At 67.5% G+C, this 111,873-nt stretch carries 116 protein-coding genes, 1 tRNA gene and 2 pseudogenes (2 of these 119 running past the window's edge); 41 read left to right on the forward strand and 78 right to left on the reverse strand.

Features of this window, described 5'->3' with window-relative positions; translation table 11 throughout:
• Window positions 1–743, reverse strand: partial view of an excinuclease ABC subunit UvrB gene (gene uvrB / locus IBJ82_RS27475; protein ID WP_194828879.1) — the beginning only. It extends 1,438 nt beyond the left edge of the window; only the first 743 of its 2,181 coding nucleotides appear in the window; the start codon lies at window positions 741–743; the stop codon falls past the left edge of the window.
• Between the two features lie 372 nt (window positions 744–1,115).
• Here uvrB and IBJ82_RS27480 point away from each other — a divergent pair, with 372 nt between their 5' ends.
• Both IBJ82_RS27480 and IBJ82_RS27485 read left to right on the forward strand, forming a co-directional pair.
• Window positions 1,116–1,736, forward strand: coding sequence for a DUF402 domain-containing protein (locus IBJ82_RS27480; RefSeq protein ID WP_194828880.1), 621 nt, complete (start codon window positions 1,116–1,118; stop codon window positions 1,734–1,736).
• 46 nt (window positions 1,737–1,782) lie between these two features.
• Window positions 1,783–2,334, forward strand: a complete 552-nt coding sequence (locus tag IBJ82_RS27485; RefSeq protein ID WP_063005068.1) for a DUF402 domain-containing protein — start codon at window positions 1,783–1,785, stop codon at window positions 2,332–2,334.
• A 26-nt stretch (window positions 2,335–2,360) separates the two neighbouring features.
• Here the strand turns inward: IBJ82_RS27485 and IBJ82_RS27490 are convergent, their stop codons facing one another.
• Together IBJ82_RS27490 and coaE are read right to left on the reverse strand one after the other, a co-directional pair.
• Window positions 2,361–2,792 (reverse strand): hypothetical protein, encoded by a 432-nt coding sequence (locus IBJ82_RS27490; protein ID WP_194828881.1) that lies wholly within the window; start codon window positions 2,790–2,792, stop codon window positions 2,361–2,363.
• Window positions 2,793–2,912: 120 nt separating this feature from the next.
• The gene (coaE, locus tag IBJ82_RS27495; RefSeq protein ID WP_194828882.1) at window positions 2,913–4,115 is read right to left on the reverse strand and encodes a dephospho-CoA kinase; all 1,203 of its coding nucleotides are present in this window, start codon (window positions 4,113–4,115) and stop codon (window positions 2,913–2,915) included.
• Between the two features lie 149 nt (window positions 4,116–4,264).
• Here coaE and IBJ82_RS27500 point away from each other — a divergent pair, with 149 nt between their 5' ends.
• On the forward strand, window positions 4,265–4,480 hold the full coding sequence (locus tag IBJ82_RS27500) for a hypothetical protein (RefSeq protein WP_194828883.1): 216 nt from the start codon (window positions 4,265–4,267) through the stop codon (window positions 4,478–4,480).
• 37 nt (window positions 4,481–4,517) lie between these two features.
• Here the strand turns inward: IBJ82_RS27500 and IBJ82_RS27505 are convergent, their stop codons facing one another.
• Window positions 4,518–6,059, reverse strand: coding sequence for a phospholipase C (locus IBJ82_RS27505; protein WP_194828884.1), 1,542 nt, complete (start codon window positions 6,057–6,059; stop codon window positions 4,518–4,520).
• Between the two features lie 155 nt (window positions 6,060–6,214).
• Entirely contained in the window at window positions 6,215–7,693 is a 1,479-nt protein-coding gene (rpsA, locus tag IBJ82_RS27510) for a 30S ribosomal protein S1 (RefSeq protein WP_194828885.1), read from the reverse strand.
• A 227-nt stretch (window positions 7,694–7,920) separates the two neighbouring features.
• Between rpsA and IBJ82_RS27515 the strand changes: the two genes are divergently transcribed.
• The gene (locus IBJ82_RS27515) at window positions 7,921–8,769 is read left to right on the forward strand and encodes a class I SAM-dependent methyltransferase (RefSeq protein WP_194828886.1); all 849 of its coding nucleotides are present in this window, start codon (window positions 7,921–7,923) and stop codon (window positions 8,767–8,769) included.
• Here IBJ82_RS27515 and IBJ82_RS27520 read toward each other — a convergent pair.
• Together IBJ82_RS27520 and IBJ82_RS27525 are read right to left on the reverse strand one after the other, a co-directional pair.
• Window positions 8,766–9,320, reverse strand: coding sequence for a hypothetical protein (locus IBJ82_RS27520; RefSeq protein ID WP_194828887.1), 555 nt, complete (start codon window positions 9,318–9,320; stop codon window positions 8,766–8,768). The genes IBJ82_RS27515 and IBJ82_RS27520 overlap by 4 nt on opposite strands.
• A 31-nt stretch (window positions 9,321–9,351) precedes the next feature.
• Window positions 9,352–9,702: a hypothetical protein gene (locus IBJ82_RS27525; protein WP_194828888.1), complete on the reverse strand. Its 351-nt coding sequence runs from the start codon at window positions 9,700–9,702 to the stop codon at window positions 9,352–9,354.
• 103 nt (window positions 9,703–9,805) lie between these two features.
• Here IBJ82_RS27525 and IBJ82_RS35500 point away from each other — a divergent pair, with 103 nt between their 5' ends.
• Window positions 9,806–10,837 (forward strand): helix-turn-helix transcriptional regulator, encoded by a 1,032-nt coding sequence (locus IBJ82_RS35500; RefSeq protein WP_194828889.1) that lies wholly within the window; start codon window positions 9,806–9,808, stop codon window positions 10,835–10,837.
• Between the two features lie 20 nt (window positions 10,838–10,857).
• Here IBJ82_RS35500 and IBJ82_RS27535 read toward each other — a convergent pair whose 3' ends face one another.
• The 3 genes from IBJ82_RS27535 to IBJ82_RS27545 all read right to left on the reverse strand — a co-directional run bounded on the left by IBJ82_RS27535 (window position 10,858) and on the right by IBJ82_RS27545 (window position 13,334).
• Window positions 10,858–11,028 carry a toxin-antitoxin system HicB family antitoxin gene (locus tag IBJ82_RS27535; protein WP_143875908.1) on the reverse strand — a complete coding sequence of 57 codons (171 nt, stop codon included), beginning with the start codon at window positions 11,026–11,028 and terminating at the stop codon, window positions 10,858–10,860.
• An 8-nt stretch (window positions 11,029–11,036) separates the two neighbouring features.
• Window positions 11,037–11,924: an SPFH domain-containing protein gene (locus IBJ82_RS27540; protein WP_194828890.1), complete on the reverse strand. Its 888-nt coding sequence runs from the start codon at window positions 11,922–11,924 to the stop codon at window positions 11,037–11,039.
• A 66-nt stretch (window positions 11,925–11,990) separates the two neighbouring features.
• Window positions 11,991–13,334 carry an FAD-binding oxidoreductase gene (locus IBJ82_RS27545; protein ID WP_194828891.1) on the reverse strand — a complete coding sequence of 448 codons (1,344 nt, stop codon included), beginning with the start codon at window positions 13,332–13,334 and terminating at the stop codon, window positions 11,991–11,993.
• A gap of 71 nt (window positions 13,335–13,405) precedes the next feature.
• On the opposite strand from IBJ82_RS27545, the gene IBJ82_RS27550 reads away from it, so the two are divergent.
• On the forward strand, window positions 13,406–14,317 hold the full coding sequence (locus IBJ82_RS27550) for a LysR family transcriptional regulator (RefSeq protein ID WP_194828892.1): 912 nt from the start codon (window positions 13,406–13,408) through the stop codon (window positions 14,315–14,317).
• A gap of 25 nt (window positions 14,318–14,342) precedes the next feature.
• Here IBJ82_RS27550 and IBJ82_RS27555 read toward each other — a convergent pair whose 3' ends face one another.
• Window positions 14,343–15,014, reverse strand: coding sequence for a pyridoxamine 5'-phosphate oxidase family protein (locus IBJ82_RS27555; RefSeq protein WP_194828893.1), 672 nt, complete (start codon window positions 15,012–15,014; stop codon window positions 14,343–14,345).
• 132 nt (window positions 15,015–15,146) lie between these two features.
• Between IBJ82_RS27555 and IBJ82_RS27560 the strand changes: the two genes are divergently transcribed.
• The gene (locus IBJ82_RS27560; RefSeq protein WP_194828992.1) at window positions 15,147–16,694 is read left to right on the forward strand and encodes an acyl-CoA carboxylase subunit beta; all 1,548 of its coding nucleotides are present in this window, start codon (window positions 15,147–15,149) and stop codon (window positions 16,692–16,694) included.
• A 6-nt stretch (window positions 16,695–16,700) separates the two neighbouring features.
• Here IBJ82_RS27560 and IBJ82_RS27565 read toward each other — a convergent pair whose 3' ends face one another.
• The 4 genes and pseudogenes from IBJ82_RS27565 to IBJ82_RS27575 form a co-directional block, all read right to left on the reverse strand.
• The gene (locus tag IBJ82_RS27565; RefSeq protein WP_370585506.1) at window positions 16,701–17,114 is read right to left on the reverse strand and encodes a LysR substrate-binding domain-containing protein; all 414 of its coding nucleotides are present in this window, start codon (window positions 17,112–17,114) and stop codon (window positions 16,701–16,703) included.
• A gap of 149 nt (window positions 17,115–17,263) precedes the next feature.
• A pseudogene (locus IBJ82_RS34870) lies at window positions 17,264–17,392 on the reverse strand (LysR family transcriptional regulator); the annotation flags it as partial.
• A 162-nt stretch (window positions 17,393–17,554) separates the two neighbouring features.
• Window positions 17,555–18,016, reverse strand: coding sequence for an ABA4-like family protein (locus tag IBJ82_RS27570; protein WP_194828894.1), 462 nt, complete (start codon window positions 18,014–18,016; stop codon window positions 17,555–17,557).
• Entirely contained in the window at window positions 18,013–18,960 is a 948-nt protein-coding gene (locus tag IBJ82_RS27575; protein WP_194828895.1) for a hypothetical protein, read from the reverse strand. The genes IBJ82_RS27570 and IBJ82_RS27575 overlap by 4 nt, the downstream gene beginning before the upstream one ends.
• A gap of 102 nt (window positions 18,961–19,062) precedes the next feature.
• Here IBJ82_RS27575 and IBJ82_RS27580 point away from each other — a divergent pair, with 102 nt between their 5' ends.
• Window positions 19,063–19,704: a MerR family transcriptional regulator gene (locus IBJ82_RS27580; protein WP_194828896.1), complete on the forward strand. Its 642-nt coding sequence runs from the start codon at window positions 19,063–19,065 to the stop codon at window positions 19,702–19,704.
• A gap of 70 nt (window positions 19,705–19,774) precedes the next feature.
• Here the strand turns inward: IBJ82_RS27580 and IBJ82_RS27585 are convergent, their stop codons facing one another.
• The 4 genes from IBJ82_RS27585 to IBJ82_RS27600 all read right to left on the reverse strand — a co-directional run bounded on the left by IBJ82_RS27585 (window position 19,775) and on the right by IBJ82_RS27600 (window position 23,605).
• Window positions 19,775–20,527, reverse strand: a complete 753-nt coding sequence (locus IBJ82_RS27585; RefSeq protein WP_194828993.1) for an amino acid ABC transporter ATP-binding protein — start codon at window positions 20,525–20,527, stop codon at window positions 19,775–19,777.
• A 26-nt stretch (window positions 20,528–20,553) separates the two neighbouring features.
• On the reverse strand, window positions 20,554–21,492 hold the full coding sequence (locus tag IBJ82_RS27590) for an amino acid ABC transporter permease (protein WP_194828897.1): 939 nt from the start codon (window positions 21,490–21,492) through the stop codon (window positions 20,554–20,556).
• 1 nt (window position 21,493) lies between these two features.
• Complete coding sequence (locus IBJ82_RS27595) at window positions 21,494–22,399, reverse strand: ABC transporter substrate-binding protein (RefSeq protein WP_228537757.1); 906 nt, start codon at window positions 22,397–22,399, stop codon at window positions 21,494–21,496.
• Window positions 22,400–22,525: 126 nt separating this feature from the next.
• Window positions 22,526–23,605 (reverse strand): isocitrate/isopropylmalate family dehydrogenase, encoded by a 1,080-nt coding sequence (locus IBJ82_RS27600; protein WP_194828898.1) that lies wholly within the window; start codon window positions 23,603–23,605, stop codon window positions 22,526–22,528.
• Between the two features lie 196 nt (window positions 23,606–23,801).
• On the opposite strand from IBJ82_RS27600, the gene trxA reads away from it, so the two are divergent.
• The gene (gene trxA, locus IBJ82_RS27605) at window positions 23,802–24,179 is read left to right on the forward strand and encodes a thioredoxin (RefSeq protein ID WP_194828899.1); all 378 of its coding nucleotides are present in this window, start codon (window positions 23,802–23,804) and stop codon (window positions 24,177–24,179) included.
• A gap of 81 nt (window positions 24,180–24,260) precedes the next feature.
• On the opposite strand, the gene IBJ82_RS27610 is transcribed toward trxA, so the two are convergent.
• Both IBJ82_RS27610 and IBJ82_RS27615 read right to left on the reverse strand, forming a co-directional pair.
• Window positions 24,261–24,680 carry a hypothetical protein gene (locus IBJ82_RS27610; RefSeq protein ID WP_056824583.1) on the reverse strand — a complete coding sequence of 140 codons (420 nt, stop codon included), beginning with the start codon at window positions 24,678–24,680 and terminating at the stop codon, window positions 24,261–24,263.
• A 330-nt stretch (window positions 24,681–25,010) separates the two neighbouring features.
• Window positions 25,011–25,787 (reverse strand): acyl-[acyl-carrier-protein] thioesterase, encoded by a 777-nt coding sequence (locus tag IBJ82_RS27615; RefSeq protein WP_194828900.1) that lies wholly within the window; start codon window positions 25,785–25,787, stop codon window positions 25,011–25,013.
• A gap of 148 nt (window positions 25,788–25,935) precedes the next feature.
• Between IBJ82_RS27615 and IBJ82_RS27620 the strand changes: the two genes are divergently transcribed.
• Together IBJ82_RS27620 and IBJ82_RS27625 are read left to right on the forward strand one after the other, a co-directional pair.
• On the forward strand, window positions 25,936–26,796 hold the full coding sequence (locus tag IBJ82_RS27620; RefSeq protein WP_194828901.1) for a haloalkane dehalogenase: 861 nt from the start codon (window positions 25,936–25,938) through the stop codon (window positions 26,794–26,796).
• A gap of 170 nt (window positions 26,797–26,966) precedes the next feature.
• Window positions 26,967–27,305, forward strand: a complete 339-nt coding sequence (locus IBJ82_RS27625; RefSeq protein WP_056824593.1) for an LGFP repeat-containing protein — start codon at window positions 26,967–26,969, stop codon at window positions 27,303–27,305.
• Between the two features lie 66 nt (window positions 27,306–27,371).
• Here IBJ82_RS27625 and polA read toward each other — a convergent pair whose 3' ends face one another.
• From polA to IBJ82_RS27660, 8 genes and pseudogenes are all read right to left on the reverse strand, one after another.
• Complete coding sequence (gene polA, locus IBJ82_RS27630) at window positions 27,372–30,110, reverse strand: DNA polymerase I (protein WP_194828902.1); 2,739 nt, start codon at window positions 30,108–30,110, stop codon at window positions 27,372–27,374.
• Window positions 30,111–30,191: 81 nt separating this feature from the next.
• Complete coding sequence (locus IBJ82_RS34875; RefSeq protein ID WP_228537797.1) at window positions 30,192–30,887, reverse strand: ABC transporter ATP-binding protein; 696 nt, start codon at window positions 30,885–30,887, stop codon at window positions 30,192–30,194.
• Between the two features lie 192 nt (window positions 30,888–31,079).
• A pseudogene (locus IBJ82_RS34880) lies at window positions 31,080–31,988 on the reverse strand (ABC transporter ATP-binding protein); the annotation flags it as partial.
• The gene (locus IBJ82_RS27640) at window positions 31,985–33,421 is read right to left on the reverse strand and encodes a branched-chain amino acid ABC transporter permease (RefSeq protein ID WP_194828904.1); all 1,437 of its coding nucleotides are present in this window, start codon (window positions 33,419–33,421) and stop codon (window positions 31,985–31,987) included. The gene IBJ82_RS27640 and the pseudogene IBJ82_RS34880, both read right to left, overlap by 4 nt.
• A complete protein-coding gene (locus IBJ82_RS27645) occupies window positions 33,418–34,455 on the reverse strand; it encodes a branched-chain amino acid ABC transporter permease (protein WP_056824606.1) in 1,038 nt (345 codons plus the stop codon). The genes IBJ82_RS27640 and IBJ82_RS27645 overlap by 4 nt, the downstream gene beginning before the upstream one ends.
• A 72-nt stretch (window positions 34,456–34,527) precedes the next feature.
• Window positions 34,528–35,685 carry a branched-chain amino acid ABC transporter substrate-binding protein gene (locus IBJ82_RS27650; RefSeq protein WP_194828905.1) on the reverse strand — a complete coding sequence of 386 codons (1,158 nt, stop codon included), beginning with the start codon at window positions 35,683–35,685 and terminating at the stop codon, window positions 34,528–34,530.
• A gap of 272 nt (window positions 35,686–35,957) precedes the next feature.
• Window positions 35,958–36,569, reverse strand: a complete 612-nt coding sequence (locus IBJ82_RS27655; protein WP_194828906.1) for an ANTAR domain-containing response regulator — start codon at window positions 36,567–36,569, stop codon at window positions 35,958–35,960.
• Window positions 36,570–36,734: 165 nt separating this feature from the next.
• Window positions 36,735–36,821: transfer RNA gene (locus IBJ82_RS27660), tRNA-Leu, on the reverse strand.
• Between the two features lie 112 nt (window positions 36,822–36,933).
• On the opposite strand from IBJ82_RS27660, the gene IBJ82_RS27665 reads away from it, so the two are divergent.
• From IBJ82_RS27665 to IBJ82_RS27675, 3 genes are all read left to right on the forward strand, one after another.
• Window positions 36,934–37,290, forward strand: a complete 357-nt coding sequence (locus IBJ82_RS27665) for a monooxygenase family protein (RefSeq protein ID WP_370585508.1) — start codon at window positions 36,934–36,936, stop codon at window positions 37,288–37,290.
• A gap of 338 nt (window positions 37,291–37,628) precedes the next feature.
• Window positions 37,629–38,252, forward strand: coding sequence for a low molecular weight phosphatase family protein (locus tag IBJ82_RS27670; RefSeq protein WP_194828907.1), 624 nt, complete (start codon window positions 37,629–37,631; stop codon window positions 38,250–38,252).
• Between the two features lie 140 nt (window positions 38,253–38,392).
• Entirely contained in the window at window positions 38,393–38,749 is a 357-nt protein-coding gene (locus tag IBJ82_RS27675) for a hypothetical protein (protein ID WP_194828908.1), read from the forward strand.
• A 44-nt stretch (window positions 38,750–38,793) separates the two neighbouring features.
• Here the strand turns inward: IBJ82_RS27675 and IBJ82_RS27680 are convergent, their stop codons facing one another.
• The 11 genes from IBJ82_RS27680 to IBJ82_RS27725 form a co-directional block, all read right to left on the reverse strand.
• Window positions 38,794–39,690: an acyl-CoA thioesterase gene (locus IBJ82_RS27680; protein WP_370585509.1), complete on the reverse strand. Its 897-nt coding sequence runs from the start codon at window positions 39,688–39,690 to the stop codon at window positions 38,794–38,796.
• Between the two features lie 2 nt (window positions 39,691–39,692).
• Window positions 39,693–41,111 carry a pyruvate kinase gene (gene pyk, locus IBJ82_RS27685; RefSeq protein WP_194828909.1) on the reverse strand — a complete coding sequence of 473 codons (1,419 nt, stop codon included), beginning with the start codon at window positions 41,109–41,111 and terminating at the stop codon, window positions 39,693–39,695.
• 144 nt (window positions 41,112–41,255) lie between these two features.
• Window positions 41,256–41,927, reverse strand: a complete 672-nt coding sequence (locus IBJ82_RS34885) for an amino acid ABC transporter permease (protein WP_228537759.1) — start codon at window positions 41,925–41,927, stop codon at window positions 41,256–41,258.
• A gap of 3 nt (window positions 41,928–41,930) precedes the next feature.
• Complete coding sequence (locus IBJ82_RS34890; protein ID WP_370585510.1) at window positions 41,931–42,683, reverse strand: amino acid ABC transporter substrate-binding protein; 753 nt, start codon at window positions 42,681–42,683, stop codon at window positions 41,931–41,933.
• 178 nt (window positions 42,684–42,861) lie between these two features.
• Window positions 42,862–43,389 (reverse strand): TM2 domain-containing protein, encoded by a 528-nt coding sequence (locus tag IBJ82_RS35230; protein WP_194828910.1) that lies wholly within the window; start codon window positions 43,387–43,389, stop codon window positions 42,862–42,864.
• Between the two features lie 224 nt (window positions 43,390–43,613).
• On the reverse strand, window positions 43,614–44,723 hold the full coding sequence (gene lgt / locus IBJ82_RS27700; protein WP_370585511.1) for a prolipoprotein diacylglyceryl transferase: 1,110 nt from the start codon (window positions 44,721–44,723) through the stop codon (window positions 43,614–43,616).
• Window positions 44,724–44,844: 121 nt separating this feature from the next.
• Window positions 44,845–45,645 (reverse strand): tryptophan synthase subunit alpha, encoded by an 801-nt coding sequence (gene trpA, locus IBJ82_RS27705; protein ID WP_194828912.1) that lies wholly within the window; start codon window positions 45,643–45,645, stop codon window positions 44,845–44,847.
• Window positions 45,642–46,910, reverse strand: a complete 1,269-nt coding sequence (gene trpB / locus IBJ82_RS27710) for a tryptophan synthase subunit beta (RefSeq protein WP_194828913.1) — start codon at window positions 46,908–46,910, stop codon at window positions 45,642–45,644. Before trpB ends, trpA begins: the two co-directional genes overlap by 4 nt.
• Window positions 46,907–47,728, reverse strand: a complete 822-nt coding sequence (gene trpC / locus IBJ82_RS27715) for an indole-3-glycerol phosphate synthase TrpC (RefSeq protein WP_067459522.1) — start codon at window positions 47,726–47,728, stop codon at window positions 46,907–46,909. The genes trpB and trpC overlap by 4 nt, the downstream gene beginning before the upstream one ends.
• Window positions 47,729–47,852: 124 nt before the next feature.
• Window positions 47,853–48,575, reverse strand: a complete 723-nt coding sequence (locus tag IBJ82_RS27720; RefSeq protein ID WP_194828914.1) for a TIGR02234 family membrane protein — start codon at window positions 48,573–48,575, stop codon at window positions 47,853–47,855.
• A complete protein-coding gene (locus tag IBJ82_RS27725; protein ID WP_194828915.1) occupies window positions 48,572–50,110 on the reverse strand; it encodes an anthranilate synthase component I in 1,539 nt (512 codons plus the stop codon). The genes IBJ82_RS27720 and IBJ82_RS27725 overlap by 4 nt, the downstream gene beginning before the upstream one ends.
• Before the next feature lie 292 nt (window positions 50,111–50,402).
• Here IBJ82_RS27725 and IBJ82_RS27730 point away from each other — a divergent pair, with 292 nt between their 5' ends.
• The 3 genes from IBJ82_RS27730 (at window position 50,403) to IBJ82_RS27740 (ending at window position 52,125) form a co-directional block, all read left to right on the forward strand.
• Window positions 50,403–50,873 carry a peroxiredoxin gene (locus tag IBJ82_RS27730; RefSeq protein ID WP_194828916.1) on the forward strand — a complete coding sequence of 157 codons (471 nt, stop codon included), beginning with the start codon at window positions 50,403–50,405 and terminating at the stop codon, window positions 50,871–50,873.
• A 67-nt stretch (window positions 50,874–50,940) separates the two neighbouring features.
• Window positions 50,941–51,513, forward strand: a complete 573-nt coding sequence (locus IBJ82_RS27735; RefSeq protein WP_194828917.1) for a permease — start codon at window positions 50,941–50,943, stop codon at window positions 51,511–51,513.
• A 144-nt stretch (window positions 51,514–51,657) separates the two neighbouring features.
• On the forward strand, window positions 51,658–52,125 hold the full coding sequence (locus IBJ82_RS27740) for a MarR family winged helix-turn-helix transcriptional regulator (protein WP_194828918.1): 468 nt from the start codon (window positions 51,658–51,660) through the stop codon (window positions 52,123–52,125).
• Here the strand turns inward: IBJ82_RS27740 and hisI are convergent.
• On the reverse strand, window positions 52,122–52,466 hold the full coding sequence (gene hisI / locus IBJ82_RS27745) for a phosphoribosyl-AMP cyclohydrolase (protein ID WP_194828919.1): 345 nt from the start codon (window positions 52,464–52,466) through the stop codon (window positions 52,122–52,124). The two genes, IBJ82_RS27740 and hisI, sit on opposite strands and share 4 nt — an antisense overlap.
• Complete coding sequence (locus IBJ82_RS27750) at window positions 52,463–53,707, reverse strand: PucR family transcriptional regulator (protein WP_370585512.1); 1,245 nt, start codon at window positions 53,705–53,707, stop codon at window positions 52,463–52,465. The genes hisI and IBJ82_RS27750 overlap by 4 nt, the downstream gene beginning before the upstream one ends.
• A 179-nt stretch (window positions 53,708–53,886) precedes the next feature.
• Between IBJ82_RS27750 and IBJ82_RS27755 the strand changes: the two genes are divergently transcribed.
• The 7 genes from IBJ82_RS27755 to IBJ82_RS27785 all read left to right on the forward strand — a co-directional run bounded on the left by IBJ82_RS27755 (window position 53,887) and on the right by IBJ82_RS27785 (window position 60,627).
• Window positions 53,887–54,645: an ABC transporter ATP-binding protein gene (locus tag IBJ82_RS27755; protein ID WP_063056259.1), complete on the forward strand. Its 759-nt coding sequence runs from the start codon at window positions 53,887–53,889 to the stop codon at window positions 54,643–54,645.
• Entirely contained in the window at window positions 54,642–55,391 is a 750-nt protein-coding gene (locus IBJ82_RS27760; RefSeq protein ID WP_194828921.1) for an ABC transporter ATP-binding protein, read from the forward strand. The genes IBJ82_RS27755 and IBJ82_RS27760 overlap by 4 nt, the downstream gene beginning before the upstream one ends.
• Window positions 55,388–56,266, forward strand: coding sequence for a branched-chain amino acid ABC transporter permease (locus IBJ82_RS27765; protein WP_194828922.1), 879 nt, complete (start codon window positions 55,388–55,390; stop codon window positions 56,264–56,266). The genes IBJ82_RS27760 and IBJ82_RS27765 overlap by 4 nt, the downstream gene beginning before the upstream one ends.
• Entirely contained in the window at window positions 56,263–57,315 is a 1,053-nt protein-coding gene (locus IBJ82_RS27770) for a branched-chain amino acid ABC transporter permease (protein WP_194828923.1), read from the forward strand. The genes IBJ82_RS27765 and IBJ82_RS27770 overlap by 4 nt, the downstream gene beginning before the upstream one ends.
• Window positions 57,305–58,561, forward strand: a complete 1,257-nt coding sequence (locus IBJ82_RS27775; protein WP_194828924.1) for an ABC transporter substrate-binding protein — start codon at window positions 57,305–57,307, stop codon at window positions 58,559–58,561. Before IBJ82_RS27770 ends, IBJ82_RS27775 begins: the two co-directional genes overlap by 11 nt.
• Before the next feature lie 74 nt (window positions 58,562–58,635).
• Window positions 58,636–59,382, forward strand: coding sequence for a hypothetical protein (locus IBJ82_RS27780; protein ID WP_194828925.1), 747 nt, complete (start codon window positions 58,636–58,638; stop codon window positions 59,380–59,382).
• Between the two features lie 87 nt (window positions 59,383–59,469).
• Window positions 59,470–60,627, forward strand: coding sequence for an acyl-CoA dehydrogenase family protein (locus tag IBJ82_RS27785; protein ID WP_194828926.1), 1,158 nt, complete (start codon window positions 59,470–59,472; stop codon window positions 60,625–60,627).
• A gap of 144 nt (window positions 60,628–60,771) precedes the next feature.
• On the opposite strand, the gene hisF is transcribed toward IBJ82_RS27785, so the two are convergent.
• The 4 genes from hisF to IBJ82_RS27805 all read right to left on the reverse strand — a co-directional run bounded on the left by hisF (window position 60,772) and on the right by IBJ82_RS27805 (window position 63,726).
• Window positions 60,772–61,587 carry an imidazole glycerol phosphate synthase subunit HisF gene (gene hisF / locus IBJ82_RS27790; RefSeq protein ID WP_194828927.1) on the reverse strand — a complete coding sequence of 272 codons (816 nt, stop codon included), beginning with the start codon at window positions 61,585–61,587 and terminating at the stop codon, window positions 60,772–60,774.
• A gap of 5 nt (window positions 61,588–61,592) precedes the next feature.
• Window positions 61,593–62,414: an inositol monophosphatase gene (locus tag IBJ82_RS27795; RefSeq protein ID WP_194828928.1), complete on the reverse strand. Its 822-nt coding sequence runs from the start codon at window positions 62,412–62,414 to the stop codon at window positions 61,593–61,595.
• Window positions 62,415–62,422: 8 nt separating this feature from the next.
• Window positions 62,423–63,154 carry a bifunctional 1-(5-phosphoribosyl)-5-((5-phosphoribosylamino)methylideneamino)imidazole-4-carboxamide isomerase/phosphoribosylanthranilate isomerase PriA gene (gene priA, locus IBJ82_RS27800; RefSeq protein WP_056824696.1) on the reverse strand — a complete coding sequence of 244 codons (732 nt, stop codon included), beginning with the start codon at window positions 63,152–63,154 and terminating at the stop codon, window positions 62,423–62,425.
• Between the two features lie 62 nt (window positions 63,155–63,216).
• The gene (locus tag IBJ82_RS27805) at window positions 63,217–63,726 is read right to left on the reverse strand and encodes a carboxymuconolactone decarboxylase family protein (protein ID WP_194828929.1); all 510 of its coding nucleotides are present in this window, start codon (window positions 63,724–63,726) and stop codon (window positions 63,217–63,219) included.
• Between the two features lie 166 nt (window positions 63,727–63,892).
• Between IBJ82_RS27805 and IBJ82_RS27810 the strand changes: the two genes are divergently transcribed.
• Complete coding sequence (locus IBJ82_RS27810; protein WP_194828930.1) at window positions 63,893–64,804, forward strand: RNA polymerase sigma-70 factor; 912 nt, start codon at window positions 63,893–63,895, stop codon at window positions 64,802–64,804.
• 37 nt (window positions 64,805–64,841) lie between these two features.
• Here the strand turns inward: IBJ82_RS27810 and IBJ82_RS27815 are convergent, their stop codons facing one another.
• Window positions 64,842–65,444: a maleylpyruvate isomerase family mycothiol-dependent enzyme gene (locus IBJ82_RS27815; protein ID WP_228537760.1), complete on the reverse strand. Its 603-nt coding sequence runs from the start codon at window positions 65,442–65,444 to the stop codon at window positions 64,842–64,844.
• Between the two features lie 211 nt (window positions 65,445–65,655).
• On the opposite strand from IBJ82_RS27815, the gene IBJ82_RS27820 reads away from it, so the two are divergent.
• The 3 genes from IBJ82_RS27820 to IBJ82_RS27830 all read left to right on the forward strand — a co-directional run bounded on the left by IBJ82_RS27820 (window position 65,656) and on the right by IBJ82_RS27830 (window position 68,847).
• Window positions 65,656–66,897, forward strand: a complete 1,242-nt coding sequence (locus IBJ82_RS27820) for a DUF2786 domain-containing protein (RefSeq protein ID WP_194828931.1) — start codon at window positions 65,656–65,658, stop codon at window positions 66,895–66,897.
• 93 nt (window positions 66,898–66,990) lie between these two features.
• Complete coding sequence (locus IBJ82_RS27825; RefSeq protein WP_228537761.1) at window positions 66,991–67,782, forward strand: AraC family transcriptional regulator; 792 nt, start codon at window positions 66,991–66,993, stop codon at window positions 67,780–67,782.
• Between the two features lie 51 nt (window positions 67,783–67,833).
• A complete protein-coding gene (locus IBJ82_RS27830; RefSeq protein ID WP_194828932.1) occupies window positions 67,834–68,847 on the forward strand; it encodes an alpha/beta fold hydrolase in 1,014 nt (337 codons plus the stop codon).
• A 1-nt stretch (window position 68,848) separates the two neighbouring features.
• Here the strand turns inward: IBJ82_RS27830 and hisH are convergent, their stop codons facing one another.
• From hisH to IBJ82_RS27875, 9 genes are all read right to left on the reverse strand, one after another.
• Window positions 68,849–69,478, reverse strand: coding sequence for an imidazole glycerol phosphate synthase subunit HisH (hisH, locus tag IBJ82_RS27835; protein WP_056824708.1), 630 nt, complete (start codon window positions 69,476–69,478; stop codon window positions 68,849–68,851).
• Window positions 69,475–70,092: an imidazoleglycerol-phosphate dehydratase HisB gene (hisB, locus tag IBJ82_RS27840; RefSeq protein ID WP_194828998.1), complete on the reverse strand. Its 618-nt coding sequence runs from the start codon at window positions 70,090–70,092 to the stop codon at window positions 69,475–69,477. Before hisB ends, hisH begins: the two co-directional genes overlap by 4 nt.
• Before the next feature lie 20 nt (window positions 70,093–70,112).
• Window positions 70,113–71,240: a histidinol-phosphate transaminase gene (locus IBJ82_RS27845; protein WP_194828933.1), complete on the reverse strand. Its 1,128-nt coding sequence runs from the start codon at window positions 71,238–71,240 to the stop codon at window positions 70,113–70,115.
• A complete protein-coding gene (hisD, locus tag IBJ82_RS27850) occupies window positions 71,237–72,574 on the reverse strand; it encodes a histidinol dehydrogenase (RefSeq protein WP_194828934.1) in 1,338 nt (445 codons plus the stop codon). The genes IBJ82_RS27845 and hisD overlap by 4 nt, the downstream gene beginning before the upstream one ends.
• Window positions 72,575–72,739: 165 nt before the next feature.
• Window positions 72,740–74,077, reverse strand: a complete 1,338-nt coding sequence (locus IBJ82_RS27855; RefSeq protein WP_194828935.1) for an ABC transporter substrate-binding protein — start codon at window positions 74,075–74,077, stop codon at window positions 72,740–72,742.
• Window positions 74,077–75,162 carry a branched-chain amino acid ABC transporter permease gene (locus tag IBJ82_RS27860; RefSeq protein ID WP_194828936.1) on the reverse strand — a complete coding sequence of 362 codons (1,086 nt, stop codon included), beginning with the start codon at window positions 75,160–75,162 and terminating at the stop codon, window positions 74,077–74,079. Before IBJ82_RS27860 ends, IBJ82_RS27855 begins: the two co-directional genes overlap by 1 nt.
• A gap of 3 nt (window positions 75,163–75,165) precedes the next feature.
• Window positions 75,166–76,044 carry a branched-chain amino acid ABC transporter permease gene (locus IBJ82_RS27865; RefSeq protein WP_194828937.1) on the reverse strand — a complete coding sequence of 293 codons (879 nt, stop codon included), beginning with the start codon at window positions 76,042–76,044 and terminating at the stop codon, window positions 75,166–75,168.
• 25 nt (window positions 76,045–76,069) lie between these two features.
• A complete protein-coding gene (locus tag IBJ82_RS27870; RefSeq protein ID WP_194828938.1) occupies window positions 76,070–76,774 on the reverse strand; it encodes an ABC transporter ATP-binding protein in 705 nt (234 codons plus the stop codon).
• A 6-nt stretch (window positions 76,775–76,780) separates the two neighbouring features.
• Window positions 76,781–77,602 (reverse strand): ABC transporter ATP-binding protein, encoded by an 822-nt coding sequence (locus IBJ82_RS27875; RefSeq protein ID WP_194828939.1) that lies wholly within the window; start codon window positions 77,600–77,602, stop codon window positions 76,781–76,783.
• Window positions 77,603–77,812: 210 nt separating this feature from the next.
• On the opposite strand from IBJ82_RS27875, the gene IBJ82_RS27880 reads away from it, so the two are divergent.
• On the forward strand, window positions 77,813–78,514 hold the full coding sequence (locus tag IBJ82_RS27880; protein WP_194828940.1) for a TetR/AcrR family transcriptional regulator: 702 nt from the start codon (window positions 77,813–77,815) through the stop codon (window positions 78,512–78,514).
• Between the two features lie 26 nt (window positions 78,515–78,540).
• Here IBJ82_RS27880 and IBJ82_RS27885 read toward each other — a convergent pair whose 3' ends face one another.
• From IBJ82_RS27885 to IBJ82_RS27920, 8 genes are all read right to left on the reverse strand, one after another.
• Window positions 78,541–79,542: an NADP-dependent oxidoreductase gene (locus IBJ82_RS27885; RefSeq protein ID WP_194828941.1), complete on the reverse strand. Its 1,002-nt coding sequence runs from the start codon at window positions 79,540–79,542 to the stop codon at window positions 78,541–78,543.
• A 175-nt stretch (window positions 79,543–79,717) separates the two neighbouring features.
• A complete protein-coding gene (locus IBJ82_RS27890) occupies window positions 79,718–81,316 on the reverse strand; it encodes a serine/threonine-protein kinase (protein WP_194828942.1) in 1,599 nt (532 codons plus the stop codon).
• Between the two features lie 88 nt (window positions 81,317–81,404).
• Window positions 81,405–83,147 carry a penicillin-binding transpeptidase domain-containing protein gene (locus IBJ82_RS27895; RefSeq protein WP_370585513.1) on the reverse strand — a complete coding sequence of 581 codons (1,743 nt, stop codon included), beginning with the start codon at window positions 83,145–83,147 and terminating at the stop codon, window positions 81,405–81,407.
• Between the two features lie 67 nt (window positions 83,148–83,214).
• Window positions 83,215–85,263: an acyltransferase family protein gene (locus IBJ82_RS27900; protein WP_370585519.1), complete on the reverse strand. Its 2,049-nt coding sequence runs from the start codon at window positions 85,261–85,263 to the stop codon at window positions 83,215–83,217.
• Between the two features lie 120 nt (window positions 85,264–85,383).
• The gene (locus tag IBJ82_RS27905) at window positions 85,384–86,244 is read right to left on the reverse strand and encodes an arylamine N-acetyltransferase (RefSeq protein ID WP_194828944.1); all 861 of its coding nucleotides are present in this window, start codon (window positions 86,242–86,244) and stop codon (window positions 85,384–85,386) included.
• Window positions 86,245–86,310: 66 nt separating this feature from the next.
• Window positions 86,311–87,366, reverse strand: coding sequence for an alpha/beta hydrolase family protein (locus IBJ82_RS27910; protein ID WP_370585514.1), 1,056 nt, complete (start codon window positions 87,364–87,366; stop codon window positions 86,311–86,313).
• 90 nt (window positions 87,367–87,456) lie between these two features.
• Window positions 87,457–88,437, reverse strand: a complete 981-nt coding sequence (locus tag IBJ82_RS27915) for a TAXI family TRAP transporter solute-binding subunit (RefSeq protein WP_194828945.1) — start codon at window positions 88,435–88,437, stop codon at window positions 87,457–87,459.
• 47 nt (window positions 88,438–88,484) lie between these two features.
• On the reverse strand, window positions 88,485–90,671 hold the full coding sequence (locus IBJ82_RS27920; protein ID WP_194828946.1) for a TRAP transporter fused permease subunit: 2,187 nt from the start codon (window positions 90,669–90,671) through the stop codon (window positions 88,485–88,487).
• A 310-nt stretch (window positions 90,672–90,981) separates the two neighbouring features.
• Between IBJ82_RS27920 and IBJ82_RS27925 the strand changes: the two genes are divergently transcribed.
• Complete coding sequence (locus tag IBJ82_RS27925; RefSeq protein ID WP_194828947.1) at window positions 90,982–92,160, forward strand: winged helix DNA-binding domain-containing protein; 1,179 nt, start codon at window positions 90,982–90,984, stop codon at window positions 92,158–92,160.
• A 49-nt stretch (window positions 92,161–92,209) separates the two neighbouring features.
• Here the strand turns inward: IBJ82_RS27925 and IBJ82_RS27930 are convergent, their stop codons facing one another.
• Window positions 92,210–92,569, reverse strand: coding sequence for an Rv2640c family ArsR-like transcriptional regulator (locus IBJ82_RS27930; protein WP_056824741.1), 360 nt, complete (start codon window positions 92,567–92,569; stop codon window positions 92,210–92,212).
• Window positions 92,570–92,668: 99 nt separating this feature from the next.
• Here IBJ82_RS27930 and IBJ82_RS27935 point away from each other — a divergent pair, with 99 nt between their 5' ends.
• The 4 genes from IBJ82_RS27935 (at window position 92,669) to IBJ82_RS27950 (ending at window position 95,140) form a co-directional block, all read left to right on the forward strand.
• Entirely contained in the window at window positions 92,669–93,187 is a 519-nt protein-coding gene (locus IBJ82_RS27935) for an ArsI/CadI family heavy metal resistance metalloenzyme (protein ID WP_194828948.1), read from the forward strand.
• A gap of 73 nt (window positions 93,188–93,260) precedes the next feature.
• Window positions 93,261–93,632 carry a helix-turn-helix transcriptional regulator gene (locus tag IBJ82_RS27940; RefSeq protein WP_194828949.1) on the forward strand — a complete coding sequence of 124 codons (372 nt, stop codon included), beginning with the start codon at window positions 93,261–93,263 and terminating at the stop codon, window positions 93,630–93,632.
• Complete coding sequence (gene arsB, locus IBJ82_RS27945; protein ID WP_194828950.1) at window positions 93,629–94,714, forward strand: ACR3 family arsenite efflux transporter; 1,086 nt, start codon at window positions 93,629–93,631, stop codon at window positions 94,712–94,714. Before IBJ82_RS27940 ends, arsB begins: the two co-directional genes overlap by 4 nt.
• A 15-nt stretch (window positions 94,715–94,729) precedes the next feature.
• Window positions 94,730–95,140: an arsenate reductase ArsC gene (locus IBJ82_RS27950; protein ID WP_194828951.1), complete on the forward strand. Its 411-nt coding sequence runs from the start codon at window positions 94,730–94,732 to the stop codon at window positions 95,138–95,140.
• Window positions 95,141–95,172: 32 nt separating this feature from the next.
• On the opposite strand, the gene IBJ82_RS27955 is transcribed toward IBJ82_RS27950, so the two are convergent.
• Window positions 95,173–95,889 (reverse strand): NUDIX domain-containing protein, encoded by a 717-nt coding sequence (locus tag IBJ82_RS27955; protein ID WP_194828952.1) that lies wholly within the window; start codon window positions 95,887–95,889, stop codon window positions 95,173–95,175.
• A gap of 78 nt (window positions 95,890–95,967) precedes the next feature.
• Here IBJ82_RS27955 and nadA point away from each other — a divergent pair, with 78 nt between their 5' ends.
• From nadA to IBJ82_RS27980, 5 genes are all read left to right on the forward strand, one after another.
• Complete coding sequence (gene nadA, locus IBJ82_RS27960) at window positions 95,968–97,005, forward strand: quinolinate synthase NadA (RefSeq protein ID WP_194828953.1); 1,038 nt, start codon at window positions 95,968–95,970, stop codon at window positions 97,003–97,005.
• A 31-nt stretch (window positions 97,006–97,036) separates the two neighbouring features.
• Window positions 97,037–98,650 carry an L-aspartate oxidase gene (locus IBJ82_RS27965; RefSeq protein ID WP_194828954.1) on the forward strand — a complete coding sequence of 538 codons (1,614 nt, stop codon included), beginning with the start codon at window positions 97,037–97,039 and terminating at the stop codon, window positions 98,648–98,650.
• 101 nt (window positions 98,651–98,751) lie between these two features.
• A complete protein-coding gene (nadC, locus tag IBJ82_RS27970) occupies window positions 98,752–99,612 on the forward strand; it encodes a carboxylating nicotinate-nucleotide diphosphorylase (RefSeq protein ID WP_194828955.1) in 861 nt (286 codons plus the stop codon).
• Between the two features lie 40 nt (window positions 99,613–99,652).
• The gene (locus IBJ82_RS27975; RefSeq protein ID WP_194828956.1) at window positions 99,653–100,036 is read left to right on the forward strand and encodes a hypothetical protein; all 384 of its coding nucleotides are present in this window, start codon (window positions 99,653–99,655) and stop codon (window positions 100,034–100,036) included.
• A 55-nt stretch (window positions 100,037–100,091) separates the two neighbouring features.
• Complete coding sequence (locus tag IBJ82_RS27980; protein ID WP_194828957.1) at window positions 100,092–100,586, forward strand: nitroreductase/quinone reductase family protein; 495 nt, start codon at window positions 100,092–100,094, stop codon at window positions 100,584–100,586.
• Window positions 100,587–100,597: 11 nt separating this feature from the next.
• On the opposite strand, the gene IBJ82_RS27985 is transcribed toward IBJ82_RS27980, so the two are convergent.
• The 6 genes from IBJ82_RS27985 to bioB form a co-directional block, all read right to left on the reverse strand.
• Window positions 100,598–100,765 carry a hypothetical protein gene (locus IBJ82_RS27985; protein ID WP_194828958.1) on the reverse strand — a complete coding sequence of 56 codons (168 nt, stop codon included), beginning with the start codon at window positions 100,763–100,765 and terminating at the stop codon, window positions 100,598–100,600.
• Between the two features lie 97 nt (window positions 100,766–100,862).
• Window positions 100,863–102,056: an AI-2E family transporter gene (locus IBJ82_RS27990; protein WP_194828959.1), complete on the reverse strand. Its 1,194-nt coding sequence runs from the start codon at window positions 102,054–102,056 to the stop codon at window positions 100,863–100,865.
• A gap of 61 nt (window positions 102,057–102,117) precedes the next feature.
• Window positions 102,118–102,651, reverse strand: a complete 534-nt coding sequence (locus tag IBJ82_RS27995; protein WP_194828960.1) for a DUF1353 domain-containing protein — start codon at window positions 102,649–102,651, stop codon at window positions 102,118–102,120.
• 71 nt (window positions 102,652–102,722) lie between these two features.
• Window positions 102,723–103,346: a DUF2567 domain-containing protein gene (locus tag IBJ82_RS28000; protein WP_370585516.1), complete on the reverse strand. Its 624-nt coding sequence runs from the start codon at window positions 103,344–103,346 to the stop codon at window positions 102,723–102,725.
• A 26-nt stretch (window positions 103,347–103,372) separates the two neighbouring features.
• On the reverse strand, window positions 103,373–103,582 hold the full coding sequence (locus IBJ82_RS28005; protein ID WP_056824887.1) for a hypothetical protein: 210 nt from the start codon (window positions 103,580–103,582) through the stop codon (window positions 103,373–103,375).
• A gap of 72 nt (window positions 103,583–103,654) precedes the next feature.
• Entirely contained in the window at window positions 103,655–104,668 is a 1,014-nt protein-coding gene (gene bioB / locus IBJ82_RS28010; RefSeq protein WP_056824775.1) for a biotin synthase BioB, read from the reverse strand.
• Window positions 104,669–104,818: 150 nt separating this feature from the next.
• Here bioB and IBJ82_RS28015 point away from each other — a divergent pair, with 150 nt between their 5' ends.
• Entirely contained in the window at window positions 104,819–105,403 is a 585-nt protein-coding gene (locus IBJ82_RS28015; RefSeq protein ID WP_194828962.1) for a TetR/AcrR family transcriptional regulator C-terminal domain-containing protein, read from the forward strand.
• Here IBJ82_RS28015 and IBJ82_RS28020 read toward each other — a convergent pair whose 3' ends face one another.
• Together IBJ82_RS28020 and IBJ82_RS28025 are read right to left on the reverse strand one after the other, a co-directional pair.
• Window positions 105,404–106,549: an alpha/beta hydrolase gene (locus tag IBJ82_RS28020; protein WP_194828963.1), complete on the reverse strand. Its 1,146-nt coding sequence runs from the start codon at window positions 106,547–106,549 to the stop codon at window positions 105,404–105,406.
• Window positions 106,550–106,601: 52 nt separating this feature from the next.
• Entirely contained in the window at window positions 106,602–107,351 is a 750-nt protein-coding gene (locus IBJ82_RS28025) for a helix-turn-helix domain-containing protein (RefSeq protein ID WP_194828964.1), read from the reverse strand.
• Window positions 107,352–107,412: 61 nt separating this feature from the next.
• On the opposite strand from IBJ82_RS28025, the gene IBJ82_RS28030 reads away from it, so the two are divergent.
• A complete protein-coding gene (locus IBJ82_RS28030; RefSeq protein ID WP_194828965.1) occupies window positions 107,413–107,991 on the forward strand; it encodes a TIGR03086 family metal-binding protein in 579 nt (192 codons plus the stop codon).
• A 22-nt stretch (window positions 107,992–108,013) separates the two neighbouring features.
• Here the strand turns inward: IBJ82_RS28030 and IBJ82_RS28035 are convergent, their stop codons facing one another.
• The 4 genes from IBJ82_RS28035 to IBJ82_RS28050 form a co-directional block, all read right to left on the reverse strand.
• Window positions 108,014–109,219 (reverse strand): MFS transporter, encoded by a 1,206-nt coding sequence (locus IBJ82_RS28035; protein ID WP_194829001.1) that lies wholly within the window; start codon window positions 109,217–109,219, stop codon window positions 108,014–108,016.
• 67 nt (window positions 109,220–109,286) lie between these two features.
• Window positions 109,287–110,636 carry an LLM class flavin-dependent oxidoreductase gene (locus tag IBJ82_RS28040; RefSeq protein ID WP_194828966.1) on the reverse strand — a complete coding sequence of 450 codons (1,350 nt, stop codon included), beginning with the start codon at window positions 110,634–110,636 and terminating at the stop codon, window positions 109,287–109,289.
• Complete coding sequence (locus tag IBJ82_RS28045) at window positions 110,633–111,397, reverse strand: ABC transporter ATP-binding protein (protein ID WP_194828967.1); 765 nt, start codon at window positions 111,395–111,397, stop codon at window positions 110,633–110,635. Before IBJ82_RS28045 ends, IBJ82_RS28040 begins: the two co-directional genes overlap by 4 nt.
• Window positions 111,373–111,873, reverse strand: partial view of an ABC transporter permease gene (locus IBJ82_RS28050; protein WP_194828968.1) — the 3' portion only. The gene runs 360 nt beyond the window's last position; only the last 501 of its 861 coding nucleotides appear in the window; its start codon lies beyond the right edge, outside the window; its stop codon occupies window positions 111,373–111,375. Before IBJ82_RS28050 ends, IBJ82_RS28045 begins: the two co-directional genes overlap by 25 nt.

Raw genomic sequence — 111,873 nt, forward strand, 5'->3', positions numbered from 1 at the left:
AAGAACTCGATGCGGATCGCCAGCTCCTCATAGGACGGGATGATCTCGACGGTGTCGCCGCGCGCCCGGAACGAGCCACGGGTGAACGACATGTCGTTGCGGGTGTACTGCACGTCGACGAGCAGGCGCAGCAACGCATCGCGGTCGATCTCGCCGCCGACTTCGAGCTGCACCGACCGATCCAGATACGACTGCGGGGTGCCGAGGCCGTAGATGCACGACACCGACGCGACCACGACGACATCGCGACGCGAGAGCAGACTCGAGGTCGCCGAGTGCCGCAGCCGCTCGACGTCGTCGTTGATCGAGCTGTCCTTCTCGATGTAGGTGTCGGTCTGGGCGATGTACGCCTCGGGTTGGTAATAGTCGTAGTACGAGACGAAGTACTCGACCGCGTTGTTGGGCAGCATCTCGCGCAGTTCGTTGGCGAGCTGCGCGGCGAGGGTCTTGTTCGGCGCCATCACCAGGGTGGGCCGCTGCAATTTCTCGATCAGCCACGCGGTGGTGGCCGATTTACCGGTACCGGTGGCGCCGAGCAGGACGACGTCCTTCTCCCCCGCGTTCACCCGGCGCTCGAGCTCCGCGATGGCCGCGGGTTGGTCGCCGGCGGGTGAGTACTCGCTGACCACCTCGAACCGGGCGCCCGAGCGCTCGATCGTGCCGACGGGGCGGTGTTCGGAATGGGCGATCGGGTGACCCCGCTCTTCGTACCCTTCCGTCGGGATCTCGGTTGCGAATGCCATGGACCCAGCTTAGGCGCGACCACTGACACGTTTCGGCCCCAGCGAGCAGGCTCCTGTTCGCCACACCACGCGCCGCGCCGACGACCGTCGGTCACCTCGTTGTCGTTCCCGTGAACTTCTGCTCATCGATACCGTCACAGCGCTGCGCGAAGGTGACGACAGCCACTGGCGCGCAAACCGACGGCGAATGCCATTTCCCCTGGTACAGACGATCGCGTTCGAACGCGGCGAATGCCCGGCACTTCGCTTGATGTCCGAAAAGTCCTTTGTCCCAATGCTATTCGACGAACGTGGTCTCGAATCGAACCCGCCACGCTCCCCGACGCGGGCGTACCCTGAGTTGATCATCGGCACGTGGTGAAGGACAAGGCCATGAGCGTTCTACTTCCCCTGCTCGTCGCGGCTCCAGCGGTAACCGGGTTCGCCGGTTATTTCGCCAGAGAGCTACGCGGCCCGCACGCACCGCCCACTGATCCGACGCCCGTTTCACCGTCTGCCAGACCCCGGGTCGAATACTTCGACCTCGCCGAGCTGACCAGTACCGACGCCAAGGGCTACATCCACTCGGTCGACCGGTACGAGGTACAGCCATGGGGGATCTACCTGGCCCGCATCCTCGACCGGCCGCATGGTCGCTACGAGGAGTCGTGGATGTTGCCCGGCCACGCCATACGCGCCACCATCAGCCACGATCGGCCCGGCCATCACCGCAGCCACGACTACGTGCTCGACATCGTCGAGTTCGTCCAGGTCGGGCCGAAACGGTGGCGGGCCACCGACTACTTCCTCGACATCGCGGTACGGCGCGGCCGGTCGTCGACGCTGTCCGGGTCGAGCGAACTGCTCGCCGCGCACGCCGCGGGCCTTGTCGACACCGAGCACGCGGATCGGGCCTTCGAACGCGCGGCGCGCGTGCTCGACGGCTTGGCCGCCAACGACCACGATGTCGAACAGTGGTTGCGCTCGCGCGACATCACGCTGACCTGGATGTAGCCGGCGAGCGGGCGAGGGTTTGCCCGCGCCGGTAGATTCTGCGCTCATGACGCAGGCATCCACCGTGCACGTGCATCCACCCAAGGTGGAGTACTTCGACGTCGCGGCCAGAACCAACACCGACCCCAAGGGCTTCGTCCGACCGGTGGAGATCTATCGGGTGGAGCCGTGGGGCCTGTACATGGGTCGACACTCCGATCACGCGCACTTCCACTACCTGGAATCGTGGGTACTGCCCGATCTGTCGCTGCGGGCGTCGAAGCTCCACTACAACCCCGGCGTCGAACAGTGGCAGGACATCTATGTCGATGTCGGCGCGTTCACCAGAGAGTCGCCGACGCTGTGGCGCTCGGTCGACCACTATCTCGATCTACTGGTGCGCACCCGACGTGATGTCCGGCTCGTCGATGTCGACGAACTGCTGGCCGCGCACACCGACGGCCTGCTCGACGCCGCGCAATGCCAGGCCGCGATCGAACACGCGACCGCCGCGATCGACGGGATCGCGGCGCACGGGTATTCCCTCGAGGATTGGCTGAGCACCTTCGGGATGACCCTGACCTGGCGCCGAAACGACGAACCGCCCGGCCCTCGGTAGGGTCCGGGCGGTGCGCGGAGTCGGTGTCAGCCTGCCGACAGGCTCGGGAACAGATCCGCGAGGCCACCGCCGCACGACGCGCTACCGGTGGCGCCCGCCGCGCCGACAGTGACGGTGATCGTGTCACTGATCAGCAGCTGACGAGCCTCCAGCTTGTGCTGGCCCGCCGTGGTCGGCTTCCAGGTGATGCTCACCGTGCCCGACAGCAGCGACGGCGACACCGGGCTGCCCGGGATATCCACCCCGTTGTCGGTGAACTTCACCGAGGTCAGCCGGTCCACCTCGACGCTCGCGGTCAACTTGTAGCTGCAACCGACCTTGTGGTCGGTTCCGGCCACGCCGAGGTTGCCGACCCAGGCCGAGGCCTGCGGAGCGGCCAGCACGAGGCTGGCGGCGACGGCGCCGAGTGCGGTGATGCCGAAGCCCGCACGGCCGAACTGACGGTGATGTGTTGTCATAGGCGCTACAACTCCCCTGTGAATCGAGTCACCCTGTAGTGACTTCGCACAATTTACACAGCGCGCTGTAGCGTGCGGACAGTTTCCGAAACATTGATGTTTAACAGTTTGGTGCGCGGTTCACGCGCGGGCGCGGGCCCACTCGGTGACCACCGGATAGACCGCGTCGAACCACGGTTCCTTCACCACGTAATAGGCATCACCGGCCGCGTCATAGGTCAGATCCGCCGCCGCGAGTTCGGCCCCACGCTTGACCGCCAGATACTCCGACCGTGCGCTGTCGTTCGCCCGCAACCAGTCGCGCAGGTCGAGCGCGAACCGCTGGCCCAGTGAATCCCGCACGCGCAGATGGATATTGGCGGGTCGGCCGGGATCGGCGTTGCCGTGCAGGCGTTTTCCCCACCGGGCGAGGTCGGCGCCTTCGGGATCGCCCTCGCTCGGCTTCGGATTGTCGTGCGTCACCCGAGTGGCCAGCGGGAACCCGCCCGCCGTCAACGCATCGGTCAGCGATTCGGCCGTGGCCATGTCGGCCACCGTCACCTGGATGTCGATGATGTCCTTGGCGGGCAGGCCGTGGACCGCGGTCGATCCGACGTGATCGATGCGCACCGCCGACGCACCACACGCCAAATGCAGCCGGGCGATGATCCTGCGTGCCTGCACGTCCCATTCCGGGTCGGTGACGAGGCGGTAGTCGGCGCGCGCGCGGACCCCCTCACGCTGATTGCGCTCGAACGGCACCAACCGCCGCGTCCACAGCTCCCGGACCTGCTCCTCGACCACCTCCGGTGCGCCGTTGTTGTCGAGCCACACATCGGCGACCGCACGGCGCTGTTCGTCGGTGGCCTGCGCGGCGATCCTGACTCGCGCGTCCGCTTCGGCCACCCCGCGGTGTTCGACCAGCCTTCGCAGCCTGGTCTCCTCCTCGGCCCCGACCACCACGACGAGCTGCATCAGCGGCGCGAGCCCGTTCTCGACGAGCAACGGAATATCCTGCACCACAATGGCATCCGCGGGCGCGTCGCCGATCAGTTCCGCGGTGCGGGCACCGACCAGCGGGTGGGTGATGGCATTGAGCTTGCCCCGCGACACATCATCGGCGAAGGCGACCGCGGCCAGCGCGGGCCGGTCGAGACTGCCGTCGGGGCTCAGGATCCGCTCACCGAACTCCTCGACCAGCGCGGTCAGGCCCGGCGTGCCGGGGGCGACGACCTCGCGGGCGATCGCGTCGGAGTCGATGAGCACCGCCCCCAGCTCGACCAGTGTCCGCGCCACTGTGGATTTACCCGCTCCCATGCCTCCGGTGAGGCCGATCCGCAACATGGGCTCAGTCTCGCATCCCGACCGACGGGCCGGGGCAGGTCCCACGACACGCCCACGCGCGGAGCGGCGGGAGATCCCCGGTCGGGCGCGTCGAGTGGATTAATCTACCGCGCAGGCGAGAAGGCCGCACGACTACCGACAGGATGATCATGGGCACCAGGAACGACCAGGCGGCTCGCCACCGTCTCGGCATGCCGGGCGGTGTGCACTGCATCGAATTCCCCGCCGTGGCAGCAACTCTCGCCGAATACCGCCGCTCCTGGTTCAGCACCCTGCTCTCCCCCGCCAGACACAGCTTCGCCGCGATGCGCAAACGCCCAAGGATGGCCACCGGCTACTGGTCGCCCGCCGCGGCCGCGAACTGATCGGTGGGCCCGGCGCATCGCCGAGCCCACCACCGGTTCACGCTCCGACGAGACCACTCGGCGCGCGCCGGGTTCCCGGCTGTTGCGTCGGCATCGCATTCGGCGGCACCGGGTACGGCACACCCCGACCCAGGCTGCCCGCCGCGATATTCGGACCACACTGCGCGATCGCCGCGTCGGCCTTGGGCCGCGGGTCGGGCAGCACCGGTTTCGCGGCATTCGGCGCCGCCGCGAAGTCGAACGTGGAGGTCATGTCGCCGGTGATGCCGCGTCGCCAGGCGGTCAGGTTCGGCACGTCGACACCGAATCTGGTTTCCAGCAAGCGCAATTGGGACGTGTGATCGAAGGTCTGCGAGGCCACCAGCCCACCGCGACTGTACGGCGAGATCACCATGCACGGCACCCGATAGCCCAGTCCGATCGGACCGGTGATCCCGCCCGCCGCAGGCACCCGGTCCAGTGGCACCGTCAGGAATTCACCCGGGGTGCCGGGCGGTGGGGTGGGCGGGGTGACGTGGTCGAAGAAGCCGCCGTTCTCGTCGTAGCTGATGATCAGCGCGGTCTTCTCCCAGACCGCCGGATTCGAGGTGAGGATATCGAGTAGCTGCACGATCCCGAGCGCGCCGAAAGCCGCGGGTAGCGCGGGATGTTCGCAGTGCAGTAGCGACGGCACCACCCAGGACACCGCGGGCAGGGTGTTGCCGGCGACGTCGGCCCGGAAGTCGTTCGGGTAGATCGGTGCGATACCACGGCGCGCCAGTTCGGAATTCGGGTCGGCAGCCTGAGTGAAGCAACCCATCATGCCGTCCAGGATCATCGACGAGGCCGGACCGGCATCACGATTGCTGTAGATCTTCCACGGGACCCCGCCCTCGGACAGGTTCTCCGGGTAGGTGCGCCAGCTGTAGACGTTCTTCGGGATCAGCGTCGGCGTCTCCACCAGCGGACCGCCAGCCAGGCCGTCGGGGTCGATGCTCGCGCTCATCCAGTACAGCCGGTTGGGGTCGGTGGGACCGAGCACCGAGCAGTGGTAGTTGTCGCAGAGGGTGAATGCCTGTGCGAGCTCGGTGTGGATCGGAATGTCTTCCGGCAGGTAGTAACCCATCGCCGCGGGCGCGTTGTCGGGCCCGACCGAGGCCACCGACATCGGCATCCAGCCGTCGTTGCGCCCGTCGTTGAATGCCTTGTGCATGCCGGGCCAGGTGTGGTCGGGGTCGTTGATGCACTCCCCGTCCAGGGTGGCGCCGCGGGTGGTGTCGAGCCGAAACGGTTCGACGAAACCCGCTGCGGTGGGCCCGATTCCGGGCGACCACCCGAACTGACGCCACGACGCGGACGCCTCACCGAACCCGCGCACCCCCGACATGGTGCCGAAATAGTGGTCGAAGGACCGGTTCTCCTGCATGAGCAAGACGAAATGCTCGATATCGCCGAGCCCGCCCATGCCGGCCGGATCGGCGGCAAAAGCCCGGTCGATAATCGGATTCGCCCAGGTGGCAAGCGTTCCCACGGCACCGGCGGCCATAGCCTTCGCAAGGAATTGTCGCCGGTTGAGACCGGCGAAGGGACCAGAACTCATCGTGAGTGGAGCACCTTTCCCGTAGGGGATGGAGCAATCGCGCACACGCTACACCCACGGGAAAAGGCCGAAGGCCCCGGTCCGTGTGGACCAGGGCCTTCGGTAGTGCAGTTGTTGATTCAGCCGTTTCCGGTGAATCAGGCGTTGCCGCTCACTCAGGCGTTGCCGCTGAGCTTCTCCCGCAGAGCCGCGAGCTGGGCATCGCTGGCCAGCGAGCCGCCCGTGGACTCGGCCGGACCGGAGGTGGACGCAGGCGCGCTGCTACCGGTCTCGGAGGAGTAGTTGCCCGCGACGGGACCACCAGCGGCGGCCTCGGCGGCAGCGTCGGCTGCCATCTTCTCCATCTGAGCAGTGTGCATCTTGTGGCGACGCTCGGCCTCGGCGTAGCGGCCTTCCCACTCTTCACGCTGCTTGTCGAACCCGTCGAGCCACTCGTTGGTGTCGGGATCGAAGCCTTCGGGGAAGATGTAGTTGCCCGCATCGTCGTAGCTGTCGGCCATGCCGTACTTCGACGGGTCGAACTCGGCGTTGTAGTCCTCGTTCGCCTGCTTCAGCGACAGCGAGATACGACGACGCTCGAGGTCGATGTCGATGACCTTGACCATGGCGTCGTCGCCGACGGCCACAACCTGGTCCGGGACCTCGACGTGGCGCTCGGCCAGCTCGGAGATGTGAACCAGGCCCTCGATGCCCTCTTCGACGCGCACGAAGGCACCGAAGGGAACCAGCTTGGTGACCTTGCCGGGCACGATCTGGCCGATGGCGTGGGTCCGGGCGAACTGACGCCACGGGTCTTCCTGAGTCGCCTTGAGCGACAGGGAGACGCGCTCGCGGTCCAGGTCGACGTCGAGAACCTCGACGGTGACCTCGTTGCCGACCTCGACAACCTCGGACGGGTGGTCGATGTGCTTCCAGGACAGCTCGGAGACGTGCACCAGGCCGTCGACGCCACCCAGGTCCACGAAGGCACCGAAGTTGACGATGGAGGACACGACGCCCTTGCGGACCTGGCCCTTCTGGAGCTGGTGCAGGAACTCGCTGCGGACCTCGGACTGAGTCTGCTCGAGCCAGGCGCGACGCGACAGAACCACGTTGTTGCGGTTCTTGTCGAGCTCGATGATCTTGGCCTCGATCTCCTTGCCGACGTACGGCTGGAGGTCGCGGACACGACGCATCTCGACGAGCGAGGCGGGCAGGAAGCCACGAAGACCGATGTCGAGGATCAGGCCGCCCTTGACGACCTCGATGACGGTGCCCTTGACGGCCTCGTCCTTCTCCTTGAGCTCCTCGATCGTGCCCCACGCGCGCTCGTACTGCGCCCGCTTCTTCGACAGGATCAGGCGGCCTTCCTTGTCCTCCTTCGTGAGGACAAGTGCCTCGACCGCGTCGCCCACGGAAACGACCTCGTTGGGGTCGACGTCGTGCTTGATGGAGAGCTCGCGGGAGGGGATGACACCTTCGGTCTTGTAACCGATGTCGAGCAGGACCTCGTCACGATCGACCTTGACGATAGTGCCTTCGACGATGTCGCCATCGTTGAAGTACTTGATCGTTGCGTCGATGGCGGCCAGGAAATCCTCGGCGGAGCCAATGTCGTTAATGGCTACCTGCGGCGAGGTGACGGTGGTGGGCATATGTGGGTTTGCTCCGGACGGATTGTGGTCGGTTGCGGACATTGGATCTTTCGGTACGCTGCGAGATCACCGCGACGACGCGACGAAGGGATACCGGTAAAGTATCGCACGGACCGTCGCACTTGCCGCTGATCAAATCAGCGTCCCTCTACAGCGTGCATCAGCGTACGCGACCGGCGCGGAGCCGGGCAAACCACCCCCCGCACCACGCCGATACCCTGTTCGGCGTGTCCGACGACGAACGCCACGCGCAGGCCAACGCGCTACTCGGTATTTCAGCAACCACTCGAACCAAGATCGACTCGCGCGACAGCGAGCGCGCGAATCGCCGCTGGTGGGACGCCGACGCCGAGCAGTACCACCAGACCCACGCCGACTTCCTCGGCGTCGACTCCCCCGGCGGCGAGTTCGTGTGGTGCCCGGAGGGCCTGCACGAGGGTGACATGGGCTTCCTCGGTGACGTGACCGGCAAGACGATCCTGGAGATCGGCTGCGGTTCGGCGCCGTGCTCGCGATGGCTGGCGGGCCACGGCGCGTTCCCGGTCGGGCTCGATGTGTCGATGGGGATGCTGGAGCGTGGCGTGGCCGCGATGGACCAGGGCGGACCGCGGGTGCCGCTCGTTCAGGCCGGGGCCGAAGCGCTGCCCTTCGCCGACGCGTCGTTCGATCTGGCCTGCTCGGCATTCGGCGGCGTGCCGTTCGTCGCCGATTCGGCGCTGGTGATGCGTGAGGTGGCGCGGGTGTTGCGGCCGGGCGGGCGCTGGGTTTTCTCGGTGAACCATCCGATGCGCTGGATCTTCCCCGACGACCCGGGTCAGGCAGGTCTCACCGCCACGATCCCCTATTTCGACCGCACTCCTTATGTAGAGGTCGACGGGGACGGTGTACCGACCTACGCCGAGCACCATCGCACGATCGGCGACCGGGTCCGCGAGATCGTCGGCGCGGGCCTGCACCTGGTCGACATCGTGGAACCGGACTGGCCGGAATGGCTCGACCGCGAATGGGGTCAGTGGTCGCCGCTGCGCGGGCAGATCTTCCCCGGCACCGCCATCTTCATCGCCGAGAAGCCCTAGAACTCCGGGAGCGCGGCGAAGGACGGGTCGACGCGCACGCTCGGCACCGTGTCGGCGACCCAGCGGCGCGCCCTGGTCAGGGCGTGGTCGGGGAACTCCACATCGAAGCGGACGTCGTCGGACAGTAGATAGGGCAACCGCCCGCGCAGGCCGGGCGCGTACGGGTGGGGCGGGCACATCTCGTCGCGCCGCACTTGCCGCCCGATCGAGGTCTCGCGCGCACCGGGCACACCGGTCTCGGGGCAGATGACCTGGAACACCGCCGAGCACCGGTCCTTGGGCACCACGATCGACGCCGCGAAGACGAGTTCACCGCGCGGACCCCCCAGCTGCGTCTTCTCCACCCGCAACAGGGCGGGCAACTGGTCGACCCACACCACGAACGCCTCGATCAGGCAGCCGGTCCGCGCGTGGTGCTCGGCCAGCCGCCTGCGTAACCGCTTCAGGTCCTCGAGTCGAGCGGGCAGGTCGGGCACGCCGTTGACATAGTTCAGCGCGACGACGTCACGAGTGGCCGGATTCCCCCAGGTCGTGTCGTCCAACTGTTGCATTCCAGGAATGTCGAACGAGATGGGCACCGGATCAATTTACCGGCGCTGTCGACTTCGGTTGTCCCCGTGCGGCGCTCGGCGCGTCGATCAGGGGACAATCGCGCTCTTCGACCAAGTCGACGAGCCAGGCGTGGTGACCGATCACCATCGCGCGGCTGCGCGGGGTGGCGAGTACGGACGCCAACGCGATGCGAAACGCCTCGGCGGCTGTCCGGTCGTCGAAGTCGAGATCGATGAGCACCCGCTGTGGCGTGCCCTCGACACGGCCGACGCGATAGCCGCGCACTCCGTTGTCGGCGCGGAACCGCTCGTACTGGTCGAACGCGGCCTTCCAGTCGTCGTAGTCGCGAACGGTGTTGTCGATGTGCAAGGTGACGGTCATGATGGCCTCCGTTGTCGTGCCGAATGGGATACCTCGATCATCGGCCGGTCCGAAGCGCCGGAACATCCCTGATCCTGGGGGTATTCCGCCGTAGGCTGGACATGTGCCGAGTACCTTGGCCGACCGGATCGGCCGTCTGTGCCGCGCCGATCACTCCGCCAAACGACTGCGTGAACTCGTCCTGGTCGAGATCCGCGCGACGATCCCGTTCGCCGGTCATGTCTTCGCGCTCACCGATCCCGTCACCGCGGTCGCGACGGCGCCGCTCGCCGATGTCCCCGGCCTCGACTTCGAGCTCTTGCCGGACTTGATCCGCGCCCGCTACCTCACCCCGCTCAATCGCTGGGACACTGTGCGCGGCACCGGCGCCCACTCTTTGCTCGGCGCGACCGACGGCGACCCGAACCGGTCCCTGCTGTGGCGCACCGCTCAGCGCGATCTCGGCGTCACCGACTCCGCCACCATCACTTTCGCCGACCGCTATGGCTGCTGGGGCTTTCTCGAACTGCTCCGCTACACCGAATCCCCCTTCGCCACAGCAGAACTCGATGCACTGAGCACGCTGACATCCACAGTCACCGTCGGCCTGCGTCGTACCGTCGGGGCCACGTTCGTCGAATCCGACGCCCGCCTGCCACCCCTCGGCCCCGCGGTCGTACTCCTCGACAACACCCTGCGAGTGCGCGCCCGAACAGCGGCCGCCGCGGATTCCCTGCTCCGGCTACTCCCCCCGGACGAACCGATGCCGCCTGTCCCCGCCTCGGTCTACAACGCGGCCGCCGCCCTCCTCGCCATCGAGGCAGCCACACCCCTCGGCCCCGCCACCTCACGCGTCCACCTGGGTGGCAATCGCTGGCTCACCGTGAAAGCCGACCGCATCGGCACCGATATCGCCGTGGCCATGGAACCGAGCACCGCTACCGAACGCCTCGACCTGTTCGCCCGAGCCCACGGCCTCTCCGCCCGCGAATCCCAGGTCCTGACCCTCTTGGCGACCGGCCTGGATTCCCACGAGCTGGCCACGGAGTTGTTCCTGTCCGAACACACGATCAACGACCACGTCAAAGCCATCCTCGCCAAATCCGACACCCGAACCCGCCAACGCCTCCTGTCTCGCGTCCTCGGGGTCGGCTGATCTGCGGTGCGATCGATCCTCTAGTCCCGCTTGGGCTTTCGGCCTGCCTGGTCGAGGGCGAGGCGGAGGGCGTATTCGATTTGGGAGTTGATGCTGCGCAGGTCGTCGGCCGCCCACTTGGCGATTGCCTCGTGGACGGCCGGGTCGAGCCGCAGCAGGATCTTTTTGGGGTCCTTCTTCGGCTGGGTCATCGGGCGGCTCAGGAGTAGAGGGATCCGGCGTTGACCACCGGCTGGGTGGCGCGGTCGCCGCACAGGACGACGAGCAGGTTGGAGACCATGTTGGCCTTGCGCTCCTCGTCGAGTTCGACGGTGCCCTGTTCGGCGAGGCGATCGAGCGCGAGGGCGACCATGCCGACGGCGCCCTCGACGATCTGGGTGCGGGCCGCGACGACCTGGGCGGCCTGCTGGCGAACGAGCATGGCCTGGGCGATCTCCGGGGCGTAGGCGAGATGGGTGATGCGAGCCTCGATGACCTCGATGCCCGCGGTGAGGGTGCGCTCGCGCAACTCGACGGTCAGTTCCTCGGCGACCTCGGCGCCGTCACGCAGGCTGGTGCGGGAGTCGTCGTGGGCGTCGTAGGGATGGGTGGTGGCGAGGTGACGCACGGCGGCCTCGGACTGGGTCTCGACGTATTCCTCGTAGTCGTCGACGGCGAAGGCGGCCTTGAAACTGTCGACCACTTTGTAGACGACGACGGCCGCGATCTCGACGGGGTTGCCGTCGGCGTCGTTGACCTTGAGCTTCTGGGTTTCGAAGTTGCGCACCCGCAGTGAGATGGATTTGCGGTCGGTGAGCGGAACCACCGAGAAGAACCCCGGGTCACTGACCGAGCCGATGTAGCGGCCGAAGAAGGTGACGACCTTGGCCTCGTTGGGGTTGACGATGATCAGCCCGGTGGCGAGCAACCAGACGACCAGGATCGCGACGACGGCGGCGACCGCGCCGGTCCAGGCCAGTGCGCCACCGTTGTGTTGGGTGGCGGCGATAAACGCGAGAACGGCAGCGCCACCGAACAACAGGGTGAACACCAGCCACCCCAGCACGACGACGAATCCGTTGGCGCGGAATGCGGACCGCAGCTCCATGACATCCTCCCGATATCTGAGTGATATCACTAAGATAGTAGATATCGGGAGGACGGGCAAGGGGCGCTACGAACTGGGGACGATGTTGCGGTTGGCCCGAAACATGTTCCGCGCGTCGTATTTCGCTTTCGCCGCCGCCAGCCAGCGGTAGGTGTCCGGGGAGTACCCGGCCGCGGTCTGGGCCGCGTCCGCCGCACCGCCCGCACCGTAGAGGAACGCGAGGCTGTGTCCGATCGTCCACGGCGCCAACGCTTCTCGGACGGCGGCCAGCCCTTCGGGCGCGGCGTCGCCCGCACCAGGTCCGGTGATCACCCGCACGATGTATTCGGCATTCCGATGATCGATCGACGCCGGGCCACCGTGCTGGAGTGCGCCGCCGAGGTGGCGGATGTCGATCACCGCGTCGACCCGGCCGCCCGGCGCGGTCAACGCGCGCAGCGCGGACAGGCCCTGCGGTGTCAGCTCCGAGAGCAGCGCGTTGGTCGCGGCGTAGGCGTGAGGGAAGGGCGGATCGCTGTGGATGGTGTGCGATTCGGCGTAGGGCATCGTGCGCAGGTCCTCGTGCAGACGAGGTCCGATCTGCCGCAACGGCGCGACCCACCGCTCACCTTCCTCGCCCGACCCGTCGAAGGCGACCCGGATCGAGGCTACGTGGCGGCCCCGCAACGATTCCGGCACGGGCGGGATGTCGGGATAGGTCACCACCGCGATCGTGGAGGTCAGCGCACTCGGCACGGTCGCGGTCCATTCCCGCCATGCCGCCAACGCCGCATCGACGAGTGGCGCATCGAACACCAGCTGACCACCGTAGATTTCGGCGACGGGGACGAGGTCGAGTTCGAGCCCGGTCACCACACCGAAGTTCCCACCCGAACCCAGTACCGCCCCGAACAATTCGTCGTCCGGGCCGAGCGAGCGCACCCTGCCGTCGGCGGTCACGAGCTCGATGTGGCGCACATGATCTGCGGCATAGCCGAATTCGCGCGCCAGCAATCCGAGCCCACCGCCGAGCACATACCCGACGACGCCCACCGACGGTGACGACCCGTTCAAGGGCGCCAGCCCGTACCGAGCGGCCGCCTCGACCAACGCTCCCGCGCGTACCCCCGCACCGATGCGGGCAGTCCGGGCCTGCGGGTCGATGGTGATGCTGTCCATGCGTCCGGTTGTGATGAGCACCCCACCGTCGGCAGCGACGGACAAGCCGTGTCCGGTCGCTTGCACAGCGACCGCCAGCCCGCGCCGTGCGGCGAATTCCACCGCGGCACGCACGTCCTGGCCGTGCACCGCGCCGACCACGAACGCCGGACGGTGCGTGTAGGCGGTTTGGAAGCCGGCGATCTCCTCGGCGTACCCGGGGTCGTCCGGCGTGAATACGGGACCAGCGAAGTTCGTTGCGATATCGGTCATGTCTTCGACTCTGCGCCGCTCGGAAGAATAAGTACAAGAGATAGTTCTTCTCCTACCTATAATCGACAGTTATGGAACTGCGGCAGCTGCGCTACTTCGTGACGATCGTCGACGAAGGCGGGTTCACCAGGGCCGCCGAGCGGCTGCACTTGACCCAGCCCGGCCTCAGCACCCAGATCCGGCAACTCGAACGCGAACTCGGACAGCGCCTGCTCGACCGCGGCGCCCGCACCGTGACGCTGACCGACGTCGGGGCCGCCGTGCTCGAGCACGCGCGCGCCGCCCTGGCCGCCGTAGATCGGATCGGAGATACGGTCGGAGAGTTCACGGGCTTGCTCCGCGGGCAGGTCCGGGTCGGCATGATCTCCGGGGCGGCGTCGGAGGTCTTCGATGTGGCGGGGGTGCTCGCCGATTTCCACCAAGACCATCCGCAGGTCGGGATCAGCCTCACCGAGGACACCGCCGAACGGATGCTCGCCGCCGTCGAGCACGGTGAGCTCGATATCGCGCTGACCGGATTGACCGGCGCTCCAACAGATTCCAGCATCGGCCTGCACGTGATCCTGCAGACCGCACTCGTCGCCGCCGTCGCTCGCGACGCACCCGTCGACCCCGCCGAATCAGCGGGCTGTATCGCCTTGAGAGCCCTCGCCGATCACCGCCTCATCTGCCTCACCCGGGGCACCGGCCTGCGCGGCGTCTTCGAACGCTCCTGTGCCGCCGCCGATTTCACTCCGAACATCGCCTTCGAGGCCGCCGCTCCCCCGCTACTCCTCGAACTCGCCGCGCGCGGGCTGGGAACCGCCATCGTTCCTGCCCTCACCCGTGCCGAAGCCGACGCCTTCGGCGTCCGATCCCTCGACATCGTCGACCCCACCATCCACGGCCGACTGGCCCTGGCCTGGCGCACCGATCCCCCACCCAGCCCGGCGGCGAAGGTGCTGCTCGGGCAGTTACGCATCGCCTTCGGTGGTCACGCCTGAGCCGTCGACCGATCGGCGCGGCCGGTCAGTGAGCGGACTTCAGGCGGGCGATTTCGGCTTCGAGCTCGGCGTTGCGGTGTCGGAGACGGTCGATTTCGGCTTCGAGTGGAGCGCGGCCTGCGCGTGCGTAGTCCTGGATCCACTCGGTGCGGTAACGGGGAGTGATGTTCTTGGTGCAGTTGCGGTCGAACGCTTCGATCCGCACCACGAACGCCCGGTCCGAGCGCATGTCGATCGGACCCGCCGACGTGGTCAGGAGTCGGTCGAGGAGCTGGGGATCGTCGGCGCGTTCGACGACCTCGGCACGGCCGAAGATCTTGACCCTGGTGCGGGTCGGGTAGTCGACGAAGAACAGAGCGACCCGATCGTCGGCGTCGAGATTGCCCAGTGTGACGAACTGGTTGTTACCCGAGTATTCGGCCCACGCGATGGTCGCGGCGTCGAGCACGTGGACGAAACCCGTTGGACCACCGCGATGTTGGATGTAGGGCCAGCCGGAGCCGGTGACGGTCGCGAGGTAGAACGAGTCGGCCGCCCGGATCAGGCCCGCCACTTGCGGCTCCAGTTCTTCGGGCTCGCCGATGTCGGCGCCGTCGGCCATCCGCCTGCCGTGGACGGTGAAACCACCACCGCTGTGCTGGCGGCGCGCGGTGGCCGCGGAGAAGGCGATGGCTCCGTATCGGGTCGGCTTGTTCACCCCACCCACGGTACGACTCGTGATTCGTCAAGGATCGGTCCGCCGTGCCGCTGATGTCGGCGCGGGTGTCAGCGCTACGCTTTGGCTAACCGATGAAGGAAAGCTCGACCAGGACGAGGAAGGGCGTGCGTGGTGGAGTCGACTACTGCTGCGAAACTGCAAGAGCTGCGGGTCAATCTGACGGCGGCGCGGGAACCCGCGGGGGATGCGGGAATCGCCAAGCGTGCGGCGAAAGGAATACCCGGTCCACGCGAACGCATCGACATACTTCTCGACCGAGGCAGTTTCACCGAAATCGGCGCGCTGGTGAAACAGCCGGGCGCGGCCGACGGTCTCTACGGTGACGGTGTTGTCACCGGACACGGCAGGATCGACGGGCGACCGGTGGTGGTGATCGCCCACGACCAGACCGTGTTCGGCGGATCGGTGGGTGAGATGTTCGGGCGCAAGGTCGCGATGGCGATGGATCTGGCGGCCGATATCGCGTGCCCGTTCGTGGCGATCAACGACTCCGGCGGTGCGCGGGTACAGGACGCGGTCACCTCGCTGGCCTGGTACGCGGAGATGAGCAGGCGGCAGACCCGGCTGTCCGGGGTGGTGCCGCAGGTGTCGGTGATGCTGGGCAAATGTGCTGCCGGCGCGGTGTATTCGCCGATCAATACCGATGTGCTGATCGCGACCGAGTCGGCGTACATGTTCGTGACCGGTCCCGAGATCATTCGCGAGACCACCGGCGAGGAAGTGACCCTCGACGAGCTCGGCGGCGCGTTCAACCAGGCGAACAACGGCAATATTCACCATGTGGCGGCGGACGAGAAGGCCGCATTCGAATGGGCGCGCACCTATTTGAGCTTCATGCCGTCGAACTGCTACGAACGGGCGCCGCTGGTCAATCCCGGTCTGGAACCGGAGATCACCGACTCCGATCGCGAACTCGACGCGCTGATACCGGATTCCGATCGCAGGGGTTACGACATGTACGAGGTGCTGCTCCGGATCTTCGACGACGGGGAGTTCCACGAGATCGGCGACGGCGCCGCTCGCAACCTGATCACCGGATTCGCGCGGGTCGACGGGCGCAGCGTCGGTGTCGTCGCCAATCAGCCGCTGGTGGCCAGCGGCGCGATCGATGCGCGCGGGTCGGACAAGGCCGCGCACTTCATCCGCCTCTGCGACGCGTTCGACATTCCGCTGGTGTTCGTGGTCGATACACCGGGAGTGCTGCCCGGAGTCGAGGAGGAGAAGATCGGCGTCATCAAACGCGGCGGCCGGTTCTTCTACGCGGTGGTCGAGGCGACCGTTCCGATCGTCACCGTCGTGGTCCGCAAGGCCTACGGCGGCGGCTACGCGGTGATGGGGTGCAAGCAACTCGGTGGCGACATCAACCTCGCGTGGCCGACCGCACGGATCGCCGTGATGGGCGCCGAGGCCGCGGTGGGCTTGACCCAGCGCAAGCAGCTCGCCGCCGTTCCCGAGGCCGACCGGCCCGCTGTGCGTCAGCAGATGGTCGACTTCTACAACGCCGCCGTCGCCACCCCGTGGATCGCCGCCGAACGCGGCTATATCGACGCGGTCATCGAGCCGTCGAGCACCCGCCTGGAAATCCGTAAAGCGTTGCGCCTGCTCGGTGACAAGCACATCGAGCAGGCGCCGCGCAAACATCGCCTGATGCCGTTGTAGCGTCCCTCACCGTGCGGTCGCGGTGGCCTGCGCGCACGCTTCCACGTAGCCGCGAACCAGTGGACGGTTGTCGTCGCGGCGCCAGGCCAGGGCGATTTCGCAGGGGCTGACGCCGGTGACGGGCCTGGTCACCACACCGTCGTGGGCGACCAGCGGGGCGTTGCCGGTGGCGAGCAGCACCACGCCATCGGCGTTCACGAGGGCCTCGTAGGTCTCCTCGGTGCTCGACACTTCCGCGCCTATCACCGCTGGTCGTCCGCCGCGTTCGTCCACGGCGAGCCAATAATCGCGCAGGGGTCCCGCCGAGCTCGGCAACGCGAGGAACGGCTCGTCGAGCAGGTCGGCGAAGTCGATCCGGTCGTGCGCGGCGAGGCGGTGCGACTGCGGGAGCGCGACGAGCCTGGGTTCGGTCGCGACCACCAGCCAGTGGTAGCGATCGCTGTCGATACCGCGGCCTCGGCCGTTTCCCAGGCCGCGAGCAGGCGCGTCGCGTGCGGCAACAGTGCCGCGCCGACCGAAGTGAGGGCGACCGAGCGGGAGTCACGGGCGAAAAGCTCGGCCCCGAGCTGACTTTCGAGTCTGCGGATCTGTTTGCTGAGCGCGGGCTGCGAGAGGTAGAGCGCCTCGGCGGCAGCGGTGAAGCTCAGGTGGTCGGCCACCGCGACGAAGTATCGCAGGTCGCGTCCGTGGACATCCATATCTCCTGGTTATCACAACCTCGACGCCATCCGCGACGACGTACTCGCCTGGGAAAAGGTCTCCCGCGCCACGACTTTCGACGAAGGCTGACCCCGACCGCCGCCTAGACCGGAGGCGACGACGAACCCCTCGATACCGCCGATGACAGGGCCGCGTCACGGCTAGGCGCTGATGGGATCCGCCTGGGGCGCAGTAGAACTCCCCGGCCGCGAGCGCCGTGCGACCTCACGGACGAGCAGATAGATCGGGAAGGCGATGGGCGACAACAGGATCGTGCCGACCAGCAGCGGGCCCATCAGCAGCGGATGGACGTCGCGCTCGCGACTGTCGAGGTAGACCCAGCGTCCGAGGAACAGATCCCACGCGATGATCTGCGCCCACAGCGCGGTCAGCACAGCCGGATCGGCAGTGGCTTCGGTGATGGCGGCCAATGACGGCGACGTCACCAGCGACCACATCGCGCCCAACACCGGCACCGCGACGATCGCCCACACCACCAAGGGCACCGACACGATCCACGGTGAGGAGATGATCGTGCGGGTCCAGCGCCAGGTCGGGGCGAAGATCATCAATGCCCAGAACGGCACCGTGACGAAGAACGACAGGTCGAACAGCGTGCTCATGCGGTGACTACCTTTCGGGTACCGGCCGCGCTCGCGACCGAGATCATGCTTCCGACAACAACTCCGGTGACGATCGCGGCCGCGACGGTGAGTGTGGCCTGATCGGGGTGGATCAACGGCTGCCCACGCAGCGCCTGCCAGGTGACCAGCGCGAGCACCGCCGCGTAACCCGCCGACGCGGTGATGATCAGGCCGAGCCGGACACGCACCGACCGCAGCAGCGGAATCCGTGGCGCCAGCACGACCAGCAGTGCCGCGAGCAACGGCAGCGCCTGCAGGGCGTGCATGCCGAAGAAGTGCGGAATGCGCAGGTCTCCGTTGGTCGTGCTCCACCCGGTCAGCGGCATGCCGGGCGTACCGTCGGGCGCTCCCACAGTGTGTGCGCCCGCGATTCCCTCGACGCCGGATTCCCGCTGCGGCATCAGATTTCCCAGCGCCAACCCGACCAGCGTGATCGCGATGCCGAGACGAATCGACCAGGTGATCGAGGCGTCGCCGAGGCGTGCGCGCATCAGTCCGATCCCGATCACCAGGGTCGCCAGGAACAGGATGACGATGGTGGATCCCATGATCACCCAGAGGGTGCCGTCCAGGGCGGTGGTCGTGTTGTAGTGGCTGCGAGTCCCGCGGATCACCTGCCCGAAGATGATCGCCTGTTCGATCACCCCGGCGACCACGATCACCGTGGCCATCCGCGAGGCGAGCCGAGAAGGCTTGGGCCGCAACGACATCAACCAAGCCAGCGCCACGCCGTAGAAAACGAACGAGATCGCGAACTTGGTCGGCTTGAACCAGGCGGTCGATCCGGCGATCATCCGGTCGTCGACCAGCATCCCGATCAGGCCGACCACGACGAGCGCGGCGTTGACGGCGGCGAAATACATCAGCGGTCGATGCAGCGGAGCTTGGGGGCGGGGCAGCGAGGGAACGGTCAGGACTGACATCGAAATCTCCCAGAGATAGATAGCTATACTATCTGTTATGGATAGCTAGACTATCCGCTATGGGTGACGTAGGCAAGGGGTAGGAACACAACGGAGGTAAGAGTGCGAATCTCGGAGTTGAGTGAACGCAGCGGCATCGCGGTGGCCACCATCAAGTACTACCTGCGCGAGGGCCTACTGCCCGCAGGTGAACGCAGCAGCCCCAACCAGGCCAGCTACGGCGAAGACCACCTGCGCAGACTGCGCCTGATCCGCGCGCTGATCGAGGTGGGCGGGATACCGGTCGCCACCGTCTCCGATGTCCTCGCCGCGATCGACTCCCCCGAGATGCCCCTGTTCCATGTGCTCGGGGTGACGCAGGACAGTCTGTCCACACCCGTGCCTGCCGCGCACGACGCCGAATGGGACCGCGCGTACGAGGCCGTGCGCGCGGAGATGGACCGGCGCGGCTGGGACATGAAACCCAGCCCACAGGCCATCGACACCCTGACCGGAGTGATCGTTCGACTCGCCCAACTCGGCTACCGGGACTGGGCCGCCACCACCCTGCCCACCTATTTCGACAGCACCCGCGAGATCGCGGAGAACGACGTGGCCTCCGCCCTGTCCGCGGGCGGGCGCGACGACATCATCGACGCGGTCGTCGTACTCACCGTCCTCGGCGACACCGCACTGGCCGCCATCCGCCGCATCGCCCAGGCCCAGGTCTCCCTGGAACGCCTGAAGAACCAGGAAACCCCCTGAGAAAACCTCAGGGGGTCAACTGATCTCGCAAGAACATAGTCCGGCCAAAATACGCGGGGAGGCGGGACAGTCAGAGCAGACGTGACAGGAAAGCCTGCGTCCGCTCGTGTTGTGGGTTGGCCAGCAGTTCACGCGGCGGACCCGACTCCACGACCACACCGGCATCCATGAACACCAGCTCGTCGGCGACCTCGCGGGCGAAGCCCATCTCGTGGGTCACCACCAGCATGGTCATGCCCGAATCGGCCAGCTCCCGCATCACGGCGAGCACCTCACCGACCAGCTCGGGGTCCAGTGCCGAGGTCGGCTCGTCGAACAGCATCAGCTTGGTATCCATCGCCAGCGCTCGCGCGATGGCGACGCGCTGCTGCTGACCGCCGGACAACTGCGCGGGATAGGCATTGCGCTTGGCCGAGAGCCCGACCCGTTCGAGCAGTTCCTCGGCCCTGGTGATCGCCTCGGCCTTGCGGATCCCGCGCACCTGGATCGGCGCCTCGATCACGTTCTCCAGTGCCGTACGGTGCGGGAACAGGTTGAAATGCTGGAACACCATGCCGATATCGCGCCGCTGCACCGCGGCGTCGCGCTCATGCATCTCGTAGAGCTTGCCGTTCTTCTCTCGGTAGCCCACGAGATCGCCGTCGACATAGAGCCTGCCCGCGTTCACCTGCTCGAGGTGATTGATGCACCGTAGGAACGTCGACTTGCCCGAGCCGGACGGCCCGACCAGGGTGAGCACCTTGCCGCGCTGCACCTCGAGCGAGATGCCCTTGAGCACCTGCAGCGCGCCGAAGTTCTTGCACACCCGGTCAGCCAGCACCATCGGCGGGACTGCCACAACTGGTTCGGTCATTTCGCCTTCACCGCCGCCTGCGCCGTGGCCAGTTCCTGTAGCTGCTTGGCCGTCAGCTGCCGGGTGGCACCACGGGAGTAATAGCGTTCCAAGTAGTACTGGCCGACCATGAGCACGCTGGTGATCGCCAGGTACCAGGTGGCACAGACGAGCAGCAGCGGGATCGGCTGGAAGTTCACGCCGTAGATGTCACGGGCGCGGCCGAACAGATCGGTACTCAACGGAATCGCGGTGACCAGCGAGGTCGTCTTGAGCATGCCGATCAGCTCGTTGCCGGTGGGCGGGATGATCACCCGCATGGCCTGCGGCAGCACCGTGCGGCGCATCGTCTGCGTCCACGACATGCCCAGTGCCACCGACGCCTCGCGCTGCCCCTCGCCGACGGAGTTGATCCCCGCGCGCACGATCTCGGCCATGTACGCGGCCTCGTTGAGGCCGAGGCCGATCACGGCGAACAGGAACGCGGCCTGCAGGCTCTGCACGTCGAGATGGAAGAACTGCGGGCCGAACGGCACACCCAGGTCGACTTGCTTGTAGAGCGAGGGAACCAGGCCCCAGAACACCAACTGCACATAGACCGGGGTCCCGCGGAAGATCCACAGGTACACCCAGGCCGCGGTGCGCAGCACCGGGTTGGGCGACAGGCGCATCACCGCGAGGACGGTGCCCAGACCCACCGCGATCGCCATCGCCAGCACGGTGAGTTCCAGGGTGACGATCGCGCCGGCGGTGATCCGGCTGTCGAACAGGTACTTGCCGTAGGTGTCCCACCGGTAGGCGGGATTCGTGGCAGCACCGTAGACGAACAATCCCACCAGGATCAGGATGATTGCCGCCGCGATCCAACGGCCCGGCCTGCGCAGCGGGACCGCTTTGATCGGTTCGGGTTCGGTGCCCGGTCCGGGCACCTCCACCGTGTCTTTCTCGTCGGTCACGTCAGCTCACTGCACCGTTGATCACCGAGGTCTTGATCTGACCGTCCTGCACACCCCAGTTGGTGGTGATCTCGCCGTACTTGCCGTTGTCGATCAGATGCTGCAGCGCCTTCTGCAGAGCCGCCGCCAGCGGGGAGCTCTTCTGCACGGCCCAGCCGTAGGGCGCGGAATCGAACAGCGGGCCCGCGGCCTCGATCTTGCCTTCGCTCTGCTTGATCGCGTACGCGGTCACCGGGGAATCTGCCGACATCGCGTCGACCTGGCCGAGCATCAATGCGTTGGTCGCGGCGCTCTGCTCGTCGAATGCCTTCATATCGATGGCGGGCTTACCCTCGGCGACGCACTTGGCGCTCTTGGCGGGAATCTCGTCGGTGTGCTCGACCGTAGTGGACTGTACGGCGACCTTCTTGCCGCACGCATTGTTCGGATCGATCGCTTTACCGGTTTGCTGGGCCCACTGGATACCCGCGGAGAAATAGGTCGTGAAATCGACCTGCTGTTCGCGTTCGCGCGAATCGGTGATCGAGGACATACCCACGTCATAGGTCCCGGCCTGAATGGCGGGAATGATCTTCTCGAACGAGGATTCGACATAGTCGACCTCCAGTCCGAGGGTGCTCGCGACGGCGTCGAGGAGGTCGACATCGAAGCCGACGATCTCGCCGCTCGCGTCCTTGTACTCGTTCGGCTGGTACGGCACGTTCACGCCGACGACCAACTTGCCTGCCTGCTTCACTTTGTCGGGGACCGCCGCGGCGAGCGCGTCGACCTTCTCCACCGACACCTTGTTCACCGAGGCGCCGTCGCCCTCGGTGTTCTCGGCGCAGCCGGTCAACAACAGGGCACCGCCGGCGACGGTACACACCAGCCGCACGGCGCCACGGCCGAGGACAGTTCGAACAGACAAAGGAGCCTCCACATTTCACGTCGACGCCGGCCACGTGTCAGCGCCTGTTTGGCAATGTATGCGAACCGGACACAGCGTGGTGCGACAGTAACCGAAGATTAATCAGCCGATGTGAAAGGGGTCCCTTCACCTCCGGTGCACGCGGGCCCTGACCTGTTCGGTGAATTCGCTGGTGGAAGCCAGGCCGCCGAGATCCGCGGTCGCGATTCCGGCCGCTAACGTCGCCGCCACGGCACGGGTAATCCGGTCGGCGGCATCATGGAGAAAACGATTGTCGTCACGAACTGCCAACCAGCGCAACAGCATTGCCGCCGACAATTGCAACGCGGCGGGATTGGCCCGATTGTGTCCGGCCAGACCCGGCGCCGCGCCGTGCACCGCCTGTGCCATCGCGCGCGTGTCGGAGCAGTTGAGCGAGGCGGCCATGCCGAGGGAACCGCTGAGCTCACCGGCCAGGTCCGAGAGGATGTCGCCGAACAGGTTCTCGGTGACGATCACGTCGTACTCGGCGGGTGAGCGCACCAGGTGCGCCGCCATCGCGTCGACGTGTTCGTCGTCGACGGTCACCTCCGGATACTGCTCGGCTACTGCGTAGCAGACGTCACGGAACAGGCCGGTGGTCATCGGCAGCACATTGGCCTTGTGCACCACGGTGACCCGCTTGCGCCGACCCTGCGCCAGGCGCAGCGCCTGATGCGCGATCCGCTCGCACGCCTGGCGCGTGATCACCGCGACCGCCATCGCCACGTCCTCGGTGGGACGGAACTCCCCCGACCCGGCGAACATGTTGCGATCCGCGTAGAAGCCCTCGCTGTTCTCCCGAACGATCACCAGATCGATATCGGGCGCCATCGCGCGCACCCCGGTGAACGCGACGGCGGGGCGGATGTTCGCGTAGAGCTCGAGGCGTTTGCGGATGACGCCGCCCGGTGCCACCCGCATGTCCGATGGGTAGGAGGCGTTGTCGTGGGGGCCGAGGATCCAGGCGTCGAGCTCCTCGAGGGCTGTCAGAGTCTGTTCCGGCAGCGGGTTGCCGTAGGCGGCGATCGCGTCGTGCCCGATCACCAGCGGAACCCACTGCACCGGGGCCAGCCCGGCCGCGCCGATCGCCTCATCGACGACCGCTCGGGTCGCGGCCACCACCTCGGGGCCGATGCCGTCGCCGTCGATCACTCCGAGTCGCAGGCTCGCCTTCGTCGCGTTCACTCCGCTATCTTCGCGCGCGCCCGCCCGGCGGTGACCACGTGGGCGTGCTGACACGCGGCCGGGACCGAATTTCTGGCCGCTGTAGTGCGGATTCGCTGCCCGACCGGGCCGTGACGGCCGGAGCGTCGCGCGATCGGGGGAAGATAGTAGGACGCCGCGGCGTTACAGCCGAGGACACCGACAAGGAGAGGACGTCATGGCCACCCAGACGCTGACCCAGCAGAACTTCGACGAAGTCATCACCGGAAACGACGTGGTCCTCGTCGATTTCTGGGCTTCCTGGTGCGGTCCGTGCCGCAGTTTCGCGCCGACCTACGAGACCTCGTCGGAAAAGCACACCGACGTCGTCTACGGCAAGGTCGATACCGAGGCCGAGCAGGGACTCGCCGCTGCCGCCAACATCCAGTCGATCCCGACCATCATGGCCTTCCGCGAGGGCGTGCTCGTCTTCGCCCAGCCCGGCGCGTTGCCGCCTGCCGCGCTCGAGGATCTGGTGACCCAGATCAAGGACCTGGACATGGACGAGGTGCGCAAGCAGATCGCCGAGCAGCAGGAGTCCACTCCCGCCGAGTAGTTCGGCGCCCGTACTTCGGACGCAATGCAAAGGGCCCGTTCACCTTTCGCGGTGAACGGGCCCTTGTGTGTTCGTGTGGTGTCAGCCCGCGAGCAGGTTGACGCCGGCGATCATGGCGCGCACGGTCGATTCCGCGCTGTCGGCGGCTGTCGCCACCGCCCAGCCACGCCTGCCGTTGATCTCGCAGTGCATGAACGTGGCGATGCCGTCGGTGGTCGGGCGCTGATGGAAGCGCAGGATCTCGAGGGGGTAGCCCTCGTCGTAGAGCGCGGAGGTCATCACGGCAACGGGGCTGCCGGTGGCGATGACGGTGCGCAGATGGTCGGCGAATTCCAGGGTGGCGGTGAAATCCGTTCCGGAACAGGACCATTCGCGAAGAGCGATGGATCCGTCGGCGCGGGTGTACCGGTCGAGGAAAGCGGCGGGGTCGAGGTCGGTGAGCTCGGCGCGCAGGCCCTTGGGGGCGGCGTCGAACAGGGCATGGTCCAGTGTCAGCGTCATTGCAGGTGAGGTCTTCCCGAAGATGTCTTCGTTGGCAGGGTGGGACCAGCAGAACGATGGAAAGCAGCCCGCAGCGTAGGGGCTGGTCCGAATCAGACCCCGCTACGGCGGATTACTACGAGAAGAATTCGCCGTGAAGCTACCTGCGCGGTCTGCGCAGCAGCGACCGCGAGGTCGCGGTCAGCGACTAGCAGCGCGGCACAGCGGGCGGGATTCGGCACGCAGTCGAGAATAGGGCGATCGCCTCGAAACCGCAACCTGGTTCACCGCCCGGAGTGTCTACTGGTGAGTACCATCACCGCAGCTCAGGACAACGCCGCCGCTGCCCGGTCAGCGCCCTGGCACCTCGCCGGAGAGGGGTTCGACCGAGGCGAGAGCCCGCGCCGAACCATTGACATCGACCTGCACGCGCAGGCTGTCGGGCCGCGAGCTCGTCCGCAACACCACCTTGTCGGCCATCATCACCGGGCCGACGTGTTCGACGATCGCCCGATACGGCAACCGGTGGCGGTCCGGGTGCGCCGCGAGCGCCTCCTCGACCGCTTCCCAGTAGACGGCGTTGTTGACGTGGCCGAGCCGGTCGACATCGGTGACGCGCAGCGGGAACGGCACCGACTCCACGTGCGGGTCGTCGAGTTCGGTGAGGGCCGCTTTCCAGCGGAGGCGGTGCTCGGTGGTACTGGCCAGCATCGGCGCCATGAACGCCTCACTCATCCGGGCTGGTCGGCCGGCGACAGGGTCGATGTGGATCAGGAAGGCCGCGGCCTCGATGTGTCCGCCCTTCTCCCCGCGCAGCTGAATTCGCATGTCGCACCAGCGATTCGAGAGCGCGTCGGCCCACCGACGTAGCTGGACGCGGTCGCCGAACACGATCGGCTCGTACACGTCGATGACAGTGCGTCGCACGATCCACGCCTGATGGGTGTCGCCGTCCTCGACGGCATCGAGGTGATCGAACCCGATGTCCTGCAGATACCGCGCCACCGCGTCGAGCCGCAACCGGTCGTCGCCGTCGGTATCACCCAGCCGCACCGGCCACGACATCGCGAAGGCCTGCTCGATATCGGGGCAGTCGGGCAGCGGGGTCGCGATGACGTCAGCAGTCATAGGGCCGATGCTGCCACAGTTCGCCACGCCCGCCCCGATACCCCCGCACGCGTGGCGAGCGTCTCAGCGGTACATCGACCGAAGACAGTGAATCGCAGAACTTTTCGTCCGTAAGGTCGGTTCGAAGCCCCCGGACAGGATGGATGCGATGCTGATCGATTTCACACCGGACCAAGCGCTCTATCCCTTCGAGTCCCGCTGGTTCGATTCCTCCGTCGGCCGGGTGCACTACATCGATGAGGGCTCCGGGACCCCCATCCTGTTCTGTCACGGCAGCCCCACGTGGAGTTTTCTCTATCGCAAGATCATCATGCGACTGGGTGCCCGGTTTCGTTGTGTAGCAGTCGATTACCCGGGCTTCGGCCTGTCCGAGCGGCCACCGGGCTACAGCTACACCATCGCCGAACACTCCGCTGTCGTCGGCGAGCTCGTCGACCATCTCGGACTCGACCGGTTCGTGATCATGGGCCAGGACTGGGGCGGGCCGATCGGTGCCGCGGTGGGCGCCGATCGCACCGACCGGGTTCGCGGGCTGGTGCTCGGCAACACCCTGTTGTGGCCGACGGAAACGTGGCCACAGAAGGTGTTCAGCCGGGTCATGGGCAGCGCGCCGATGCAGCGGCGGATCGTGCGTGACAACCTGCTCGTCGAGCGTTTTCTGCTCCGTGAGCTGCGGAACACGATCAGCGACGCCGAGGCCGATCACTATCGCGCGGTGCAGCCCTCGCCGGAAGCGAGGCACGGCATCGCCGCGATGCCCGGACAGATCCTGGCTGCCCGCCCTTTTCTCGAGCAGCTGGCCACCGACGTGCCCGCTCGACTCGCGACCACACCGACACTGCTGATCTGGGGCATGAAGGACATGGCTTTCCGCCCTGCGTCGTTCCTGCCACGGATGCGCGCCACGTTCACCGATCACCAGGTCGTCGAGTTGCCCGATGCCAGACACTTCATCCCCGAACACGAGCCCGGCAAGATCGCCGAAGCTATCGTCCAGCGTTTTCGCTAGCGCCGCCTGGACTGCGTGCCGGTTCCGGTCGTCGAGTCCGAGCGAATCTCTGGCTAATAAAGTGTGACCAGATTGTGAATCTCCCGCGAGTCGCCGCCTGGAACGGGCGATCGCACTGTAGCGTCGCCGCCGCTAGGCCAATTGTTACTGCGTGAAAGGAATTGTTCGACATGGCATTCGAAGTCACTGGGGCTATCGGCGATCACTACAACGAAGCCGGTGGCGCGTCCAGCCCGCTGGGTGAGCCGACCTCGGCAGAGCAGGACGCCCCCAACGGTGGCAAGTTCCAGGAATTCACCGGCGGAGTCATCTACTTCAAGCTCCCGACCGGAGCCAAGACCGTGTACGGCGCCATCCGACTGGCATGGGAAGCCGAAGGCGGCGCGGGCGGCCGACTGGGCTACCCGACCACCGACGAGCAGGACATCGACGGCGGCAAGATCAGCCAGTTCGAGAACGGCTCGATCAGCTACTCGATCGCCGACGATGCGGTGACGGTCAACGCGTAATCAGCGTTCCCTGACGATGGGCACCTATCCGAGCGGGTAGGTGCCCATCGTCGCGTCTGCGCTATCTCAGTGCGCGGCCGCGTCCCAGCTGCGTCCGGTGCCGACGGAGACGGTGAGCGGCACCGAGAGGTCGATCGCGGCTGACATCTGTTCGCGCGCAAGGGCTTCGAGCGTTTCGCGTTCGCCCTCGACCACCTCGAAGACGAGTTCGTCGTGGATCTGCAGGAGCATGCGCGAGCGCAGTCCGGCGTCGCGGATCGCGTTCTGCACGTTGATCATCGCGACCTTGATGATGTCGGCGGCGGTGCCCTGGATGGGGGCGTTGAGCGCCATGCGCTCGGCGGATTCGCGGCGCTGGCGGTTGCTGGAGTCCAGGTCGGGCAGGTAGCGGCGGCGACCGAACAGGGTTTGGGTGTAGCCGACCTTGCGGGCCTGATCGACGACGTCGGACAGGTAGTCGCGAATGCCGCCGAAGCGATCGAAGTAGACGTCCATCTGCTCTTTGGCCTCGGTCGTGCTGATCTTCAGCTGGGCGCTCAGGCCATAGGAACTGAGACCGTAGGCGAGGCCGTAGGACATGGCCTTGATCCGGCGGCGCAGCTCGGGGCTCACCTCCGCGATCGGGATATCGAAGGCCTTCGACGCGACGAAGGTGTGCAGGTCCTCGCCGGAATTGAACGCCTCGATCAGACCGGCGTCGCCGGACAGATGCGCCATGATGCGCATCTCGATCTGGCTGTAGTCGGCGGTCATGAGCTCGGCGAAGCCGGGGCCGACCACGAACGTGTCGCGGATCTGGCGGCCGGTGTCGGTGCGGATCGGGATGTTCTGCAGGTTCGGCTCGGTCGAGGACAGGCGACCGGTCGCGGCGATGGTCTGGTTGAACGTGGTGTGCACGCGGCCGTCGTCGGAGACCGACTTGAGCAGGCCGTCGACGGTCACCTTGAGCCGGGTCGCGTCGCGGTGGGCGAGCAGGTGTTCCAGGAACGCGTGGCCGGTCTTCTCGAACAGCGATTCCAGCGCGTCGGCATCGGTGGTGTAGCCGGTCTTGGTGCGCTTGGTCTTGGGCATGTCGAGCTCGTCGAACAGCACCACCTGCAGCTGCTTGGGCGAGCCGAGGTTGATCTGCTTGCCGATCACGTCGTAGGCGGAGTTGGCCGCCTCGGTGACCCGGTCGGCGAACTGCTGCTGGAGGTTTTCGAGCTGGGCGACGTCGACCGCGATGCCCGCTTCCTCGAGCTGACCGAGCACACCGAGCAGCGGCAGCTCCATCTCCGTGAGCAGCGGGGTCGATTCGATCGCCTCGAGTTCGGTATCCAGGGCCACGGCCAGGTCGGCGACCGCGCGGGCGCGCAGCATCTCCTCGCGCGCGATATCGGCGGCGACGGTGTCCTCGTCGTCGAGCAGGGAGAGCTGGCCGGTGTCGCCGGTCTCGACGCGCAGTTCGCGCTTGAGATAGCGCAGGGACAGGTCGTCGAGGTTGAAGCTGCGCTGGCCGGGGCGCACCAGGTAGGCCGACAGGGCGGTGTCGGTGGTGAGACCGCCCAGGGTGAAGCCGCGCCCGCGCAGGGCGTGACCGGCTGACTTGGCCTCGTGCAGGGCCTTGAGTACCTCGGGGTCTGCCAGCCACGTCGCCAGGGCCGTCTCGTCCTCGGGGGTGAGCACGGTCAGATCGATGTAGCCACCCTCGCCGTCGGCGGCGGCGATGGCGAGGGCCCGCGCGTCACCGTGCACCGGCGTGCCGGTCCCGACGATCGAAAGGCCGTGGCGCACACCGGCTTTCGCATGCTCGGCCAGCCAGTCGGCGACCGCGCCCTGATCGAGGGCGCCACCGCTGATCTCGAAACCCGATTCGGCTTCCGGCTCGGGGGAACCGAGGGTGTCGAAGAGCCGGTCGCGCAGGACCCGGAACTCGAGGTCGTCGAAGAGCTGGTGGATCTTGTCGCGGTCCCACGGAGCCTTGGCCAGCTGATCGGGGCTGTAGGGCAGCGGCACCTCACGCACCATCTCGGTGAGCTGGCGGTTGAGCACCACGCTGGACAGGTTCGCGCGCAGCGACTCGCCGACCTTGCCCTTCACCTGATCGACCCGGTCGACCAGGGTGGCGAGGTCACCGTATTCGCGGATCCACTTGGCGGCGGTCTTCTCCCCCACCCCGGGAATGCCGGGCAGGTTGTCGCTCGGGTCGCCGCGCAGCGCCGCGTAGTCGGGGTACTGGGCGGGCGTGAGTCCGTACTTGGTCTCCACCTCGGCCGGGGTGAAGCGGGTCAGATCCGAGACGCCCTTCTTCGGGTAGAGCACGGTGACGTCGTCGTTGACCAGCTGGATCGCGTCGCGGTCGCCGGTGACGATGAGAACCCGGTAGCCCTGGGTCATCGCCTGGGTGGTGAGGGTGGCGATCACGTCGTCGGCCTCGTAGCCGTCGATGGCCATCACCGGAATGCCCATCGCGCCGAGCACGTCCTTGGTGAGTTCGACCTGCCCACGGAATTCGTCGGGGGTGGCGCTGCGATTGGCCTTGTACTCGGGGTACGCCTCGCTGCGGAAAGTCTTGCGCGACACGTCGAACGCCGCGGCGACGTGGCTCGGCTTCTCGTCGCGCAGCAGATTGATCAGCATCGAGGTGAATCCGTACACCGCGTTGGTGGTCTGACCCGTCACCGTCTTGAAGTTCTCCGCCGGTAGCGCGAAGAACGCGCGATAGGCGATCGAATGCCCGTCCAGGAGCAGCAGCGTAGGCCGCTCGCCATCGGGGGCAGTGGTCGTTGTCGATGCCTGCGCAGTCGTCGGTGAACTCACGCGCATGAGTCTAGGCACCCCCACCGACAGAACCGGCCCCGCATCGCCCGAGAGCGATGCGGGGCCGGACACTCGCCGGATCCCGGGTCAGTCGACGCCGAGGTACGCCGACTTCACCGCGGAGTCGGTCAACAACGCCGCACCCGGGCCGGACTTGGTGACCTCACCGGTTTCCAGGATGTAGGCGCGATCGCTGCGGGTCAGAGCCTGTTGGGCGTTCTGTTCCACGAGCAACACGGTGGTGCCCTGGCGGTTGATCTCGCTGATGATCCGGAAGATCTGCTGGATCACCATGGGAGCCAGACCCATCGAGGGCTCGTCGAGCAGCAGCAGCTTGGGCCGAGCCATGAGGGCGCGCCCGATCGCGAGCATCTGCTGTTCACCGCCCGACATCGTGCCGCCGACCTGCTTGCGCCGTTCGGCCAAGCGGGGAAACAGCTCGAAGACCCAGTCGAGGGTCTGCTGGTACTCGGTCTTCTTCTCGAAAGGTCTGCCGTAGCAGCCCATATCGAGGTTCTCCGCGACCGTCATGCCGGGAAACACACCGCGACCTTCGGGCGCCTGGATCAGACCCTCGACCACCCGATCGTGGGCCTTCATCGTGGTGATGTCTCTGCCCTGGAACAGGATTCGACCCGACGTGAGCGGCAACAGACCGGACAGTGCCCGCATGGTGGTGGTCTTGCCCGCGCCGTTGGCACCGAGCAGGGTCACCAGTTCACCCTGGGCGACCGAGAGCGAAATGCCGTGCAGCGCTTCGATCCGGCCGTAGTTCACGACCATGTCCTGCACCTCGAGCAGCGGCGCCGCCGACTCGACAACGGCTTGCGGCTCATCCTTGCGCTCGTGCACCGCCACGGTGTCCGCCACCGTCGGCGAGGTCACCCCCTCCGCAGCGGCTGCCACGGATCCCTCGCGCACCTCTTCGACGGTGTCCGCGTCGGGAACGCCGAGGTAGGCCGCGATCACCGCCGGGTCCTCGCGCACCTCGGTGGGCAGGCCGTCGGCGATCTTGCGCCCGAACTCCAGTACCACGATCCGGTCGGTCACGCCCATCACCAGGCGCATGTCGTGCTCGATGAGCAGCACGGTGTAGCCGTCGTCGCGGATCTTGCGGATCAGATCCATCAGCGCCGACTTCTCGCTGGGGTTGAAGCCGGCAGCAGGCTCGTCGAGGCACAGCAGCTTGGGCTCGGTGGCCAGCGCCCGCGCGATCTCGAGCCTGCGCTGGTCACCGTAGGACAGGTTGCGGGCCTTCTCCACCGCGCGCGGTGCGATACCGACGAACTCGAGCAACGCCATGCCGCGTTCGATGGCATCACGTTCCTCGCGCTTGAACTTGCGCGTACGGAACACCGCGCCGGGCACCGACGTGGTGTGGCGAGCGTCGGTGCCGACGACGACGTTCTCGAGCGCCGTCATCTCGCCGAACAACCGCACGTTCTGGAACGTGCGCGCGATACCCATCCGGGTGATCTCGTTGCGCTTGGTCTTGGCCAGTGGCTGACCGTCGAAGTGCACGCTGCCCGACGCGGGCTTGTAGACACCGGTGATCGCGTTGAAGCAGGTGGTCTTGCCCGCGCCATTGGGGCCGATCAGGCCGAGGATCTCGCCGCGGCGGATCTCGAAACTGACCCCGTCGAGCGCGGTCAGACCACCGAATTTGACGGTCAGACCATCGGTACGCAGCAGTGGTTCGCCGACGGCGGTCTCGATCGCGCGATGCGGCGCGACCACCTCGGCGACCGTCTCGGCGTCGGCGAGTTCGGGCATCACCGCGGTGACGTCGACCTCGCCCGCGGGCTCCACCTCGGGCGGCGGCCGGTAGCCGGCCTTCATGTCTTCGTTGTCGTACAGCGCGTCTCCCGCGCCCGGCCCCGTCATTGCCCTGCTCCGATCGATTCGGCCGCCGGCTCGCGCACTGGTTTGCGCGTCACGGCCTGGTACACCTGTCTGCCGTAGGCGAGCAGCTTCTGCCGCACCGGGAACAAACCCTGTGGCCGCAGAATCATCATCACCACGAGCGCGATGCCGAAGTAGAGGTACTTCAGGTCACCGAGGTTCTGTGCGCCGCCCGGACGGAACAGCAACACGCTGCCGAACAGCAACAAACCGAGGATCACCCCGACGATCGTCACTCCGATCACCACCCGCCGGACCCACGCGGGCAGCCAATCCTTCTTCCACCGCCACAGCAGCCACAGCCCGATCAGCAGCGCGACATCGAGGCCGAGCATCAGATAACCGGTCGACTCGCTCGACACCAACTGCACCGACTGCAACCGCATCGGCAGGTAGGCGATGAGGAACGCGCCGACGATCACGCCGAGTTTGTTGCCCGAACCACCGAGCACCACCGCGCACAGGAACAGCATCGACAAGATGATGTCGAACTGTTTGGGGTTGACGTAGGTGACCTGACCGGCGTACATCGCGCCGGACAGTCCGCCGACCGAGGCTCCGATCACGAACGCCCACAGCTTGAACTTGAAGGTCGGCACGCCCATGATCTCGGCGGCGTCCTCGTCTTCGCGGATGGCGACCCAGGAGCGGCCGACCCGGCTGCGTTCGAGGTTGCCGATGATCAGCAGCACCACGATCACGAAGGCCATGCCGAGCCAGAACCACCAGGTGCCGTTGCTCGCCCGCTGGAAGGGATTCCAGCTGCTGGTGTCGCCGAGGTTGCCCGGAGAGAAGAAGCCGCCGGGGTGCGCCTCAGATTCGCCGACCGCGGGGTACGCGATCTTGGAAAGCCCGAGGCTGCCGTTGGTCAGCTCGCCCAGGTTGTCGGCCATCAGTCGGACGATCTCACCGAAGCCCAGCGTCACGATCGCGAGGTAGTCACCGCGCAGGCGCAGCGTCGGCGCGCCGAGGATCAGGCCGGCCAGCGCGGTCAGCGCGATCGCGATCGGCAGGCAGGCCACCCACGCCCAGCCGGGTTCCAGCCAGCCGCCGTCGGTCTGGTTCCACGGACTGTTCGGACTGGTGAGCAGGCCGACCGTATAGGCGCCGACGGCGTAGAAGCCGACGTAACCGAGGTCGAGCAGACCTGTCTGGCCGACCACCACGTTCAGGCCGATGGCGATCAGCGCGTACATGGCGAACTGCGCCATCACACCGCCGAAGCTCACGCCCGGAGTGTCGAGCAGCGGGGGCGGGAACAGCGGCATCAGCGCCAGCAAGGCGATGATCGGCACACCGACGGCCCACTGGGCCGGGCGTGAGAGCCCGTCCCACCAGACCCGGATCGCGTCACCGATGCCACGTCGATCCTGGTGCGCGACAGGCGCTTTCGGGGTTTTCGTCATGTCGGTCATGCGCGTGCCCTCCCCAGGCTCTCGCCGAGGATGCCGGTCGGCCGGAACATCAGCACGGTGACCAGCAGGACGAATGCCACCACGTCACGCCATTCGGTACCGAACAGGATCTGTCCGTACTGCTCGGCGACGCCGAGGATCAACCCGCCGAGCAGCGCGCCACGCAGGTTGCCGATGCCACCGAGCACCGCGGCGCTGAACGCCTTGATACCGAGGATGAAGCCGCCGGAGAAGATGATGCCGGTGGGGATGTAGAGCGTGTACAACATCGCGGCGGCGCCTGCCAGCAGCCCGCCGATGAGGAAGGTCAACACGATGACCCGCTCACGCGAGACGCCCATCAGCGTGGCGGTGTCGGGGTCTTGGGCCACCGCGCGGATGGCGCGACCGAATTTGGTTCTGTTGATGACGATCTCGGTGGTGACCGCGAGCACGATGGCTGCGGCGAAGATCACCAGCGCCACATTGGTGACCGGCGCGCCGAGGAAGGTGAACTGCACCTTCGGCTCCACGAGCCGGATACCGGTCTGGGCGTTGGACCCGCCGAGACCGGGCTTGATCTTGGGCAGGATGTAGTGGACGAACTCCTGGATCACGAACGACATACCGATCGCGGTGATCAGGAAGGCCAGCGGTTTCGCACCCCGCCTGCGCAGCGGCCGGTAGGCGACCCGTTCGAGCCCCACCGCCGCGATGCCGGAGACGAGCATGCCGAACAGCATCGCCAAGCCCAGATACAGAACCGTCAGCCCGACACCCTGGGAATACACGTTGCCGCTCGGCGCGAAGCCGAGCAGTTCCAGTCCCACATAGGTGCCGAACATGCCGAGCATGAAGATCTCGGAGTGGGCGAAGTTGATCAATCGCAGCACGCCGTAGACCAGCGTGTAGCCGACAGCGACCAGAGCGTAGATCGAGCCGTAGGTGAGGCCGTCCACGGTCAATCGCCAGAACTGGTCGATCACCCCGGAGACGTTGAAATCGATGGACCCCTCGGCTAACAGGGATACACCGAGCGAAGCCGCTGATGTCATGGTTACTCTCGCGTCAGGCGAGCGGTGCGCGTGGCATCAGAGCCACGCGCACCGCTGCACACATCGTCTGAACTACTTGACCTGGTACATCCAGATCTGGATGTTGGCCAACTCGCCGGTCTCGCCCCACTTGTACTGGCGGGCGACACCGGTGCCGTTGTAGTTACGGACGTAGTCGACGAGCTCGGCGCGGGTGACCTTGCCGGAATCGATTCCCTTGAGCAGGATCGTGGTCAGGTCGTAGCCCTCGACGGAGTAGACGCCGGGCGCCTGGCCGTTGAGCGCCTTGTAGTCGGCGGCGAACTTCTCCGGCGCGGGGCTGCACGGGCACGACAGCAGCGCGTCCTTGGACGAGGAACCGGCCTGACGGACGAACTCGGGATCGTTGGTGCCGTCGGCGGAAACGAAGGCCGCGGTCACGCCACCGGAACGCAGCTGCTGCACGAACGGTGCCGCCTCGGCGTAGTAACCGGCGTAGAAGATGGCGTCGGGCTTGGCCGCGGACAGCTTCGAGACCGCTGCCGAGAAGTCCTTGTCACCTTCCTTGACGCTCGTCCCGCAGGACGCGTCGGCCGCGGGACCCGCGGCGGTGATGAAGGCCTTCGCCAGACCGGCACCGTAATCGGTGTTGTCCTGCACGACGCAGATCTTCTTGAAGCCCTTCTCGCCGGTCAGGTAGTTGGCCACGGCCGGACCCTGCGAGTCGTCGTTGCCGAGGCCGCGGAAGAAGGTCTTCCACCCGTTCTGGGTGAGCGTGGGGTTGGTGGCCGACGCCGTCAGCGTGGGCATGCCTGCCTCGCTGAGGATCTGGCCGGTCGCCTTGGTCTCACCCGAGAAGGTCGGGCCGACCAGCGCCACGATGTTCGGGTCGGCGACGATCGTCGGGACCACCTGGCTGGCGATCTGCGGCTTGCCTTCGGTGTCGAACTGCTTCACCGAGACCTGACAGTCCGGGTTGGCCTTGTTGTGCTGGTCGAGCGCGAGCTTCACGCCCATGATGATGTTGATGCCGAGGGCGGCGTTGCCGCCGGTCAGCGGGCCCGCCATGCCGAGGGTCAGCGGCGCGCACTTGGCCTTGCCGTCGCCTGCGGGATCCGCGGCCGCACCGGCGTCGGTTGTCGCGACGGCCTTACCCTGGGTATCGAGCTGAACGACCGACTGGATGGAGAGATCGGTATTGCCGCCACCGCCGCCATCGGACGACTTGTCACTGCATCCGGACAACACCAACGACGCGGCAGCTCCGATAACCAGAACTCCTCGCGTCGACCGACTGCGCCATGTCGAACTGAGCACGTCTCACCTCTATGTCCTGTGCTCCCCGGGTTCACCGAGGGGGCCGACCACGTTCAGCCCGCAGAGAACATATCGCCGCTTTGTTAGATCCGCATCACATTCGCATCATGTCGGACGCCTCTTGTCCAGCAATAGTTCACATTATTGTTTCGCTTGCGTAAACATTTCCTGCTTTCGGCCCGCGAGGCAGCGAGAGCCGAACCGTGTTACTGCGGGGTGAGGTTCTCCAGCACGACTTCGGCGACCGCCTTCATGGTCGTGCGGCGATCCATCGCGGTGCGCTGAATCCATTTGAACGCCTGCGGTTCCGACAGCCCCTGGGTCTGCATGAGTACGCCCTTGGCCCGCTCCACCAGTTTGCGCGTCTCCAAACGGTCCGACAGATTCGCTACTTCTGTTTCCAGCGCGGTGATTTCGTGAAAACGACTGGCCGCGAGTTCGATCGCGGGGACCAGATCGGATTTGGTGAACGGCTTGACGAGATAGGCCATCGCACCGGCGTCCCGTGCGCGCTCGACCAGATCGCGCTGACTGAACGCGGTCAGAATCACCACGGGCGCAACACGTTTCGACGCGATCTCGGCGGCGGCATCGATGCCGTCACGGCGCGGCATCTTCACGTCCATGATGACCAGATCGGGGCGCAGCTCCTCGGCGAGCTCGACGGCCTGCTGTCCGTCGCCCGCTTCACCGACGACGTCGTAGCCCTCTTCCTTGAGCATCTCGACGAGGTCCATCCGGATCAAGGCCTCATCCTCGGCGACGACGACCCGCTTGGGCGCGGCCTCACGCGTGGCGTCGGCTGCATTCGTGCTCATAGGTTCGACCCCTCTGGATTCTGATGCCTGTCGATCACACCACGACTGGCGTTGTAAAGAGTACCTTTTGCTTCCGCGCAGAGAATGCGCCTGCGATGAGATCGCGCACACCCTGCGCCGGATACTCCCCCGCGGAGCGCGGCTACTTGCGCCGCGCTTCCGCCGTGGTGCCGAGTGTGGGACTCGAACCCACACGTCCTTCCGGACAACGGTTTTTGAGACCGTCGCGTCTGCCAGTTCCGCCAACCCGGCGCACCGCGGTCACTATAGCGTCTCGGCGCGCCGGGAAGCCAACCGCCGGTCGAACCGGATGTCGGCCTGCCACGTAGTACCTCTCGAGGGCACCACGGAAGGGGCTGCGATCATGCGCGTACACAGAACTACGGTCGACCTCGACGCCTACCCCGACCTGGTGATGATCCTGCTCGGCATGCGCGTGCGCACCCCGCGCGGCGTGCTGCGGCTGCTCGGGGTCGGCCCGAAGTTGTATCGCTCACACACCGACCGGCCCGACGGATTACTCCGGCACGAAGACATCGTGTGGTCGATGTTTCCGCCCCACTGGGGCGCCAGGCAGTACTGGCGCGATCTGGATTCGCTCGAGCGCTGGACGCGATCGGAGCCGCACCGGCAGTGGTGGCGAGAATTCCTCCGCGATTCCGGCGGCACCGGCTTCTGGCACGAGGCCTACTTCCGCCGCGGTGGGATCGACGCGGTCTAAGACGACATGTCGACCACGACCGGACTGGCGGCGTTCGCGCCGGTCGTGCCCGCGCGTGGCCCGATGTTCTCCACCAGGGGCCGTGTGCACGGCACCCCACCGGCGGTGCCGCCGGTTATTACCGAATCGAATTATTATGATCGGAAAGAGTGACGACCGACACATATCACCGCAAGGTTTCCCATCCCTATCTCGCGGGTATCACGGTCACACACAACGGATTTGCGCATTGTGAATGATGTACGGCATTCAACCGAAAGGTGAATAGGTAGTACCACGCTTGTGATGGTTACAATTCCGGCCTACTCCGTGACAATCGACCCGATTACGGTGTCGGTATGCACGTGCTCTTCGTCTGCAACTCCAACGTCTGCCGGTCGGTGATCGCCGAACGGCTCACCCTGGCGTTCGCGACAGAGCACCGACTACCCGGCCTCACCGCGGAAAGCGCGGGCACCCGCGCCCTGGTCGGCTTTCCGCCCGAGCCGATGGCCGTGGAAACCATCCAGGGCCTCGGTGGCGACACCTCCGGGTTCAAGGCCAGAAAGCTCCGGCCCGAGATGGTCGATCGCGCCGATCTGGTGCTGACGATGACCGATTCTTTACGCGACCAGGTCGGCGAACTGGCTTTCGGCGCCGCGCCGCGCACCTTCACCCTCGCCGAGGCGTATCGCATCGCCAAGGTCACCGGCGCGAAATCCATTGCCGCACTGCATCATGCGCGCAACAACCTGGCCTATGTCGGTCGGGAGAACATCGCCGATCCGATCGGCCTCTCGCCGGAAGCCTTCCTCGAGGTCGGCGACCGCATCGCCGAAATGCTGTTCCCCGTACTGGGAGCGCTCGCCCCGCACGAACAGACGAAACTCTCCGGCGACGGCGATCGTCCCGGCCTGGTGATAGCACCCGGCGGGCCGGCCGGGCCCCTGTCGGCCTTCCTCGCCGCGCAGCGCGGGCGCTGAGTCCCCGCTAGGGCTGTTCGCCACGGCGCGCAGGGATTAGACTTCGGCGCGGACGTGGGTGGTTACCCCTTGCAGGTTCGACACACGACGGGACTACAGACTTGCCGAAACGCATTTCGGATGTTTCGCTCCATGTGTATGTGACGCCGGAGATCCTCGACCGCATCGTCGCCAGTGTTCGGACGGTCCTCGACGACCACGTGCACGACCGCGATGTCTATGCCTGGCGGTTCACCATGCCTGTCGACGCGAGCGATCCGATTCATCGCGATCTCGAATCACAGTGGCGCGGAAGCTGTCCCGGCAGCGAGCCGAGCGCGGAGAGCACCTACGAGATCGCGCTGAGCCTGGTCGGTGACCCGGCCGATCTCACCGACACCGACATCGCCGACCTCGAGCGCGGGCTGGCACTGGCCGTGTACGGCGTGCCCTTCACCTTGCGCGCGCATCAGCGCACCGACCTCGTCGCACCGGAACTCGACCACGAACTGCGTTGAGCCGTCCGGCCGCGTGAGCCTTCAGCGGGGCACCACCGCGGCGCTCAGCGGGCCGGGTAGTGCCGGATGACGCCTTCCTGCACGGTGGTGGCGATCAATTCGCCTGTGCGCGAATAGAACCGGCCCGTCGCCAAACCGCGCGAACCCGCCGCGACCGGCGACTCGGTGGCGTAGAGAACCCACTCGTCGAAACGGAACGGGCGATGGAACCAGATCGAATGGTTCACCGTCGCCGCGAGAATTCGGTCCAGCCCCCACGACAAACCGTGCGTGGTGATGATCGAATCGAGCACGGTGGTGTCGGAGGAATAACCCAGCGCGGCGGTGTGCAGCAGCGGATCGGCGGGCAACGTGCCGTCGGTACGCATCCAGACGCGGTTGTGATTGAGCTTCTCGCCGGTGCCCTTGAGGATCCACGCCGGATCATTGGTGTAGCGCATGTCGATCGGGTGCGGCGCCTTGATGAACATCTCCAGCTTGTCCTCGAAGCCGGCGAAGCTCTCCTCCACCCGGGGCAGGGTTTCGGGATCGGGCACGTCGGGACCCTCGTGGGAGTGCTCGAGGCCCTTGCCGAAGTCCTGGAACGCGGCCAGCATGACGAACAGTTCCTGGCCGTCCTGGCTGGCCGTCACCGTCCGGTTGGCCAGCGCGCGGCCGTCACGGTGACGCTGCACGTGGTACTCGATCGGCTTCTTCACATCGCCGCCGCGCACGAAATGCGCGTTGATCGCGTGCAGCGGCCGGTCCCCCGCCGTACGACCGGCCGCGACGATCGCCTGCGAGACCAACTGCCCGCCGAAGGTGCGGCTCCACACCTTCTCCGGGTGCTTGCCGAGGAAGGTGTCCTCGCCGATCAACTCGAGGTCGAGCAGGTCGAGCAACACCCGCAGATCGGGTGTCGGCTCGCCCTGGGTGGTCTCGAGTTCGATCGAACTGTTCACTACTAGTGGTCCTCTTCGCCGATGCGGTGCACGTGGATCAGGTTGGTGGAACCGACGGTACCCGGAGGGGAACCGGCGACGATGACCACCAGGTCACCCTTGCGATAACGCTCCAGCGACAGTAGCGCCTGATCCACCTGGTGGATCATCGCGTCGGTGGTGTCCACCATCGGCACGATGAACGTCTCGGTGCCCCAGCTCAGCGTGAGCTGGCTGCGCACCTCCGGCATCGGGGTGAACGCCAGCAGCGGCAGCGGGGTGTGCAGACGCGCAAGGCGGCGCACGGTGTCACCGGACTGGGTGAACGCGACAAGGGCCTTGGCGTTGAGCCGCTCGCCGATATCGCGGGCGGCGTAGGAGATCACGCCGCGCTTGGTGCGCGGCACGTGGGTCAGCGGTGGTACCCGCGAGGTTTCGGTCTCGACCGCGGTGACGATGCGGGCCATGGTGCGCACCGCGTCGATCGGCCATGCGCCGACCGAGGTCTCCCCCGACAGCATCACCGCGTCGGCGCCGTCGAGCACTGCGTTGGCGACATCGGAGGCTTCCGCGCGGGTGGGGCGCGAGTTCTCGATCATCGACTCGAGCATCTGGGTGGCGACGATGACCGGCTTGGCGTTCTCGCGCGCCATCTGGATCGCGCGCTTCTGCACCAGCGGCACCTGCTCGAGCGGCAGCTCCACACCGAGGTCACCGCGGGCGACCATCACCGCGTCGAAGGCCAGCACGATCGCCTCGAGGTTCTCGATCGCCTCCGGCTTCTCCAGCTTGGCGATCACCGGGACCCGACGGCCCACGCGGTCCATGATGTCGTGCACGAGTTCGATGTCGGACGGCGAGCGCACGAACGACAGTGCGATGAAGTCGACGCCCAGTTCCAGGGCGAATTCCAGGTCGGCGATGTCCTTTTCGGACAGGGCGGGCACCGACACGTTCATGCCGGGCAGCGACAAGCCCTTGTTGTTGCTGACAGGGCCGCCCTCGGTCACCCGGCAGACGACGTCGTTGCCCTCGACGGATTCCACCGTGAGGCCGACCTTGCCGTCGTCGACGAGCAGTCGGTCACCGGCCTTGGCGTCCTGGGCGAGCTCTTTATAGGTGGTCGAGACACGGTCGTGGGTGCCGTCGACCTCGTCGACGGTGATCCGCACCTGCTCGCCGTTGGCCCACACGGTCTTGCCGTCGGCGAAGCGGCCGAGGCGGATCTTGGGGCCTTGGAGATCGGCGAGGATGCCGACCGCGCGGCCGGTCTCGTCGGAGGCCGCGCGAACCATCTTGTAGTTGTCGGCGTGGTCGGCGTGGTCGCCGTGGCTGAAGTTCAGCCGGGCCACATCCATGCCGCTTTCGACGAGCTCACGAATACGATCCTGGGTGGCAGTGGCCGGGCCCAAGGTGCACACAATCTTCGTCCGTCGCATCACGGCCCCTAGCCTAGTGCTTGTCCGCCGCTCCGCGAATTTTGCCGGTCGGGGGGTTGTCATCCCCTATCGACCGGACCGGCGGTTATCGACGGAATGGGGCCGAGCGTTCCCGACGAATTACCCATGTGTTCACGAAATCATGTGTCACCGAACTGCCACGTGTCTGGAAAGCCTTGTCTCCAGACGGGTTTGGCCGAAGCCGAGAATCAGGCAGATGACCCAGTAATAGAGTGCGGCGACGCCGTAGAGGGCGAAGAAGTCGAAGGTGGGCGCGGCGGCCAGCTGAGCGGTGCGCAGCAGCTCGGTGACCAGGATGGTCGAAGCCAGAGAAGTATCCTTGACCAGCGAGATCAGCGTGTTCGACAGCGGGGGTACCGCGATCCGCGCGGCCTGCGGGAACACGATGTCCCAGAGCGTCTGGACATAGCTCATGCCCAGCGATTGCGCGGCCTCCCACTGCCCGTGCGCCACGCTCATGATCGACGAGCGCACCACCTCCGCCGCGTACCCACCGACATTGAGGCTGAACGCGATCACCGCTGCCGGGAAGGGATCGATGACGATCCCGAACTGCGGCAGCGCGTAGAACACGATGAACAACTGCACCAGCAACGGGGTGCCGCGGATGATCGAGATGTAGAAGCGGGCGGGCACCGACAGCACCCGCCGGGTCGACATCCGCGCGAGCGCGACACCCACCGCGATGGCGAGGCCGATGACGAAGCTGATGGCCGTGAGCGGCAACGTCATCGTCACCGTGGCCTTCAGCATCGGCACCAGGTTGTGCCGGATCAGCTCCCAGGTAGCCGGATCCATCCGCTATTTGCTGACGTCGGTGCCGAAGTACTTCTCCGACAGCCGAGCCAGGGTGCCGTCGGCACGCAGCTCCGCGAGCGCCTTGTCGACGTCGGTGATCAACGCGGTGTCGTCCTTGCGCGCGGCGAAGGCCTGCTTGCTGGTCTCGCCGGTCTGGGCCGCGATCTTGATGCCGGTGTCACCGGTCTTCTTGGTGTACTCGCCCACGGCGAGGGTGTCGTTGACGGTGGCGTCGACCCGACCGGCCTTCAGCAGCTGTACCGCCTGCACGAACCCTTCCACCGCTTCGACTTTCGCGCCCGCACCCGAGGCGACCTTGCTCCAGTTGCTGGTGGCCGACTGCGCGGTGGTCTTACCCGCCAGGCTCGCCAGCGAGGTGATGGTGGTGTTGTCGGACTTGGTGACGATCACGCCCTCGGAGGTCGTGTACGGCTGCGACAGCGCGTACTTTGCCGTGCGCTCGGGGTTCACGGTGACCTGGTTGGCGACCAGATCGAAACGCTTGGACTCGAGACCGGCGAAGATCGAGTCCCACGGGGTCTGCACGAATTCCACCTGCTTGCCGAGCTTCTCGCCGACCGCACGGGCGACCTCGACGTCGTAACCGGTGAGCGTGCCGCCCTCCTGGTAGCTGAACGGCGCGTAGGTGCCTTCGGTGCCGACCTTCAGCACATTCGGGTCCGAGGCGGACGAGCAGGCCGACAGGCCCGTCGCGGCGACGACAGCGAGTACGGCGGCGGCAATGAATTTGCGCACGGGACATCCCTTTCTCCGCTGCGCGTATGGGGGCACGCGCAGGCCCAGCGACGCTACGGCGCCGCCACAGACCGACACAGAGTATCGCTCACCGTGATCGCAATACCGGTGGGGAAACGCGAAAACGGGCGCTCCGCGTGAGCAGAGCACCCGTCTACATCCCCGTGTGGGCGAGCAATCACTCGCGCAGCGGGCGACCCTGCGCATCGGGCACCTTGCCGGTGAGCATCATGATGCCGTCGATCAGCGGCCAGATGGCGCCGAGGCCACAGGTCAGCCAGGTGACCGCGATCTGGGCGATGCCGAGGCCGGTGTAGCCGAGGTAGAAGCGGCCGACACCGAAGCTGCCGAGGAAGATCTGCAGCAGACCGGCCATCAGCTTCTGCTTGTCCGAGAAGGGCACGCCGTACATGTCCCGGCCGTAGGGCGCTTCCGGATCGTTCGGGTTGTAGCCCTGCGGCATGGTCCCGTACGGCGCGGCACCGTAACCCGGCTGCGGCTGCTGGGCGTACGGGTCGGCGGGCTGACCGTACTGCGGCTGCGGCGCACCGTACTGCGGCTGGCCGTAGCCGGGCTGCGGCTGCTGGGCGTACGGATCGGAAGGCTGACCGTAGGCCGGCTGACCGTACTGCGGCTGCGAGCCGCTGTCCTGCGGCTTGCTCAGGTCAGGACCGTACTGGGGATTGGGGTTATAGGGGTCGGTCACTCATGTCCTCCATCATTCGTGCGGGTACCCATCGTGGCCCCCGGCCAGTGGCGATCAACCGAACGACGGTGCGCCCGCGACGATCACGCCGACATTGTTGCCGGTACTGCCCTGTGTTGTCTTGTCGGGTGCCACCGATCGGCGCTCGCCATACATTCGGAATATCGCAGCGGGCGTCCGCAATGTTGCCGGACGCCCGCTGAGTCCACGAAAACTGTCGTGGATCAGGACTTCTTCGCACCTGATTTCGTCGACTCCGCGGAGTCGTCGGTCGCGGACGGGGAGTCCTCGCCTACTGTCTCCGCCGCGGCCTTCTCGTCGGCCGCATCGTCCGAATCCTGTTTCACCGCAGCGGAATCCGACTTCTTCGTGACATCGACGGCCGCGGTCTCGGCGTCCGTCGCCACCACGGTGTCGTCGGCCGCACCGGCCGCCCGCAACGCGGCGAACTGCCACGGCCACGGGCGCGGCTCAGCGTCGGGCTGCAACTGCGCCGGTGTCTCGCGGCCCTTGGTCGCCAACGCGAAGTAGGCCATGGCGCCGAGGAAGACGAGCGCGGAGGTGAACGAGTTGATCCTGATGCCGAGAATGTGGGTGGCTTCGTCGCTGCGCAGCAGTTCGACGAAGAACCGGCCGAAGCTGTAGCCCGCGACATAGAGCGCGAACAGTCGACCGTGGCCGATCTTGTAGCGCTTGTCGAGCAGCACCAGCGCGACGACGACCAGCACATTCCAGACGAGCTCGTAGAGGAACGTCGGCTGCACGACCTCGAGCACTCGCCCGGTCGACACCCCGTTCATCATGTCGCGCGCGCCGGTCTCCGGGTCGAACCGCTCGTAGATCTCCAGACCCCACGGGACCTCGGTGGCGCGTCCGTAGAGCTCCTGATTGAAGTAGTTGCCGAGTCGGCCGATCGCCTGCGCCAGCAGCACCGCGGGCGCGACCGAGTCGCCGAGCGCGGGCAGCGGGATCTTGTACATCCGGCAGCCGATCCAGGCGCCGATGGCGCCGAAGAACACCGCACCCCAGATGCCGAGGCCGCCCTGCCAGATATAGAGCGCCTCGACGGGATGCTTGCCCTCGCCGAAGTACTTCTGCCAGTCGGTGGCCACGTGATAGATCCGGCCGCCGACCAGGCCGAACGGCACCGCGAACATCGCGACATCGAGCACGGCGCCCGGCTGACCACCGCGCTCGCGCCACCGGCGTTCACCCCACCAGATGGCGACGACGATGCCGAGAATGATGAACAGTGCGTACGCCCGGAGCGGGAAGGGTCCGAGTTGCCAGACCCCCTGGGGCGGACTCGGAATGTAGGCCAGGACTGAGTTCACCCGGCCCACGTTAGTGGAGAGGCTTACGGGCGTGTTGCCGCGACCCGGACGGCGGACGACGGGCCGGTGACGAGCGATGGGCCCGGCCGCTGATCGGCGGCCGGGCCCATCGCTCGAACTTCTAGGATCGAACGGTCGCCGAACGCACGCCCTCGGCCAGTTCGGCCGTCAGCGCGCGGACCGCGTCGAGGCCTTCGGAGACGGCCGAGACCAGCGCCGAACCGACGATGACGCCGTCGGCGTACGCGGCGATCTCGGCGGCCTGCGCACCCGAACGCACGCCGAGGCCGACGCCGATCGGGATGTCGGAGTGCGCGCGGATGCGCGAGCACAGCGCGGGTGCGGCCGAGGAGACCGCGTCGCGCGCACCGGTCACACCCATGGTCGAGGCCGCGTAGATGAAGCCACGCGAGGCCTCGAGGGTCTTGACCAGACGCTCTTCGGTCGAGGACGGAGCGACCAGGAAGATGCGATCCAGGTTGTGGGTGGCCGAGGCGACGAACCAGTCGTCGGCCTCGTCGGGAATCAGGTTCGGGGTGATCATCCCGGCGCCACCGGCCGCGGCCAGGTCGCGGGCGAAGGTGTCGACGCCGTAACTGAGCACCGGGTTCCAGTAGCTCATCACCACGGCCTGACCACCGGCGTCGGCGATCGCCTCGACGACGGAGAACACGTCGCGCACGCGCACCCCACTGCGCAGCGCCTGCTCGGCGGCGGCCTGGATGACCGGACCGTCCATCACCGGATCGGAGTAGGCGACGCCCACTTCGACGATGTCGCAACCGGCTTCGACCAGGGCGCGGCAGGCGGCGATGGATCCGGCGAGGTCGGGAAAGCCCGCGGGCAGGTAGCCGATCAGGGCGGCCCGACCTTCGCTACGTGCGGCAGCGAAGGTGTTCGCGAGACGGGACTGCTGACTCACTGTTTGTTCTCCTCGGCGGCCTCGTCATCGAACAGGCCGAACCAGCGGCCCGCGGTGTCCATGTCCTTGTCGCCACGGCCGGACAGGTTGACCAGGATGACCGCGCCCTCGCCGAGCTCGGAGCCCAGCTTCAGCGCGCCCGCTACCGCGTGCGCGGACTCGATCGCCGGGATGATGCCCTCGGTGCGCGAGAGCAGCAGCAGCGCGTCCATCGCCTCGGTGTCGGTGATCGGCCGGTACTCGGCGCGGCCGATGTCCTTGAGGTGGGCGTGCTCGGGGCCGACGCCCGGGTAGTCGAGACCGGCCGAGATCGAATGCGATTCGATGGTCTGGCCGTCCTCGTCCTGCAGCAGGTACGAGTACGCCCCCTGGAACGCGCCAGGGGTGCCACCGGTGAAGGTGGCCGCGTGGCGTCCGGTCTCGACGCCGTCACCGGCCGCTTCGAAACCGACGAGGCGCACGCCCGCGTCGGGAATGAACGCGTGGAAGATACCGATGGCGTTGGAACCACCGCCGACGCAGGCCACGACGGCATCGGGCAGCCTGCCCGCCTGTTCCTGGCTCTGGATCTGCTCGCGCGCTTCCAGCCCGATCACGCGCTGGAAATCACGCACCAGCAGCGGGAACGGGTGCGGACCCGCGGCGGTGCCGAAGCAGTAGAACGTGTCGTCGGCGTGGCTGACCCAGTCGCGCAGCGCCTCGTTGATGGCGTCCTTGAGGGTCTGCGAACCCGAAGTCACCGGAATCACCTCGGCGCCGAGCAGCCGCATGCGGGCCACGTTCAGCGCCTGGCGGGCGGTGTCGACCGCGCCCATGTAGATCACGCAGTCGAGGCCGAGCAGCGCGCACGCGGTGGCGGTCGCGACGCCGTGCTGGCCCGCACCGGTCTCGGCGATGACGCGGGTCTTGCCCATTCGCTTGGCGAGCAGGGCTTGGCCGAGCACATTGTTGATCTTGTGCGAGCCGGTGTGGTTGAGGTCCTCGCGCTTGAGGAAGATCCGCGCGCCACCGGCGTGCGCGGCCAGCCGGGTGCATTCGAACACCGGCGAAGGACGGCCGGTGTAGTCGCGCTGCAACCGGTCGAGCTCGTCGAGGAAGGTGCGATCGGTGCGGATCTTGTCGTACTCGGCGGTGACCTCTTCGATCACGGCCATCAGCGCCTCGGGGACGTGGCGTCCGCCGTAGACGCCGAAGTGGCCGCCCGCGTCGGGTTCGTAGTCGGAGTGCTGGGCGACACCGGCGCTCGCCGGGGGAAGCACCGTCACCGGATGCTCCGGCGGGCCGGCTTCGGGCAGGACGGGTGCGTGCCCGCGGTCACCAGTTCGGACACGGCCGAGCGCGGGTTACCGCTGGTCACCAGGCCCTCGCCGACGAGCACGGCATCGGCGCCCGCACCGGCGTAGGCCAGCAGGTCGGCGGTGCCGCGGATGCCGGACTCGGCCACCCGGATGACCTCGGAGGGCAGGCCGGGCGCGATCCGAGCGAACACATCGCGGTCGACCTCGAGGGTCTTGAGGTTGCGCGCGTTGATGCCGATCACCGTCGCACCGGCTTCGAGGGCGCGGTCGGCCTCTTCCTCGGTGTGCACCTCCACCAGGGCGGTCATGCCGAGGGATTCGGTGCGGTCGATCAGCGAGGACAGCACGTCCTGTTCGAGCGCGGCGACGATCAGCAGGATCACGTCGGCGCCGTGGGCACGGGCCTCGTGGATCTGGTACGGACCGACGACGAAGTCCTTGCGCAGCACCGGGATGTTCACGGCGGCGCGCACGGCGTCGAGATCGTCGAGCGATCCGCCGAAGCGGCGGCCCTCGGTGAGCACGCTGATGATGCGCGCGCCACCGTCTTCGTAGGCCTTGGCCAGCACGGCGGGATCGGGAATGTCGGCCAGCGCGCCCTTGGAGGGGCTGGCTCGCTTCACCTCGGCGATGACACCGATTCCGTCCTCGTGCAGCGCGGCGTGTGCGTCCAGCGGTCCTTTGACCGCGGCGGCAGCAGCTTTGATCGCTTGAAAATCGAGGAGGGCTTCGCGAGCGGCAACATCCGCTCGGACCCCGTCGAGAATCGAGTCGAGTACCGTCATCTGGCTCGAATCCTTTCTGGGGAGACGCACTTCTCGCCCGAGAGTCCCCTCGGGCGCTGTCTCACCGATGCTGGTAAAGAATAAATGCCCGTCGCGCGTGTCACTGCGGCGGGGGTGCTGCCGGTCACTTCTTTCCCTCGGCCGGACGCTGGTCGGCGCCCTCGGTGTCGGAGGTGTCGGTCGGGTCTGTGCCCGCGTCGAGCGCGTCCCACAGCACCCGGTCCGACAGCGGCGCCGCGGTTCCGGTCTCCGCGTTCTGCTTGCTCACCGCGGCGCTGGCGTCGGCCTTACGGAACACCGGGTTGTCGTATCTGTCGGAGACCTCGGCGCGTTCACCGGGGCGGCGGGTGAGCAGGATGCCCGCGGCCAGTGCCAGGCTCGCCGCGAAGATCGACAGGATCGCGGGGGCGAGGTGCGCCTCGGCGGAGCTCACCACCGCGCGTACCGGCAGCTCGGCCAGCGTGCCCGCCCGATCGGCGGTCTTGCCCGCGCCGACGGCCAGCGCGAAGCCCGGCACCGCGGCGGCCGCGGCCACCACCGAGATCACCACCCCGAGCAGCTGACGCAGCACGCCCTTGACCGCGAAGACCGCCGCGATCGAGGCGACCAGGACCAGCGCGAGCGGGGTGAGCGCGCCGAACCACACGCCTCCGTTGAGGTCGTCGGTGCGCGGTTCGGTCAGACCGTCGGCCGAGTGCACCGTCACCCACGTCATCCGCGAGGAAGCCCACAGACCGGCTGCCGCCAGCGCGAGCAACACGACCGGAACGATCGGCTTCGCGGTCGGGGCGGGCGTGGCGCCCGTACCCGACACGTCGGTGTCGTCTTCTCCTGACGTGGCCGTCATCGGGCCCCGCCTTCGTAGGTGCGCAGGGTCTGCGCCGCCGCGATCGCCTTGAGCACCGCCATGGCCTTGTTGCGGGCCTCGGTGTCCTCGGCGATCGGGTCGGAGTCGGCGACCACGCCCGCGCCCGCCTGGACATAGGCGGTGCCGTCCTTGAGCAGGGCGGTGCGGATGGCGATGGCGGTGTCGGCGTCACCGGCGAAGTCGAGGTAGCCGACCACGCCGCCGTAGACGCCGCGCCGGGTCGGTTCCAGCTCCTCGATCAGTTCCATCGCCCGCACCTTCGGCGCTCCCGACAGCGTGCCCGCGGGGAAGCAGGCCCGCACCGCGTCGAGCGCGACCTTGCCCTCGGCGAGCAGCCCGGACACCGTCGAGACCAGGTGCATCACGTGGCTGTACCGCTCCACGTGACGGTACTGGGTGACCTTCACCGTGCCGGGACGGCAGACCCGACCGAGATCGTTGCGACCGAGATCGACGAGCATCAGGTGCTCGGCGTTCTCCTTCTCGTCGGCGAGCAGATCCTTCTCGAGCAGGATGTCGTCCTCGGCGCTGTCACCACGCCAGCGGGTGCCCGCGATCGGATGTGTCGTGGCTACTCCGTCCTTCACGGTGACCAGCGATTCGGGACTCGATCCGACGATGGAGAACGCGGTGCCGCCCTCGCCGTCGGGGATGTGCATCAGATACATGTACGGGCTCGGATTCGAGGCCCGCAACATCCGGTAGACCGCGAGCGGGGACCCGGTGTAATCCATTTCGAAGCGCTGCGAGAGCACCACCTGGAATGCCTCGCCCGCCTCGATCTCCTTGATCAGGCGGCGCACGCCCGCACCGAATTCCTCGGTGGTCCGTCTGCGCAGGAACTGCGGTTCGGGCTGGTCGAAGACCGACACCGTCGAGGGCGCCGGGGTGGCCAGCGCGGCGGTCATCCGGTCGAGCCGGGCGACGGCGTCGTCGTAGGCGGCGTCGACGCGGGAGTCGGTGCCGTCCCAGTTCACCGCGTTGGCGATGAGGGTGATCGCGCCCTCGTGGTGGTCGAACGCGGCCAGGTCAGTGGCCAGCATGAGCACGAGTTCGGGAAGTTGCAGATCGTCGGTGGCGAGCTCGGGCAGTCGTTCGATCCGGCGCACCGCGTCGTAGCCGAGAAAGCCGACCATGCCGCCGGTGAGCGGCGGTAGACCGGGCAGCCGTTCGGTGCGCAGCAGTTCGAGCGTCTCGTGCAGCACCCGCAGCGGATCACCGCCGGTGGGTGCGTCGGCGGGCACCGTGCCCAGCCAGGCGGCTTCACCGTCGACGACGGTGAGCGCGGACGGGCTGCCCGCGCCGATGAACGACCAGCGCGACCACGAACGCCCGTTCTCCGCGGATTCGAACAGGAAGGTGCCCGGCCGGTCGCCGGCCAGTTTGGAATAGGCCGAGAGCGGAGTTTCGGAGTCCGCCAGCACCTTTCGGGTCACCGGGACGACCCGGTGCTCGGCGGCGAGCAGCCGGAACTGTTCGCGGGTCGTGGTGGTTGGTGTCGACGCGCCCTGCATGTGCCCATCATCCCAGGCGTGCCGTCGCCGACGCGCGCGGACCCGACCCCGCGCCGAATCGGGCGGTGACCGGCATCCCTCGACCAGAAGAACTTCCCCGACGAGTACGCCGGGCACAGCGACCGCATCCGTGAGCTGGAACCACTGCTGCGCGCGCACGGCATCCTCGACGTGATGCAGATCCGCAATCCCGACATCGCGGCGCTGCTCGACCAGTAGGCCGCGAAGATCCCCGTTCGTCTCCGCGAGCGGGGATCTTCCTTACTCGGCCGCCGATCGTTACTGTCTGGGCATGCAGCCAGGCCAGCGCGCTCCGCAGTTCGAGCTCCCCGATCAGTCCGCCCAGCTCCGCTCGCTCGATGGCTTGCTCGCCGACGGCCCGGTGGTGCTGTTCTTCTACCCCGCCGCCAATACCCCGGTGTGCACCGCGGAAGCCTGCCACTTCCGTGATCTGAGCGGCGAGTTCGCCGCGCTCGGCGCCTCGTGCGTCGGCATCAGCACCGACAGCACCGAGGTGCAGGCCGGTTTCGCCACCAAGCAGCGCCTCGACTACCCCGTGCTGTCCGATCAGGACGGCGCGGTGGCCGCCGAATTCGGCGTGAAGCGTGGACTGCTCGGCAAGCTCGCCCCCGTCAAACGGCATACCTTCGTCATCGACACCGACCGCACGATCCTGAAGATCATCACCGGTGAACTGCGAGCGGCCGTGCACGCCGACGAGGCACTGGCTTTCCTGCGCGAACGCAGCCACACCCCGGAGTAATACTGATCGACGAATCGCCGGGCGGCGGATCGACGCCCGGCGACCTCGACGCACTTACGCTGGCCAGATGACAACCGGCGAGGTGCGGTCGAGCGGTCAGAAATCCACGGCCGTCATCTGGCGCAACCGGGCGATCATGACGCTCGCCACGGTGGTGGTGCTGGTGATCGCCTACTTCGTTCTTTCCTCGTTCATCCCCCGATGGTGGGCACAGCGACTGGCCAACACCGTGCACGGCAGTTTCAGCTCGGGCATCTGGTGGGGCCTGGTCTACGGGTTCGTGTTCACCCTGCTGCCACTGGTACTGCTGATATTCGCGGTGCGGGTATGGAAGCGCAAGGGCGGCAAGTTCATGGCGGGCGCGGCGGTGATCGTCGCGCTGGCCTGCTCGCTGCCGAATCTGATGACCTTGACGATCGTGCTCGGTGGCAACAATGCCGCACACGCCGGCCAACGCATTCTCGATGTCGACGCACCGGCCTTCCGCGGGGCCTGCCTGGTCGGCGCCATCATCGCGGCGGTGGTGTTCGCACTGGCGCTCGCCCTGCTGGGCAAGCGTGGATTCAGCCGTCACAAGGCCGCCAAGGCAGCCGCCCAGACGCCGGAGCCCGTCACCCCGCCGATGACCGGCGATCGATAGCCCGCACACCCGCCCCCGCGGTGATGTGAGTGACCTCACGACCACCACCAACTCGCGGACGCCACAGCGACGTCGTGGCAAACTCTTTCTTGTGCGCGCCCAACTCCACCATGTCCGCCGTCCGGCCGCGAGGCAGTTACGGCGATGACTCAGTGGCTCGACCCCGTCGAACAACGCGCATGGCAGGCGATCGTCGCGCTCATGACCCGGATTCCCGGCGCGTTGGACACCCGGCTGCAACGCGAGTCCGGGCTCACCCATTTCGAATTCCGAGTGCTCAGCGTGCTCTCGGAGGAGCCGGGCCATCGGCTGCAGTTGAGTGATCTCGCCCACAAGGCAAATGCGTCGCTATCGCGACTGTCGCATGTGGTGTCGAAGCTGGAACGACTCGGCTGGGCGCGACGCGACACCACCGCGGGTCGACGCGGGGTGCACGCGGTACTCACCGACTCGGGTTTCGAGAAGGTGACCGAAGCCGCCCCCGGCTATGTCGATGCCGCGCGCAGGCTCGTGCTCGACGGTCTCACCGATCAGCAGACCGCGCAACTGGCGGTGCTCGGGGAAACCCTGTCCGACCGGCTGAATCGAATCCTCGCCGAAGACGGCGACTAGTCGGCGGCGAGCAGGACGTCGGCGTCGAAGCAGGTGTGGGTGCCGGTGTGGCAGGCCGCGCCTTCCTGATCGACGATCAGCAGCAGCGTGTCGCCGTCGCAATCGAGGCGCACCTCGTGCACGTACTGGGTGTGCCCGGAGGTCTCGCCCTTGACCCAGTACTGCTGCCGCGAGCGCGAATAGTAGGTCGCCCGACGGGTTCGCAGCGTGCGGGCCAGCGCCTCGTCGTCCATCCACGCCATCATCAGCACGTCGCCGGTCGCCTTCTCCTGCGCGATCGCGGCGATCAGTCCGTCCTCGGTGCGCTTGAGGCGGGCGGCGATGGCTGGATCGAGGCTCATGCCTCGTTTATAACAGCAGCCAGTTCGATGGCCACCAGCAGTTCGACGAGGTCGTTCACGCTGCGCACATTGCGGCCGGTGAGCTCCTGGATCCGGCCGAGTCGGTACTTGGCCGTATTGAGGTGGATGTGGAGGGTGTCGGCGGCCTCGCGCAGATTCATGTCGGCGGCGGCGAACGCGCGGATCGTCTCGGCCAAGGTCCCGCCGCGAACACGGTCCTCGGCCAGTGCGCTGCCGATGCGCGGGTCGACCAGCTGACGGGTCGTGTCATCGGCACGCAAGAGCAGGTATTTGAACGGCGTGATCTGTGGCAACGCGAGTACCCCACCCCCTTCGGGCAGGAGCTCGAGCGCGGCCTGCGCCTGCCGGTAGGCACGTGGAATCTGGGCGACCTCGGTCACCGTGGTGCTCACCCCGATGGCGAGGGTGATGCCCTCCGCGCCCAGTTCGTCCTGCATCGCGCGCAGCCGCTCACACAGTCCGTCGGCCGCGACGCCCGCACCGAGCGCGGGCACCGCGACGATCTCGGATCCGCGCACCACCGACAGGGTCCGCAATCCGTTGACCGTGCAGCGCGCCAGCGCCGCGGACACCAATTGTCTTGTCTGGAGCAGGCTTTCGGACGAGTCCTCGCCACGATCCAGGACCACCGCGGTGACGACGACCACCGGCGTGGCGCGTTCGGCGCCGATTCCGTGCGCGGTGGCCACCGACAGGTGCGGGCCGCTCGCGGGCAGCGCGCCGTCGAGCAACGCGTCCATCAGAGCCTGCGAGTCGCGCCCCGATTCGGCGGCCACGTACTGCTGGAATTCCAGATACGCGTCGGTGGCCTGGGTACTGATCAGATCGGTGTAGCGCGCCAGCGGACCAGCCAGCGACAGCACGGCCGCGCGGCCTGCCTCGGAATCGCCCGCGTGCGCGAGCAGTGATTTCCAGATGGCCCGCTGGCCGAGACGGAACGCGGCGATGTAGTCGACCAGTGGCAGCCCGGTACGGGCCCGCCGGGCCGCCGCCTGCCGGGCATAGGCGACGTCGGACGGGCAGACGCGTCGATGCTCGAGCAACGCACCGAGCCCGGTGCGGCTCAGCCGGGCGAGCTGATCGTGCACGTCATCGAGCAGACCAGGGCCCGCGGTGGCGTAGCCGGGCAGCTCGGCGCGGATCTTGGCCATCACATCGTCGGCGATCTCGTCGGCGTGGTCGTACGCGGCGCCCGCTATCCGGTGACGCTCGGCCCGCACCTGATCAGACTCGGTCGAAACGGATAAACGTGATCCAGCTGACATGTTTCGGGAGTGTGCAGGCAACGCGCCCACAGTGTCAACCACGTCACACTGTCCGCAGCAGACGAGCACCGGGCCGAGTTCTTGGTCCGCAACGTCCGATGTGGGCTCCGACCTGCGGTCTTACTGTTCTCCACATGCTCGAGATAACCAACCTGACGGTGCGCTTCGGCGGCATCACCGCTTTACAGGACGTCGGGTTCACGGTCGCTCCCGGCGAGATGGTCGGCCTGATCGGACCCAACGGCGCCGGCAAGACCACCCTGTTCAACTGCATGACCCGGCGCAACCGGCTGACGTCGGGCACCATGCGTTACCTCGACACCGATCTGTCCACGGTGCGGCCCGACGCGCTGGCCGCGCTCGGCATCGCCCGCACCTTCCAGAACCTCGGCCTGTTCCCCCGCCTCTCGGTGCGCGAGAACGTCCTCGTCGGCGCGCACCACCGGGCCTGCGCGGGCTTCGTATCAGCCGGACTGCGGTTGCCGAAGGTCCGCAAGGAAGAAAAGCTGCTGCGCGCCGAAGCCGACGAACTGCTCGAACGCCTCGACCTGACCGCGGTCGCCGACCACCCGGCCTCCGGCCTGCCCTTCGGCACCCTCAAACGCATCGAACTCGCCAGAGCGCTGGCGGTGCGGCCGCAACTGCTGCTGCTCGACGAACCGGTGAACGGCTTGAGCCACGGGGAGGTGGACGAATTCGCCGCCCGCCTGCGCGGCCTGCAGGCCGACCTCGCGCTCACTGTGATCGTCGTCGAACACCACATGGGTTTCGTGATGGGCACCTGCGATCGGGTGATCTGCCTCGAGTTCGGCCAGGTGATCGCCGAGGGCAAACCCGAAGCGGTGCAGCAGGATCCGGCCGTCATCCGCGCGTACCTGGGAGCTTCGGCATGAGCGAGCACTGGCCGACGGCCGACAACGCGTTTCTGACAGTCACCGATCTGCATGCCGGTTACGGTGCGGCGAAAGTCCTGCACGGCGTCAGCTTCTCGGTCGAGCAGGGCACTGTGTGCGCGATCCTCGGCCCCAACGGCGCGGGCAAGACCACCCTGCTGCGCGCCCTGTGCGGGATGATCAAGGTTCGCGGCAGCCTGGTCCTCGACGGTGACGAAGTCTCCGGTCGCGCACCGGAATCGATGGCGCGCCTCGGTGTCGCTCATGTTCCCGAAGGGCGCGGCACCTTCGCCCCGCTCACCGTCGAAGAGAACCTGCGCCTCGGCGCCTACCCCCGCCGTGACCGCGCCGCCGTCGAAACCGACCTGCGCCGCGTCTACGACTACTTCCCGATCCTGCGCGACAAACAGCGCGACGCCGCGGGCGGCCTGTCCGGCGGCCAGCAGCAGATGCTCGCCATCGGCCGGGCGCTGATGCTGCGGCCACGCATGCTGCTGCTCGACGAACCCTCGCTCGGCCTCTCACCGCTGGTCACCCAGGAGTTGTTCGGGATCGTCGCCACTATCAACGAAGAGGAACGCACCACGGTGATCGTCGTCGAACAAAACGCCCACCTGGCGCTCAGTGTCGCCCAGCAGGCGCACGTCCTGGAAACCGGGCGCATCGTGTTGTCGGGCACGGCCGAGCAGATCAGGGCCGATGAGCAGGTCACCCGCTCCTACCTGGGAATCCAGGTGAAGCCGTGATCGAATTCCTGCAGCAACTCGTCGAGGGTCTGTCCGCGGGCGCTATCTACGCGGGTCTCGCGCTGGCGCTGGTGCTCATCTACCGATTCACCGGGATCGTCAATTTCGCCCAGGGCGAGCTGGCCATGTTCTCGGCGTTCCTGGCCTGGCAGCTGAGCCAGATCATGCCGTTCTGGGCGGCGCTGATCCTCACCCTCGCCATCTCCTTCGCCGGCGGCATGCTGATCGAACGGGTGGTGATCCGTCCGGTCGAGGGCGCACCCGAGATCACCCTGGTGATCGTCACCGTCGGACTGTTCTTCACCATCAACGCCACCGCGGGCTGGATCTGGTCGTATCAGACCAAATCGTTCCCGAATCCCTTCCCGGAGGGGGCTTTGCGTGGTGGCGGCCTGAGCGTGGGCTACGGCAGTCTCGGCGTCCTGCTCGTCGTCGCCGTGGTCATGGCGCTGCTGTATCTGCTGTTCCGCTACACCAGGATCGGGCTCGCGATGCGGGCGGTGGCGTGTAACCCGCAGTCGGCCAAACTCGTCGGGATCCGGGTCGGCACCGTGCTCGCGCTCGGCTGGGGTCTGGCCGCGCTGGTCGGAGCGGTGTCGGGCGTGCTGTCGGCGCCGCTGCTGTTCCTCGAACCCAACATGATGGGCGGGGTCCTGATCTACGCCTTCGCGGCGGCGACGCTGGGCGGGTTCGACTCCCCCGGCGGCGCGGTGGCAGGCGGACTGATCGTCGGCGTCGCCGAAACCCTCACCGGCGCTTACGTCGACGCGATCGGCACCGAACTCAAGATCGGTGTGCCGCTGGTGATCATCCTGGGCGTGCTGTTGCTGCGCCCGCAAGGTCTGTTCGGACACGCGGCGGTGGAAAGAGTATGAGCGAAGTGAACATTGCGGCTACGCCTTCGGCAGCTCCTTCGGCAACGCCGGTCGCGAAACCGATCCCGCACCGACTGACGACGCTGCGCTGGCCGATCATCGCGACGGCCGGAGTTCTCCTGCTGGCCTGCGTCGCCCCCTTCCAGCTGGTGCCCTTCCACACCTTCCAGCTGGCCATGGCGATGATCTACGCGGTCACCCTGCTCGGCCTGAACCTGCTGGTCGGTCACACCGGCCAGATCTCGCTCGGCCACGGCGCTTTCTTCGCGATCGGCGCCTACACCGCCGCGATCGCGATGGAGCGCTGGGACACACCGTATTTCGCGACCATCCCGATCGCCGCGGCCATCACCTTCATCCTCGGTTTCGCGCTCGGCGTCCCGGCGCTGCGACTGCGCGGGCTGTACCTGGCGCTGGTCACTCTGGCGATCGCGATCTTCTTGGTCCCCCTGCTCAAGCGGTTCGACGGCCTGACCGGTGGCTCGATGGGACTCGTCGTCGACAAGCCGGTACCGCCCGCGTGGACCGGCCTCGCCGAGGACCAGTGGCTGTACTTCCTGGCACTGGCCACCACCGTGCTCAGCTTCGTACTGGTCGCCGGAATGCTGCGCTCACGAGTCGGCCGCGCACTACACGCCATGCGCGACAACGAGATCGCCGCCGAGGTGCTCGGGGTGAACCTGGCGCACTACAAAACGCTCGCCTTCGCCTGGAGCGCGCTGCTGGCCGGTGTGGCCGGCTGTGTCTACACCTGGGTGATCGCGTTCGTCTCGCCGGACTCCTTCGCGCTGACACTGTCGATCACCCTGCTGGCCGGACTGGTCGTCGGCGGGCTCGGCACCACCTGGGGCCCGCTACTGGGCGGACTGTTCGTGATGTTCGTGCCCAGCTTCGCCCAGGACGTCAACCAAGCCGCACCCGGCGTCATCTTCGGACTGCTGATCATCGCGGTCATGTACCTCGCGCCGAAGGGTTTGGCCGGCCTGGCCACCCAGTGGACGCAATGGCTCGGACATCGTGTCCGGAAAGGGAAAATTCATGCGCACTAGGGCAATCCGCTCCATCGGTGTAACGGCCGCGCTTCTCGCGACCCTCACCGCGTGTGGTGGTCGTGGCGAGGAGACCGGCTCCGTCGGTCAAGGCGACTGCCAGGGTCAGCAGACCACCGGAATCACCGACAGCACCATCAAACTCGGCGGGGCGTACCCGCTGTCGGGTCCGGCCTCGGCCTACAGCGAGGTCCCCAAGGGCGCCAAGGCCTACTTCGACTACATCAACGCCGAGCAGGGCGGCATCGACGGACGCAAAGTCGAGTACATCGTCCGCGACGACGGCTACCAGCCGCCGAAGACAGTCGAGGAGACCCGCCGCCTGGTCGAACAGGACCAAGTGTTCGCGGTGTTCCAAACCCTCGGCACGGCAACCTCTTCGGCGGTCACCGACTACCTCAACCAGCGCAAGGTGCCCCAGGTCTTCGTCGCCACCGGGGCGAACAAATTCGGTGCGGGCACCGAGCACCCGTGGACCATCGGCTGGCAGCCCAGCTACCGCACCGAGGGTCTGGCCTACGCGCAGTACGTGAAGGCGCAGCGGCCGAACGCCACCGTGGCGGTGCTCTACCAGAACGACGACTTCGGTAAGGACCTGCTCGCGGCGTTCACCGAGGGCGTCGCGGGCAGCGGGGTGAAGGTGATCGCCGAACAGAGCTTCGAGGTCACCGACCCCACCGTCGACGCCCAGGTCCGCAACCTGGCCAATTCCAAAGCCGATGTGCTGCTGAACTTCTCGACGCCGAAGTTCGCCTCGCAGGCACTGGCCGCCGATGTGCGCAACGCCGACTGGAATCCGTTGCACGTGCTCGCCGTGGTCTCCAACACCATGGCCACCCTGCGTCCGGTGGGGCTACCCAACGTCCAGGGCACGGTGACCGCGGCATTCCTCAAGGACGCCGCCGACCCGCGCTGGGCCACCGACGCGGGCATGCAGACCTACCGATCCAAGCTGGCTCAGTACGCCCCCGGCGCCGATCCGGAGAACCAGCACGCCATGGCCGGATGGACGATGGCCGAGAGCTTCCGCAAGACCATGGAAGCGGCGAAGTGCCCGACGCGAGAGGGCCTGCGTGACGCGATGCGCTCGCTCGACAACGTCTCCGCCGACCTGATGCTCCCCGGCATCTCGATGAAAACCGGTGCCAACGACGGCTATCCGCTCCAGGCCGTCGGTATCCAGACCTTCGTCGGCGAGCACTGGTCGCTGACCGACGGCGGCCTGATCGACACCACCGGCAAGTAGTCGCCCCTCGACGTTGCGCAGCGCAGCCCAGCGTGCGCGGCTTTTCGAAATATCCGAACGATGAGGATCCGAATATGAAGTTGTCAACCACTCTGGCCACGGCGGCCATGACCGCGCTGGCGCTGTGCGTCAGCACCGGGACCGGCAATGCCGATCCGGCACCGCAGACCGAGGTGCGCTACGAGGTGAGCAGGCAGGGTGACTCCGCGGTGTTGGCCACCGACGGCAAACTGCACATCGTCGACGGCCAGCTGCTGCTCACCACCGGCGCCGACACTCCGGTCGCCGCCCTGCCGCTGACCTACCGCATGGACGACAAGGTGTTCCCGATCGCGGCCACCATCGACGGCGGCACCGCGACCCTGACACCGTCCAAGGAGAACGGCGCCCCGGTGGCCGCGGCCACGAACGTGATCACCCAGGATGCGGCCGCGCAGCAGATCGCCGAGTCCTTCACCCCGCGTGATCAAGCCGCGCTCGGCGTGCTCAGCCAACGCCTCGGCGTCGGTGGCGCCGTGGCGGCCATCGTCGGCGCGGTGGTCGGCGGCGGCATCGGCTGTCTGGTCGGCGGTGCGGCGGGTGCGGCCATCGCCAGCCCGGTGATCGTGCTGCTGGTGCCGTGGGTCGGCGCCACGGTGGCCGGTTGTGTGCTCGGCGCGGCCACGCTCGGCGCGGTCGGCACGATGCTCGGCCTGGTCACCGTCGGTGGCCCGCTGGCGGTCTTCTCCGCCTACCAGTACTTCTCCACCATTCTCGCGCCGTGCCCGGCCGAGCTCGGAGCGTACTGCAAGGACCCCGCGGTTCCCACACCGCCGAAGTAGTCTCCCACCGCCGTTCTCGCCGGCCCGCCCCCGATCAACTCGTCGGGCGGGCCGGCTCGTGGCCGTTGCCGGCCGGTTAGGAATCTCATGCGCAGAACAGTTTTCGATGCCGAGCATCGCGCCTTCCGGGCGTCGATGCGCGCGTTCATCGAGGACGAAGTCGTGCCGAGTTTCGGCAAGTGGTACGACGAGGGACGGGTGCCGCGCGAATTCTATTACCGGCTGGGCGAACTCGGGATTCTCGGCTTGGAGGTGCCCGTCGAGTACGGCGGCTCCGGCCTCGAGTCGATCCGCTACCGCGCCGTGCTCGCCGAGGAGATCGCCCGCGCCGCAGTGTCTTTCGGTGGTTCGAGCGCCCACGTGTCGCGCTGTCTGCCGCTGCTCGACGAGCTGGCGACCGCCGAACAGCGGCAGCGCTGGCTGCCGGGATTCGTCACCGGTGAAACGATGTTCGCGCTCGCGGTCGCCGAACCGGGGACCGACACGGAGCCCGCCGGGATGCGGACCACCGCGCCGTTGTCGCTGGACGGCACCGAATACCTGCTCAACGGTTCGAAGACGTTCGTCATCGGTGGTGTACACGCCGACCGCGTCATCGTGTGCGCGCGCACCGCGTCCCCGAATTCCGAGGACCCCTCCTATGGCCTGTCGCTGCTGGTCGTCGATACCACGGCGCCCGGGTACCGGGTGGGCCGCGCACTCGACACCCTCGGCCGAAAGGTCTCCGACACAGCCGAACTCACCTTCACCGATGTGCGGGTGCCGGTGAGCGATCGCCTCGGCCAGGCGCACCGCGGCCAGGCCCATCTCGCCGCGCAGCAGCCACGGGAACGGCTGACCATCGCCGTCGGTGCCCACGCGCAAGCCAGGGCAGCGGTCCGTTTCGCACACCGCTTCACCGCCGAGCGCACCGCGTCAGCGCACTCGGTGGCGAGCTTCCAGAACACCGGGTTCGAACTGGCCGCCTGCCGCGCCGAGGTCGATGCCGTCGAGGCGGTCGTCGACCGCGCGCTCGCCGCCTACGACCGCGGCGACCTGACCCCCGCCGACGCGGCCTCGGCCAAACTTTTCTGCACCGAGTCGGCGGGGCGGGTGATCGACCGTTGCCTCCAATTGCACGGCGGCATCGGCTATCTCGCGGACTCCCCCATCGCCCGCCTCTACGCCGACCACCGGATCGACCGCATCATGGGCGGCACCAGCGACGTCCTCCGCACGATCATCGCCGCCGGGATGGGCCTGTGAGGCCGGGGCATGGCGCCTCGGCGACGTCGCTGGTGACGACACCGGGATCCATCGCGAGTCATCGCGATCGACGCACGGTGATTCCATCGTCTGAAGAGTCTCGGCGTCAGGCGAATTCGGCCGGAGCCGCGACCCGAGCTCGCGTCAGCGAACGGTGATGCCGTCCGCGCGCATCGCGTCCTTCACCTGACCGATGGTGAGGTCGCCGAAGTGGAACACGCTCGCGGCCAGCACCGCGTCGGCACCGGCGTGCACGGCGGGCGGAAAGTGTTCGACCGCGCCCGCGCCGCCACTGGCGATCACCGGCACCCGTACTGCCGCGCGCACCGCGGTGATCATCGGCAGATCGAAACCGGCCTTGGTGCCGTCGGCGTCCATCGAGTTCAGCAGGATCTCGCCCACGCCGAGTTCGGCGCCGCGGATGGCCCATTCGACGGCGTCGATACCGGTACCGCGCTTGCCACCGTGCGTGGTGACCTCCCAGCCGGACGGGGTGTCGGGCTGACCCTCGGGCACGGTGCGCGCGTCGACCGAGAGCACGATGCACTGGGCGCCGAAGCGCTGCGACATCTCGAACAGCACTTCGGGGCGCGCGATGGCGGCGGTGTTCACCGACACCTTGTCCGCGCCCGCGCGCAGCAGCCGGTCGACGTCTTCGACCGTGCGCACGCCGCCGCCGACGGTGAGCGGGATGAAGATCTGTTCGGCGGTGCGCGTCACCACGTCGAGCATGGTGCCGCGGTCGCCGGTGGAGGCGGTGACGTCGAGGAAGGTCAGCTCGTCGGCGCCCTGGGCGTCATAGGTCGCGGCCAGTTCCACGGGATCGCCCGCGTCGCGCAGGTTCTGGAAGTTCACGCCCTTGACCACACGACCCGCGTCGACGTCCAGGCACGGGATCACGCGGACCGCCAGGGTGCTCGGCGCCGTGGTGCTCGCTCGTTCGTCGGTGCGCGGTGTCATGCGGTTCACCCTCGTTCTTCTTCGCTGACGGTGCAAATCATTTCCAGCAGTTCCTCGTGCACGCCCGGCGCGGCGGCCAGCACCGAGCCGGAGGTGATGGTCCACGGTGCGCCGGCGAGGTCGGTGACCACGCCACCCGCGGCGCGCACCAGCGCGACCCCGGCCGCGTTGTCCCACGGATGATGCCCGAACACGACCGCGCCGCCGAGCGCCCCGGACGCGGTGAACGCCAGGTCGATGCCGGTCGCGCCGTGCATACGCATCCGCGAGGACAACCGGCTCAGCGCACCGAGCAGGTCGAACCGGAACTGGCCGGGGATGCGGCCTGCCGAGTCGAGGTTGAAGGCACCGAACCCGATCATGGAGTCGGCGAGCCTGCCCGGTGCCAGCGGCGGCAACGCCACACCGTCGAGGTACACCGGCCCCCCGGTCACCGCGGCGTAGCGGCGGCCGAGCATGGGCAGCCAGGTCAGGCCGATCACCGGCTCGCCTTCGTGCACCAGTGCCAGCAGCGTGCCCGACATGGGATGGCCGGAGGAGTAGTTGAAGGTGCCGTCGATCGGATCGAGCACCCAGGCCGTGCCCGAGGTGAGCGCGGGTCCACCGAATTCCTCGCCGTGCACCGCGATCCCGGTGCGTTGCTCGAGTTCGGCGGAGATGGTGCGTTCCAGCTCGAGATCGAGTTCGGTGGCGAAGTCGTTGCGGCCCTTGGTCACCGCGCTCGGCGCGCCGAGTCCTTCGACGAAGCGCGGCACCACGCCGTCCAGGATCTGGGTGGCGACGGTCAGCAGGTCGGTCAGTTCGGCAGTGCTCGGCGTGGCGGTCATCAGTGGTGTCAGCGCACCGCGGCCAGCGCTTGCGGCAGCGTGAACCGGCCCGCGTACAACGCCTTGCCGATGATCGCGCCCTCCACACCGTCGTCGGCCAGACCCGCGATGGCGACGAGGTCGTCGAGCACCGAGATACCGCCGGAGGCGACCACCGGCGCCTCGGCGGCGTTGGCGACCTCGCTCAGCAGTTCCAGGTTCGGCCCGGTCAGCGTGCCGTCCTTGGAGACGTCGGTGACGACATAGCGCGCGCACCCGTCGCGCTCGAGGCGTTCGAGCACCTCCCACAGGTCGCCGCCGTCGGTCACCCAGCCGCGGCCGCGCAGGCGCCACTGTCCGTCGATCTGCTTGACGTCGAGCCCGACCGCGATCCGGTCGCCGTATTCGCCCAGTACCCGGGCACACCACTGCGGGTTCTCGATCGCCGCGGTGCCGATGTTCACCCGCGCGCACCCGGTCGCCAGCGCCGCCTTCAGCGAGTCGTCGTCACGGATACCACCGGACAGTTCGACCTTCACATCGAGCTCGCCGACGACCTGGGCGATCAGTTCGCGATTGCTTCCCTTGCCGAAGGCCGCGTCCAGATCGACCAGATGCACCCACTCGGCCCCCGCTTGCTGCCACGCCAATGCCGCGTCCCGAGGCGACCCATAGCTCGTTTCGCTACCGGCCTCCCCTTGCACAAGGCGCACGGCCTCACCATTGGCGACATCGACAGCGGGCAACAGCACAAGACTCACCCATTCAGACTAGTAGGTCTGTGTCCGCGTTCCCGCAACGGTCCGCGGCGGTGAGGCCCGTGTCACGCGAACCCTGCCGTGCGCGCTCGGTCGGCCGCGACTTCGAACATGCCGGGCTCGTAGGAGCCGCCCTGCTGACGCAGGATCACCCCGAGCCGGTTGGCCGCGTTGATCTGCGCCACCACCGCGACCAAGGCGGCGAGCTGTTCGTCGTCGTAGTGCTCGCGCACCTGGGCCCAGGTCTCGTCGGACACGCCCTGCGCGGCGTCGGCGACGCGGGTCCCTTCCTCGGCGAGTGCCAGGGCGGCGCGCTCCGCCTCGGTGAACACGGTGGACTCGCGCCACGCGGCGACCAGGTTGATCCGCGTCGCGGCCTCTCCCGCGTGCGCCAGATCCTTGCTGTGCGCGTCGGTGCAGTAGCCGCAGCCGTTGATCTGGCTGGCGCGCAACATCACCAGATCCTGAGTGGTCTTCGGCAGGCTCGACTGGAGCAGGGCCAGGCCGGCGTTGGCGAACCGCTTGGCGAACTTCGCGCCGACCGCGGTATCGAACAGGTTGAATCGGGGTTCCATGACGTGTTCCTCACTGGTTGTGCTGAATCGAACGACCATGAGACGGCGACGACCGGATCCGCGTAACACGTGCCCGGCGTGACCCATGCCATGGCGCGTCGGTGTTACGCCACGGCGGTGGCCGGCGTCTGGTGGTGACACACCCGAGCGGAAACAGGAGCGACCCATGGCGCCGCACACGACAGCCGACGGCACAGCGAAGGACCCGGCGACCGAGGTGTTCGTCGCCCACCGCAATCTGCTGTTCACCGTCGCCTACGAGATGCTCGGCTCGGCCGCAGACGCCGAGGACGTCCTGCAGGAAACCTGGCTGCGTTGGGCGGGAGTCGATCTCGCCGCGGTGCGTGACCAGCGCGCGTATCTGGTCAGGATCACGACCCGCCAGTCGCTCGATCGCCTGCGCACGCTCGGCCGCCGCAAGGAGACCTATGTCGGCCCCTGGCTGCCCGAACCGCTGCTGACCACGCCCGATGTGGCCGAGGACGTCGAGTTGGCCGAGAGCGTCTCGATGGCGATGCTGCTGGTCCTGGAGACGCTGGCACCGATCGAGCGGGCGGTGTTCGTGCTGCGCGAAGTATTCGATCTGAACTACGACGAGATCGCCGACGCCGTCGACAAGAGCCCGGCCGCCGTCCGCCAGCTGGCCTACCGAGCGCGTGCCCACGTCGCTGCCCGCCGACCGCGCGGGATCGTGTCCGCGAGCCAGTCCCGCGAAGCGCTCGCGGCATTCCAGCGGGCGATCGAAACCGGTGATCTCCAGAACCTGCTCGACCTACTCGCGCCGGATGTCGTCTTCCTCGGCGACGGTGGCGGAATCAAACAGGCCGCACTCTCGCCCATCGTGGGAGCCGACCTGGTCGCCGCCTTGCTCACGGCCAGTGTGCCGAGGATCGGCGCCGAGATGACCGTCGAACCGGCCCAGCTCAACGGCCACCCGGCCCTGATCCTTCGACTCGACGGCACGATCGACACGGTGTTCGCGGTGCGCGTCGACGACGGTCGGATCACCGGGCTCTACTCCGTGCGCAATCCCGACAAGTTGTCGCGAACGGAGACGGAGACCGCGCTGCGGCGCTGAGCCGATCGGCACCGCGGCGCGATCTCGTCGAGGTGGGTCAGGGCAAGCGGCGGCGGAGTTCGGGCAGGCCCTCGCCGGTGAGATCGTCGAGGGCGACGGTGCGGCCGACGACGGCCAGGGCGATGGCCTCGCCCGGGCCGCGAACTTCCGGGCCATTGCCCGAGGACCACGACACGTCGGTGGCGACGAAACGCAGGCCCTTGGTGTATCTGCCGGGGAAGGCGAAGGGATCGGGGTAGGAAAGGACCGCGATGAGGCGATCGGCGGGGATGGTGCGAGGACGGCCCAGCGGGCGCCGGATGTCTTGGTGGTGGACCACGAGGTCGGAGAGCATGAGCCGGGGCGAATACTTCGACAGCCGACCCGACTCCTTGTCGAGTTTGTCCACCAACTGCTCGGTCGAAAGACCCGAGAACGACTGCGCGAGAGCGTTATTGGTGCGACTCACCGAGCCGCGACTCTTCAGCACCACCCCCGCGTAGCTCAGCGGACTCAGCGTGTCCTGCATCAGGTGCCCCACGACATCGCGAACCCGCCATCCCTCGCACAGCGACGGCGTCTCCCATTCCTGCTCGCTCAACCCCCGCAGCAGCTCCACCAGTTCGGCCCGTTCGTCGACCAGCATCCCCCGATAACTCATACCGCCACCCTAATCGGACCGATCGCCTCGGCGAATCCTTCCACGGTCGGATTCTTCTGGGCGAGGTGTGATTACGATCCGTGATCCGTCCAAGGCCGTTGACCTGGACCGACGCGTCGAAGCCGACCGTGCGGCGATGCGCGACAATGAACGCCGCGAACTTCTCCTCCGCTGTCCGCTTTCCCCTCCACGAACAGGATCGGCGCATACCTTGGCCAAGCAGAATCGTCGGCGCCGGACCGGTCGCAAGCCGACAGCCGCTCCCGGACTCCCGATCGATGCCGCATTGTCGCGCGATCCGTCGCAGGTCGCCGACGCGATCGCGACCGTCGCCTTCCTCGCCGCACAGGGCGACAAGATCGCGATCAAGAGGTTCGTCGAACAGGTAGCGGGCGCGGAGCCGGCCGCTGGGGTCCAGCTCGCCGCACAACGAATCATCGCCCGCGCCTTCGAGTTCGGCTGGTTGCCCATGGATGTGCACGAGGCCGCGCGCAGGCGGGTCGACGAGTTCGCGGTCGGCTATCTGACCGATCTGCTGGCCGAACACCGGGTCGGCTTCGCGTCCGAGTCAGTCGACGAGATCTGGCAGGCCCAACTGGACGAACTGGGCGCCACGGTGTGGTGGACAGCCGAGCGCTCCCACCTCGAACAGTGGGCCGACCGCGCACTGCTCACCGACGACGAGGCCCTCGAGTCGGCCCTCACCGCGCTGGCCCTGCTCATCCAACTCCCGAAACTCGAGCAGATCGTTCCGCTCCCCGGCACCCGCGGGCAGACCGTCACCCACCACCACGTCGACGAGAAAACCCTCGGCCGAGTCCGCGGCCTGCTTGCCAAAGCCGAGTCGACGTCCTTCGCCGAGGAAGCCGAGACCCTGTCCGCCAAGGCACAGGAACTGATGACCAAGTACGCGATCGACCGCGCCTTGATCGATTCCCGGCGCACCGACCCCGACCTCCCCGCCGCCCGCCGCCTCTGGCTCGAAACCCCCTACACCGACGCCAAAGCCCTGCTCATCGACATGGTCACCCGAGCCAACCGCTCCCGCGCGATCTTCGTCGCCGACTGGGGTTTCGTCACGATCGTCGGCGACGACCCCGACCTCGACGCCGTGGAAATCCTGTCGACTTCCCTGCTCGTCCAAGCCACCCGCACCATGGTCGACAACGCCACCACCGAGGAATCCCGCTCCCGCCACTACCGCAAGGCCTTCCTCACCGCCTACGCCACCCGCATCGGCGAACGCCTCGCCGAGGCTGCCGAAGCAACCATCGCCGACTCCCCCGACCCCACCCACCTACTCCCGGTCCTGGCCACCCACCAACAGCGAGTAGACAAAGCCTTCGACACCTACTTCCCCACCGTCCGCACCCGCGGCATCACCATCCGCAGCGCCGAAGGCTGGACCGCGGGCACCGAAGCCGCCGACCGAGCCGACGTCGACAAACCCTGACCCCGGCGATCGCTGAGGAATTGCGCTGCGTTCGGCCCGGTGAGATTCGGCGCGATATTGCCAGGCCGACAACCACGCTCGTACGCTCGAGGTATGCGGCCCCTCATGTCCGACCATGAGCTGGACGTCGGCTGGGAGATGGCGCGGTCGACCGCAACAGCGTCGGCGGATGTCGCGATGGACGGATTCCGCGATCACGGATCCGCCGGGTGCGATATGCGGATCTTCGCCCGACCGGATGTCACTGTGGTGATCCAGTTCGGTGACAGTCCACTCACTGTCGAAGGCCCTGATCAGCAGTCCACGTTCGACGGACTGGTCGCCGGGCTGGACCCGGGAATCCGCCATGTCCACGCGGCGCGCGTCGACTGTGTCGAGTTGCGAATGTCGCCGATCACCGCCTACCGCCTGCTCGGTGTCGCGCCGGCCGACCTGACCGGCACGATGATCGGCCTCGACGACGTCTGGGGTTCGGTGGCGCCGCTGCTGCGCGAGCAGTTGGCCGAAACAGCAACGTGGGCGCAGCGATTCGCGCTGACCTCCGAGTTTCTCACCCTGCGCGCGTCGACCAGGACTGCCGATCCGGAGGTCGTCGCGGCGTGGGACCGCATTGTCGCGGGCAGCGGCGACGTGCGGGTCAGGGAGCTGACCGAGCTCACCGGCTGGAGTCGCAAACGCCTGTGGTCGAGATTCACCGCCCAGGTCGGCGTGACACCCAAACGGGCCGCGATGGTGGTCCGATTCCGATGCGCGTTCGACCTGCTTCTAGCAGGCCGCCCCGCCGCTGACGTTGCTGTGGCATGCGGCTATTGGGATCAATCGCACCTGCACCGCGACATGTCGACCTTCGCCGGAATCACCCCGGGCACCCTCGCGGCCACCTGAGGGGAACATTCGTCCAAGACGCCGTCCGCACGCAGGCCCGACAGTGGTCACATGAGCAATTTTCGGAAACTCGAGCAGCGGATCCGCGCGGCCGAACGCCGTGTGGCACACACTTACGGACTGACGATCACAGAAACCATGCTGAGGCTGGTCGATCCTTCGGTGCAGGTGCGGGTCCTGACAGCCGGGAAGGGTGAGCCACTGATCCACATCAACGGCATCTCAGCGCCCGCTATGGGCATGGCACCCCTGATCGCCGGGTTGCCCGGTTTTCGCCACATCCTGATAGACCTTCCCGGCCACAGCCTCGCTCCGCCGTACTCCTGGCACGGTCGAACAGTCCGCGAACTGGCGGTCGACGTGGTCACCGGCACTCTCGACGCACTCGAAATAGCACAGGCCTCGTTCGTCGGCAGCTCCCTGGGTGGGCTGTTCACACTCTGGACGACACTCGACGCGCCCGGCCGAGTATCGCGGGCAGCGATTGTCGCGACGCCCGCCACCGCCCTGCCCGGCTCCCGCGGCATCGCCGAGTTCGAATCCCTGACCTCCCCGATCCGAGGCCGACTCGACCAGAGCCTGATGCGACTACCGTCCCCCCGGTTCATCGCACGTTTCGCCCTCACCGAGGCACTCGGCGCGAACGCGGCCCGCGCGATGTCGGACGACATGCTCGACCTGCACCGCCTTCCGCTGCGCCTACCAGGACAAGCCGCGGCCTACCGAGCCCTGCTCCGCCGACTGATGCACGGCCGCACCCCACGCCCCGAGAACGTCCTGACCGAGGACGAACTCGCACGAATCGACACACCGACGCTGTTCGTCTGGGGCGCGGAGGACGTGTTCAGCTCACCCGATCAGGCGCGACCCTCCGTTGCGAAGATCCCCGACGCACATCTCACGGTCGTTCCGGGCGGCCACGCCCCATGGTTCGACGACGCATCCCGCTGCGCGGCACCGGTCCGTGACTTCCTGCGGCATCAGCACATCGACAACGCCGTGGAAAGGTTTTACACCCCGGGCGAGACCGTGGAGTCGACGGCGTCAGACCCGCGCACCGCCTGAACTACAGCGATCCGATCCAGTTGCGCAACAACTGCGCACCCGCGTCGCCGGACTTCTCCGGGTGGAATTGGGTGGCGGACAGTGGTCCGTTCTCGACCGCGGCCAGGAACGGCACGCCGTGCTCGGCCCAGGTGAGCTTCGGGGAGGCGATGTGCTCGTTTTCGGGCAGTTCCCACTGTTGGGCCGCGTAGGAGTGGACGAAGTAGAAGCGGGTGTCGGCGTCCATGCCGGCGAACAGGGTGCTGTCGGCGGGGGCCTTCACCGTGTTCCAGCCCATGTGCGGCAGGACGGGGGCGTCGAGGCCCGCGACCGTGCCGGGCCATTCGCCGCAGCCTTCGGTCTCGACGCCGAACTCGACGCCGCGGTCGAACATGACCTGCATGCCGACACAGATGCCGAGCACGGGACGCCCACCGGCCAGGCGCTGGCCGATGATCCGGTCACCGCGCACCGCGAGCAGCCCGGCCATGCAGGCCGCGTACGCGCCGACACCGGGGACGACGAGTCCGTCGGCCGCCAACGCGGCCTGGGGATCGGCGGTGACCTCTACCTGCGCTCCCGCACGCACCAGCGCGCGCTCAGCGGAGTGCAGGTTGCCGGAACCGTAGTCGAGCAGAACAACGGATCTCACAGCACACCCTTCGTGGACGGCACACCCGTGACCCGCGGGTCGATCTCGACAGCGGCGCGCAGAGCCCGCGCGACAGCCTTGAATTCGGCCTCGGTGATGTGGTGCTGGTCGCGGCCGTAGAGCACCCGCACGTGCAGGGCGATGCGAGCGTTCTGCGCGATCGACTCGAAGACGTGCTTGTTGAGCACGGTCGAGTACGAAGCGCCGGGACCCGCGCTGGGAATGATGGTGTGCACCAGGTGTTCCGGCTCGCCGGTGAACACGCAGTACGGCCGACCGGACACGTCGACGGCGGCGTGCGCGAGGGTCTCGTCCATCGGGATGAACGCGTCGCCGAAGCGGCGGATGCCCTTCTTGTCGCCCAGCGCCTGACCGAGTGCCTGCCCCAGCACGATCGCGGTGTCCTCGACCGTGTGGTGGGCTTCGATCTCGATGTCACCCTCGGCCCGCACGACCAGGTCGAACCCGGCGTGCGCACCGAGTGCGGTCAGCATGTGGTCGTAGAACGGCACCCCGGTGGAGATCTCGGTCTGCCCGGTGCCGTCGAGGTTCAGCTCCACCAGAATCGAGGACTCTTTGGTGACGCGTTCCACCCGCGCTGTTCTGCTCATGATGTGTTCCTCCACAGGTGGATTCAGTGAGTAAGGTCGGTGCCCGCGATATCGCGGCTCACGCGCAGGAATTCCTCGTTCTCGGCGGCCAGGCCGATGGTGGCGCGCAGGTAACCGGGGATACCGACGTCGCGGATCAGCACGCCCGCGTCGAGGTAGTGCTGCCACGCCGCGCCCGCATCGGTGAACCGGCCGAACAGCACGAAGTTGGCGTCGCTGGGGATCACATCGAAGCCGAGCGCCACCAGCGCGGCGGCGACCCGGTCACGCTGGGCCGCCAGTTCCGCGACGCTGCCGAGGGTTTCGTCGGCATGGCGCAGGGCCGCGCGCGCCGCGGCCTGGGTGACGACCGACAGGTGATACGGCAACCGCACCAACAGAATCGCGTCGATCACCGCTGGCGAGGCCGCCAGGTAACCCAGGCGCCCACCCGCGAAGGCGAACGCCTTGCTCATGGTCCGAGTGACCACGAGCTTGGTCGGGAACCGGTCGATCAACGTGATCGCGCTCGGAGCCGCCGAGAACTCACCGTAGGCCTCGTCCACGACGACGATGCCGGGCGCGACATCGAGAATCCGCTCGAGCTCGTCGATCGGAATGCTGTGCCCGGTCGGGTTGTTCGGACTCGTCACGAACACCACATCGGGGCGGCGTTCGACGATCTGCGACACGGCGTAGTCGATGTCGAGCGAGAAGTCACCGCTGCGCTGCGCCTCGACCCACTCGGTGTCGATGCCCTCCGAGATGATCGGGTGCATCGAGTACGACGGCACGAAACCCAGCGCGCTGCGACCGGGCCCACCGAACGCCTGCAACAGCTGCTGCAGAATCTCGTTGGAGCCGTTGGCCGCCCACACGTTCGCGGTATCGACGGCGACGCCGGTTTGGCGGGTCAGGTACTCGGCCAGGTCGTGACGCAGTGCGACGGCGTCACGATCCGGGTACCGGTGCAAGTCGACGGCGGCGGCGCGCACCGATTCGGCGACGTCGTCGATCAGCGCCTTGCTCGGCGGGTGTGGGTTCTCGTTGGTATTGAGCTGAACGGGCACCGTCAATTGCGGTGCGCCATAAGGAGATTTGCCCCGGAGGTTGTCCCGCAGCGGCAGTTGGTCCAAGGTCGCCGAGGCGCCGGGCACGGTGGGAGTACTCACGACAGCGCCTCGAAACGCGCCTGCACAGCCTGACCGTGCGCGGGCAGATCTTCCGCATTGGCAAGGGCGACAACGTGTCCGGCGACATCCTTCAACGCGGCCTCGGTGTACTCCACGATGTGGATGCCACGCAGGAACGTCTGCACGCTCAGCCCCGAGGAGTGCCGCGCGCACCCCGCGGTCGGCAGCACGTGGTTCGAGCCGGCGCAGTAGTCGCCCAGGCTGACCGGCGCCCACGGACCGACGAAAATCGCACCCGCGCTGCGTACTCGCGCGGCAACAGCGGCGGCGTCGACGGTCTGGATCTCGAGGTGCTCGGCGGCATAGGCATCGACAACCCGCAGACCCTGTGCGATGTCGTCGACGAGCACGATCCCGGACTGCTTGCCGCGCAACGCTTCCCGCACCCGATCGTGGTGCTTGACCACGGCCAGTTGCGCATTCACCGCAGCCTCGACCGCGTCGGCCAGTGCAGGAGAGTCGGTGACCAGCACACTCGCGGCGAGCACATCGTGCTCGGCCTGACTGATCAGATCAGCGGCCACATGCACCGGATCGGCGGTGGCGTCCGCCAGCACGGCGATCTCGGTGGGGCCTGCCTCGGCATCGATACCGACGAGCCCACGGCACAGCCGCTTGGCCGCGGTGACGTAGATATTGCCCGGCCCGGTGATGAGATCGACAGGCTCGAGCGCTCCACCATCGGTATCGACACCGCCGTACGACAGCAATGCCACCGCCTGCGCGCCACCGACAGCCCACACCTCGTCGACGCCGAGCAGCGCGGCGGCCGCCATGATCGTCGGGTGCGGCAGTCCACTGCACTGCGCCTGCGGCGGCGAGGCCACCACCAGCGACTCGACCCCCGCGGTTTGCGCCGGGACCACATTCATCACCACCGAGGAGGGGTACACAGCGTTGCCACCGGGCACATACAGCCCGACCCGCTCCACCGGCAGCCACTTCTCGGTGACGGTGCCACCGGGCACGACCTCGGTCACCGTGTCGGTGCGCCGCTGATCGGCGTGCACCTTCCTGGTCCGCTCGATCGCCACCTCGAGTGCGGCGCGCACGGCCGGATCCAGCTCAGCGAGGGCTCTGGCCAGCTCGGCGACAGGCACCCGCACCACAGCGGGGCGCACGCCGTCGAACTTCTCGCTGTAATCCAGCGCCGCCGCCGCACCCCGATCGCGAATATCCTCGACGACCGGCCGCACATGATGCAGCACCGAGTCCACGTCGACTCCTCCACGCGGCAGCGCGGTGCGCAGCTCGGCAGTGGAAGGAGTACGACCGCGCAGATCGACGCGGGCGAGCTCGATGCGGGAAGTCATATCGGGGTACGGTCCTGTTCTGTGCTGGGCTCGGGTCAGCTACCAGCCTAATGGTCGCCCGCCATCGCTTTTCCAGCACATCCTCCCCGGCCGCGTCGGTTCGCCCTCTGTCGCGAACAGGCAGCGGACCCGGCCACGATCACCGCGCCCGCTGCCGATCGCCACCTACTTCACCGCGGGAATGTCCGGGATCCCGTTCGCGGTCGGTTTGTCCTGGTCCGCGCCGGAGTTGTCCTGGGTGATCGGGGTGTCACCGCCGCCGGTCACCAGCACCGGAGTGAGCGGCTCGAGCGCGCCGGCCTTGATCTGGGCGACACGCACCCCCGACATCCCCAGGTGGTTGTCTTCGGAGAACCGCAACGGTGCCAGCCCCGGCCCGTCGAAGTCGGCGCCGACCTTCTCGATCGCCGCCACGATGCCCTCACGGGTCGGTGCGGTTCCGGCCGCCTGCAATGCCTGCACGAACGTGTAGGCCTGTGCCATGCCGTAGACGTGGTAGCCGGTGAGCTCCCCCTGCTGGCCACTTTCCTTCCACACCTTGCGCCACAGATCCGTCCACGGATCACCCGCGGCGTCGGGGTCTGCCACGTAAGAGGTGGTCATCACGCCGTCGAGCATTCCGCCCGCACCCCCGACCGCCCCTTCGGAGAAGCGGGCGAGCAGCGAGCCGACCAGCCCCGGGTCGGAGCCCACATTGCTGTAGAACCAGGACGGTTTGTAGTTGAGCTTGAGCGAGCCGAGCTGGCTCAACGCCGTGTAGGAGGGGACGTTGAAGCCCACCACCAGATCCGCTCCGGCGGCCTGCAGCGCGGCGATCTGGGGGCCGATGTCGGTGTTGCCGGGGGTGTAGCGAACGGCCTGGACGACCTGGTTCTTGATGTACTGGTTGATGCCCTTCTCACCGTCGGCGCCGAGGTCATCGGCCTGCAGGAACAAGCCGACCTTCGCGTTCGGCTTGTTCTTCTTGATCCAGTCGCCGATGATCTTGCCCTCGACCTCGTAATCGGGCTGCCAACCGAAGGTGAACGGCTTCTTGTCCACCGCATCACCCCAGGCCAGTGACCCCGAGGACACGAAGAGGTCGGGTACCTTCTCGCTGTTGAGGAAGTCGACCACCGCGCTGTGTGTCGGGGTGCCGAGCCCGCCGACAATCGCGAAGACCTGGTCCTTGAGCACCAATTCGTTGACCACGCGGCTGGTGTTGGTCGGGTTGTAGGCGTCGTCGCGGGCGAGGAACTCGATCGCACGCCCGTTCACACCACCCTGTTTGTTGACGTAGTCGTAGTACGCCTGGTGACCGACGGGGATCTCGCTGTAGCCGGGCGCCGCGACGCCGGTGAGCGGGAAATGACCGCCGATCTTGATGCTGGTGTCGGTGACGCCGACGCTGGATTCGGCACCGCCGTCACCGGCTCGCTCCGCACCAGCACCGCAAGCCACCAGCGACGTTGCCGTCGCGCAGGCACAGGTGGTCAAGGCCACCCGTTTCATCCATGTCTTCATCACTGCCGAATCTCCTTTGAACCGGGTTGATCGTTACGGATCTGGGCTTGGTCGTCGCGAGGCTGCGATCGCCTTCTCAGCAGTGCGCCGACGATGCCGACGAGACCGGTCGGAGCCAGCAGGATGACCGCGATGGTGGTGAGCCCGTAGATGAGTGGGGTCAGCTCAGCTGCCTGAATGTCGGTCAACCCGGCGCTCGAGCCCAGGTCGGTGACGGCGGGCGGCAGGTAGGTGAGCAACGCCGCACCGATCAGCGCGCCGACGAGGCTGCCGAGCCCGCCCAGCACGATCGCGCTGAGCAGCAGCAGCGAGAGCGTGAGCGGAAACCCGCTCGGCGCGGTGATCCGCACCGACAGCGCCATGATCGCGCCCGCCAGCCCCGCGCACGCGGTGCTGACGACGAAACTCTGGATCCGGGTGCGGCCCAAATTGATTCCGGCCAGTGACGCGGCGACCTCATCGTCGCGCACCGCCCGCCAGCGCCGCCCGACCCGGCCCGCCGACAGGTTCGCCAGCAGCACGAACACCACGACCAGACAGAACCAGCCGAGGTAGGCCATGTACTTGCTCACCGACATCTCGTTGCCGGTCAGAAAGAACGCCAGGTCGCCGAGCCAGTCCGGAACATCAGGGGCGCGCACGTTCAAACCCTGTTCGCCGCCGAGGAATTCGTCGAAGTAGATAGCCAACCCCGGTACCCCGATGGCCAAAGCCAACGTGGCTCCCGCTACATAGGGACCGTGCAGCCGCGCTGCCGCCACTCCGACCACCCCGCCGATCACCGTCGTCACCACGGTCGCGACCACCAGCACTACGAGAATCGGTGTATCCGAGGCTTTCTGGAGCACGACCGCGGTGGTGTAGGCGCCGATCGCCAGGAACGCGCCGTGCCCCAGTGACAATTGCCCGTTGAGACCGGTCAGCATCGTCAGCCCGCCCGCGGCGATGGCCAGGTAGGCCATGGACGCCAACTGCACAGACCCGTAGTCGCTCGCCGATTCCACCACGACGACGATCGCGACGATGCCCAGCAGCGCCAGCGTCAGATGCCGCAGCAGCACAGATGTCTTCAAGGTGCGCAACATGATTCAGACCTTCCTGGTCGCGGTCCGCGAGAACAGACCGCCGGGGCGCGCCAGCAGCACCACCAGCAGGATGACCAGCGAGGCCAGCGGTACCAGTTCCGAACCCACATAGCCGCTGACGAAGCTCAATCCCAACCCCAGCAGTAGGCCGCCGACGACCGCGCCGAGCGGGCTCTCCAGCCCGCCGATCACCGCAGCGACGAAACCGAACACCACCACCGAGTCCATGAACGCCGGATACACCAAACTCCCGCCGGCGATGAGGATTCCGGACAGGGTGCCCGCCAGCGCGGCCAACGCCCAGCCCAACGTGAGCATCCGGTTGACCTTCACCCCGAGCAGCCGGGCGACCTCCGGGCTGAACGCCGCGGCCCGCATCTTCAATCCGACATCGGTGAACCGGAACAACGCGGCCATCAGCACCATCACGATCAGCACCGACACGATCGTGAAGACACCGAAACCGGTGAGCGCGATGTTGAAGTCGCCGATCTGGAACCCGCGCAACCCGAACGGCGCGGGGAAGGAGCGGTACCGAGTGCCGAAGACGATGGCCGCGATCGCATGGATCACGATGAACAAGCCGAGCGTGACGATGACCGCGTTGATATCGGGCTTGCCCTCCACCGGCCGGATGACGACTCGTTCGGTCACCGCACCGAGCAGGAAGCCACACGCCAGTGCCGCGAAGAACCCGATCCAGTAGGAGTATCCGGCGTCGATGATCACGAGCGCGACATACACAGTCACCATCGCCATCGGCGCCTGCGCGAAGTTCACGATCCGGGTGGATCGCCAGATGAGTACCAGAGCCAGTGCGAAAGCCGCGTAGATCGCGCCCGAACTGATGCCGGTGAGCGTGATGTTCACCAATTGCTGCACGAGAGGTCCTAACCGAAAGTGCTTCTCAGAAACCGAGATACGCGTGGCGGAGTTGGTCGTCGCCGGCGAGGGTCGCGGCGGAGTCGCAGACAACGACTTTCCCCAGGTTGAGCACAACGCCCTGGTCGGCGATGGACAATGCGCTGCGAGCGTTCTGCTCCACCAGCAGGATCGTGAGCCCCTCTGTTTCCACCAGACCGCGCAGGAGATCGAAGATCTCGGCGACCACGCGTGGGGCAAGGCCGAGCGACGGTTCGTCGAGCAGCAGCATGGTGGGGTCGGCCATCAGCGCACGGCCGATCACCAGCATCTGCCGCTGCCCACCCGAGATGGCGCCCGCGGTCTGGTCGCGACGCTCGGCGAGCATCGGGAACAGGGTGTACACCCGGTCGAGATCGACCGTCCGGGACTTGTCGCGTCGACCGAGCGCACCGAGCCGGAGATTCTCCGCCACGGTCAATTCCGTGATCACCCCGCGCCCTTCGGGCACATGGGACAGACCGAGCGCGGACATGTTCTCGGCCGGGGTGCGGGTCAGGTCGCGGCCGTCGAGCAGCACGGTGCCGCGCTCCGCGCGGACCAGGCCCGAAATCGTCCGCAGCAGCGTGGTCTTGCCCGCACCGTTGGCGCCGAGCACCGCCGTGACCTGTCCGCGCGGAACGGTGACCGTGACGTCGTGCAGTGCGCGTACCGCGCCGTAGGTGACGCTGAGGTTCTGGATCTCGAGCATCGCCACTCACCCTTCCCGAGTGTCGGCCGAGGTCGAACGGTGAACTTCCTCACCGAGATACGCGGTGATCACCGCTGGATCCTCCCGCACCTGCGCGGGCGTTCCGCAGGCGATGAGCTTGCCGAAGTTCAGCACCGCGATGCGGTCGCAGACGCTCATCACGAGGTCCATGTGGTGTTCGACGAGCATGACCGACATCCGTTGCGCAAGCTGACCGATGAGTTCACCGAGCTCGTCCATCTCCGCGTTGGACAGCCCGCTGGCCGGTTCGTCGAGCAGCAGCAGCCGTGGTTCACCGGCCAGCGCCCGCGCCAGCGCGACGCGTTTGCGGACGGGATAGGGCAGGCTGCTCGGAAATCGTTGGGCCACATCGGCGATGCCGAGTTCGGCCAACACACCCATGGCACGCTCACGCAGCGCGCGCTCGTCTCGCGAGCCGGATGCGAACAGCCCCGCGAGGAAGCCGGCACCGGCGTGCCGGTCCGCGCCGATCACGACATTGTCGAGGACGGTCATGTGATCGAACAGTCCGAGCCCCTGCAGAGTTCGGGCGATGCCGAGCCCGGCCAGTTGATGTGGCCGCAGCCCGGTCAGTTCGGCGCCCTGCCACCACAGCGCCCCGTGGTCGGGGCGGACGAACCCGCACGCGACATTGAACAGGGTCGTCTTGCCTGCGCCGTTCGGGCCGATCACGCCGAGCACCTGCCCCGGCGCGATGTCCAGCGAAACATCCGACAGCGCCACCAGCCCGCCGAACGAGATCGAGATCCCACTCATGGCGAGCACGGCCGACGGCGGGTCAGATATCTCCGATACCGCAAGACTCATAGCACTTCCCTCTTACTACTTCGCACCAGACCGACTCAGGCTCAACCTTTTCGAACCCTCGACCAGCCAACTAAGCGCTCAGTCAGATGTGACTCATTGCATAGTTGCTAGCTAAGGTAGGAATGTCAAGGGATGAACTCGGACAGCGGTGGTTTGCCGCACTGTCCCCATCGCGGCCGCACGGGCGGGCGAGCACAGATCGGAGCGGTCATGACCAGGCGGCAACCCGGCGAATTCCACGACTGGCAGTTCGACGATCCACGGCTGCAAGACTTCTCACCCGAACTGTGGGCAGACGCCTACAGCGAGGTCGCCCGGAATCTGCTCAGCTCCGCTACCCGCTGCTTCGCCGCGAAGGGCTTCCAGGGCACCACCACGCGCGACATCAGCGCGGGCGCGGGCCTCAGCCCGGCCGCGTTGTATGTGCACTTCCCGACCAAGGAGCACATGCTGTTCGAGATCACCCGCGTCGCGCATGACAAAGCCCATGAAGCCCTGCTGATTCCGGACCCGGGCGACCCCGTCGAGCACCTGCGCAGCGTGGTGGCCGAACACGTCACCTGCAACGCGCGCCACCACGTGGCCGCACGCGTCGCCCAATACGAGATGGCGAACCTCACCGCCGATCATCTCGCGGAGATTCGCGCCATTCGCCGCCGCACCACCACCCTGTATCGAAACCTGGTCTCGCACGGCATCGACCGTGGCGCCTTCATCCCCATCGATGTCACCCGGGTGGTGCGCGGCATCATCGCCCTCGCCATCGACCCGGTGCGGTGGTATCGACTCAGCGGCCCCGATACCCCCGAGGAACTCGGCACGTTCAACGCTGGACTGGCCGTGGCCCTGGTAACCGGAGGCAACCAGCCGGACCAGGGGTCCGGCCGACGAACCAATGTGTCCACCAGCTGAAGCCGAGTCCGCCTACCGCTGCGATCTCAGAGCGCGAGTACCAGCTTTCCGGTATTGCCGCCGGTGAACAGCAGATTCAAGGTTTCGCCGAATCGTGCGACGCCACCGTCGACGACGTGTTCGCGACTCTTCAACGTCCCCTCGGCCAGCCATTGACCGATCTGCCCGATCGCCTCGCCGTAGCGATCGGCATAGTCGAAGACCACGAATCCGGTCATGGTCGCGCGGAAGACCAGCAGCGACATGTAGCGCGACGGCCCCGGCTGTAGCTTCTCGTCGTTGTACGCCGAGATCGCCCCGCACAGCACCACGCGGGCCCCGCGACGGAGATTGGCGAGCGCGGCATCGAGGATCTCGCCGCCCACGTTGTCGAAGTAGATGTCGATTCCCTTCGGCGCCAGCTCACGCATCCGCCGCAGGACGTCATCATTGCGATAGTCGATGGCGGCGTCGAAACCGAGTTCCTCGGTGAGCAATCGGCACTTCTGGGGCCCGCCCGCGATCCCGATGACGTGCGCGCCCTTGGCCTTTGCGATCTGGCCGACCACGCTGCCGACGGCGCCGGCCGCGGCCGACACCACCACGGTCTCGCCGGGTTGTAGCTTCCCCACCTCGAGCAGTCCGAAATACGCTGTCATACCGGGCATTCCGAGCGCGCCGAGCCACGTGGGTCCGGGTGCGACGCTCAGCTCGACCTGCTCGACGCCCTTGCCGTCGCTGATCGCGTACTCGGTAACGCCGAAGATCCCGCTCACGGTGTCGCCGACAGCGAAGTCCGGGTGCGTCGATTCGACCACCGTCGCGATATCCAGTGAGCGCATCACCTCACCGAGCCCGACAGGCGGCACGTAGGAGCGCACGTCGTTGAGCCAGCCACGCATCGCCGGGTCCAGCGAGATGAAGTCGACCTTCACCAGAATCTGTCCGGTGGACAGCGCTGGTAGCTCCTCGGTCGTCAGGTTCCAGGTCTCGGCGTCGGGAAGTCCTGACGGCCGCTGGGCGAGCCGTACCTGCTGGGTTTTCGTCACGGAGACCTCTCGTTTCCTTAGCTGCGACGCGGCGATCAATATTGAAGTTGATACCGGATTCAGATAAGGTCGCGGTCACGAAGTGGCCCAGATCACACTACGAGCTCGATGGTTCCGGCGCCCGGCCGAGCACCACCTGATCGGCGCGCGAGGCGGCGTTCAGGCGGTGCGTCGCCTAGTGTCGAGTGTCGCCGTCGATGCGCAGACTGCCGCCCGAGTTCACTACCCGCATCGTCATCGCCTTGGTCGATCCGTTGATGGTGATGCTGGCCAGGCGCATATTCGTGGAGCCGTCGGCATTGTTGCCGCTGACCGCGGTGATGCTGGCGAAGTTCTCGACGGTGCGGTCGTTCCAGTATTCGCGGAACGCGGACTCACTGCCGTACACGTCCTGCGCGGCGGGGGTGAGCAGCGACCACGAACCGCCCGGGTTGCTGAAGAAGTTCTCGACCAGCAGACCGGCCGAGCCGATGTCGACCGTGCCGACATTGGCGGCCTGCCCCAGCGGAGGAACCGCCGCGCTCGGCTTGGGAGCCGCCGAGGCCTGCACCGAGGTCGGCGGACTCGCCTGCACCCCCGGTGAATCGGAATCGGAGCTGCTCAGCGCGCTGACGGCGACGGCGATCGCCGCGATGAGCGCGCCGACACCGGATCCGATCAGCACCGCACGCCCCTTGCCTGCCTGCTTGCGCGGGGCGGGCATGGGATGGGCCTGGGTCTGCGGGTGCGCCGCGGTGTCCTGCCGGACCTGTGGACGCGGGTTCGAGCGGATCTGGCGGGTCGTGGCCGTGGACGCGCCCGCATGGGAGGCCCGGCGACCGGACTGCCGGATCACCTGGGTGGTCGCCGCGGAGTTACGACGATTGAAAGCCTCACTGGCAGGCACGAATCCAGCGGGGACCGCGTCGTCCTCAGCGAAGGAGGCCAGCGCGTCGCGGGCTTCGGTCATCGTCGGACGGTCGAGAGGGTCCGGGCTGAGCAGGTCGAGCAGGAAGTCGGTGGCGGGGCCCGCGTTGTGGGGCTCGCGCACCTGACCGTTGGCGGCGGCGTAGAGCACCGCGAGGGGGTTGGAGTTGGCGCCGTAGGGCGGTTCGCCTTCCAGCGCGTGGAAAAGCGTTGCGCCGAGGGCGAATACGTCGGCGGCGGGCGTGGGATCGGAGCCGCGCGCCACCTCGGGTGCCAGATAAGCGGCAGTTCCGCAGATCAGCCCGGTCTCGGTGAGCGTCACGTCGCCGGCCGCTCGGGAGATGCCGAAGTCGGTGATCTTCACCTCACCGTGGTCGCCGAGCAGGATATTGCCCGGTTTCACGTCGCGGTGCACCAAACCGGCCTGGTGGGCGGCGATCAGCGAGGAAGCGACCATCTCACCGATGCGGGCGACCTCGAGCAGTGGCAGCGGGCCCTTCTGACCCAGCTCCCCTGCGAGGCTGACCGACTTGAGGTACTCCATCACCAGGCACGGATCACCGTTGTGCTCGGTGATGTCGAATACCACGATGGCATTGGGATGCTGGAAACGCGCCGCGTTGCGGGCTTCCCGAATCGCGCGCTGGCGCAACACATCCCGCTCGCCCTCGGGCAAGCTGGGTTTGATGTGGATCTGCTTCACTGCCACGGAGCGTTGGAGGCGTTCGTCGACAGCACGCCATACAACGCCTGTGCCGCCGCTACCAATACGCTCGACCAGGCGGTAATGCTCCGCGATCTTCTGACCGGTATCGATGGCGCCTACTCCGAACCTTCTCGAAATTGTGACATCCCGCGTATTGACCATGGGTATGGTCCGCCGCCGAGTGTAGCTGGCGCAGTGATGACCGCGTGCGGCAGCGGGGGGATTGCTCGCCTGCGGGGGGAAAGACGACTCATGGTGTCACACGTAGCATCCGTCCCGCTGCCTCGACCGCCGGTCCGGAGCTTCCGGCGTCCGCGACGAACACCGCGAACGCCAGATCACCGTCGATGCCGACGAACCAGCCGTGGGCGTGGGTGTCGTCGAGATACTCCGCCGTGCCGGTCTTGCCGAGCAGACCGGGGATGTCGCGCAGTGCGGTGGCTGTGCCCGCACTCACCGTCTCCCCCATCATGGTCTCTAGCTGCGACGTCACCGTCGCGGGCACCGGCGTCGAAGTCCGATCCGGGGTGCCGGGACGGCCGCGGATGAGGCTCGGCGCGGGCGCGGAACCGTGCGCGAGGGAGGCCGCGACGAGCGCCATCCCGAACGGCGAGGCGGTCACCGTGCCCTGTCCGATGCTCGATTCGACCCGTTGCGCCGGATTTTCGGCGGATGGAACTTTCCCTGTGACAGTCGTCAAGCCGGGTGTCACATAATCCACCCCGAGGCCCAACTGTTGGGCGGCCGCGGTCAATCCGTCGGCGGGCAATTTCACTCCCAACTCGGCCATCGTGGTGTTGCACGAACGTGCGAACGCGGTGTGCAGGGGCACCATACCCAGGTCGAAGCCGTTGTCGTTGGGAATCGTGCGGCCCTCGATCGTCGCGCGGCCCGGGCAGGGCAGCACGGTGTCGGGGGTGACGCCGCCCGCTTGCAGTGCCGCCGAGACCGTGACGGTCTTGAACGTGGAGCCCGGCGGGTAAAGCCCGGTCAGCGCGATCGGGCCCTCGGCGTCGGCGGGTGCGTTCTGCGCGACGGCCAGCACCTCGCCGGTCGAGGGTCGCAGCGCGACGATGGCGGACGGGGTGGCGATCGGGGTCAGTGCGTCCTCGGCCGCGTGCTGGAGGTCGATGTCGATGGTGCTGGCGATGTCGGGGGTCGGCTTCGCGTCGGGTCCGGCGATGCGCTGGGTGCCCTCGGCGGTCTGCGCGCGGATCGCCCAGCCCGCGGCCGTGTCGGCTTGGTCCTGCCAAACCTCGGCGAGTCCCCCGATGGTGGGCCCGGACAGCGTCTTGTCGACGGTGAGCAGCCGGGTCTGTGGCGCGAGTGTCACCCCACGCACTCCGGTCAGCGCCTGCTGCACGGGCGCGATGTCGGCATCGCGCAGGGCGACGGCGGTGATCGGTTTGCCCTGTGCCGCAGCCAGATCCGTCCGTAAGGTGGCCTCGCTGACGCCCTGCGGGGCGAGCAGCGCGGCGACGGCGGGCAGGTCGGCATCGGGTGCGACGGTCACCAGCGTGACCACCTGCTGGGTCATCAGGTCACCACCGGAGGCGTCGAGCACTCTGGCCGGTTTCGCGGCGACCGGGCTGTAGCTGAGCGCGCCGAGGTCGAGGCCGGGCGCGACCGTGGTCGGCTGCCAGGCGATCTTCCACCCGTCGGCGCCGGTGGTGGTTCCGGCACTCGAGTAGGTCCACGCGTTACGGCCGTCGGGGCCGAATTTCCAGGTGGATTCCAGCGTGAACGACGTGTCGTCGGTGGACGTCACCCGGACCGTGTCGTTCTTGCCGAGGTTGTCGAACAGCGCCGTCAGGACCGGGCGGGCCGCCTCGGGAGCGTCGGTGAGTTCGGCAGCGGCGGCGGCGTCTCCGCTGGTCAGCGCGGCGGCGAAGGACTCGGCGACGGTCTGTGGTTGGTCGGGTCCGGACGAGCAGGCCAGGGGCAGCGCAGCGAGCGCGACGAGTAGGACCGATGCCTTCCGTGGAGTGCGCACGGGTCCGAGACTAGCTCGATCCGTGGTGCCGGTGGGGTTGTCGTTTCTGCTGTGACGAGCCGATCCGCTACCACCACCCGGTGATCGCCCCGATCTGGCGGCCGAGTTCGGGAGCGAGCGAGCGGGCATAACTGGCGGTCAGGTGGTGCTCGTCGCGATAGATGAGCACATTGCCCTCGACCACTCGGCAGCGCTGCGGTCGGCAGACGGCGTCGGACAGGTCGAGCGGATGGACATTCGGGTAGCCGGCCGCCGGTTCCTGGGCGGGATCGTGTGGGTCGAGGACCTCGCCGCGATCGAGCCCGCAGCTGTCGGGGTCGCCGCGGTAGGCCAGGCAATCGGTGGCGCGGTAGAGGACGCCGTCGCGGCGCAGCCGTGGGGTGTCACGCAGCGCGAGCACGTTGAAGCCCCGGTCCTGCATCGCCGTCCACACCTCGAGGTATTCGGCGGGCACCTCATCGCCCACGCCGTTCATGCGGTAGCGGGTGGACAGGGTCAGTACCCAGTCCGGTGGTTCGGCCGACAGCCGGTCGAGCACCTCCACCGACCATTCGTGGCACTCGGGGAACGGCCACTCGGCATAGGACGGCTGATCGGCGAGGACGACCGGGCACCCTTCCTTGAGATAGGAGACCACCCGGAACCCGTGTTCGACGGCGAGCGGTTCCAGCGCGGGCAGCCAGTGCTCGGAGTGCGAGCCGCCGACCAGCGCGATCGAGCGGGTGGCGGTGGGGTCGCCGTAGGTACAGACGCGGACTTCGCGGTTGGGCGTGATGCAGCCGTCGCTGGTCGGCGACGGAGTGTCGGCCTGGCCTTCGAAGACCGTGGGGCGCATGGGTTCCGGCGAGTACTCGGCGCCGGTGAACAGGGCGGCGGCGCCCGGATACCGGTGGATGTCCAGTGCCTGCGGCGGCACCGCCGGGTTGGCCACCAGCACCACCTGCCATCCCACCGAGGCGATCAGGACCGCCACCGCCGTGGCGGTGACCAGGGTGCCGGCTGCCTTGCGGGTTTCCGTCCGCTCGCCCCGCGGCGGCATGCGCAGCGGCGTCTCGATCAGCCGAGTGGTCGCGTAGGCCAGCACCAGCGAGGCGCCGATCACCACCAGCCCGTCGACGACCCCGGCATTCGCGCGCCCGGTCTCGCCCAGGTAGAAGATCAGGATCGGCCAGTGCCACAGGTACAGCGGGTAGGCCAGCGCACCGAGTTCGGTACAGAACCGGCCGGCCAGCAGCCGGTTCGGCCACGCCCGCGTTGCCGCCGCGAACCCCGAGGCGATCACCAGGCAGGCAGCCGCCACCGGCCACAGCGCCGCGACACCGGGGAACTGATTCGCGCCGTCGAACAGCGGTCCGCACGACAGCACCATCGCCAGCCCGAGCGCGGCCGCGAGCCCACGCAGCCGATTCGGCAACCGCAACCAGGGTGCCGCGACGGCCAGCATCGCACCGGCAAGCAGCTCCCAGCCGCGCGCGACGCTGTCGTAATACGTCCACGCTTGGTGCTGCCCGGTCCCCGAAACGGCGTACCAGAACGACAGCGACGCCAGCCCGCCCAGCACGATCACCAGGGTGAGCCGCCCGGCCGAACCGCGCCTGCGCAACCAGGCCCACCCCGCCAGCAGCGCGAGGATCACCAGGTAGAACTGCCCCTGCACCGACATCGACCACAGGTGCTGCAGCGGGCTCACCGAGGGATCGGGTGAGAGGTAGTCGAGCTCGGCGGTGGCCAGATACCAGTTCTGGCCATAGAACATCGAGGCCAACGTCTGCGCGGCGGCCTCGCCCAGCTGGGTATACGGCCGCAACACCACCGTAGCGAGCAGAATCGCCCCTAACACCACGACCAACGACGGCATCAGCCTGCGCACGGTCCGTCGCGCCGTCTCCATGGCCGATACCCCACCGCTGCGCTCCACCCCGCGCACCACGGCGCCGGTGAAGAAGAACCCCGACAGCACGAGGAAAACGTCGACTCCGCCGGATACGCGGCCCGCCCACACGTGGAACGCCACCACGAGCGCGATCGCTACACCGCGCAGCCCGTCCAGATCCTGACGCCGTTCGACGGTGCCGCGGACCGCCGCACCCGGCACGAGCGGTGATGCGGTCCGGATATTCGGCACCAACGACCCCACAGAATCGGCCCCCACAACAGATTTGTTTCCCGGCAAGTAACCATCAATTTGCCGTAGGGACACCCAGGAAGCAAACCGCCGTGCCGCGCGGAGCGGGTGCTATCGGGTTCGCCAGGGCGTGGTCGCCAGGGCGGCCGCGTCGGCTTCGTCGAGGTCGATGTCGAACACTTCGGCCAGCACCTTGGTCAGCTCGCTGGGATCGAGGTCACGCGAAGTGGCGGTGCCGTCGGGATATTCCGAGCTCAGCGTCAGGTCGTCGAGCACATGGTGGACCTCGGGCAGGAATCGCTGAAGGAAGGGGCGGGTGGTGAACGGCGAGCGTGGCGAGGTCGACACGAAGTGGTTGCCGACCGCGTAGTCGATGCGGAACTGCGGGTTCTCGGTGAAGGTATAGCGGTCCATCCAGCCGTCGCGGCTGAACTGGTACAGCACCCACAGGTCGCCGACCCGGCGCTCCAGCCGATAGCGCCAGTCGCCGAGCGCGAATTCGCCGCTGCTGTCGACCAATTCGAACGGTTCCAGCGGTCCGAAACCGAAACCGACATCGCAGATCCAGACGCGATCGTCGTCCGGAGTGCTCACGCGCAGCAGGGCATGGGTCGCCGGCCGCAGCACGCCGGTATCGGCCACACCGTAGGTGACCCGCCCGCTGAGTCCGCTGACACCGAAACCGAACCGCTCGAGCGCGGCGGCGAACACCCCGACGTTCTCGTAGCAGTAACCACCGCGACGCTGCCGGATCAGCTTGTTCTGGAGAGAGTCGAGGTCGAGCGGGATGCCCCGGCCGAGGATGATCTCGAGATTCTCGAAGGGGATCGAGGTCGTGTGGGCACGCACGAGTGCGCGCAGGGTGTCGACCGAAGCGGTGCGTGGCCCGGCATAGCCGATCCGGGCCAGGTAGGCGTCCAGCTCGAGCTCGGCGCCCTGCCAGCCGTGATCGTCGGGCACTGGGTCGGTCATCGCATCCTCGTTCCGGTCGGTGTCTTTCGCACAACCGCGGTTCGGCGAACGTTGTTCCCCGTCGCCTCAGGCCGCGCACTTCGCGCCCGCGGGCGCCGGGGGCGCGGTGACCAGGTCGTGCCCGACATCGACGACATAGTCACTGACCTGCGGCGCGAGCGGCTCGGTCCCCGCCAACAGCCGCAACACCACACACCCGCCCTCGAACAGCGCGGGCCCGACGGCGTGGTCACCGGGGACGATCGCGCCGGTGAGATCGCGCCCGCTGACCACGGTGTAGAAGGAGAACGGTTTGCCCGCCGCGGTCAGCGCCGCGCGCAATTCCACACTGGTGGCGAAGGGCACGACGGCATCGGCGGTGCCGTGGATCAGGAAGGCTCTGCGCATGCTCATCCGGTCGGCGAGCAGCGCGGGCGAGCGCTCGATGTAGGCGAGCGGGCAGATCATCGGCGTGCAGCCGCCCGCGTCACGTTCGATCTGTCGCGGCAGTGCCGGGTTCACCGACCCGCTGGCCGCCCACATGGTGAAATCGTCGGAGGGACCGTAGTTGTCGACCCAGTAGTCGAACAGTCCGGGTGGACCGTGCGCCACCGCGAGCCCGCTGGTGATGCCGCCCTGGCTCCATCCCCACAGGACGGTGGACGCGATATCGGGATGCTCGCCGCGATACCACTGCGTCGCCGCCACCAGGTCGTGCCAGCCCGCCCACAGATTCCAGTCACCGGTGCGCCACGGTCCGTCGGCGCTGCGCAGATCCATGAGCAGAATCGGCGACCCGCCCGTCCGGGCGAGCGCGGACATATACGGCGCGAAATCGGCCGAGGACCCGCCGTGACCGTGGACCGCGACCACCAACTTCGTGACCGAGATATCACCGGGAACACAGCGATACGGCTCGTACACGCGCCCGGTCGCACGCTCGCCGTCGACCGTGATCGCGACCTGTCGCAGATCGACGCCCGCCGTGCACGGCGGTTGCGCGCGCAGGGCGGGTCCGACCGCGGCCGCCATCGCGAACAGCAACGCGCACACCGCCACGACGACCCCGACCCGCTTCATGCCGCGATTGTCCGCCACCGGCAGGCGGGGGTCCAGCACATCGTCGCGCGTTCCCACGCTCACATGACACGGTCCTCGCGACCTCTACCAGTCGGAGGGGTCGCGAGGACCGCCGGAACCCCACGTGTCGGCGCGGGTCCGTTCGCGGTGACCTCAGCGCAGCGCGACCTCCGACCCGCGATGCAACTGCACCGGCGCCGTCTTGCTCGCGGTGTCGGCGTTGATCCCCTTGGCGGCCGGATTCGCCTGTTCCAGTTGGGGTTTGCGATCCAGCAACGTCGTCGTGAGCACGCAGGCCAGGTTCGCGTCGAGGTCGTCGCGCACCACCAGCAGATTGGGCACCACGATGGTCGGCGTGTCGGCGGACAGGCCGTAGGTGGCGGCCGGGATCGAGCCCGTCTCGTAGACCGGGTTGATCTCCTTCAGTTTCGGCAGCACCCCGGTGATGTCGAGGAAGCGGACCTTGTCCTTGGCGGTGGTGAACAGGTCGGTGATGCCCGGCGTCGGCAGGCCACCGGACCAGAACATGGCGTCGATGGACCCGTCCTTGAGCCCGTCGACGGTCTTGGTCAGGTCGAGGCGCTGGGCGGAGACGTCGCTGTCCGGGTTGAGCCCCGCGGCTTGCAGCACGCGCTGGGCGATCACCTCGGTGCCCGATTTCGGCGAGCCGGTGGAGACCCGTTTGCCGCGCAGGTCGGCGAGGGAGTTGATGCCCGCGTCGGTGCGCACGATGACCTGGGTGTAGTTGTCGTAGAGCCGGGCCAGTGCGCGAATCGGCTGCTCGCTGGTGAAGCTGCCCTTGCCCGCGACCGCGTCGGCCGCGGAGTCGGCGAGCGAGAAGCCGACCTGATAGGTGCCGCCGACGACCTGCTGGATGTTCTGCACCGAGGCGCCGGTCTCGGCCGCGGTCGCCTTCACGGTGCCACCGGTGGCGGAGGAGACCTGCTCGGCATAGGCGTTGCCCAGCGCGAAGTACACCCCGGTCGCGTTGCCGGTGGCGATGCCGATCCGGGTGTCCTGCTTCACTTCACAGCTCACCTCACCACCCGTGTCGGCCGTCGGGGTGTCCTGGCGCCCACCGCAGCCGGTGAGTAACGCGGCGGCCGCGACCACGGCGACAATTGTTCTGACCATGAGGTCTCCTTTCGTCGACGGCGAGGCCGCCTGCCTGTTCCCGCGGATCACGGTGTGTCCGTGGATGTTCTGTTCGCCCGTTCGACCAGGCCCGCCACCGCGGCGAGGACCAGCAGTCCGAGCCCGATCCCGGTGGCGACCGGATTCGGGTACAGCAGTGTCAGACCGGCCGCGGCGGCGATAGTTCGCGCGATCGGGCCGATCGCCCCGATTCCGAACAACCATCCGCCCGTCGCCGCGGCCAGCGCCGCGACACCCACGCAGGCGGCCGCGCTGACCCATAGCACGTCGAGCACCGCGCCGCGTCCGAGCAGATGCTGTCCGGAGTCGGTGAGCACGAACATCAGCGGCACCAGGAACGCGGGCAGCGCGTACCGCAGGGCGTGCCACATCGTCGGCATGGCCTTCGCGCCGGTCACGGCGGCCGCGCCGACGGCGGCGAGCGCGGTCGGCGGGGTCACCTCCGAGAGCACCGAGAAGTAGAAGACGAACATGGCGGCGGCGGGTGCGGCCACGTGCAGGTCGAGCAGAGCGGGCCCGATGATCACCCAGCCGATGACGAACGACGCCGTCACCGGCACCGCGAGGCCGAGCAGCGACAGCGCGATCGCCGCCAGCACCGCGGTGGTCGCCAGCACCACGGCGGGATCGTCGGACAGTGCCGATCCGGCCTTGACCAGCAGCGCGGCCAGTTGCGCACCGAGTCCGGTCTTGGTGGTCATCGCGGTGATCACGCCGGCGGCGGCACACACCGCGACCACGGGCAGCGCCGAGCGCATGCCATACGACAGCGAGCGCAATGCCTCGATCACGAACTGCCCCACGCTCTTCTGTGACCAGCCGGACCAACCCGCCTTCGGAGCCGAGCCACGGTCAGCGATCGCACTGTCAGCCGATTCCGTAGCCTCCTGTCCGGCGGGTTTTTTCGTGAGATCGGCGCCCGCGGGCGAGGGGCTCGCACTCTCGTCGGAGGTGGTCCGCAGCATCCGATCCGGGATCGCGAGCAGCAGCGCGAGCACTGTCGCGTAGACGACCGCGCGGGTCGCGCTCACGCCGGCCAGCAAGAGCACCACGATCACGAGCAGAGACGAGAAGTGGTACCCGAAGCGCCCCAGCAGTTTCCACCACGGCGTGGGCAGCGGACCGTCGGCCAGATCCGCGGGCGCGCGGCCTTCCGCGTGGATGCGGCGCGCGTCGATCTCGACCGACAGCAGGATGCCGAGGTAGTACAGCAATGTCGGGATCAGCGCCCACCCGAGCACCGTCACATACGACACGTCGAGATACTCAGCGACGATGAACGCCGCGACGCCCAGCGTCGGCGGCGACAGAATCGCACCGACACCCGCCGCGGCCAGCATCCCGCCCGCCTGTTCGGGCCGGTATCCGGCCTTGCGCAGAATCGGCCAGGTCACCGCGCCGGTGCTCACCGCGGTCGCGGTCCCCGACCCCGAGACGGTCCCGAGCAGAAATCCCGACGCCACCGCCGTCCGCCCCGCCGCACTGTGCGAGCGACGGAACAGCGACACCGACAGATCGACGAAGAACCTCGCGGCACCGGAGAATTCGAGCACCGCGCCATACAGCGTGAACAACACGATGTAACTGGCGGCCACGTCCAGCGGTGTGCCGTAGAAGCCGCTGCCGGAGTTGTAGAGCGCGTCGACGATCTGATCGACATCGAGCCCCGCGTGCGCGATCGACCAGTCCTGCGGCAGCAGTCCGCCGTAGTACCCGTACCCGAGGAACACCAGACACACGATCGGCAGGATCACCCCGGTGGTACGCCTGCACGCCTCGAGCACCAGCACCAGCAGCAGCCCGCCCATCACCACATCGAGCGGCGCCAGCATCCCCTGGCGATCGAGGAACGCGTCGTATCCCCCGCCCGCGTCACCGATCCGGATCGGCAGCACCGGATACAGACACACCACCAACGTGATACCAGCCAGCACCCAATCGAGCACCGAGGGCCCATCAGCCCGATCGAGTGGACCCCACCACGACCGGTAGCTCAGATACACCAGCGGCAGCGCGACAGCCAGAAAAATGACCAGGTAGTACTGACTGCCCTGCGCCAACGGCCGAAACACCTGCCACACCGACAACAGCGCGAGCCCGAGCGCGACAACACCGACCAGCCGACCGGGAAATCCGGAGAGCACCCGTGCGGGCCGCTCGTCGTCGTCCACCCCCAGCTCAGCCGCAGTGACTACAGGTGGCGCCGCGTTCATGAGCGGACGATAGCAACGAGATTCCTGCCCGGTGACGAAATCGACAACCGCACAGTCTGTACAAAATGGACACTACGCACGGGTGCCGATCACCGTTGCCCCACAACGCGATCCACCTCCGTACCCGACCTCGTCCGCACCTGACGCCCGAACTAACTCTTCGATCCCTGCCGAACCGGGGTGGATACTGTCGTGGCGGCTGGGATGCGACGAATTGCCGAGCTGACGCGCCCTCGACAGCACAGCCGAGCCGACCCCGCTCGCGCCGCACCTGCGCGTGGTTGTCGGTGTCCCCGCATACCATCCGCTCATGCTCTCGATCGATACCGCGCAGCGTCGCGCCAGATTGGCGACCAGGCATTGCCTCGCGCCGTCGGCCCGCTCGAACGACCCTGTCGACATCGCGCGCTCGATGGTGGTTCTGCACGCCACCGACCCGGCGACGGTGTTCCTTTCGGTCGGCGCCCGTGGCATCGATCTCACCCCGGCCGATGTCGAGAAGGCGCTCTACGACGACCGCGCCCTGATTCGTATGCTCGCCATGCGCCGCACGATGTTCGTCGCGCCGACCGAATTGCTGCCCGTTCTGCAGGCCTCCACCTGCGATGCGCTGGCCCACAAGCAACGCCGCACCTACGGTCGCTACATCGAACAGGCCGGCGTGGTCGACGGCGACATCTCGACGTGGCTCGCCGACGTGGAAGCCGAGACCCACGCGGCATTGCTGACCCGCGGCGCGGCGACCGGCGTCCAACTGAGCAAAGATGTGCCACGCCTGCGCACCCAGATAGACACCGCGCCCGGCAAGTCCTATTCCAAACCGACCAGCATCACCACCTGGGTCCTGGTCGTCCTCGGCGCCGAAGGCCGCATCGTGCGCGGCCGCCCGAACGGCAGCTGGACCAGCAGCCAGTACACCTGGGCCCCCGTGGAAACCTGGCTGCCCGCAGGGTTTTCACCGTTGCCCGCCGCACAGGCCCGCGTCGAACTGGTGCGTCAGTGGTTGCACACCTTCGGCCCGGCCCCCGTCACCGACCTGAAATGGTGGACCGGCTGGACGCTCGGTGAAGTCCGAAAAGCCTTGGCAGAACTCGACACAGTCGAAGTGGACCTCGACGGCACCCCCGGCATAATCCTCGCCGACGACCTCGCCCCCGTTCCCACTCCCGAACCCTGGGCAGCCCTACTCCCCGCCCTCGACCCGACCCCCATGGGCTGGCAATCCCGAGACTGGTTCCTCGGCCAACACACCGCCGCCCTCTTCGACACCAACGGCAACATCGGCCCCACCATCTGGGCCGACGGCCGCATAGTGGGCGGCTGGGCCCAACGCTCCGACGGCGAAGTAGTGACCCGTCTACTCGAAGATGTGGGCACCGACACCGAAAAACTCATCGACGCCGAGATCGCCCGCACCACAACCTGGTTCGGCGAAGTCCGAGCCATCCCCCGCTTCCGCACCCCTTTGCAACGCGAGCTCACCGCCTGAGGACAGATCAACCCACGGCGAAGCTCGCAGGGGGCGGCATCGCGGAAGACTATGTGCAGCAGTTGGGATCGAGCACCGTGCACAGCGCGGACAGTGCGTCGCGGCGGGCGCGGTGGATGGTGTTCATCCCCCGCCGTTCGGACTCCACCAGGCCCGCTTTGCGTAACTGGCCGAGATGGTGAGAGACCGTGGACTCGCTCAGCCCGACCGCGGCGGCGAGGTCGCCGCCGTTCTCCTCGCCGAGTGGGCTGGTCAGCAGCAGTGACAGCAATCTGACCCTGGCCGGGTCGGCGATCGCCTTGAGCCGCAACGCCACCTCCAGCGCGGCGGCGTCGTCGACGGGCCCGGCCGCCACGGGCGCGCAGCAGACGGGGGCGGACATATCGATCATCGGTAGCGCCTTCGGCATGACATCGACCCTACCTGCGGTATTGACATATGTCGAAAAGGTGAGCAGACTCGGCATCACAAGTTCTTCGATATATGTCACACAAGTGGAGGTTCGATCATGTCTCGTATCCAGCTGGCCCTCAATGTCGACGACCTCGACACCGCCGTGCGGTTCTACTCCACCCTGTTCGCTACCGAACCCGCCAAGCGCAAGCCCGGCTACGCCAACTTCGCGATCACCGAGCCCCCGCTCAAGCTCGTACTGATCGAGAACGCGGGCAAGGGCGGGTCCATCAACCACCTCGGGGTCGAGGTCGAATCCTCCGAGCAGGTACACGGCGAGATCGCCCGACTCTCGCAAGCGGGCCTGTTCACCGAGGAGCAGATCGCGACCACCTGTTGCTTCGCCACCCAGGACAAGGTGTGGGTGACCGGGCCGGGCGCCGAACGGTGGGAGGTCTACACGGTGCTGTCCGACAGCGAAACCTTCGGCACCGCACCCGAACTCGGCCACACCGACGCCGAAGCGGTCCAGGCCTGCTGCGGCACCGCCGCCGAAGCCGAGGCCGAGGGCGCCTGCTGCGGCACCGAGGCCAAGGCGAAGGCGGTCGACTCCGGCGCGAGCTGCTGCGCCTGACCGGCCCCCGTTGCGAGCGAGTTCACACGATGTTCGCTTGCCTTCTTGATTAGACATCGATCAATATCGACGTATGTCGAATCAGGATCTGCCGCTGAGTGTGGCCACACCCTCGTGTGAGGCCACACTCAGCACCCGCGCACCGATGACCGGCGAGACCGCCACCGAGCTGGCCGTGCTGTTCAAGGCGCTCGCCGACCCGGTTCGACTGCGGCTACTCTCGGCGATCGCGTCCCGCGCCGGTGGTGAGGCCTGCGTCTGCGACCTGTCGACGGGTATCGACGTGACCCAACCGACCATCTCCCACCACCTGAAGGTGCTGCGCGAAGCCGGTTTGCTGACCAGCGAACGCCGCGCGTCCTGGGTGTACTACCGGGTCATCCCGCACGCGTTGGCGCGGCTGTCGGATGTGCTCGCGACCGAGGCCGGAGCGGTGACCATATGAGCACCACCACCGACCACCCCCCTGTCGTGGGCAGACTGTCCACGCTCGACCGCTTCCTGCCGGTCTGGATCGGGGTCGCGATGGCCGCCGGGCTGCTGCTCGGGCGTGTGATTCCCGGCCTCGGCGACACATTGAGCGCGGTCGAGATCGACGGCATCTCCCTGCCGATCGCGCTCGGCCTACTGATCATGATGTACCCGGTGCTGGCCAAGGTGCGCTACGACCGCCTCGACTCGGTCACCGGCGACCGCAAGCTGCTGATCGGCTCGCTGGTCCTGAACTGGGTACTCGGCCCCGCGCTGATGTTCGCCCTGGCCTGGTTGTTTCTACCCGACCTGCCCGAGTACCGCACCGGCCTGATCATCGTGGGCCTGGCCCGCTGCATCGCGATGGTGATCATCTGGAACGACCTGGCCTGCGGCGATCGCGAAGCCGCCGCCGTACTGGTGGCTCTGAACTCGGTCTTCCAGGTCTTCATGTTCGCCGTGCTCGGCTGGTTCTACCTGTCGGTCCTGCCCGGGTGGCTCGGCCTCGAGCAGACCACGATCGACGTCTCCCCCTGGCAGATCGCGAAATCGGTCCTGATCTTCCTCGGGATCCCGCTGCTCGCCGGTTTCCTCTCCCGCCGCCTCGGCGAACGCGCCAAGGGCCGCGACTGGTACGAGGAGAAATTCCTGCCCCGGATCGGCCCATGGGCGCTCTACGGTCTGCTGTTCACCATCGTGATCCTGTTCGCCTTGCAGGGCGAGCAGATCACCGCCCATCCCTTCGACGTCGTGCGCATCGCCCTCCCCCTGCTGGTGTACTTCGCCGTGATGTGGGGCGGCGGCTACGCCCTCGGGGCCGCCATGGGCCTCGGTTACGCCCGCACCACCACCCTCGCCTTCACCGCCGCGGGCAACAACTTCGAACTCGCCATCGCGGTCGCGATCGCCACCTACGGCGCCACCTCGGGCCAAGCACTCGCCGGAGTCGTCGGCCCCCTGATCGAGGTCCCTGTCCTCGTCGCGCTGGTCTATGTCTCGCTGGCACTGCGTCAACGATTTCCCTCCACCACACCCTCGGCCTCCCCGGCCAACTGAAAGGCATCGCCCCACATGACCACCAAGCCCAGCGTGTTGTTCGTCTGCGTCCACAACGCCGGTCGCTCCCAGATGGCCGCCGGTTTCCTCACCCACCTCGCCGGTGACGCCGTCGAGGTCCGGTCAGCGGGCAGCGCGCCCGCCGAGACGATCAACCCGTCCGCGGTCGCGGCGATGGCCGAACTCGGCATCGATATCGCCGACCAGACCCCGAAGGTCCTCACCTACGACGCTGTGGAAACCTCCGACGTCGTCATCACCATGGGCTGCGGCGACACCTGTCCCGTATTTCCCGGCGTGAGTTATCGCGACTGGGTCCTGGAAGACCCCGCGGGCAAAGACATGGAGTCGGTGCGCCCGATCCGCGACGAGATCAAGTCCCGCATCGAAGCCCTTGTCGCCGAATTGCTGGCGACCCGAGCCTGAATCTCGCACTCGCCCCGGCCCGAGCCTCGCGCTCAGGTCGGTGGCCGTAGGGCGGCGAATTCGTCGGTGACGCGCAGACCGGAGTCGGTGAAGCGGTAGAGCGCCGCGGGCCGACCTCCCGCCCGGCCGGAGGGAGCGGTATCGCCGGTGGGCGTGATCACCTTGCGGCGAGTGAGAACTCGTTGGAGGTTGGTGGTATCGACGTCGTAGCCGAGTGCGGCGCAATAGATTTCGCGCAAAGTCGACATGGTGAACGTGTCGGGAGCCAGTGCGTAGGCGATGTTGGTATAGGAGAGTTTGGCGGCCAGGCGGGTGCGGGCGTGGTCGACGACGGTGCGGTGATCGAAGGACATGTCGGGCAGGTTCGAGACCGGGTGCCAGGTGGTGTCGGACGGGAGTTCGGGTTCGGTGGTGAGGGGGACGAGGCCGAGGTAGGCCGAGGCGATGCGGCGCGGGGCAGGGACTCGGTCGGGGTTGCTGAACACCGACACCTGCTCGAGGTGGCGCAGATCGCGCACGTCGACCTTCTCGGCGAGTTGGCGCCGGGCGGAGGTGTCGAGGTCTTCGTCGTCGCGCAGGCGGCCGCCGGGTAGCGACCACGTGCCTTTCTGCGGATCGAGCGCACGTTCCCACAGCAGAACCGCCAACTCCGGATGCTTGGCACCTCTACCTGCGGAAATGCTCGAGGGGAAGCGGCGTACCTGGAACACCGCGGTGAGCGATTCGTGGATGGTGTTACTATGGGGCACGTTTTCGATTATAAGTCGAAAACCTGGTTAGGTGCGAATCGCGGCGATGGAGCCGCTCGCACGATGAAGGGAGCCACCATGGCGACGACGACTGCACAGCGGACGCTGATGGATTCGGTCTTCGACGGACCCACGGGCTACGCGGGTGTCGAGGCGACGCCGGAATGGGCGCAGGAGGTGCGCCGCCTGGCGCGCGAACGCAATGCGACCATCCTCGCGCACAACTACCAGCTGCCCGAGATCCAGGACGTGGCCGACCACGTCGGCGACTCGTTGGCGCTCTCGCGCATCGCGGCCGAGGCCGAAGAGGACACCATCGTGTTCTGCGGCGTGCACTTCATGGCCGAGACCGCCAAGATCCTGAGCCCGGCCAAGACCGTGCTCATCCCGGATCAGCGCGCGGGCTGCTCGCTGGCCGATTCGATCTCCGCCGAGGAACTGCGCGCCTGGAAGGCCGAGCACCCCGAGGCGATGGTGGTGTCGTATGTGAACACCACCGCCGAGGTGAAGGCGCTCACCGACATCTGCTGCACCTCCTCCAACGCCGTCGATGTGGTCGACTCGATCGACCGCGACCGTGAGGTGCTGTTCCTGCCGGACCAGTTCCTCGGCGCGCACGTCAAGCGTGAGACCGGCCGCGAGAACATGCACATCTGGGCGGGCGAATGCCACGTGCACGCCGGTATCAACGGCGACGAGCTCACCGAGCAGGCCCGCACCCACCCCGATGCCGAGCTCTTCGTGCACCCGGAGTGCGGTTGCGCCACCTCGGCGCTGTATCTGGCAGGCGAGGGTGCGTTCCCGGCCGAGCGGGTGCACATCCTGTCGACCGGCGGGATGATCGACGCGGCGAAGGCCTCGCGCTCCAGCCAGGTGCTGGTGGCGACCGAGATCGGCATGCTGCACCAGTTGCGCAAGGCGGCGCCCGGGATCGACTTCCAGGCCGTCAACGATCGCGCGTCCTGCAAGTACATGAAGATGATCACCCCGGCCGCGCTGCTGCGCTGCCTGGTCGAGGGTGCCGACGAGGTGCACGTCGACCTGGCGATGGCCGAGGCCGGTCGCGCCTCGGTGCAGCGGATGATCGCCATCGGCAACTCCGGCGGTGGCGAATGACCGCCGCCGCGGGGCCGAGCCGGTAACGACCATGACGGTTCCGGTTTCCTGGGAAGCCGAGGTCGACCTGGTCGTCATCGGCGGGGGCGTGGCCGGTCTCACCGCGGCGCGTACGGCGTCGTTGCGTGGGCTGCGGGTGCTCATCCTCAGCAAGGGCGGTCCGACCGATACCTCGACCCAGTACGCGCAAGGCGGCATCGCTGTCGTCGCACCGCTCAGTGACTCGGTGGACTCGCACGTGCTCGACACGGTCGAGGCCGGCGCCGGGTTGTGCGAGGTCGCCGCGGTGCGTTCGATCGTCGAGGGCGGGCAGGCCGCGGTGGCCGCGCTGACCGACCTCGGCGCGGTATTCGACCTCGGTCGTGACGGGCAGATCTCGCGCACTCGCGAGGGCGGGCACAGCACGCGTCGCATCATCCACGCCGGCGGAGACGCCACCGGCGCCGAGGTGCAGCGCGCGCTCAACGCGGCGGGGCTGCCGGTGGTGTTCGGTGCCGCCGCACTGCGCGTGGTAACCGGCGCCGACGGCGTGCAGGGCGTTATCGCGGTGTCGGACAACGGTTTCGGTGTCGTGCACACGCCCGCTGTCCTGCTGGCCACCGGCGGGCTCGGGCAGCTCTACGCGCTCAGCACCAATCCGCCGGGGGCGACCGCGGACGGTGTGGCGCTGGCATTGTGGGCCGGGGCGGCGGTGGCCGATCTCGAGTTCGTGCAGTTCCATCCGACCGTGCTCTACACCCCGGGCGGGGTGGGCAGGCGGCCGTTGATCAGCGAGGCCGTTCGTGGCGAAGGCGCGATACTCGTGGATTCCCACGGGCACTCGGTGACCGAAGGGGTGCATCCGCGAGGCGACCTGGCTCCCCGGGATGTGGTGTCGCGCGCGATCGCCGAGCGCATGCGCGCGTCGGGCACCGACCATGTCTTCCTCGACGCGCGTGCCGTCGACGGGTTCGCCCAGCGGTTCCCGACGATCACCGCGTCGTGCCTGGCGGCGGGAATCGACCCTGCGGCGCAACTGATCCCGGTCGCGCCCGCCGCGCACTACCAGTGCGGTGGCGTCGTCACCGATACGCACGGGCGCACCGGTGTCGCGGGGCTCTACGCCGCGGGCGAGGTCGCCAGAACAGGACTGCACGGCGCGAACCGACTGGCATCCAACAGTTTGCTCGAAGGGCTGGTGGTGGGTGAGCGGGCAGGCGCGGCGGCGGCCGAACGTGTCGGGACGCGAGCTCGGGTCGATGAGATCTCTTCGTGGACACTGGAATTCGCTGATCGTTCGGTGGTACAGCAGGCGATGACCGAGCACGCTTCCGTCGTGCGTGACGGCGCCGGACTCACCGACGCGCTGACGCGTATCGATGCGGCGAGTTCGATCGTGCCGATGCTCGACACTGCCGAGGATTCGGTGACCGCGGCCCCGCACCTGCGCCGCATCGAGGACGCGGCGCTCACTGTGACTGCGCGTGCCCTGCTGCTCGCGGCGGCGGCACGTCAGGAGAGTCGCGGCTGCCACACCCGCTCGGAGTATCCGGGGCCCGTCGACCGACAGCGGCACAGCATCGCCGTCGCTCTCGACGCGCACGGCGCACTCGAGCTATCCACCGCGGCAGTCGATTTCGAGCCCTTGCCGACCGGGGTGCGGTGACATCGCCCGCCCGGTCTGTTGTTCAAGCAATTCCGGCGGAGCGAAACTCGCCCCGCCCGATCGACGCGGCGCACAGTCGCCCGGAGAACAGGAGTGCAGTGATGGCTCTGGACGCCACCCTGGATCGTGATGAGCTGCTGACGCTGATCCGTACCGCTCTCGACGAGGACCTGCGCTACGGGCCCGATGTCACCACGGTCGCCACCGTCGCCGAAGACGCCGTGAGCAAGGCCTCGGTGGTCTCACGCCAGCACGGCACCGTCGCGGGCCTCGACGTCGGGCTGCTCGTGCTCGACGAGGTTCTCGGCGCGGATGCCTACGAGATCACCGCGCGTGTCCCCGACGGCACCCGGGTGGAGCCGGGCACTTCGGTGCTGAGCGTCGTCGCGCCCACCCGCGGCCTGCTCACCGCCGAACGGACCATGCTCAACCTGGTCTGTCACCTGTCCGGCATCGCCACCGCGACCGCCGCCTGGGTCGACGCGGTCGAGGGCACCGAGTGCAAGATCCGCGACAGCCGCAAAACGTTGCCCGGCCTGCGCGCCCTGCAGAAGTACGCGGTCCGCGTCGGTGGCGGCGTGAACCATCGGATGGGGCTCGGCGATGCCGCGCTGATCAAGGACAACCACGTGGTCGCCGCGGGTTCGGTCGTCGACGCCCTGCGCGCGGTCCGCGAATTGGCCCCGGATATCGCCTGCGAGGTCGAGGTCGACAGCCTCGAACAACTCGACGCGGTGCTCGCCGAGAACGTCGAACTGGTGCTGCTGGACAACTTCGCGCTCTGGCAGACGCAGGCAGCCGTCCAGCGCCGCAACGCGGCGGCTCCCGACACGAAACTCGAGTCCTCCGGCGGACTTTCACTCGATCAGGCCACCGAGTACGCGGGCACCGGCGTCGACTACCTCGCCATCGGCGCCCTGACGCACTCCGTGCGTGTACTCGATCTCGGGCTCGATATGTGAGACCGAAGGCCCCGCTCCCGGCGGTCCGTACAGTCGGAAGATGGCCTTGCAGTGCGACATCCAACCCGCCCCGCCGTTGCAGTTGGCCCCGGGCTGCACCGTCTACACCGGTGTGGTGCGGCTCGCCGTCACGGGGAAGTTCCTCCAGTCTCTTCGTGCACCGGCCGACGAGTTCGGCGTCTTCGTCCCCGATGTGGCGCCCTTGCGCGACATCGCGGACGAACCCCGGGTGTGGGCTGAGGCGTACGTCATGAGCACCGTGTCCGCCCCCGCCGGCGGATTTCCCGCCGGCGTCGAATACGTGCGTGCCACGTTCCTGGCTGATCCGCGCGGCGGCACCGACCGTTGGCTCCACCTCGGCGGAGCCGCGTACATCGGCAAGGGGATCGGCCTCGGCTACCGGATCACCGTGCAGACCGCATAGCCGTGGCGGTTCCGAGGGCCGAAAAGTTGTCGGTGGCCGGTGTCACACTGACGTCATGGACAACACCCCCGTGGACGCGAAAGAGACCACCTCCTACGACGACCCGGACGCACCGTGGAACCGGGAGTTCTCAGCCGACGAGATGGCCGGTTGGAACGATGGGGTGGTTCGAGAATTCCGGGAGAACAATGGGCAGGTCGGGGGCGACTACGCGGGTGCGACGCTGTTGTTGTTGACGACGACGGGCGCCAAAAGCGGTAAACCACATGTGGTTCCGCTGGGGGCGTTGTATCGCGGCGACGTGATGTATGTGAGCTCGTTCATCGAGGATCGGTATCCCGCCTGGTATCACAACGCCAAGGCTGATCCGCTGGTGACGATCGAGTTGGCCGGCGAGAAGTTCGCGGCGACGGCCGACGTGCTGACCGGCGAGCGGTACGACGAGTTCGCGGCCTGGGCACTGGCACAGAATTCCCTGCTGGCCGAATATCAGGCCAAGGTCGACAAGCCGCTACCGCTGGTGGTGCTGACCCGGACGAAACCGGAATAGCCCGGCCCCGTTCAGGAATCGTGGCGACGATCGCGGTGTTTCGACGAGCGCCGATAGGTGCGTCCGCTGGGCACCGCGGTGGCGGCCGACGAGCTGCGCAGGGCATGGCGGCGGCGCCAGGCGACAAGATCGGGTCGCTCAGCTGGCTGCGCTGTGGCCTGCTCGGCTGCGGTCTTCATGGTCAAGGTCCTCCCCCGAAATAACGATGCCGCCAGGATAGGGAGCGGGTGCGACCACATTCCACTGGTTTTCCGGTGAACCGATCCACGGCGCCCGCTATTCCTTGTCCACCGCCGTCTCGGCCTGTGCGGGCTTGCCCGGTTCCTCGCGCGGCGCGGGCTCGACCGGTTCCTCGCGCGGCGCGGGCTCGACCGGTTCCTCGCGCGGCGCGGGCTCTTTGCCCATCGGCGCACCGATCAACACGTCCGCCCATCGCGTTGTCGGATCGATGTCGAACAGCAGCGCCTTCACCAGCAACGTCAGCGGAATCGCCAGCAGCGCACCGAGCGCACCGAGCACCCACGCCCAGAACACCAGCGACACGAACGTGATGGTCACCCCGAGGCCGACGGCATCACCGACGAACTTGGGTTGAATGATCGACTGGATCACGAAGTTGATTCCCGAATAGACCACGATCACCCAGATCATCAGCTCCGGCCCGCTGTCGAGCAGGGCGAGCAGCGCGGGCGGAATGACGCCGATGACGAACCCGACGTTCGGGATGTAGTTGGTGATGAACGACAGCAAGGCCCACAGGACCGGCAGCGGCACGCCCATCAACCACAGTGCGCCACCGTCGATCACGGCCACGATGGCGCCGAACACCGTCGACACAATGAGGTATTTGCGTGTCCCGGCAACGAAATCGCCCAGTGCCTGCGCGATCGCGGGCCGCTCGTCGGCCACCATCGCCAGCCGACGGTTCATCGTCATCCCGTCGACGGCCATGAACAGCAGCAGCGCCACCACGAGGAACAGACTCGAGAAGACCCCGAGCAAGCCGCCGAGCACCTCCTCGATCACACCGGCGGCCTTGCCCACATCGATCCCGCTCAGCGCCTTGTGGATCTGGTCGGAGCCCACCCCGACACTCGACAGCCAGTCGCGCCCATGGTCGAGCAATCTGTTGAGTTCGTCGGCATAGTTGGGCAGCAGCGAGGCCAGCTGCGCCGCCGACAGTGCCAGCGCGCCACCGATTCCGAACAGAATCGAGACCACCGCCACCAGCGCGGCCGCCATGCCGAGCCAGGCGGGCCAGCCCCTGCGCCGCGCCCAAGTCTGGATCGGCTGCACCGCGATGGTCAGCATGAGTGCGAGGAAGACCGGTCCGACCACGCCGGAGAAGGCCTCTAGTCCGGCGATGGTGACCACCATGGCCGCGAGCGACAGCAGCACGATCAGGCCGCGCGGAATCGACCATTCGGCAGGCGGGGCCGCGGTCGCGGGTTCGGTGCTCGGCTCGGACATGCGCCGAACGGTAGCCACGCGAAGGGGTGGCCGCCTCCCCCGTTCCGGGTGAGATCCGGGCTCAGGCCGTTTTCATCTGCGGTGTCGGCGGCGGTGCCGCGGTGCTGCGCGTGATCCGACCCAAGGCCCAGAACCCCAGCTCGACCACCCAGAACACCAGCAGCGCAGCGGTCACCACCAGCACCGGGACCGCGAGAAAGACCAGCGAGGGCACCGCGATCAGCAACCAGCCGAGCACGTCGACCGCACGCGCCCCGCGCAACCGGCTACCGAGGCGAACCGCCGTCCACATCATCCAGCGTCGCGGCACCGAGACCCCGGCCTCGTGCAGGCTGCGCCGGAATATCCCGTCCGCGTCGGCGGGTCCGACTTCGGCTGTGCGGCACAGATAGTCGTGCAGGATCGCGGCCCTGGTGTAGGCGCCGTAGCGCGGGATCAGCCATACCAGCGCGCGGGGCACCGAGGCGAAGTCGGTGCGGAATCCGGCAGGCACCGTGAAGGTTTCGACCGCGCCCTGATAGGTGAGCGGTTCGGTGAGCCGCCAGAATTTCGCGTCGAGTTCCTCGACGACCGGACCACCACCGATGAATGCCACGACCGTTCCTCTCGCACCACCACCAGGCATCTACCTGCTGTTATGCAGAAATGGTATCGCGCAATGATCGCTCAGCCGCGTGGTTGCGAACTCGGATCGAAATCGCCGCTGGGCCGATACTGTTCGACTCCGTACGGCAGTCGGTAGGCGTCGGGCTCGTCGCCGAAATCGGCCGGACGCAGGTCACCGAGCAGTCCGGCAGCGCCGGAACCGAGATCGACAGACGGGTGCAGTGCGGCGAGAAACAACAGCACGAGGGCAGCGAGGAACGGCTGTATCAGCAGGGCGAGATCGGTGCCGACTTCCGCTGGCAGCGCGATGATCTGGCCGACCGCCGGATCATCGGCACGCGGATGACGCACGCCCGCAACCCATTCCCCGATCCACATCATCAGCGCCGCGCCGAGCCCCGAGGCGAACAGCATGCCGAGCACGAGAGCGGGCCCGCGGGTGATCCGAACCCGCCAGGCACCGACCGCACTCAGCACCGCGACCACCGCGCCGATACACAGGAACATCCCGACCGCGTCGAACAGGTGCAGACTCTCGCCGGTGAGCACCGTGGCGCGACCGGGCTGAGTCACCCGCAACCGCTCGGTCGGTGCGAGCAGACCCCACACCACCCCGGCCGCCGCACTCGCCACCAGCACCGCCGCGACGACGATGCCGACGCCGACGACCTCGCGACGCAACACCTCAGGGCGCTCCTCGCGGCCGAGCACTACCGACGTTCCAGCCGTGCCGATTCGATGACACCGTGGCGCGAGCACTTGGCCCACCAGCCGTCGGGGCTGATCTGCACGACCATCCGGCGACCGCACTGCTCGCAGAATCGCGGCGGTTCGAGACCGAGCGCGGCCGACACGGGCATCGCGTCGTCGAGCCCGGGCACGATCCGCTTACCCGTGAACGGGTTGTAGCGCTCGTCCAATGCTGTTACCGCCTCTGCGAAGTGCGACTCGACGGCCGCGACCTGGGTCGATACTCGATCGTACACAGCGTTTTACAGGGTGTCGTTGAGCGCCTTGATCGGCATGCTCAGCTCACCGAGCAGATCGAGATCGGACTCGGCGGGGCGGCCGAGGGTGGTGAGGTAGTTGCCGACGATGACGGCATTGATCCCGCCGAGCATGCCCTGCTTGGCGCCCAGGTCGCCGAGGGTGATCTCGCGACCACCGGCGAAACGCAGGATGGTGCGCGGCATCGCGAGCCGGAACGTGGCGATCGCGCGCAGCGCGTCGGCGGCGGGCAGCACCTCGAGGTCACCGAACGGGGTGCCGGGCCGCGGGTTGAGGAAGTTCAACGGAACCTCGTCGGGGTTCAGCGAGGCCAGCTGCGCGGCGAACTCGGCGCGCTGCTCGATGGTCTCGCCCATGCCGAGGATGCCGCCGCAGCACACCTCCATGCCCGCTTCGCGCACCATCCGCAGGGTTTCGAAGCGCTCCTCGTAGGAGTGGGTGGTGACCACCTTGGGGAAGTGCGACTTGGCGGTCTCGAGATTGTGGTTGTAGCGGTGCACGCCCATCGCGGCGAGCTGGTCGACCTGCTCCTGGTTCAGCATGCCCAGCGAGCACGCGACCTGGATGTCCACCTCGTTGCGGATGGCCTCCACACCGGCGGCGACCTGCGCCATCAGGCGCTCGTCGGGACCACGCACCGCGGCGACGATGCAGAACTCGGTGGCGCCGGTCTTGGCGGTCTGCTTGGCCGCCTCGACCAGGCTGGGGATGTCGAGCCAGGCTGCGCGCACGGGCGACTGGAACAGGCCCGACTGCGAGCAGAAGTGGCAGTCCTCGGGGCAACCACCGGTCTTGAGGCTGATGATGCCCTCGACCTCGACCTCTGGGCCGCACCACTTCATCCGCACGTCGTGGGCGAGCTCGAGCAGCGCTTCCAGATGCTCGTCACCCAGGCGCAGCACCTCGACGGCCTGCTGCTCGGTGAGGCCCTCGCCGCGCTCGAGCACCTGCTCACGGGCGATGGCCAGAATATCGGTCTGGACGGGTGCCTGCGTCACGACGTGATGTCCCTTCGACGGGGGTCTGCGCACGAGCCGTGGGTGTGATCCACCCGGCGTGGCCGTGCAACTTGAACGGTGTTCAGGATAGGGTAGCGGCTGCGAGTGAGTCACGACACTCGGGTCGGAAAATCGGACGGAAGGACGCGCGTGCAACTGCGGAAGACGGATGTGGTCGATGCCGCCGTCGCGATTCTCGATCAGTACGGGCTCGCCGACCTGACGATGCGCCGGCTCGCCGGCTCGCTGCAGGTGCAGCCGGGGGCGCTGTACTGGCACGTCAAGGACAAGCAGTCCCTGCTCGGCGCGGTGGCCGACCGGATTCTCGCTCCGATGGACGAGCCGATCACGGCCACCGAATGGCCCGCGCAGCTCACCGAACTCGCCCACCGACTGCGCGACTGCCTGCTCGCCTATCGCGACGGCGCGGAACTGGTTTCGGCTACCTACGCCTCACGTCTGACCACGAGCAAAGCGCGTGAACGCCTGGCGGGCATTGTCATCCGTGCCGGAATGACCAGGGAGGAAGCCGATCTCACGGCCTACACCCTGCTCTACTACGTGCTCGGCCAGACCGTCGACGAGCAGTCGCGCATGCAGATGGATTCCGTCGGCGCGCTGCCCGAGGACGACACGCCCTTGCTCGACACTCCCGATCCCACAGCTCGATTCGACTTCGGTTTGCAGCTGTTCATCGCGGGCGTTCGCACCATTCTCGGGGCCCGGGTGCGCTGATCAGGGTGGATCATTGCGATTGGCTTCCTGATAGCGGCGCACGAACGGCAGTACCTGCGCCTCGATGACCTCGTTGTATTCACGGGGTCGCTGAATCGGATTCGCATGCTCGGTCTGGGTCGGCCGGACCACCGACAGGGTGCCGTCGACGCCGCCGGACTGTTCGATCAGCACCCTGTGCGAATACTCCACGTCCACCACGTCGTCGCGCGCCGCCTCGCGGGGCCGGATGAACACGATCGCCGGGTTTCGCTTGTCCGGATTCGGCTTGCCGAGCGCCCGCAAATCCGCCGTGCCGCCGCCCGCCACGATCGCCAGGAACTGCGCCTCGATCAACCCGTTGCTGGCGGCATCACGAGAGAAGATCTTGTCGCGCAATACCTCTGAGGACGCCTTACCCATGGCGCGGTAGTCGATATCGAAGAACAGTCCGTCCCGCTGCGCGAAACGTTCACGCCGAGCCGACATCTCGACCACGAAGCGCAGCAGCCTGCTCTCCCTCGCCCCGGGCAACCAGCCCACCCACCGCACCAGATCGGCGCCGCGGCTGCGACTCTCGGGTCGGACCGCGTCCAGATCCATCGGCGTGCAGTCCAGCACAACGGCCACCAATCGCCGATCGCTGCCCAGGTGGATATGACGCGCCACCTCGAGCGCGATGATCCCGCCCATGCTGTGGCCGACCAGCACGATATTGCGCACATTGCCGTATCGCGCGGCCCGCACGATCATCTCGGCGATGACCTTGGTGTCGATGCCCGCGTTGTCGTAGCGCACCGCCCACACCACTCCGAGGCGACTGAGCGCGGGCAGGGCTTTGGCGGTCGGTGCCGCGTTGACTCCCCCGAGCCCCACCAAATCGACGACCGCGGTATCCCAATCCCGCGCGTCAGCGGGCAGATTCGCGGGCAGCAACTCCGGCGTGGTCTGTGCCAGCCGATCGCGTTCGGGAGCCACATCGTGCACCCAGTACTGCCCGAACACGATCATCGCGACCAGCAGCACCCCGAGAATTCGCAGCACCGCCAGCCTGGTCCGGCGCCAACTGCGCCACCCGTGTCCCAGCCTGGTTTCACGCAACCGATCCCGCCGACGCGCATCGTCGAAGTCCGCGACGGTGGACGGATGCCGATCGAATGACGACATATCTCCACTGTAGGGGCGCCCGCGCGGTGTCATGCGCTACCTGTCGCGCCGGCTACCGCTCGTACCGCTGTGCGTAGCTGGTCGGTGGTTCGCCGAAGATCTTGCGGAAATCGCGGCTGAGGTGCGGCTGGTCCGCGTACCCGAGGTCGGCGGCGAGCGCCGCCCAGTCGATGTCGACGCCGTCGGCGAGCCGCTCGGTGATCTCGTGCAGGCGGTAGCGGCGGATCACCCACTTGGGCCCGATGCCGACATATTCGGCGAACAACCGCTGCACCCGGCGAACACTCATCCCGCAGCGCCCCGCGAGCGCGTCGACGGTGGTGAGGCCCGTGTCGTCGGCGATCATCGCCACCATCCGCCCCGCGCGCTCGGCCTCCGGGTCTGCGACGGGCAGGTGCGCGCGGAGGTGCCCCTCGACCGAGCCGACATCGACCGGGTCAGGCGATTCCGGGCCGAAAACCGCTGCCGCATCGATCGTTCGATCCCGCAGGTCTGCCACCGGACCGTCCAGGAACGGGCGGAACGCGCCGGGCCGGAAGGCCACCCCGAACACCGACCCCGAGCCGGTGAGCTCGCGGTAGACGTGCGAGGACGAGGGACCGTGCAGTTCGGCGCGACCGTCGCGGAAGGTCAGGTGCACGTTCGGCAGCGGCACCACCAACTGCCGAAACGGCCGCTCGTAATCCCAGGTGACGGCCCAGTACCGGTCGACATACCGTGCGAGGTCCGCCGAGGGTGCGATGAACCGGTGGCGCTGCGACACCTGCCAGGCACCGCCCAGTTCGCGGGGGTCGCGTTCCACCCGGCGAGTCTATGTCGCGTTTGTTCAAGACAGCGCCGCGTCGCGGTGGTTACCTCGGTACATGCCCGAAACCGAACGCGTAGCGCACGCCGCGACGCCACTGTCGAAGCTCATCCACACGGTCGATCCCGCCCGACTGTCCGACCCGACCCCCTGCGCCGAGTTCGATATCCGAGCCCTGCTCAACCACCTGCTCTTCTGGGGCCCGTCGCTGGTCGGCGCCGCACGCAAGGAGGCGATCACACCCCCGGCAGCCGCCGAATCCGAAATCGACCTGACCGCGGGCGACTGGGCCGCAGCCCTCGATGCGCACCTCGACGCACTCACCACCGCGTGGAGTGACCCCGCCGCCTGGCGGGGAGTCACCCACATGGGCGGGCCGACGGAACTGCCCGCACCGTTGGTCGGCGGAATGGTGGTCGGCGAACTGATCGTCCACGGCTGGGACCTCGCCCGTGCCGTCGGCGCCACGCCACACTGGGACGACGATTTCCTGCGCGCCACCTACGACGAGACGGCCGCCACCGCCGAACAGGGTCGTCAGATGGGCATCTACGGCCCCGAATTCCCCGTCGATGCCACCGCTCCCCTCCTGGACCGCATCCTCGGCCTCACCGGACGCGACCCCTCCTGGCCGTAGGCCGCCGACCGAGCGGGCGCGGTCAGCTGCTGTCCACCGACTCCCGGGGCTCGCGCAGACTCACGGCCTGCTGTTCGGGCACCGCGACCGGCGCCACCGGCCGTCCGGGGAACCAGCGATACATCGCGGCCGCTCCACCGAGACCCGCCACCGCGAGCGCGCCCGCCGCCGCGCCGAGCACCGTCACCGCGCTGATCGCGCCGACCGCGATCGGACCCGCGAACATGCCGATGTCGTGGGTGAGCCGCCAGGCGCCGAGGAACTCCGCGCGCTGACCGGGCGGGGCGACATCGGCGCCGACGGTCATGATCACGCCGTTGCTCAACCCGTTGGCGAAGCCGAGCAACACCGCGACCGCGGTCAGCCCGACCACCGACTCCGCCAACGGCAACAGGGCATACCCCGCGGCGAAGGCGAACATCGCGGGAACGCCGATCGCCCTGCGACCGTAGCGATCCAGCCAGATTCCGGCCGGATACGACATCAACACGTCCACCGCGCCCGCGATACCGAACATGATGCTGGTGGTCGCCGCGTCGGCACCGATGTGCACCGCCCACAACGGCAGCAGCGATTGTCGTGCCGCCCGTGCCGCGCCCATGAGCAGAGCGCCGAGTCCGAGCGTGCTGAGCAGCTTGCGATGCTCGACCACCACCGAGCGAATCGTGTTGTCGCTGACCACCGTCGGCGAACCCTCGGTCTCCGGCATGGCGAACACCAGCGCACCCGCGACGAGCATGGCGACGAGCTGGATCCACAACCCACCGATCGGGCCGAGCCAGTGCACCGCACCCGCCCCGAGGAAGGGTCCGGCGAAGAACCCGAACCGCATCCACCCGGCCAGCGCCGAAAAGGCCCGTCCCCGATCGACACTCGGCACCACGGCAACGATGTAGGTCTGTCTGGCCAGCCCCCACACCGCACCCGAGGCGCCGTTGATCAGCAGCCCGACCGCGAACACGGCGATATTCGGCGCGAGGATGGCCACGAGCAGACCCAGTGCGCAGGTGAAGGAACCGAGCGCGATCGCCTTGCGCTCCCCCGTGCGCGCCACCAGCCGACCCGCGGGCAGGTCGCCCAGGATGAGCCCGAAGCCCATCATGGCGACGACCACGCCTGCGGTTCCGACCGACGCGCCGAGTTCGAGTGCGCGCAGCGGCAGCATGGGAGCCGCTGCGCCCGAACCGATTCCGTAGATGGCGGACGGAACGAAGACCGCCAGCGCCATGGACCGCAGCTGAGTCACGGCGCCACCACCGACCGGCGAGTGCCGTGTCGGCTACTACAGCCCACCGTCATCCGGCTAGTGCGGCACTGCGAGCGAACTGACTCTCCGGGCGCGCGAGCCCGAAGTGGTCGCGCAACGTGGTCCCGGTGTATTCCGTGCGGAACAGCCCGCGCTCCTGCAGGATCGGCACCACCGTTTCGGCGAATACCTCGAGCCCACCGGGGTAGTACGGCGGCATCACGTTGAAGCCGTCCGCCGCGCCCTGGGTGAACCACTCCTCGATGGTGTCGGCCACTTGCTCGGGCGTTCCCGCGAACACCCGGTGCCCGCGCGCGCCGGCCAGCCGGTGCAGCAGCCCACGCAAGGTCGGCCGTTCCCGCTCGACGATGCCCGCCACCACCTGCAATCTGCTGCGCGCGTTGTCGGTGACATCGCCCGCTCCCGCGAACACTTCCACGGGCACCAGCTCGTCGAGCGCGAGGGTGCGCAGCGAGGTGCCGGTGATCGATTCCAGCTGCTTGATCCCGTATTCGGGCACCGTCAGCTCGTTGAACTCGCGTTCCAAACGCAGTGCCGCGGCCTCGGTGTCGGCGATGAACGGACTGATCCCCGGCAGGATCTTCACCTCGTCGGCGGTGCGGCCGAACTCGGTGGCCTTGGACTTGATATCGGCGTAGAAGGACTGCGCGTCCGAAAGTCGTTGATGGGCCGTGAAGATCGCCTCCGCGTACTTGCCCGCGAAGGCACGGCCCTCGTTCGACGCCCCGGCCTGCACCAGCACCGGACGTCCCTGCGGTGTCCGCGCCGAGTTGAACGGCCCACGCACACTGAGATGTTCGCCGACGAAGTCGATCGGATGGATCTTGTCCGGATCGGCGTACACACCGGCGGCGCGGTCGAGCACGATCGCATCGTCCTCCCAGCTGTCCCACAGCCCGACCACCGCGTCGACGAATTCCCGTGCGCGGGCATAACGGTCGGCGTGATCCGGGTGGCGTTCGAGTCCGAAGTTGGCCGCGGCCAGATCGGTGCCGGTGGTGACGATGTTCCAGCCCGCGCGTCCACCGGAGATGTGGTCGAGCGAGGAGAACAGCCGCGCCAGGTTGTAGGGCTCGTAGTAGGTGGTCGACGCGGTGGCGATCAGGCCGAGATGTGTTGTCGCCGCGGCGATCGCGGTGAGCAGCGTGATCGGCTCCAAGCCCGGCGCGGCGTTGTGACGAACATCGGTGCGCAGGGCGGGGCCGTCGGCGAAGAACACCGCGTCGAGCTTCGCCGCCTCCGCGGTACGCCCGATCTCCTGGTAGTAGGAGACGTCGTAGATGCGGTCGGGCCTGCTGTCGGGATGCCGCCAGGCGGCCTCATGGTGCCCGGACGGGTAGATGAACGCATTCAGACTCAGTTGACGCGGTGCACTCATGACGCCTGTTTCACTTTCTCTGGATCTGTTGTGTCGACGCCGAGCCCGGTCAACAGCACTTCCCGCAGCCGGACGAACTCCGGGTGCGCGTGCCTGCGCGGGCGCGGGGTCTCGATGCGCTGATCGATCGTGATCCGGCCCTCGTCGAGGACCAGCACCCGATCGGCGAGCAGCACGGCCTCGTCCACATCGTGGGTCACCAGCAGCACGGCGGGCCGATGTCGCTCGCACAGGGCCTGGAGCAGGGCGTGCATCCGAATCCGGGTCAGCGCGTCGAGCGCGCCGAACGGTTCGTCGGCCAAAAGCAGTTCCGGCTCACGCACCAGCGACCTGGCCAATGCCACCCGCTGCTGTTCACCGCCGGAAAGTTCACGCGGCCAAGCCTTCTCGCGTCCGGCCAACCCGACCTCGGCCAGTGCCGAGCGTCCCCGTCGGTCCGCGTCACGCCCGGTCAACCCGAGCACCACATTGTCGAGGACGCGCGACCACGGCAGTAGCCGCGAATCCTGGAACACCACCGCGCGTTGCGTCGGCACCGTCAGCTCGCCGGATCCGGGTACCTCGGAATCGAGTTCGGCCAGCGCTCGCAGCAACGTGCTCTTACCGGAACCGCTGCGCCCGAGCAGCGCGACGAACTCACCGCGCCGGATGTCGATATCGATGCCGTTCAACACGATTCGCTTGCCGAAGCCGCGGGTCAGGGCGCGGGTGCGTACGACGACCCGCTCGTCGGAGCTCAGTCGCCCAGTGTCTGTCGCCATGCCAGCACCTTTCGTTCCGTTGCCCGCACGGCGAGATCGCCGAACAGTCCGAGCAGCCCGTAGATCACCAGACCGACGACGATCACGTCGATCTGGCCGTAGGTGCGCGCCTGGGTCATCAGGTAGCCGATGCCGCTGGTCGCGTTGACCTGTTCGACCACCACCAGCGCCAGCCAGGAAATGGTCACCGCCAGCCGCAGCCCGAGGAAGAAGCCAGGCAACGAGCCCGGCAACGCGATGCGCCGCAGGAATCCCCACCGCGACAGCCCGACGGTCTCGGCCAGTTCCACATAGCGCGCGTCGACGCTGCGCAGGTAGGCGTGGGTATTGATGTAGATCGGAATGAGCACGCTGGTGGTGATCACGATCAGCTTCATCTGCTCGCCGATCCCGAACCAGACGATGAACAGCGGGATCAGCGCCAGTGTCGGGATCGCCCGCTTGATCTGCACGGGACCGTCGACCACCGCCTCACC

The organism is Nocardia sp. XZ_19_231 (assembly GCF_015355705.1).
Classification (GTDB): domain Bacteria; phylum Actinomycetota; class Actinomycetes; order Mycobacteriales; family Mycobacteriaceae; genus Nocardia; species Nocardia salmonicida.

What these genes read in the sequence shown, in the direction of transcription:
- IBJ82_RS27480 (WP_194828880.1), top strand. Translation starts at nt 1,116, where the DNA reads ATGAGCGTTCTACTTCCCCTGCTCGTCGCGGCTCCAGCGGTAACCGGG.
- IBJ82_RS27485 (WP_063005068.1), top strand. Translation starts at nt 1,783, where the DNA reads ATGACGCAGGCATCCACCGTGCACGTGCATCCACCCAAGGTGGAGTAC.
- IBJ82_RS27490 (WP_194828881.1), bottom strand. Translation starts at nt 2,792, where the DNA reads ATGACAACACATCACCGTCAGTTCGGCCGTGCGGGCTTCGGCATCACC.
- coaE (WP_194828882.1), bottom strand. Translation starts at nt 4,115, where the DNA reads ATGTTGCGGATCGGCCTCACCGGAGGCATGGGAGCGGGTAAATCCACA.
- IBJ82_RS27500 (WP_194828883.1), top strand. Translation starts at nt 4,265, where the DNA reads ATGGGCACCAGGAACGACCAGGCGGCTCGCCACCGTCTCGGCATGCCG.
- IBJ82_RS27505 (WP_194828884.1), bottom strand. Translation starts at nt 6,059, where the DNA reads ATGAGTTCTGGTCCCTTCGCCGGTCTCAACCGGCGACAATTCCTTGCG.
- rpsA (WP_194828885.1), bottom strand. Translation starts at nt 7,693, where the DNA reads ATGCCCACCACCGTCACCTCGCCGCAGGTAGCCATTAACGACATTGGC.
- IBJ82_RS27520 (WP_194828887.1), bottom strand. Translation starts at nt 9,320, where the DNA reads ATGCAACAGTTGGACGACACGACCTGGGGGAATCCGGCCACTCGTGAC.
- IBJ82_RS27525 (WP_194828888.1), bottom strand. Translation starts at nt 9,702, where the DNA reads ATGACCGTCACCTTGCACATCGACAACACCGTTCGCGACTACGACGAC.
- IBJ82_RS27535 (WP_143875908.1), bottom strand. Translation starts at nt 11,028, where the DNA reads ATGACCCAGCCGAAGAAGGACCCCAAAAAGATCCTGCTGCGGCTCGAC.
- IBJ82_RS27540 (WP_194828890.1), bottom strand. Translation starts at nt 11,924, where the DNA reads ATGGAGCTGCGGTCCGCATTCCGCGCCAACGGATTCGTCGTCGTGCTG.
- IBJ82_RS27545 (WP_194828891.1), bottom strand. Translation starts at nt 13,334, where the DNA reads ATGACCGATATCGCAACGAACTTCGCTGGTCCCGTATTCACGCCGGAC.
- IBJ82_RS27550 (WP_194828892.1), top strand. Translation starts at nt 13,406, where the DNA reads ATGGAACTGCGGCAGCTGCGCTACTTCGTGACGATCGTCGACGAAGGC.
- IBJ82_RS27570 (WP_194828894.1), bottom strand. Translation starts at nt 18,016, where the DNA reads ATGAGCACGCTGTTCGACCTGTCGTTCTTCGTCACGGTGCCGTTCTGG.
- IBJ82_RS27575 (WP_194828895.1), bottom strand. Translation starts at nt 18,960, where the DNA reads ATGTCAGTCCTGACCGTTCCCTCGCTGCCCCGCCCCCAAGCTCCGCTG.
- IBJ82_RS27585 (WP_194828993.1), bottom strand. Translation starts at nt 20,527, where the DNA reads ATGGTGCTGGCTGACCGGGTGTGCAAGAACTTCGGCGCGCTGCAGGTG.
- trxA (WP_194828899.1), top strand. Translation starts at nt 23,802, where the DNA reads ATGGCCACCCAGACGCTGACCCAGCAGAACTTCGACGAAGTCATCACC.
- IBJ82_RS27610 (WP_056824583.1), bottom strand. Translation starts at nt 24,680, where the DNA reads ATGACGCTGACACTGGACCATGCCCTGTTCGACGCCGCCCCCAAGGGC.
- IBJ82_RS27615 (WP_194828900.1), bottom strand. Translation starts at nt 25,787, where the DNA reads ATGACTGCTGACGTCATCGCGACCCCGCTGCCCGACTGCCCCGATATC.
- IBJ82_RS27620 (WP_194828901.1), top strand. Translation starts at nt 25,936, where the DNA reads ATGCTGATCGATTTCACACCGGACCAAGCGCTCTATCCCTTCGAGTCC.
- IBJ82_RS27625 (WP_056824593.1), top strand. Translation starts at nt 26,967, where the DNA reads ATGGCATTCGAAGTCACTGGGGCTATCGGCGATCACTACAACGAAGCC.
- polA (WP_194828902.1), bottom strand. Translation starts at nt 30,110, where the DNA reads ATGCGCGTGAGTTCACCGACGACTGCGCAGGCATCGACAACGACCACT.
- IBJ82_RS34875 (WP_228537797.1), bottom strand. Translation starts at nt 30,887, where the DNA reads ATGGTCGTGAACTACGGCCGGATCGAAGCGCTGCACGGCATTTCGCTC.
- IBJ82_RS27640 (WP_194828904.1), bottom strand. Translation starts at nt 33,421, where the DNA reads ATGACCGACATGACGAAAACCCCGAAAGCGCCTGTCGCGCACCAGGAT.
- IBJ82_RS27645 (WP_056824606.1), bottom strand. Translation starts at nt 34,455, where the DNA reads ATGACATCAGCGGCTTCGCTCGGTGTATCCCTGTTAGCCGAGGGGTCC.
- IBJ82_RS27655 (WP_194828906.1), bottom strand. Translation starts at nt 36,569, where the DNA reads ATGAGCACGAATGCAGCCGACGCCACGCGTGAGGCCGCGCCCAAGCGG.
- IBJ82_RS27665 (WP_370585508.1), top strand. Translation starts at nt 36,934, where the DNA reads ATGCGCGTACACAGAACTACGGTCGACCTCGACGCCTACCCCGACCTG.
- IBJ82_RS27670 (WP_194828907.1), top strand. Translation starts at nt 37,629, where the DNA reads ATGCACGTGCTCTTCGTCTGCAACTCCAACGTCTGCCGGTCGGTGATC.
- IBJ82_RS34885 (WP_228537759.1), bottom strand. Translation starts at nt 41,927, where the DNA reads ATGGATCCGGCTACCTGGGAGCTGATCCGGCACAACCTGGTGCCGATG.
- trpC (WP_067459522.1), bottom strand. Translation starts at nt 47,728, where the DNA reads ATGACGGTACTCGACTCGATTCTCGACGGGGTCCGAGCGGATGTTGCC.
- IBJ82_RS27720 (WP_194828914.1), bottom strand. Translation starts at nt 48,575, where the DNA reads ATGACGGCCACGTCAGGAGAAGACGACACCGACGTGTCGGGTACGGGC.
- IBJ82_RS27725 (WP_194828915.1), bottom strand. Translation starts at nt 50,110, where the DNA reads ATGCAGGGCGCGTCGACACCAACCACCACGACCCGCGAACAGTTCCGG.
- IBJ82_RS27730 (WP_194828916.1), top strand. Translation starts at nt 50,403, where the DNA reads ATGCAGCCAGGCCAGCGCGCTCCGCAGTTCGAGCTCCCCGATCAGTCC.
- IBJ82_RS27735 (WP_194828917.1), top strand. Translation starts at nt 50,941, where the DNA reads ATGACAACCGGCGAGGTGCGGTCGAGCGGTCAGAAATCCACGGCCGTC.
- IBJ82_RS27740 (WP_194828918.1), top strand. Translation starts at nt 51,658, where the DNA reads ATGACTCAGTGGCTCGACCCCGTCGAACAACGCGCATGGCAGGCGATC.
- hisI (WP_194828919.1), bottom strand. Translation starts at nt 52,466, where the DNA reads ATGAGCCTCGATCCAGCCATCGCCGCCCGCCTCAAGCGCACCGAGGAC.
- IBJ82_RS27755 (WP_063056259.1), top strand. Translation starts at nt 53,887, where the DNA reads ATGCTCGAGATAACCAACCTGACGGTGCGCTTCGGCGGCATCACCGCT.
- IBJ82_RS27760 (WP_194828921.1), top strand. Translation starts at nt 54,642, where the DNA reads ATGAGCGAGCACTGGCCGACGGCCGACAACGCGTTTCTGACAGTCACC.
- IBJ82_RS27770 (WP_194828923.1), top strand. Translation starts at nt 56,263, where the DNA reads ATGAGCGAAGTGAACATTGCGGCTACGCCTTCGGCAGCTCCTTCGGCA.
- IBJ82_RS27775 (WP_194828924.1), top strand. Translation starts at nt 57,305, where the DNA reads ATGCGCACTAGGGCAATCCGCTCCATCGGTGTAACGGCCGCGCTTCTC.
- IBJ82_RS27780 (WP_194828925.1), top strand. Translation starts at nt 58,636, where the DNA reads ATGAAGTTGTCAACCACTCTGGCCACGGCGGCCATGACCGCGCTGGCG.
- IBJ82_RS27785 (WP_194828926.1), top strand. Translation starts at nt 59,470, where the DNA reads ATGCGCAGAACAGTTTTCGATGCCGAGCATCGCGCCTTCCGGGCGTCG.
- hisF (WP_194828927.1), bottom strand. Translation starts at nt 61,587, where the DNA reads ATGACACCGCGCACCGACGAACGAGCGAGCACCACGGCGCCGAGCACC.
- IBJ82_RS27795 (WP_194828928.1), bottom strand. Translation starts at nt 62,414, where the DNA reads ATGACCGCCACGCCGAGCACTGCCGAACTGACCGACCTGCTGACCGTC.
- IBJ82_RS27805 (WP_194828929.1), bottom strand. Translation starts at nt 63,726, where the DNA reads ATGGAACCCCGATTCAACCTGTTCGATACCGCGGTCGGCGCGAAGTTC.
- IBJ82_RS27810 (WP_194828930.1), top strand. Translation starts at nt 63,893, where the DNA reads ATGGCGCCGCACACGACAGCCGACGGCACAGCGAAGGACCCGGCGACC.
- IBJ82_RS27815 (WP_228537760.1), bottom strand. Translation starts at nt 65,444, where the DNA reads ATGAGTTATCGGGGGATGCTGGTCGACGAACGGGCCGAACTGGTGGAG.
- IBJ82_RS27825 (WP_228537761.1), top strand. Translation starts at nt 66,991, where the DNA reads ATGCGGCCCCTCATGTCCGACCATGAGCTGGACGTCGGCTGGGAGATG.
- IBJ82_RS27830 (WP_194828932.1), top strand. Translation starts at nt 67,834, where the DNA reads ATGAGCAATTTTCGGAAACTCGAGCAGCGGATCCGCGCGGCCGAACGC.
- hisD (WP_194828934.1), bottom strand. Translation starts at nt 72,574, where the DNA reads ATGACTTCCCGCATCGAGCTCGCCCGCGTCGATCTGCGCGGTCGTACT.
- IBJ82_RS27855 (WP_194828935.1), bottom strand. Translation starts at nt 74,077, where the DNA reads ATGAAGACATGGATGAAACGGGTGGCCTTGACCACCTGTGCCTGCGCG.
- IBJ82_RS27860 (WP_194828936.1), bottom strand. Translation starts at nt 75,162, where the DNA reads ATGTTGCGCACCTTGAAGACATCTGTGCTGCTGCGGCATCTGACGCTG.
- IBJ82_RS27870 (WP_194828938.1), bottom strand. Translation starts at nt 76,774, where the DNA reads ATGCTCGAGATCCAGAACCTCAGCGTCACCTACGGCGCGGTACGCGCA.
- IBJ82_RS27875 (WP_194828939.1), bottom strand. Translation starts at nt 77,602, where the DNA reads ATGAGTCTTGCGGTATCGGAGATATCTGACCCGCCGTCGGCCGTGCTC.
- IBJ82_RS27880 (WP_194828940.1), top strand. Translation starts at nt 77,813, where the DNA reads ATGACCAGGCGGCAACCCGGCGAATTCCACGACTGGCAGTTCGACGAT.
- IBJ82_RS27890 (WP_194828942.1), bottom strand. Translation starts at nt 81,316, where the DNA reads ATGGTCAATACGCGGGATGTCACAATTTCGAGAAGGTTCGGAGTAGGC.
- IBJ82_RS27905 (WP_194828944.1), bottom strand. Translation starts at nt 86,244, where the DNA reads ATGACCGACCCAGTGCCCGACGATCACGGCTGGCAGGGCGCCGAGCTC.
- IBJ82_RS27915 (WP_194828945.1), bottom strand. Translation starts at nt 88,437, where the DNA reads ATGGTCAGAACAATTGTCGCCGTGGTCGCGGCCGCCGCGTTACTCACC.
- IBJ82_RS27920 (WP_194828946.1), bottom strand. Translation starts at nt 90,671, where the DNA reads ATGAACGCGGCGCCACCTGTAGTCACTGCGGCTGAGCTGGGGGTGGAC.
- IBJ82_RS27925 (WP_194828947.1), top strand. Translation starts at nt 90,982, where the DNA reads ATGCTCTCGATCGATACCGCGCAGCGTCGCGCCAGATTGGCGACCAGG.
- IBJ82_RS27930 (WP_056824741.1), bottom strand. Translation starts at nt 92,569, where the DNA reads ATGCCGAAGGCGCTACCGATGATCGATATGTCCGCCCCCGTCTGCTGC.
- IBJ82_RS27935 (WP_194828948.1), top strand. Translation starts at nt 92,669, where the DNA reads ATGTCTCGTATCCAGCTGGCCCTCAATGTCGACGACCTCGACACCGCC.
- IBJ82_RS27940 (WP_194828949.1), top strand. Translation starts at nt 93,261, where the DNA reads ATGTCGAATCAGGATCTGCCGCTGAGTGTGGCCACACCCTCGTGTGAG.
- arsB (WP_194828950.1), top strand. Translation starts at nt 93,629, where the DNA reads ATGAGCACCACCACCGACCACCCCCCTGTCGTGGGCAGACTGTCCACG.
- IBJ82_RS27950 (WP_194828951.1), top strand. Translation starts at nt 94,730, where the DNA reads ATGACCACCAAGCCCAGCGTGTTGTTCGTCTGCGTCCACAACGCCGGT.
- nadA (WP_194828953.1), top strand. Translation starts at nt 95,968, where the DNA reads ATGGCGACGACGACTGCACAGCGGACGCTGATGGATTCGGTCTTCGAC.
- IBJ82_RS27965 (WP_194828954.1), top strand. Translation starts at nt 97,037, where the DNA reads ATGACGGTTCCGGTTTCCTGGGAAGCCGAGGTCGACCTGGTCGTCATC.
- nadC (WP_194828955.1), top strand. Translation starts at nt 98,752, where the DNA reads ATGGCTCTGGACGCCACCCTGGATCGTGATGAGCTGCTGACGCTGATC.
- IBJ82_RS27975 (WP_194828956.1), top strand. Translation starts at nt 99,653, where the DNA reads ATGGCCTTGCAGTGCGACATCCAACCCGCCCCGCCGTTGCAGTTGGCC.
- IBJ82_RS27980 (WP_194828957.1), top strand. Translation starts at nt 100,092, where the DNA reads ATGGACAACACCCCCGTGGACGCGAAAGAGACCACCTCCTACGACGAC.
- IBJ82_RS27985 (WP_194828958.1), bottom strand. Translation starts at nt 100,765, where the DNA reads ATGAAGACCGCAGCCGAGCAGGCCACAGCGCAGCCAGCTGAGCGACCC.
- IBJ82_RS27990 (WP_194828959.1), bottom strand. Translation starts at nt 102,056, where the DNA reads ATGTCCGAGCCGAGCACCGAACCCGCGACCGCGGCCCCGCCTGCCGAA.
- IBJ82_RS28020 (WP_194828963.1), bottom strand. Translation starts at nt 106,549, where the DNA reads ATGTCGTCATTCGATCGGCATCCGTCCACCGTCGCGGACTTCGACGAT.
- IBJ82_RS28030 (WP_194828965.1), top strand. Translation starts at nt 107,413, where the DNA reads ATGCCCGAAACCGAACGCGTAGCGCACGCCGCGACGCCACTGTCGAAG.
- IBJ82_RS28035 (WP_194829001.1), bottom strand. Translation starts at nt 109,219, where the DNA reads ATGGCGCTGGCGGTCTTCGTTCCGTCCGCCATCTACGGAATCGGTTCG.
- IBJ82_RS28040 (WP_194828966.1), bottom strand. Translation starts at nt 110,636, where the DNA reads ATGAGTGCACCGCGTCAACTGAGTCTGAATGCGTTCATCTACCCGTCC.
- IBJ82_RS28045 (WP_194828967.1), bottom strand. Translation starts at nt 111,397, where the DNA reads ATGGCGACAGACACTGGGCGACTGAGCTCCGACGAGCGGGTCGTCGTA.